Genomic DNA, 115,343 nt, shown 5'->3' with positions numbered 1-115,343 from the left:
GGTTTTTATATCCATGGGAATCCAGGTATTTTCCAAGCCCTACCATGTGTGCCTCATCCATTCCGATATTGATTTTACCGGAAGAAAAACAGTCCGCTATTGTTTTTATGTAATGATCCAGAAACTCGTAAGTACGCTCGCTGTCTGCCAATAGAATATCGTCTGTATCTATCATCTTTTGGTATTCTTCATATCTTTTAATCTGATTAAAGTGGGCGAGCGATTGTACATACGGCCTGATTTCCATTCCATATTCTGCCGCATAGGCCGAAATTTCTTTTATTTCCTCCGGCTTGAAAGCCCCTCTCATATATCCCAGATAAGGTTCTTCCGATACCTTTATGGTATCTTCTATATAAAGCCCCAGAAAGTTATATCCGAGCAATGCCAGAAAAGGCACAAGTTTTTTTAATGTGTTCATTGCGGGAACGGCATTTCTGGAGCAATCCAGCATATAACCGAAATCACCAAACTGTTTTCTTTCTTCCAGTTCCAGACTGCCGTCTGCCTGCGCCGCAGCCATGATCGCTCTTCCAAGATCCGGCAGCTTTGCATATTCCACTGTTAAAGTCTCTTTTTCTTTGCGTAAAAAGTAACCTTTATTTTCACTCTCGCAAGCTGACAACGTATATTCGCATGCATCAGGACTGTTTTGCAAAAAGAAATTGGCTTTTTCAACGATCGGTTTAAGCTTCTCCGACAAATCAAAAGTTCTTATCTTCATTTGGGCTTTCTCCTTCCGACATTTTCTTTGCAATTGACTGCATTATATCAATACCTCCGGTGAGTTTCAAGAAATCCGGCTCTTTTGGAAAGTACAATCACAAAAATCCCGATTTGGTACTTTTTTATGAAACTTCTTCCCAAATCAGCCCGTTCATTGTTTATCAAAAATAAAGTTATTATAATAAAAGCAGTGAAAAATACAGAAAGGAAAATTAACATGAAAAACATCAGAATTTATAAAGAAAAGGACTACGAATCAGTCAGCAGAAAGGCTGCAAATCTCATATCGGCACAGGTCATTTCAAAGCCGGACAGCATTTTAGGACTTGCCACCGGAACTTCCCCGCTGGGAGCCTATCATCAGCTGGCCGAATGGTGCACAAAGAAAGATGTGGATTTCTCAAGGGTTATTTCCGTTAATCTGGATGAATATGTAGGTCTCTCACCTGACAACAGTGAAAGCTATCATTATTTTATGGAAAAAAACTTCTTCTCAAAGGTAAATATCGCCATGGAAAATACTCATGTTCCTAACGGTCATGTCTCCGATCTGGAAGAAGCATGCAAGGCTTATGATTCTCTGATTCAGGACCTGGGAGGCATCGATCTTCAGCTTCTCGGCATAGGAAGCAATGGACACATTGGCTTCAATGAACCCGGAAAAAGCTTTCTGCTGGATACACATATCGTGCAGCTGACAGAAAGTACAATAAAAGCTAATTCCCGATTGTTCTCCAGAATAGACGACGTTCCGCGCAGGGCTATCACCATGGGCATCCGGAATATTTTTCAGGCGGCTAAGATTGTCTTGATCGCCACCGGTCAGAACAAAGCTGATGCTTTGTACCGGTCCTTCATGGAGCCAATCACTCCGGAGGTGCCGGCTTCCATCCTTCAACTGCATACGAATGTGTCAATCGTCGCCGATGAAGAAGCTCTTAAACGGATTCCCGATGAATACTGCTTCTGATATCCGTATTCTCAATACAAAAAAGCGGTGCATCTCCTTCGATGCCTCCGCTTTTTTATTTATTCTTCTATAAGTGTACAAATACAATTATATATAGCTCCAGCCAGACCTGCGTTATTTTTCAGCGCGGCTTGCCTGATTTCGAGATTCTCCCTGTATGCCGGCATGATCCTGTCCTTTATCTTAACAGACAGAGGATCGATAAAAAGTTCCTTCTGCATACTAACACCACCGCTTATTATAATCATAGACGGATTAAAAATATGTACAAGACTTACCAAGCCATCTGCCACGTAATCAATCCATTCCTCCACAGCCGCCTGCAGCTTTGCATTGCCTTTTCCCAGTTCTTCAAATATGGTCTTTCCGCTTACGTTATCCGCAAATGCCTTAAGTTCTCCCTTTTTCATTCTTTCGTTTATCATTCTGACCAAGGCCGTTGTGGAAGCATACCGCTCGTAGCACCCTCTGTTCCCGCATGTGCATTCCTCTCCATCGGACTTGATAGAAAAGTGTCCCATTTCACCTGCTATTCCACGTGCTCCGGAAAGCAATTTCCCTCCCGTGATGATACCTCCGCCAATCCCCGTACCAACCGTAATCACAATAACGTCTTCGACTCCTCTTGCTGCCCCGATCCAGTATTCACCCAGAGCAGCACAATTCGCATCATTTGCCACAGCGACCGGCAAGCGGAACAGCTCCTCCATTTCTTCTTTGATTCTACTGTCCTGCCAATTTTTAATATGTCCTGCGGTTCCGCTCACGACCCCGGTTCTTGAATCGATCTGGCCGGTAGCTGATATTCCGATCGCTTTCAGCTTGTCTTTATATTCCGGATGTTCCTCAATAAAAACTGCCGAAACCTTTTTTACTGTCTGTAATATTGGTGTTTCATACTGATCGAAGTTAACGGATGCCGTATCCGATGCGAACAGTTCTCCTCTGCTGTTCATGATTCCCATTTTTACGGCTGTACCGCCTATATCAATTCCGAAATAAATTTCGTCACACATTTCACTTCTCCATTTCTTACGTATCATACCCTCTCAGCGCCGAAAGAGTATCGTGATATTTCATTATTTTATTCTTTGCATCATTCTCAAAATAGTAGGTATAAAAAACATCTACAAGGACCAAAATAGGAAATTGAGGCGATATCATCGTACCCCCATCCAGATTTTTCGCCGTCGCAACATATATTATTTCATCACAATCATTTTGAAGCTCTATTTCCTGATCAGAGGTAATCATTACTACATATGAACCTTTGGCCTTTGCCATTCTGACCGCATCCAGTATGGCCTTTGTCTTTCCGCTTAAAGAAATGGCTATTACCATACAATTTTCATCCGTCACCGCCATTGACATCTGTATCATCTGCGAGTCGGTGACCGCCTGTATATTCATGCCGAGTCTCATAAATCTCAGTTGAAATTCCTGTGCGGTATATCCGGAACTTCCCATCCCGCAAACAATTACACGGGGATGTACATTCATCATATCCGAAACACGTTTCACCTTTTCTTCATCCAGAATATGAAAGCCTTCTTCCAAAAGTCTAGTATAGGTATTTTTCACCTTTTTTGTCAATACACTTATATTTCTTTCGTACAGATCTTCCTGGAGTTCTTTTTCGTAAGCAAAAATAAACTCCCTATAACCCTTATAATTACATTTCTTTGCGAATCTCGATAAAGTAGCCTCCGAAATATAAAGCAGCTTTGATATATTTTTAGAAGAAAAGTTTATTACTTCATTATTATTTATAAAAAAATCTGCTATACTTCTTTCTACTGCTGTCATATTTTCATAAACCAGCAGAATGTTCTGCTTAACACTATCCATTGGTCTGCTCCCATTCATCGGTTAATCCACTGTAATCAATATTATTTTATTATACTTCATGGCAGAAATTATTACTACAGTATTATTCCTGCTTCCAGTCCTTTATTCTAATTATCGAGACTTGTCTTTTTCTCGATTTCAATCGTATCCCCTTCCTGGATATCTTCCGCAAACCATCTGCGTGCGATAGCAAGGAAAGAACCATCCTTATCCTTCTCACATGTTACAATTCGATTCTCAATTTTTACTATTTTTAATTTCATTATTTTTTACCAATCCTTATATTTATTATTAGACAATAAAATAAATAATATCAAATAAATGCAATCTCTTCAAGGTTGATTTATAAAAGAAAAAATGTTATTCTATTTTAAGGATTTTATTGCTTCAGGAATTCACCCAGTTTCGGATTTCTGAGCTTTTTGTTTTTTATGAACATAAATGATATGCGATTTTGTAATGTACATAAGATATGAAATTCTTTTATAGAAAGGATATGAAAATAGAAATGAAAAATATATCTAAAAAAACCATACCTGCCCTCATATTGATTTTGAGCATCGCCCTGCTTATAGGCCTTGACCAGTTCACTAAGTTTCTCGCTGTTAAAAATTTGAAAGAACAAGCGGATTTCGCACTCATTCCCGGTATACTGGAATTTTCTTATTTAGAAAATACCGGGGCGGCGTTCAGCTCCTTTCTTGGCAAGCAGGGGTTCCTCATCACCCTGACGTCCTGCGTTATGCTCTTCATCATTTGGAAATATTTCCAGGTTCCGGAAGGAAGGCGATTTCATATCATGCGTCTCACGTTTCTTCTCGTTATAAACGGCGGAATCGGAAATCTGATAGACAGGATAAAAAATGGCTATGTAGTGGACTTCATCTATTTTGTTCCCATCAATTTTCCCAAGTTCAACGTTGCAGACTGTTATGTAAGCGTAGGAATGGTACTGCTTTGCATTATTTGCTTCTTCTATTACAAGGATGATGAGCTTAGCTTTTTATTTGGAAAGGCTTCGGACAAATAATTGTACTTATTTTATCAGCAAAAGGAGGATGCCCGCTGTTATAATCGCCAAACCGGCAGCCGATTTCTTTGTGAGCTTCTCCTTCAGAATCATACACGAAAGACCTACGGTAACTACGATACTAAGGCGGTCCACCAACACTACGATACCCGCCTCTCCCTTTTGCAGCGCCTTATAATAACAAAGCCAGGAAAGGCCCGTAGTAATACCGGACAGACAGATGAACACCCAACTCTTTTTATCAATGCGCTTAAGTCCGTTCTGTTTTTTTCCTGCAAATACTACAAGCCACGCCATAATGAGAACTACTACGGTGCGAATAGCCGTTCCCAGATTCAATTCTACTCCGTCTATGCCGATTTTACCGAGAATCGCCGTAAAGCTGGCAAATATTGCAGACAATATGGCATAGGTCAGCCACTTCATCCCGCCCCTTTTCTTTTCCGGCGTTACTTCTCTCTCTTTTATATTTCCTTTCTTCGCATTCTTCCTCTCCATCATCATATAGGTGCCCCCAACGATTACCGCCATGGACACTATTTTTAACGATGTAAGAGCTTCTCCCAAAATGAGAAAAGCGAGCAGTAAGGTGAGTATAATGCTGGCCTTGTCGATTGCCATGACCTTGTGGACCTCTCCATAACGCAGCGCCGCAAAATAACAGAGCCACGAACAGCCCGTAGCGATGCCCGACAGCACGAGAAAGGTGAATGTCTTAGCGCTGATCTGTGAAATTGTATCCTGCGATCCTACGAGAAATACCATCAGCCATGAAAACAGCAAAATTACAACCGTACGGATGGCCGTTGCCAGATTCGAGTCCGTATCCCTAATGCCTATTTTAGCGAGTATCGAAGTTATTCCTGCGAAGCCCGCGGAACACACGCATAAATAAGCCACATATTAATAACCATGCCTTTCCCTACAAAGCAAATTGACTGTTATAGAGCTTTGCATAAAATCCTTCGGCCGCCAACAGCGTTTCATGATTTCCTTGTTCTATGATATCGCCGTCTTTCATCACCAGAATGATGTCGGCCTCCTTTATCGTCGAAAGCCTATGCGCCACGATAAAACTGGTCCTTCCCTCCATCAGCTTTGCAAATGCGTTCTGGATCTTAAGCTCCGTCCTCGTATCGATAGAGGAAGTGGCTTCATCCAAAATGAGCATATCCGGCTGACAGAGCATGACTCTTGCAATACATAGAAGCTGCTTCTGTCCCCCGGAGAGATTTCCTCCTGCCTCCGTAATCACAGTATCATAGCCCTCCGGCAGCCTCTTAATAAAGCTGTGGGCATGGGCTGCCTTCGCCGCCGCGATAATTTCCTCGTCTGTGGCCTCAGGCTTTCCCATTACTATATTTTCCCGAACCGTTCCCGCCTTCAGCCAAGTATCCTGAAGCACCATACCATAGGAGGTGCGAAGGCTCATCCTCGTCACATGGCGGATATCCTTTCCCTCTACCTGTATCTTTCCGCTGTCCACATCATAAAAACGCATCAGCAGATTGATAACCGTGGTTTTTCCGCAACCGGTAGGACCCACGATTGCCACCCGCTGTCCCGGCCTCACATGAAGATTAAAATTTTGAATCAATTTCTGTTCAGGAGTATAGGAGAAATACACCTCGGAGAGAGAAACATTTCCCTCAACATCCAAAAGCACTGCCGCATCGTCTGCCTCTGGTATCTGCGGTTCCTCCTCGATAAGCTCCAATATCCTTCCCGCACATGCGAGAGCATTTTGCAGCTCCGTAACCACTCCCGAGATTTCATTGAAGGGCTTCGTATACTGATTCGCATAGGTAAGGAGGCATACAAGCTGCCCTATACTTATCCCTCCTGCAATGGCCAAAATCGCTCCTGTAATTCCCACCCCCGTATATACTATGCTGTTCACAAAACGTGTTGCCGGATTAGTGATAGATGAGAAGAAGATCGCCTTTAATGAAGCCTCCCTTAATCTTTCGTTGACTTCATCGAACTGCTTAAGTGCCTTCTCTTCGTGTCCGAAGGCCTGTACCACCCTCTGACTGCCCACCATTTCATCAATTAATGCCGTCTGCTCTCCTCTCGTCTCCGATTGAAGCTTAAACATACGGTAAGTCTTCTTCGCGATAAAATTAGCTACCAGAAAGGAAACCGGGGTGAGCAATACGACTATCGCCGTAATTCCCACATCTATAGTTAACATAATAATCAATGTGCCGAGAATCGTAATCACTCCGGTAAACAACTGGGTGAATCCCATGAGCAGGCCGTCCGCCAACTGATCTACGTCGGCGATCACTCTGCTGACCACCTCCCCGTAGGAACGGGAATCTATATATTTAAGGGGTAAAACTTCAATTTTTTTAAATGCTTCATCCCTCATGTCCTTCACAATTCCGAATGTCATTTTATTATTGCATACATTCATGATCCACTGCGCTATCGCCGTGAATATAATCGCTGCAGCCATGCGATAAAGAAGCACCAGAATGCCGGCGAAGTCCACCAACCCTTTATCGATGATAAGGTCGATCGCATCGCCGGTAAGAATCGGCACGTATAACGTGAGCGCCACGCTGACAGACGCCATGAATACGGACATACCCAAATAAAACCAATACTTTTTTATATATCGAAGTACCTTGAAGAGAGTCTCCTTTTGACTTACGCCGCCGTTGTTCATGCCCTCTCCTCCTTCTTAAACTGCGAATCATAAATTTCCTTGTAGACATTGCAGCTATTTACTAATTCCTCATGCGTTCCGATTCCCGCCACTTCACCGTCTTCCATAACCACGATAAAATCCGCATAACGGATAGATGCGGCTCGCTGAGATACGATAAAGACCGTCATATCCTCTTCCATATTGCGTATTTCTTGACGCAGTCTGGCATCAGTGGCGAAGTCCAGCGCAGAGGCGCTGTCGTCCAATATAAGTATTTTCGGTTTTCTCACTAACGCTCTGGCAATGGTAAGGCGCTGTTTCTGCCCCCCTGAGAAATTCTTGCCCTCCTGCGATACTTTGGCGTCCAGTCCTCCTGCCTTTTCCGTGGCGAATTCCTTCGCCTGTGCGATTTCTAACGCCTGAAGGACTTCCTCCTCCGAAGCATTCTCCTTGCCCCACTGTACATTTTCCCTTATGGTTCCTTTGAACAGCACCGCTTTTTGCATGACGATGCCTATTTTGGAACGCAGCACGTCTAACGGATAGTCTTTTACATCCACTCCGTCTATCCTTACGCATCCACCGGTCGCATCATAAAATCGGGGGATCATATTAACCAAAGAAGATTTTCCTGAGCCTGTACCGCCTATGATTCCTACCGTCTGCCCTCTTTTTACCTTAAAATCAATATCCGTCAGAGCTTCCGCTCCGGCATTTTTATAGGACAGACAGACATGCTCGAAAGAAACCGCAATGTCATCGTTTCCATCTCCATGAACCAATTCGGTTTCATTTTCTCTCTCAGGCGATACTAAGCTGGATTTCATCTCGAATACGGCTGCAATCCGGTTAGCACTGGCGAAAGCCCTCGTTATGGTTATGATCAGATTGGCGAGTTTAATGAGCTCAACCAATATCTGAGACATGTAATTTACCAGCGCAACTACCTCTCCCTGCGTAATATAACCGCCGTCCACACGAAGAGCCCCCGTCCATATGAGCACGATCAGCGCACCGTTTATAATGACATAGGTCACCGGATTCATCAAGGCGGAGATCTTTCCTACAAACTGCTGCATCCTTGTCAGCACTTCGTTTTCTCCTTCAAAGCGCGCTATCTCCGCTGCCTCCTTGTTGAAAGCACGTATTACTCTCACACCTGTAAGGTTCTCCCTCGTAATACCGAGAATTCTATCCAGTCCCGCCTGCACCTTCTTATACAATGGCATGCTTACGAGCATGATACCAAAAACGACGGCACTGAGCAGAAGGATAGTTATTACAAAAATCAGTGCCGCCTTGCCGTCAATGGTAAATGCCATCACCATAGCTCCGAACACGATAAAAGGGGAGCGCAAAAAGAGGCGCAGTACCAGATTCACTCCTGACTGCAGCAGATTCACATCGTTTGTCATTCTGGTAATCAGCGTAGAGGTCCCTATTTCGTCCATCTCTGTAAAGGACAGCTTTTGAATGTGCTTAAACAGCTCATGCTTCAATCCGGCAGAAAAACCCACCGCCGCCTTGGCGGAATAATACTGTGCGGTGACAGAGCATACCAGTCCGATGACTCCCAGAGCCACCATGATCAGGCACATCCTGACAATATATCCTTTGTCTCCCTGCGCGATCCCCGTATCGATGATCGCCGCCATAACTAACGGCACCAGAAGCTCAAAGGATGCCTCCAGCATCTTAAAAAGCGGAGCCAATACTGTTTCTTTTTTATAATCCTTAAGATAAATCAATAACTTCTTCATTGTCTAAGTTCTCCGGTATATCTACAATAATTTCATACATTTTATATGAGGTCGATAGCGTCTCGTACACTCCTTACACCGATCACCTTCATATCCTTTTCTTCGCTTAAACCCTCCATACAGACCGCAGGCAGAATACAAGTGGTAAATCCCAGCTTCTTAGCCTCCTGAACCCGCTGCCTCGCCATGCTCACAGCCCTTACCTCTCCGCTTAGTCCAACTTCACCAAAAGCAATTACCTTGCTATCGATGGCCCGGTTCCTAAAGCTGGAAACGATGGCCAGCACGATTCCCAAATCAATAGCCGGTTCTACGATCTTGATTCCTCCTGCCAGATTCACATAAGCGTCGCAGCCTGACATTTGCAGACCAACCCGCTTTTCCAGCACCGCCATCAACAGATTCACCCGGTTGAAATCCGTGCCAATCGCCTGACGCCTCGGAATACCGAAATTGCTCCCGCATACCAAAGCCTGTATCTCTATCAGTATCGGTCTGGTCCCTTCCATAGAGCATGCCACCACCGAGCCGCTGGCGTCCTCAGGCCTGCCGTTTAACATGAATTCTGATGGGTTCATGACCTCTATCAGTCCTTCTTCCCTCATTTCAAACACTCCGATTTCATTGGTGGAGCCGAACCGGTTCTTCACCCCGCGAAGTATCCGGTAGGAAGCATGCCTGTCCCCTTCGAAATAGAGCACCGTATCTACCATATGCTCTAACACTCTGGGGCCTGCCACCGTTCCCTCCTTGGTCACATGTCCTACAAGAAATATAGATATATTCATCCCTTTCGCCAATTGAAGAAAAATATTTGTTGCCTCCCTTACCTGAGACACGCTTCCCGGCGCCGACGATACATCCTCGCTGTACATGGTCTGAATGGAATCAATGACCGCCACATCGGGCTTCATTGCCTTTAAGGTCTCCTCGATAACGTATAGATTCGTCTCGCACAGGAGCAGAAGGTTGTCGTTGAATTCTCCGATTCTGTTGGCCCGTATCTTAATCTGGCGCAATGATTCCTCTCCGGACAGATACAATACCTTTCTGCCGGCTCCGGCCAACTTCTGGCATACCTGAAGCAAGAGAGTGGACTTACCGATTCCCGGATCTCCTCCTACCAGAGTGAGGGAGCCCGGCACAATGCCGCCTCCAAGTACCCTATCCAGTTCTTCTATCCGTGTGCCGATTCTCTCCTCACCGCCTAAGGACACCTCCGACAGCCTGGCTGGCTCCGCCCGTTTCACACTGCTTCCCGCTTTCGAGAAACTCCCGCTTCCCTTCGTACTTATAGTTACCCGTTCTTCCACAAAAGTATTCCAAGCCTTGCATCCAGGACACTGTCCCATCCATTTCGACGATTCATAACCACATTCCTGACAAAAAAATACTGTCCCGTTCTTACTCTTTGCCATACTTACCCCTTAATTTCCTATTACCTTTCCTAATTACATAAAAACGGGACTTTCACAAAATGACCGTCCCGTTTTTCGTTTCTTCTATTTTGCTACTCTGACATTTACTTCTCCAACACCTGCAAGTTCCACGCTTAAATTCAGCTTACCGCCTAAATTCGTACTCATCTTACCAATACTTTCGTTATTTATAAAAACCTCGTATTCTGTTTCGTCCTGAAGACCTACAGTAATCTGTGCGTCTTCATCTCCTTCTACGTTAAAGTTAATGCCATCCTGCGTTTCCTTAAAATCGGTTACACTCGTTCCCGGTACCGATTCATATACAAACATTCCGTTCTTCTCAAGCTTCGTCATGGTTCTGTACGTCTTGACCTTCAGCAGGTCACCGCCGCACTCGAAATCCTCCAGCTTCGCTTTTTTCTCCAGTTTGTGGTTGCCAAAACTGATTGCTCCTTCGCCTTCCGAGCGAAGTAATTCTTCCACCACTGCCATTTCTTACGTCCTCCTAAGTTCCTTCCTTCGCATAATATGACACTTTTTCAGCATCTTATTCTTACTATCAGTATAATATATTTTTCATATTTAATCCACTAAAAGTTCCGATTTAAGATTCTTTTTTTACTCTAAAGGAAGCCTTTCCGTCTTTTACTCCTGCAGTCACGTTATCTCCCGACTTTATTCTTCCCGCAAGGATTTCCTCCGCAAGCCGGTCCTCTATCACCGTCTGAATCGCACGCTTTAACGGTCTCGCTCCCATCTTATAATCGGAATGTTTCTCCACAATATATTCCTTTAAAGCAGGAGCGATGGTAAGATTGATATCCATCTGCGCCTTGCACCTGTTTCTTAGATTTGCTGACAGCAAGGTAATAATCTGTTTCATATTGTCTTTATTCAAAGGATGGAACACCATGATCTCATCGATACGGTTAATGAACTCCGGTTTGAAAAGCCTTTTCACTTCCTCCATTACGCCGGATTTCATCTTTTCATAATTCTGTTTCTCATCCGTCTGGGAAGAAAAGCCCAAATTCTTTGGATCGATTATCCTCTGAGCACCTGCGTTGGAAGTCATGATGAGTATCGTATTCTTAAAGCTCACCTTACGCCCCTTGGCATCTGTAATATGTCCGTCGTCGAGCACTTGAAGAAGAATGTTGAATACGTCGGGATGTGCCTTTTCAATCTCATCGAACAACACTACTGAATACGGATTGCGTCTCACCTTCTCGCTGAGCTGTCCTCCTTCGTCAAAGCCTACGTATCCCGGAGGAGAACCTATCATCTTCGATACGGAGTGTCCCTCCATATATTCCGACATATCTACGCGGATAAGGGAATTCTCCGAGCCAAACATCGCCTCGGCCAGCGCTTTGCTAAGCTCCGTCTTTCCTACACCCGTGGGACCAAGGAATAAGAAGGAACCGATAGGTCTGTTAGGATCCTGTAAGCCCACTCGTCCTCTGCGCATCGCCTTCGCTACCGCAGATACCGCTTCCTCCTGTCCGATTACCCGTTTGTGAAGAATGGATTCTAGCTTGAGCAGACGCTCGCTTTCCTTTTCCGCCAGCTTCTTTACCGGAATCTTCGTCCACATAGAAACAACCTCGGCAATTTCATTTTCTCCTACCACATATCTTTTATCCGCTTGCTCCGAATCGAACCTGCTCTTCATCTTCTCATATTTCTTAATCAAAGCATCCTGACTGCGCTTAAGCTCTCCTGCCTGGCTGAATGCCTCCGCTCGCACAGAACGCTCGATCTGCACGTCTATTTTCGCAATCTGCTCCGACAATTCTTTCATCTTATCCGGTATATGCATCGTCTTAAGCCGCACCGCAGCCGCCGCTTCATCGATTAAATCGATGGCTTTATCAGGCAGATTCCTATCGTTGATATACCTGCCGGAAAGCTGCACCGCCGCTTCTATCGCTTCATCGAGAATCATTACTCTGTGATGCTCCTTATATTTTCCTACCACGCCCTTCAAGATGCGTACCGCCTCCTCTTCCGTCGGCTCCTCTACGTTTATCGGCTGGAACCTTCTCTCCAGGGCTGCATCTTTTTCCACATATTTTCTATATTCGGCGATTGTGGTCGCGCCTATTAACTGAATCTCGCCTCTGGCCAGGGAAGGCTTTAGTATATTGGAAGCGTCGATCGCACCCTCCGCACCTCCTGCACCGATGATCGTGTGCATTTCGTCCAGAAAGAGAATGACATTGCCATCATCGATAACTTCTTTAATTACTTTCTTAATCCTCTCTTCGAATTCCCCGCGGTACTTGCTGCCTGCCACCATGCCCGACAAATCCAGCGTAAGTACCCTCTTATTTTGTACGGTGAAGGGCACCTCTCCCGACACGATGCGAAGGGCCAGCCCTTCTACCACCGCCGTCTTACCTACTCCCGGCTCGCCGATCAGACAAGGATTATTCTTCATTCTTCTGCTGAGTATCTGAATAACTCTTCCAATTTCTTCCTCCCGCCCGATTACGGGATCCAATTCTCCCTTCCCGGCAAGTGCCGTCAAATCCCTGCTATACTGTTCCAGCACCGAGGCTCCGCCTTTTTTCTTGCCGCTTTGTTTTTTCGCAAGATCCTCCTTATAAAGCGCTCCATCCGCCCCCATGGCGATCAAAGCGTCCACATATACCTTCTGGGCGGATATTCCAAGCGTATTCAAAAGCCTTACCGCCACATTATCCCCCTCTTTAATCAGCGCCAGCAGAATATGCTCGGTTCCAGTTCTCTCCAGACCGAAACGGTCTGCCTGTCTATGCGATTCCTCCAACACCTTCGTTGCACGAGGTGAATAGCCGTCTCTGTCCTTTATCTGTATACCGCCCTCCGGAGCGATCAGATCTCTGATCATCTCCATAAGCTGGTTCTCCTCCAATCCGTTCTCCGAAAGAATCCTCGCCGCAACGCCCGTCTTTTCCTTTAACAGACCTGCTAAAATATGTTCCGTTCCCACATACCCTTGCTTTAAACTTGCCGCGGTCTTCTCCGCCAGCACAAGAGCGGCTTTCGCCTTATCCGTAAACTGTGACTGCATCAATCTAGTCCTCCATAATTTTCATATACTTCGTCAATAAGAGCATGCACTTCTTCTCTGGAAATATTCTTACAACTGCTCCTGGCGAGCAGAACATTCAAATCTCTGCGCAGCTCCTCTATAGCCTCCAACTTATCTACATCTATTGCAATGACAGCGCCTCTGCGCCTGTCCACCTTTACAAAACCCTCCTGCTTAAGAACAGTATATGCTTTATTTACCGTATGCATGTTAATTCCGATATCATCCGCAAGCTGCCTGACTGAAGGAAGCTCTTCGCCTATTCTTATTTTGGATGTGGCAATCCCGATAATAATCTGATTGCGAAGCTGTAAATATAATGCTTCGTCGCTATTGAAGTCTATCTCTATTATCATCATAATAAATACCTACCTCCTGACTGTTATACAAATATTATAACACTCAGAACATTATGTCAAGAAGCTGCTTCATTTACCGCGAATAGGACCTAATCCCCTGTGAATTAAAAAAAGGCATATGAGCACCCAGCCCATATACCCCCTTCTTTTGTTTAATCTTTATCTTCCATATTTAAAAATTCGAATTCAAACTCATCATCATCGATCAAGAAATTTTTTGCTTTCTTCTTCGGCGCAGGTGCAGGGGCGGGCGCTTCTTCCTCCGGATCATCATCCATCCTTCTGACTTTGGATACCGGCACCTTAGCCGTTCTTTCCTTTACCACTTTTAAAGACTGCTTCGTCTGCTTAGCACCGCTCCGTCTTCTCACGGGAGGTTCTTCCTCATCCTCGTCATCGTCCTCATCTTCATCATCGTCTTCGTCGTCGTCATCATCTTCTTCGTCATCGTCCTCATCGCCGTCATAATCGTCATCATCATACAAATCCTTAATCTTGAACAGCAGCAAAGTAACTGTAACTGCCAGAAGCGCAGCCACTACTGCCAGAACGATAATAACGATTTTCTGTGTGGCGAGCTGATCAGAATCACTTTCACTCTGCGCAGCTCCCGCTTCTGCCGCAGTCATGAGCCCCGACAGTGTCTGCCGTGTTCCATTTATATTATCGTACAGATACCATTCATTTTCGCCAGCATCATTCTGTGTATACACCATCTCATAGTCAGGCTTAAGCTCTTCTTCTTCAGGAACAGGCTCCTGCGTTTCTTCTGCCGCAGCATCCCCGCCTTCCTCTCCGAGTGTCGTATCAGCGTCTTCTTCGCCATTTGTTTCTGTACCTTCCTCTGTCGTCGCCGGCTGCTCGGTCTCAGTGGTGGTCGCTGCCGGAGGATCTCCTACCGTTACCAAATCTGCGCGAATAAAGCCTACGACTTCATTGCCCGAAGAGGTCGTATATTTTATCTGGTACCATTTCTTCCCGTCGCTTGCTTTCGCTTCTCCGGTAATGGTAACCACCGTGTTTTTCGTTGCTGAACCCAATGTTTCATGCTCTGTAGACGCACCTTCCCTGATTCTTGCGCTCTCGTAGCTTACATATGCCTTGGTCTCCGCAATAGGGGTAGCCGTAGTAGCTGCCGGCTTACTCTCCGTCTGAGTGCTGTTTGCAGTGGTGCTATTCGTGGTCGTACTATCCGTGGAAGTTGTTGTTGTTCCGGTAGAGGTGGTTGCTTTAATCAATAAGTCGGATCGGATATATCCGGTACTATTATCTGCCGTCACCTTGTACCAAAGCGTTCCTGCACTATCAGTCACCTCGTCCGTAACGCTTACCGTACTGCCCTTTAATAAGCCCACTACTACGTCACTGGAGGTGGTCGGCTCCTTCCGCACCTTCGCCGCATCCGCAGATACAATACCGGTAGTCTGCGTATAGGCCAAGCTTACCGAAGGTGTACCTATAAAAATAGCGATAGAAAGCAGCGCATACGCCGCCACAGCCAGTAGTTTCCCTGTTATCGTTTTCTTCATCCGTGTTTCCTCCCCTTATGGGTTATTTATTTTGATCCGGCTTGATAAAACGCATCGCACCTTCGTTCCTCTCTTTAATATCCATTCCATAACCTGCCAGCATTCGTTTCGTCCTCTCCTGCTCTTCGGCAAGCCTGTGATAAGAAGCTGCACATTTCTCGCAAAGCGTTCCGTGACGGATATTGACCCCGCAAATTCCACATTTCATAAATGTCTTGGAATCCGATGCGATTTCCAGTCTGGACTCCCTTAGCATCTGCCGCATGGCCTTCTGGCTCACTCCCGTTCTCTCAGATATCTCCCCGGATGTTGCGCCCGGATTTTTTTCTATGTAATTGCGGGCTTTCCCGTAGTCATCATAAGCACGATAGTGGCAATCCTCACACTCATATTCGCCGACGCCCCTAAAAATCATAATACCACCGCATTCGCTGCACACATATGGCCTGTTATAATCGTATTCTCCCAACTTTCCAACAAGAGTAACGTCCTTACGCTCCATATATACTACCCCATTTCTTTCGGCACCTCGTCAATTGCTTTCCCAATATCATGGCGCATATATTTATTGTCAAAAAGAACCCATTCCACAGCTTTGTATGCATTAGCCCGCGCTTCCTTCAAGTCCCTCCCCTTAGCCGTCACTCCAAGGACTCTTCCTCCGTCCGTCACGATGCCCTCGTCCGTCTGCTTCGTACCCGCATGGAAGCAATAATAGCCTTCCTTCCCATCAAAGTGCTCCAGACCGCGGATCACAAAGCCTTTCTCATATTTTACCGGATAACCGTCCGACGCAAGAACGACGCATACCGCCGCATTGTCCTCAAATTGTAAATCTATCTCGTCAAGCCTCCCATCGATACACGCCTCCATCACCTCTATGATGTCATTCTTCATTCTCGGAAGCACTACCTGCGCTTCCGGATCTCCGAATCTGGCATTGTACTCTAAAACTCTGGGGCCTTTTTCGGTTAACATAAGTCCAAAAAAGATAATGCCCTTAAATTCTCTTCCTTCCGCTGCCATAGCGTCTACCGTCGCCTGATAAACATATTCTCTGCAAAATTCATCCACTTCTTTCGTATAGAAGGGACTGGGGGAAAAGGTTCCCATTCCTCCCGTATTGAGGCCCGTATCTCCGTCCATGGCACGCTTATGATCCTGCGCCGAGGTCATGGTCTTCACCGTCTTTCCGTCCACAAAGGAAAGTACCGAAACTTCTCTTCCGGTCATAAACTCCTCGACTACCAGCTTATTTCCCGCCGAGCCGAACTGCTTGTCCAGCATGATGGTACGCACGCCATCTCTGGCTTCCTCAAGGGTCTCACAGATCAGCACACCTTTTCCAAGAGCCAGGCCGTCGGCCTTAAGCACGATAGGGAAATCTCCCGTATCCAAGCCTTCCAGATAGGAAAGAGCCGCTTTGGCTTCGTCGAAGTTCTCATAACCAGCTGTAGGAATATTATATTTTTTCATCAAATCCTTGGAAAAAGCCTTGCTTCCTTCCAGAATCGCCGCATTTTTCTTCGGGCCGAAGGCTCTAAGCCCAGCCCTGTCCAGTTCGTCCACAAGCCCTCCCACAAGAGGGTCATCCATACCTACGATTGTCAAGTCGATATCATTCTCTTTGGCGAACGCAACGATTTTATCAAATTCCATAGCTCCAACAGGGACACATTCTGCTAATTGTCCGATACCGGCATTTCCCGGCGCACAATATATTTTATCTACTTTCGGGCTCTTCGACACGCTTGCCGCTATTGCATGTTCTCTGCCGCCTCCACCGACAATCAGTACTTTCATTCATGTATCCTCCTGCATTTTCCGTCTTTTACTTCTAACCTGTCTCTTGCTATCAAATCGATAGCTTCCGGCAATATCAGCCATTCGGCCTGCTCCATAACACGCTTTTGCAATACCTCTGCCGTGTCCGTATCCTGCACTTCCACTGCTTTTTGCAGGATAATAGGTCCGGTATCCGTTCCTTCGTCTACGAAGTGAACGGTGGCTCCCGTCAATTTCACGCCCCTTTCGAGCACACCCTCATGCACCTTAAGCCCATAATACCCTTTGCCGCAAAAGGCCGGGATAAGAGAGGGATGTATATTGATAATCCTGCCCGAGTATTTTTCAATCATCGCCTCCGGCAATACTACGAGGAATCCCGCCAGCACGACCAAATCCGCACAGGCATCCGCAACCGCCTGCAAAAGCGCTTCATTAAAAGCATCTCTGTCCGCATAATCCTTAGGTGTTACACAGACTGCTTCGATCCCCTCTTTCCTCGCCCGTTCCAGAGCGTAGGCATTTCTATTATTGCTAATGACCTTTACGATTCTCGTATTCGAAATAGTTCCTGCCTTTATTGCGTCGATAACAGCCTGCAGATTCGTTCCGCCGCCGGATACACATACGACAACTCTCAGCATACGGTAACTCCTTTTTCACCAGCTTCCACATGGCCTATCACATAAGGAGTCTCACCTGCTGCCTTAATCGCCTCCATGGCCGTCAAAACCTGAGCCTCATCCAGGGCGAGCACCATACCAAGTCCCATATTGTAAGTATTGTACATCATCTTCTCTTCCAGACCGCCTTTTTCCTGCAGCAGCTTGAAAATTGCAGGCACCTCGTAGCTGTCCTTTTTCACTACGGCTACTGCTCCGTCAGGAAGCATTCTGGGGATGTTCTCATAGAAGCCGCCTCCTGTAATATGGCTGCAGCCTTTAATCATAGCACCGGCTTCCTTTACGGCCTTAAGAGCCTTCACATATATCTTGGTAGGGGCGATCAATGCTTCTCCTAACGTCTTACCCAGTTCATCATAATAAGTATTCAGACTTTCCTTAGTCATATCGAACACTTTTCTTACGAGAGAAAAACCGTTGCTATGTATGCCCGAAGAAGCGATGCCAACAAGTACATCGCCCGGCTTTATATCCACTCCGGTAATCAAATCCTTTTCATCCACAACGCCCACTGCAAAACCTGCAAGATCGTATTCTTCCTCGGGGTAAAATCCCGGCATCTCCGCAGTCTCTCCTCCGATAAGGGCTGCTCCCGACTGAAGGCAGCCGTCTGCCACTCCCTTTACGATAGTCGCTATCTTTTCGGGATAGTTCTTACCGCATGCGATATAGTCCAGGAAAAACAAGGGTTCGCCGCCCGCACAGGCGATGTCGTTCACACACATGGCAACACAATCGATGCCTACCGTATCATGTTTATCCAGCAGGAATGCCAGCTTTAACTTCGTCCCCACTCCGTCAGTTCCCGAAACCAAAGTAGGCTTTTCCATATTTTTAATTGCTGCAAGAGAAAAAGCTCCTGAAAATCCACCCAGACCTCCGAGTACCTCCGGTCTCATCGTTTCCTTCACATACTTTTTCATTAATTCTACCGACTGATAGCCCGCCTCAATATCCACGCCAGCCTTCTTGTAATCCATGATATTTCCTCCCTAATCGCTTTCTAAGATATGTAATTTCGCGCTATTTGTAGTTCTTATATCCAACTTCCTGGAGCTTCTCATCCTTTTTCTGAACGCTGGTCTCCAAGGTCTTGCTGTATTCCTTCAATTTGGCAAGCAGCGTCTCGTCCGATGTCGCAAGAATCTTCGCCGCAAGAATTCCGGCGTTAGCTCCGCCGTTAATTGCCACGGTAGCTACCGGGATGCCGGAAGGCATCTGTACGATGGAATAAAGGGAATCCCTTCCTCCGAGAGACGTGGTGTGCATAGGAATACCGATGACCGGCATAGGGAAAATCGCCGCACACATACCCGGTAAATGAGCAGCCATTCCAGCTCCCGCGATAATTACCTTGAAGCCCTTCGCCTCCGCACTCTTCGCGTATTCAAAGAACACATCCGGCTCTCTGTGTGCTGAAATAATCTTCATTTCATAAGAAATTCCAAGCTCCTCCAAAATGTCGGCAGCCTTTGCCATAACAGGCATATCCGAGTCGCTTCCCATAACAATTCCAACTTTTGCCATCACAATTTCTCCTCTTTATTCTAAATTTCTGTTACTGTTCACTTCGTTCACAGTAACAAATTTCTCTCTTAAGTTTACTAAAATTCCCTTAAGCGCGCAACCAATATTTTCTTAGTTTTTTAGGGGGGTTACTGTTCACTCTGTTCACAGTAACTATAGGGGCCCGCTCAGCGTGTTGCTGCTCACTACGTTCTCACCAACTCTTAAATGGCTCGTTCAGTTCCTCACAACCTGACAAAACAAACCTTCCTTTCAAGATAATAGGGATTATCTCGCCATCTGCTGTTACCGCAGACAGTTCTCCCAGCTCGTCATAGGGAATGGTAATATCCGTATGGCAGTTGAAATATGCCTTTTTGGTATCTGTCTTCCGAAGGGCAGACACCTCGTTATCCCGGGCGATAATGGCCTTGCCGTCAGGATTGTACGTAATCATATCTTCTTCATGAGAATAGCAGGTATCTCCCACCGCAAAGTGCGGTCCCATTTTTTCCGCAATCAAAATCGGCAGTTTGTCTCCGATCCCATATTTTAAAGCGGCCACATACGCAACCGTGTTGGTTCCTATGGCGAACTCACCGATAGGGAGCGTATCGTGATGGAACATAACGTTTTCCTTTATATACTTTCTGTTTTCCTCCTCCGTATCGAAGTTGGTACAGCTGTAATCGGCTATCATTCCGTCCTTAAATACGATTTCAAGATTCTTATATTCCAGCTCTCCTAAAAATACCCGGCTTACATGAAGCACACCCTCTGTTCCCGTAAGCTTCGGTGAAGTAAATACTTCTCCTACCGGAATATTAACATCGGCCACACAGTTTTCGAAGTTCGTCTCCTTCTCAGGCTCTTTAAGCTCATGAAGGTTTACCTTCAAATCAGTTTTATTCTCTCCCATGCCTTTTATAGTCACATACCGGGCACGGTCCAGGGTATCGATAATGACCTGCTGAATATCACGATAAAGTTTATAATCCAATGTGTTTATTTTAACGATTTCATCGAAGATTTCCTCGTATTTCTCTCCGATAGGCGGTACCGGGAAGGAAATGATGGTAAAACTTCTCTCTTCTCCCTTAATATATTCATTCTGCAGCTCGCCTGCCGCCGCCATCAGTTCCACGGATAGCTTCTGCTGTTTCTCCGACAGACGAAGCGCCTCTTTTTTCGTCACCGGTGCAAAAGGATCTTCCCCGAATATTTCCACTACCGCGGGACCTCCGAGTAACCCTGCTTCCACCTTCAGCGCTTCATATGCCTCCTTCAGCACCTCCAGCCTGCGATTCACATACTGCTTATCCAGATAAAGCGCCTGATCGTCCTTGTGGTCATAGTCGTATTGCTTGTTAGCGCTTGTACCGTAATAACCGATTTTATTTACACCCTTACCTTGGAAGATGCTGACTCCTGCCCGGTATATGACAGGTTTCATACCGATTTTCTCGAAATTACGCACTGCTTCTCTTATCATCCGCTCAAAACCCAAAGAGTATCTTATATTCACGCTCTTCTTCTTCGTAATGTCCTTACCGCACACCTCAAAACCTATACGGTATCCCTCCGTATAAGTGTCCGCCATAAGTTTAATCTCGCTCTCCTGCATATGATTCAGATGCCTTGCCGTCTCCAGCTCGCTATCCGTTACATATTCTCCGAAATAATAAAGGTAGCGCAAATCCTCTAAGTCGCTATCCATAATGATTCTTAAAGCGAAGTCCTCTTCCGGACATAACTGCTCTCTAAGTCTTTTTTCTGCCTCCGGTTCCGAATAATCGCTGATAAACCAATACACGATCTGTCGCAGCTGTTCGTAAACAGGCTCCTTCTTTTCTTCATAAGCGCTGTAAAATGCATAGTATACTTCCAAAAATAACTCCATACGGATAACCATCTCGAACATATCCTGCTCATAAGCAAATACGATCAGACTCCGCAGCTCCGTATACAAAAAAGATAGGAGCCGTCCATATTCCTCTCCAAACGCCTTTACCGCATATGCCGGATTCGCATAGCTCGTCTTGTATGCTCCCGGCAGCACGTCCGCATACAGCTTTTTGTTGTGCTCCTGCAATTCCTCCAAGGACGCCGACTTAAGCCGACCGCTTTTTACATATTCATAGGTATCCGACATTTCGTATAGAAAGGACGCTGTCTTGTTAAAAAATTTCCCGTACTTTTCCTCTAAAGATCTATCTTCGCACAACTCCTTAATTCTTTCTAACGAAAGCTCATATCTTTCCAATAAATTATCAATCATACTCCGTACGCTCCTGCATATAAAATAATACTTATCATAGCTAATACCACGGTATTAAATCCAATTCCCAAATAAGAGAACAAATAATATCTGTCCTTCTCCATTCTGGAAAGTATTCCTAAAATCAATCCCGTCAAAGAAAAAAGGGTTACCAAAAAAACTGCCGCTCCATACTGTGTTACCGCCGCCCCTGCGCTTCGATAAGACAAATACACCGCCGCAGCAATGGAAATGACGGAAATAATTCCCAAAGTGGTTGACATGATTCCCTTTTCCGGATGTTTCTTTGCCGTAAAAATATATCCACCCTTACGGCTCGTTCGATGATTTCTACGGTTCATAATTACCCCTAAAAGGGCATCCTTCTCCCGAATGCCCCTGTCGCTTAAAATAAGATTTTCGATTTACCTGCTAAAAGCTTCGCCCCGCTTATAATAAGAAGAACGCCGCTCGTAATCCCTGCAACAAGCGCCACGACACCAATTGCAATATTCAGGGCCCCCGAACCGCCCATAATCTTATAAATTCTTTCCTCCATATCTACACTCCTCTCTATTTGGCACCATACGTTTCATAATATGTATCAATTGCTACCTTACATTCATCGTTAATATAGATTGTACCACGATATGGCTTATTATACAAATATTCTACCACTTCTTCCATCGTTACGATAGCGTTAGCTTCGAAACCATATTTCTCTTTGATCTCACACAGCGCGCTCTTATCTCCCTGCCCTTTTTCCATGCGGTTCAAGGAAACAATCAGCCCTTTGATTTCCACATCAGCCTGTTCCTTTAATATGGGAAAAGTCTCTTCTATAGATTTGCCGGAGGTGGTCACATCCTCGATGATCACTACCTTGTCGCCATCCTTTAGCTTGCTTCCAAGAAGTATTCCCGTATCGCCGTGATCCTTCACTTCCTTTCTGTTGGAGCAATATCTGACGTCTTTTCCGTAAAGCTCGCTGATCGCCATAGTCGTTGCCACGCTTAAAGGAATTCCCTTGTAGGCCGGTCCGAACAGTACATCAAAATCTAATCCATAGTTATCATGAATCGCCTTGGCGTAATACTCCCCCAGCTTTCTAAGCTGCGTACCGGTCACGTAACCTCCCGCATTCATAAAAAACGGAGATTTACGTCCGCTTTTCAATGTAAAATCTCCGAATTTGAGTACCCGGCTGTCCACCATAAATTCTATAAATTCTTTTTTATAGCCTTCCATAATCCTAAAACCTCCCGTAATTACAGGCTTTCAAGCCCTTGTTCTTATTTAAATTTGCGCTACTACACCATTTTTACACCATTCATCATGCGTTATAGCTTTTTTCAAGACATTAACCTGTTTTTCGTCCTCGTATTATTCAGCACGCAGCTTTTGATTTATTTCATTATACGTCCTTGCATAAATAGTCTGCTTTTAACAAATCTGTTAACGAACCTAGCTTGAACATTCAATGCAAATTTTATCACATTTATCCGCCATTATCAATTAGCAAAGCTATATAATCTATTCCCAATTCTGACAGTAAATCCTTTTATAGGATTCCCCAATAGCTCTCCCGCCTTAGTCTGACCTATTCCTAAATATTTATAAAAATGGTTTTACTTCTAACTATGCTTTATTCTGCAGTAACGAAGCATCTGGATCAGAAAACCATTATGATAGCACAGAGGTACCGACGCCGAAATGTCCTTATGGTATTCGGAACAGCTGCAGGAACCCTCGCAGCGCGTCCCCTTTAATTTCTATGATAGTTCTGATACTTTCGGGTAGGTTCCCGTACAAAAAGGGACTTCGGCCAGAGCTTGTCCGAAGGGAATTATGATTGTGAAGTTGGGGTGAATACTGTACAATGATACAAATAAATTTATTAAGATTATTTATATTATGCAAATTGTTGAAAAAGCAAGGCAGAAGTATTTGCAGAAGTGATTATGGCCATATTAAATAAAAGCGGTTATACGGATCATGCTGCAAATGCACAGTATTTTTCGGATATTTATAGTTGTAATGTATATATTTCAGAAAAGGGACTTGCAAACCTGCAGCAAGGGTACTGTACCATGCCTAAAGGAACAAATTTATTCAGTCGTCTGCTTTACAACGCAGAACTCCCCCATTCCTTTCTACCAATTTGCACGTTTTCAAGTATGTGCGCATGCAAAACCTCTATTCGATGAAGTGGTAAAATTCTATCTTGATGAACTGGCAGAATTACTTGAGACGCCGAGGCATACAGATGACAGTGTATCCGTCTCGCTTGGCGGCCAGATAGCATTGGTTGGCGATGCAATGGTCAATACCTTTGGTAATATATATCAATCCTTATTTTGGGGATATTGTTTCGGATTTACACTGTCAATTTCTACGGTAGCTTTTATGTATCCAATACTCTTAAAAATTGGTGCTGAAAAGAATGAGCTAATTTTACTTCTGGTTTGTGGCTTTTCTATAAGGATTATGTTATTGACATCGTTTCTTCTATCGTTATTTAACAATGGAATTAAATTCAGTAGCTTGATTGATGGTATCACTTCGGTAATTATATCTGTACTTTTGTTTGTTCTTTCGTATCTCTTATCAGTACGGATTCATAGGAACAAAGAATTTTAAAAGTTTTCATAATAATAGTCCGCCCCAACGGAAATAAAAAACCTCTGTTCGGCGGGGAGTGGCTTTTCTTCAAATAATAAAAAAAGGTGAAAAGACTTCGTTTTTATGGCGGTATTCTCTTTACATTTTATACGTAAATAAAAGGCGTTTGTTCGAATTTTCAGCAAACGCCTTTTATTTAATATTTGTTCTCTCTGAATACTGTAATGGTGTATATTCAGTCTTCCAAAAAAGGAATTATCTTTTGCTACATATCATTTTTAATTAGATTAGCGATTTGTTCTTTATCTTCAAAGGATAAAGATTCTACAACATCCCCTTTTACTATTTTCAGAAATGTAGGTACTGAAACAACATTAATTGTTTCTAAAAATTCATACATTTCATCAGGATTTTTATCACGATCTATTGATGTAGAATAATAATAAATAATATTATCTGTATCACCTATTATTCCATCAATATACCCATCCAGTTCAATACATTGAGGACAATCATCTCGTTTTACATATATTAATCCTGTTTTTTCAGTTTCACAAAATTCCATAAATGCATTCAAAGTTAATTCTTGCATTTGATTCATTTGCAAAACACTTTTATTCAAATTATTATTTATTTTTAATAAAGATAAAACTGAAACAGCTGACACTAATATACTGATAATTATTATACAATATTTTATTCCGTTTTTAACTTCTTCCTTTTGAAAGAACATAGCTAAATTTAATATAATTATAATAAGGGGAAAGATTATTATCAGTATCATTTCAGTGAACGTAAATGAAATTCCATTTCCTGTTATTCCATATTCATCTCGTATAATACCAATCTTTCCCCAAATTGATAATGAACAGTAAATAACAAAGACCATAAACAACGAAATAAAAATGTTGATTTTTTTCATAATTATGGATTACACTCTTTTTTAATGGTTTCTATGTAACCAACGGCTGGTCTCCAAGGTTCTAGGTTCCAAGGATTCTTTGCTGCTGCAAAGTTTACATGGCATTGATATTGTTCCTGCATACCTTGTGCGTTAGACCAGTTTGAACTACTTGAGAATTTATTTACTACAGTATTCCATGACCATGTAATTGGACCAGTTGCTATACCTGCATAAGCCCATCCGGTATGTGTTAAACTCAAAGAAATTTTCCCATCCCTAGTAATCCACTCTCCTTTAGAAAACCATTGTGAAAAATCATTATTCCCATAAACTTCGATGTCTCCATATAGCGGATAAACAGCATTCTTATCATCAATGTCATATCTTACTACGTTATTAGTAATCCTTGCATTAACATCGATAAGATTATTGTTAGCATCTTTTACTATTAGCGTATTTGCAGCACCAATCATTTCACTATTTCCGTCAAAGAATATAAGCGAATTATCATTTTCGATCTGTGCCCAGTTACCCGGACTGTTTGTAAAGATAATATCTAAGTGTTGATTTTCAATCTTATCATTAATAACAATACTCCCTCTTACTCCTAAATCGGTTTCAACTAATTTTGCAGTAGTGGTATTATATACTGCTGTTCTTGCAAGATCATTAGATGCTTTTTCTTGCAAAATAGCTATCTGAAAATTTGCTTTGCTACCTGAATAATCATATTCTGCCAATATATTTTGGGACTCTACTTCCGCCGCTGAAACAAACATATTTGTACTAAAAATCATTGTAATTCCTAATATTGTTGCTAACATTTTTTTCATTTTAATTTCCCCTTTCCATTTTGTAATATTTTAAATAGAATTTAAACTGCATAAATTCAACACCTCCAATCCTTCCTTTAAATTGTCTCTTATTTAATTTATTTAAGAATTGCAGCATTCTATTTACTATACTTTTCTTTTTGATTATTATGCCCTACTCCATCCCTATCGTTCGTTCCTTTACCTTCATGGCATTTTGTACTACATTGCGTAGTACAACTTTATAATATATTACTATTACATATTTGTCAATGATTTTACAAATTATTTCTATCTATCTTATTTATAATCAATGTGTACACTTTGTCGATGTTTCCGTATGAGAATAACTTTTTACAACTACATCTCCACACTTCACACATCTATCCGCATTGTAATAATCCGTTTTACAACTATTATCTGAATACTTTACATGTTGCTTGTAATATCCACTTACAAACGAATGCGAACAAAGAATTTGCGCTTTACTAGTATTTCTTAATTCCTCCAACTTATAAGAAATACCATCTTCCCCTATAAACTCTCTTACAATTTTCGTTTCGCTATTATCAAATTGTATATCTGCACTATTAATAAAACCTTGTTCCACTTGCCCTCTTTCTAATTCTTCTAAATAAGATTCAGTCTGCCATGTTACCACTTTAGGTTGCTCGTAAGCATAAACTGTTAGTGAGCCAGCAAATAATATTACCCCACTAACTAAAAGTGAGCATATTTTTACGGCGGTATTTGTTTTTTCAATTTTGAGTATATTTTTTAATCTCCTCTCAATATTTTTTTTGCTACTACTGAAGTAAGTTTGATATTGTTGCTTACCTTTCTTTTCGTATAAAGCCATATTTATAATTAATTCACAGTATTTTTTTCTCTCAGGTTTTTCCATATTATGAACTAACATAGTATCACAACTTTGTTCACAATAAATAGATAACATATAAAAGTAGAAATAAATCAAAGGATTGAACCAATGTATTAATATTGCAAATATTGCAATATATCGATATATAACATCTGATCTTTTTATATGTATCAATTCATGTTTAAAAATATAATATAAATCTTCACTTTCTATGCCATCTTTAGGGATTATTATATATTTTTTAGCAATACCTGTTGTACAGATTTTTATTGAATCATCCACACAAATTAAGGTAACTTTTTTTTTAATTTTTAATTCCCGTTTTATCTCTTCAAAAATTTCCAAATAATTTCTATCTTTTATTACAGTCTTTTTTTCGATTTTAGAATCATTATATTGCTTTGAATGTTTCATAAATGAAGCAAACAACCCGATTATCCAAATGATCCAGACAATAAAAACATATAATTTCCAATCAAAGGATATATTGCCCATCTTCTCTATTTGAATTATATTTTTCATGGGGTAAATGGAATCATTCCCAATTAATGGAATATCCAATAATTTAGATAGAACGTAATTATATCTAGTTTTAAATAAAGGTAATGGTATGCAATAAAAAAATAAATTAATCTTAAGCATCGCATATATCCACGTGGAAGATAAAGCTTTTTTACCACAGAACATACAAATTAGAATAAAAAGAAAAACCATACTACCGCTAAAGGACATTGCTAAAATCAGCATATCTTAATCCTCCAAAAATTTTCTCAATTCATCCGCATCATCATCACTCAATGTTTCTCCACCTGTCAAAGCTACCATAAATTGATTCAATGAACCGCTAAAATAAGAGTTTAAAACATGTTCTGCTCTCTTCTTGTCATATTGTTGTTTGTTTAATACGATTTTGTAATAACATTTAGTTCCTTCCTTCCTTATGGATATAACCCCCTTTTTTTCCATTCGCGTTAAAAATGTAGATAAAGTCTGCTTCTTCCATCCCTTATTCCCATTTTCTCCAAATTTCTGAAAAATTTCTTTATATGAATATTCTTTATTTTCTTTCCACATCCAATCCACTATTTCTTTTTCGGACTCTGAAAGTATTATCTCATTCATACATAATCACCTCGCTTTCCATTATTATACTACAGACTTGTAGGTCTATCAATGTTTTGTTATATTTACTATTTAGATTCACAAACTCTCTTATGATAATTTCTAATAATTCTTATTTTTAATTTTAAAAAAAGGGGGGCAAATTATGCCTCCCTATTGAGTGTTAGTGCAAAATAACATTCCCTGTAACTGGATAATCTCGTACGTTTAAATTACCCCCGGAAGTGACAACTTTGTATTGGAATCGCCGCTGGACACTATTATCTTCATAAACGGGAACGTTAGTGAGTTTCTCCAAATACCCATTTTCCACAGCAATTTTATCGGGAATTTCAGGGGGTACAGTTACAGGCTCTGCAGCCATTGCCTGCAAAGGAAACATCATACTACAAATAACCGCTATTACTGCTTTGATACGTAAATTCTTCATATAAATTCCTCTTTTTTGCTCTTTCCATTTTTATTCTATTACTTAAATATTATTCAATTTTTGTCGTTCCATCTTGTCTTCTCGAGGATTAAAATAATAGAGCCAATCATGAATAACACTCATCCTAACATTAATTCCATACAATAAATCCGTTACATCCTCGAGCAAAAATAATTTATCTAAAGAACCATCCCAATTCACACATGATATGTAAAAAGTATTATCATCCTCCTTCAATAATCCATAAAGCCCTCTGTTATCATAAGTATTATATCCAAAGTATAAATCTCCATTTTCCTTTGCTGAATAAAGCTGACGTTTTTCCTTGGTATAAATATCCCACAGATATACGTCATTGTACTGATTGACGTCTCTTCCTATTATCCCTTTCGACGTAATCATAACATCCGTGATCCCTTCCAGCTTATGTATTTCAGAACTGTCTTCATAATAGTAAAGGCGGCTGTAATATTCTTCTCCTTCCTTTTTAGCAGAATAAAAAATTCCTGAATACCCTTCGCCTCGGCTTATTATGGGGGATATGGCATAGATATCCGTTTCTGTATTCATTAAGTCATCCGGTATTGTTACAGAAAGCGTTTCTTTTTCCTGAAGCAAGCCATCCGATTGAATTGTAAAAGTAACAATACGGCTGCTTAGTGCTTCTTTGATATATAAGTAATTGTTTTCGTAACACATCTCTGCGAAATCATAGATTCTATCTCCTAATAGTTGACCGACAGTTACCTTATCCGTCGATAATTCCAGAGACATGATTGCAGCTTCACTGATATCTTCGGGATAAGCATAGAAAAATAAGTATCCCTCTGCTATGGCTCCAAGTGTAACTGACCCACTATATATCAGCTTCCACTCATCACTGTTATCTGCAATGCTATATAAACCATTTTCCGAATTCAAATACGTCTGCCCGTTATAATAGGTTGCTGATACATTATAATACTTATCCGGATTATCATCTGTGTCCGGCACTTCGCTGGACTTTAACGTATTCTCTGACGCTGTCTCTGCTACAACTACTACTTCCTGATCTTGTCCGTAATTATCGTTCATATCCGGACTAGCCGCCGCGGGTGTCTCCAAAGTGCTTCTCTGGGTGAAAGTGCACCCTGTAAGAAGTACCATACTGATTGCTACGAACCACGTCACAAAAGCATAATGTTTTTTTATAGGATGTATCATGCCGATTCTCTCCTGTATTCTCTTCATATTGCCGCTCATAGTGGTTGCAAGAGATGGATATTGTTTTTTGCTCTTGGAATATTTTATCATCTTTATGAGCGTATACCCATATTCCGTCTTTTCTTCTTCATCAAGAAGGGAAAGTGCCGCCTCATCACAAGCTAATTCACAGTCTCTTTTCACATAATCATTTGCTAACCAAACAAACGGATTATACCAATTAATTACAAGGCAGAGATTGCGGATAAACGCCCAAAAATTATCTTTATGTCTGAAATGACAATATTCATGAATTATGATATGATTCAATACCTTTTCATTTTCAATTGTATCTGTATCTACATAAATATTTTTTCCAAGCAGAAATGGGCTTGAAATTCCTTTCAGTAAATACACATCGAGATTCCAGTCAACTAACTTTTTGTAAAAAACTCTATCTCTCTTGCAGTTAATACCAAAACGGATATTAAATATAATAATTGCGAAAAACATTATTATAGATACGCCTCCCCAAACATAATACAACCCATTTTGCAGGATATTCTGCCGCCTTTCCCCGGGTATCTCCGGCGGATTATAGAGCCCACTCTTATTCATGACATTTTGCTCCGATGCCGTGGTTCCTTTCTGCATTTGGTAATCGTTGTTTGCAGTTTGATATGCATTATCTGTTTCCGGCAAAATCAGCAAATCTTCAGAATCAGTCCGGTGTTCATAATTTTGATTCTCCAATTCCTTTTGGATTGCATTCTGCTCAATTTCCTGAATCAAGGAGAACACGGCATTTTCTATGCTAAATTTACTAGAAATATTCAAAAAAGGACTAAACAGAAGAAAAAATGCGGCAAAAAGCCAGATAAAATATTGCTTTCGTCTTGAGATATATTTCCATGCTATTGTTCTAATTAAAAGAATTCCGGCAAGCAGAACGCCAAAACTAATAATCTTCATCCTATTTTTCCCCTCCATACATTACTTTATTTTTTCTTTTGAAGTATTTCCATCAACTCTTGGATCTCTTCCTCTGAAAGTTCATTATCTTCTAACATTGTACTAATCAATAAACCCACATTTCCCTTGAAGACCTTATTCAGAAAATGGTTCTTCTCCTGTAGTATTGCCTCCTCTTTCTCCAAATCTGCATAATATAGTTTTGCTTTTTGTCCTTGCGTATGACGGATAAGCTTCTTTTCTTCCATTCTCTTTAGATATGTCATGACTGTATGTTTACTCCAACCGGTACTTACCAATAATTCCTTTGTTAACTGCGTCATTGTCTTGGGTTGATCCTCCCACAGTATATTCATTATTTTCCATTCCGCATCTGATATTTTCTTCATATTCGCCCCAGTCTGTATATTTTCGTACGTATGTATTTTTTTCAGTCGTCAAATCAAAAAGGTATTCAACTGTCAACCTTAGGATAACAAAACGGTGTACATTTGTCAACCATTTAATTGCTTAACTTTTTAATCCATCATCACATTTCAAAACAATTATATTTCTGTTTCTACCTCTTGCCTAAACGATATCCTGCATTAATAAAGCAGTTTACTCTGTAACTCCCTTCCCTAAGTTTATGTAATATCTCCTGCCTTATATTGACTCGAAATTATTAAGTGCTGCTAAAAATTTCAATAAAAAAGGATATATAAAAAGCCAAAATAGTAGTTTACATATTTAATAAATCGTTCTCTTTAACTATTAGATTTGCAAATCAAAAAAATATAAAAGGAGTATCAATATGGATACTAGAGTTTTACAAACACAAGAATGGTTAAATGATAACTATGGGCAACATGTCAATTTTCCCAGCGTAACACCGGATGGAATGACAGGGCAATCTACGTTTCGGGCTTTAATATGGGCATTGCAATATGAATCACATATAGCAAGTCCAGATGGAATATTCGGTAACGCAACAATTAATGCGTTAAAAAAGTATTACCCCACCCTGCAAGCAAGCCCGGATCCGAATTCAGCGCTGCCCCAGAATATTGTTTATATCCTGCAAGGCTCTCTATGGTGTAAGGGTATTTCGCCTGGAGGCTTTACAGGAGTCTTTGGACAAAACACGGCAAATGCCATTGGACGGTTTCAGACAGACGCAGGGATTAGCGCTGATTATATCGTGCGTCCATATGTATGGCAGGGCATCATGAATACAGATAGCTATTCTTTCTCTCCTACAAATGACATATATGATACCTATCGTCATGAAGTACAGAAAGGACTTAATAAGTACTATGGTGAGCAGATTGGCTTAATTGCACCGAATGGTATATGGGAGAGAAAATCCCAAACTAATTTAATTAAGGCTGCCCAACTTGAATGGAATACTGCCGCAGACGGAAAATGGGGTGATGATACGATAAGTAAGGCACCGACTATTTCCAAAAACACATCTGGATATACGAATTCCAAAAGAATTCTGCAATGGGCACTGACAATTAATGGATTCTATCCAGGAATTGCAGATGGAATTTGGGGAACCGCAACGTACAATGCACTTTATAATTTCCAGGACTTTCTATGCCTGGGAGCTGATGGTATTTGTGGCAAACAGACGTGGGCATCTCTAATGACAAGCATCGGCTGGTCTTAATCTCTTCCCGATATATCAGACCACTGGAGGCAGCGCAGATTATTTCAATGCTTATCAGGGAATTGTGGATGCTTACAGGGCGATAAAGGCTGCAAAATCTTTTGGTTTTCCGCCTACTGCAACCATCTATTTTGCTATAGACTATGATGTTTTGATAAAAGATATTGAAGCCAACATCATGCCATATTTCAGGAGCGTCAATAAAATTGTAAGTTCCTATTTCAAAGTGGGAGTATATGGACCAAGGCTTATATGTACTAAGCTATATGAAGACGGATTGACTTCAACTAGTTTTGTGTCAAATATGTCATCTGGTTTTACATGCAACATTGGACAAAAGATGCCGGAGAATTGGGCTTATGATCAATTCCATGAAGTATCTGATGCAACTTCGGAATATTCAGGTATTGGTTATGATAAAATTATTGCGTCACCCAGAAAAACGGCAACGAAGCCTTCTGAATTTATAACATATGATTCAGATGAGTATCCAGATAGTGATATGGATTTTTTAAAGATTAGAATGTTGTATGAATATGCAGCAGAATATCTCTCTGAAGAATCTCCTACCATTTATACAATTAACAAATTCGTTTTAAGATATCTAAGTCATAAGGGGTATAATGGTGATGCCTGGGATATACTTGCGGGTGCATATGATAAAGGCTTTTCAAGTTATCTTGATATAAACCATACTGATAGTACAATTGACTTGGACCCTGAAACAATATTTATTTTTGAAGACTTTACTAAGGGGCCAATTGAAATACAACATTTTGCTGCAACTTTGGGAGTACATCTGTATTTCAAATTACCACTATTTTATCAGGATGTTGGTGCTTTTGTAGGATGGGCTGGAGACCTTGCTCAGTTAGGAGGAGTTCTTGGACAAACTATAGATTATGGTCTTCCTAATTATTTTAATCTTGATTCACTGAAAAAATGTATTGGATTTATAGATTCAGAGCTTACAAATTATACGTTCAAGTATCTAGATCCAGAGGGTAATTTACATGAAGATAGCAATTCTGGTTTTGAGTTTCAAGATATGATACAAGATGTTGATGTATTTAACTTATATAAGGGATATTCGTTTGAGACTATGCCGATATATCAGATCTTAGAGAATTACTATATTAATAATAAAGTATACAAGAGAAGATTCCAGATATTTGAAAATAGGTTGAAAGCAGAATTTGGTAAAGATACAGTCGAACAAGTCGCTTTAATGTTTACAATGCCTAACAACGCTCGTATAGGCATTATGTCCATATATTTTAAGGACAAATTCGGCGAATATTCGTATATGTTATATGGAGCCGTACTAGCCAAGGCCTTCGCTGAAAAGATCCAATATTATAAAGAAATGGAAATAAATGTAATAACCTAACAAAAGGTGTCCCTCAATTATTTGGGGGACATTTTTTTATTATTATAAATAAAGTATTAAATATTCTGTCTGGTAATATAATTAGACTATTTACAAATAGGAGGAGTATAAATTGAAGTACGATAATCCATGTATTTTTTGAATATCTAATATAGTCGTTACTTAAAATATATTCAATGAGTGCATCCTCACTCAAACTGTTATATTCAATTTGCAACTGTAGCTTATATTGGGTCTTTCGTAGCGTCAAACTATCTTCTTTAATATAAATATGAGGTGCGTTTTGATAATCTGGTTGATTTGTTTGATTGCTTATGAATTCTGAAAAATTTTCAAATTCATCAATAGAAATAGTTGTATAAAAAGTATAATGTCGACCATCATTACCGGTTACTAATTTATGATTATAACCTTTTATAGTAAAAGAAGAGAAGTTAGAAAGCCCTATTAAGTCCTTTAGGTCGTCACTTTGTGATTCCGTCAGATTAGTAGATTTAATAAATTCTTCCTGATTAAGTTTAATAACTGCATAAATAGTAAAAAAAACCAATGAGGAAGCAAGTGTGATAAAAAATAAAATGAATCTGAGTATTATTATTTTATTTTTTTTCATTCTAGAGATATCCCCATATTCATATATTCATTTCAAAATTTTATTCTATATTACCATAAATTGCTGTAAATAAGCAATGAATTTAAAGAATTAAGAGGAAAATTACACCTAAAGAAGCGAATGGTTACGATTCAAAAAAATGCCATCATTATTTGCGGAACACTTTCTTGTTATTATGAAGAAAAATAATAATCCTTCTATATGGCAATATAATGAGACTGTTTGCAAACAGTAAAAGGAAAAAGTAAGCTAAAATAAGCCCTGTATTCTTTGAAAATCTAATACTGTCACTACTGAAAAGATATAGGAATACGTAACCATCTCCCTTTGGTGAAATATATTTTATCTGTAACCTATATAATTGGTTTTCTAGAACCAAACTATCTTTTTCGATAATAAGATAAGATTGCTCCTCATATTCTTCTACTGAAGTTTGCACATCAATGAATCCTGTAAAATCTTCATACTCATCAACCGGGATTGTGATATCAAAAGTAGCTTCTCTCCCGGTCTCTCCTTCTACTACTTTATGAATATATTTTTCTATATAGAGATTCGAAAATTCAGACAGTCCGATTAATTCTTTTAAATGTTCACTTCTATCTGGTGTCAAATGAGTGGATTTGACATATAACTGATCGTCATATTTAAAGATTGCATAAAGGGCAAAAATGGACATAGTAATAATAAGTGTACAAAAGAATATAAGGAATCTAAATATTTTTATTATTTTTTTTATCATAAAAAACCCTTTGATACCATTATACTCTGGAATTACCCAATCGCCGAAGCGATGTCCCTTTGCATATCCTCTACCGCCGCACGGGAAGCGTCCCCGAAATTCTCCGCTCCGAAACTTGCGTATTTTTCCTCTTTATATGCCGCTATGATGCCTCTGGAGGAATTTACGATAGCTCCAAGCCCGTCCTCATTGAAAAAATGTGCTAAATCAGCACCCTTTCCACCCTGCGCGCCATAACCCGGCACAAGAATATAAGCCTTCGGCATAATCTTCCTAAGGGCCTTTCCCATTTCAGGATAGGTTGCTCCTACCACTGCGCCTACATAGCTGTAAGACTCTCCCATATGCTCCGAGCCCCACTGGGCAACCTTTTCACCTACGATTTCATAAAGCGGTCTGCCGTCAATCAGACGGTCCTGGAATTCTCCGCTGCTGGGATTAGATGTTTTAACGAGTATGAAGATACCTTTATTTTCCTTTTTACATACATCGATGAAGGGCTTCACTCCATCCGAGCCAAGGTAAGGATTTACCGTAGCAAAATCTTCATGAAAGCCATAATAGGATTTGCTTCCTACCTGAACCTTGCCCAGATGTCCTACCGCATAGGCCTCCGAAGTAGAACCGATATCGCCTCTCTTAATATCCCCGATTACCACCAGTCCTTTTTCCCTACAGTAATCAACCGTCTTCTTAAAGGCTATCAGACCTTCCACGCCAAATTGCTCGTACATCGCAATCTGCGGCTTTACCGCCGGAATCAAATCGTAGATATTATCTACGATCTCCTTATTGAACTGCCAAATCGCCTCTGCTGCACCCGCAAGCGTCTCGCCGAATTCCTTATAGGCTTTCCCGGTAACATGTTCCGGAATATATTTTAACATCGGATCCAAACCCACCACGATAGGTGCATTTGTCTTCTGAATCTTGGCTACTAATTCGTTAATCATAAATTTCTTCTTCCTCTCCTTCTTTCCCTCATTCTCCCACAGCGGTAACGCACAAAAGGCGTTGTCTTAAAGTGCAACGCCTTCTAAATCCTTTAGTACGTATATGTTCTCCACATAATTTGATACCTTATCTTTTTCCACCCAGTCCAATTCTCCGTACTCTTCGGATAATACAATATTATCCTCGTCGTTTCCATCGATACTGCACAGGTAAGCGATTCCCACACACTGGGAATCTCCTACCATCTGTGACCACGTATATACAATACGATCAATTTTGCCTTCCACGGACAAAAGCTCTCTGATTGCCCGCAAAACCGCATCGTCAGGCGCCTCTCCGTAATTTACTTCAGCATCGATGAACTCCCATATAAAGGGGTCCGGAATGCGGTCGTCCACCCATCTTTTTATCAGTAAATATTTATCGTCCTTTTTAATAATCCCCTTTACTCTTAAATAAATATTCTCCATACCAGTAACCATGCCTTTCTGTTATCCTATGCGATGACTGCCTCCTGGCTGTCTACATATTTTTTAATGTTGGATGCGTTTACGTATTTCTTATATTCATCTCCGTTTGTTACTACCAGAGCAGGTGCCTGCATAATGCCGTACCTTCCGGCAAGTTCCATATTTTCCTCCGCATCGATAAGAACATATTTATCTTCCTTCAGATATTCCTTCGCCAATTTGCAATTAGGGCAGGTCTTGGTGATAAAAAGGTACTTTACCGATTCCGGCTTCTCCACCTTTACGCTGATTTCCTTCTCATAATTCGACAACGTGACCATACGGGTCATAGGCTTTTTTAAGGAGGACTTAGCCACACTGTATTCCGTTCTGTTGGCGTATTCCTGAAGTTTGCCGTCGTTCCAGTTCTGGACAGGCCTGTAATAACCCGTAATACGGCTGTAAACCTCCGTAATCTTTCCGCAGTGAGGACATGCCTTCTGCTCCCCTGCCAGATAGCCATGATCGCGGCAGATTGAATAAGTAGGCGACAACGTATAATAGGGAAGCCTGTAATTATCCGCAACTGTCTTTACCAGATTTGCCGCTGCCTTCCAATCGGGAAGCTTCTCACCGAGAAACGCGTGGAATACGGTCCCCGAGGTATACAAAGTCTGTAAATCATCCTGGATATCCAAAGCATCGAAGATATCTAAGGTATAATCTACCGGCAAATGAGAGGAGTTCGTATAATAAGGCGTATCCCCCTGTTTTCCTGCCGTCTTGATCGCGGGCCATTTCTTCTTGTCATGCTTCGCAAGACGGTATGTGGTACTTTCCGCCGGAGTCGCTTCCAGATTGTACAAATCCCCATATTTCTCCTGATAATCGGAAAGCCTGTTTCTCATGTGATTCAATACTTCTTTTGTAAATTCCTGTGTTCTCTTATCGCTCATATCCGCGCGCAGCCAGTTCGCGTTCAGTCCCACCTCGTTCATACCGATAAGGCCGATAGTGGAAAAATGGTTCTCGAAACTGCCCAGATAACGCTTGGTATAAGGATAAAGTCCTTCATCTAACAGTCTGGAAATCACACCTCTTTTTATCTTAAGAGATCTGGCCGCAATATCCATCATCTTGTTCAGGCGTTTGTAGAAATCGTCCTTATTGGCAGACAGATAAGCGATTCTCGGCATGTTGATCGTCACTACTCCCACGCTTCCCGTACTTTCGCCCGATCCGAAAAAGCCGCCGGTCTTCTTGCGGAGCTCTCTTAAATCCAAACGGAGACGGCAGCACATACTGCGCACATCGCTGGGCTCCATATCGGAATTGATATAATTAGAAAAATACGGTGTTCCGTATTTGGAAGTCATTTCGAACAAGAGTCTGTTATTCTCCGTATCCGACCAGTCGAAATCCCGGGTAATGGAATAGGTGGGTATCGGATACTGGAAGCCTCTTCCGTTGGCATCGCCCTCGATCATCGTCTCGATAAATGCCTTATTGATCATATCCATCTCTTTTTTGCAGTCTTTGTATTTAAAATTCGTCTCTTGGCCGCCTACAATCGCCGGAAGCTCTGCCAAATCGTCCGGTACCGTCCAGTCCAGAGTGATATTGGAAAAGGGAGCCTGCGTTCCCCAGCGGCTGGGCGTATTAACACCATAAATAAATGCCTCGATACATTTCTTCACTTCCGAATAGGACAGGTTATCCGTCTTTACAAAGGGAGCCAAATAAGTATCGAAAGAGGAAAATGCCTGCGCGCCTGCCCACTCGTTCTGCATAATACCCAGGAAATTCACCATCTGGTTGCATAATACGGAAAGATGTGACGCCGGAGCAGAGGTAATCTTGCCGGTGATGCCGCCCAGTCCCTCCTGAATGAGCTGCTTGAGCGACCAGCCTGCACAATATCCGGTCAGCATGGACAAATCGTGAATATGCAGATCCGCATTTCTATGAGCCTCTCCGATTTCCTCGTCATAGATCTCGGATAGCCAGTAATTAGCCGTTACCGCACCGGAATTACTAAGGATAAGGCCGCCTACCGAATAAGTTACGGTGGAATTCTCCTTTACTCTCCAGTCCTCTATCTTCACATAGCTGTTGACTACATCCTTATAATCGAGAATGGTAGATTTCATATTGCGCATCTTCTCCCGCTGCTTGCGGTAGAGAATGAACGCCTTGGCAGCCTCCGCATATCCGGTCTGCTCCAAGACCCTTTCCACGCTGTCCTGGATGTCTTCCACGTTCACCTTATCTTCCTTCACTCTATTCTGAAACTCGGACGTAACTCGAAGCGCCAGCAAATCGATAATATCGTTGTTGTACTGCATGTCCGTAGCGTTGAAAGCCTTCATGATAGCATCACTAATCTTTGTCAATGTAAAATCTGCGGTTTCTCCATCCCTTTTAACTACTTGAAACATCTTGGTTCCTCCCTACATACATTATTGAACGCCACACCCCTGATGCGGGCGCTCCCCCATATTTTTCATAGGTTCACATAACTCTATGTAAACACTGATTAATAAAATTGTAACATCTTGCCAGTAAAAAGTCAATAAAAAGCACAAGATATTATGTCAACATTTTTATGTTAACACAACATCTTGTGTCTTTGTGTTTTTATCCGACCGTCCGGCAATCTCCATGACAGCGACAAAATACATGCTGCAGCCATAGTGCGGGGCAGTATAATTATCTCGTCTGTAAAAAAGTATACTCTCTCTTAGCGGCTCCATCATCGGGATATGTAGATAAATAGCTGTCCAAAAGCACCGCTGCTTTTTTATAATCTCCCAGGTATTCATAGGTAACTATTTCGTTGAACTTCAACGTCTGCATCATATCGTTATTCTCGATATTCATTCCCGCCTGAAAGGCAGTCAGCGCTTCCTCATATGCACCCATATCCATCTTGCAAAGCCCCAGTTGGTTATAAACCTTGGCGTTGGTCTGGTCGTCCGCAATGAAGCTGTTATATACGCTTACCGCATAATTGTTATCTCCCAGTTCCTCATAGGTCTTCCCCAGAAGCAGCACTGCTTCATAGCCCGCCGTCTTCCGCGCCTTTTCCAAATAATTTCTGGCGTTATCATAATCTTTTAAATAGAAATACATCCTGCCCTGCTCGTAATCAGTCATGGACTTCGAGCCGCTCTCCAAAGCCGCCTGCAAATATTCCTGCCCTGCTTCCTTATAACCGTTTTCCTCCAGCACGAGGTAGATGTCAATTAATTGGGTATAATCTTCTTTGTCCAGCGAGATCGCCTTATCGAAATCGGCCCTCGCCTTATCGAAATCCGTACCAATTCTCAGGCAGCCGCGCAGGTAATATGCCGCCTTATCCTTCGGCAAAAGCGCGATAATGGAATTATAGGCCTCTATACTATTATCGGTTTCACCCAGCTTGTAATAGGCAGTAGCCAGATAATAGTTGATATCATAATCGATTTCATCCACCTGACCGTTGCTGTGACTAAGAGCCTTCTCAAAAGAATCCACAGCCTCCTCATACATGGTAAGTCCCATATACGCCAGCCCTTGCCCTCTATATAAAAGACGCAGATCCTCACCATCCACCATGGCTTTCTCAAAGCATTGAAGGGCCGTATTATAATCCAGAGCCTCCACTGCCGCCATGCCTTCCTTGACACTGGCATTTTTATCCTTTTGACCGCAACCGGAAAGCAGACAGCATAAAACCGCCCCTACCAAGATTATTTGAAAAATCCTCTTTCGTTCCTTCATGCCACTAACCATGCCTTTCTTCTTAACCTGCAAACTTTACTTTATTATACTACTATATTTTTCATCCTCCTACAACCCTTCTAAAGTCACAAACTTTATAAAGATTCATAAGGAGACAGCTCAAAACGAATGAAATATCCCCTATCGTGATCGCATACCGGACAATTCTTCGGCGCCGCCTCTCCTTCGTATACAAAACCGCAGTTTAAGCAAAACCACGCAGTCTTCACATCGGATATGAACAGCTTCTTCTCCTCCAAAAGCTGTGCAAATCTTCCGAAACGGTCTCCGTGGAGCTTCTCTATCTGGGCAATCATGTGAAACGAAGCGGCCACCTTATCAAAACCTTCCTCCTTCGCTTTGTCTCCGAATGACTTGTACACAGAATCATGTTCCTCATATTCGTTATGCTGGGCCATGCGCAGAAGCTCCGCTACATCATCCGTGATATCCACAGGATAACTGCCGTCCACATGAATATTTTCTCCTGCCAGCTCCTTCAAATGGTTGTAGAAAATCTCGGCGTGCTCCTTCTCTTGATTCGCCGTATATTCAAAGACGGCACTGACCACATAAAGATTTTCCTTTTTGGCTTTGGATGCCGCAAATGTATAGCGGTTTCTCGCCTGACTTTCTCCCGCAAATGCCCTCATCAGATTGTCTTTTGTCTCACTGTTCTTAAAATCTGCTCCCATCACTGTCACCATACCTTTCTTCTCGTTCTGCCGCTTCGTTGCGCCGCTTCAATACTCATTATTTTCCATTTTATTAGGCTTTATTCACATGTCCGTGAATTCCTTTGTTCTCAGCCAATGCTTTAGCCACCAGCCCAGCATGATGTCCGCTCCTATCCACGCCAGCACCTCCCCGTAGAACACTCCGCTTTCACCGATAAAAAGCGGCAGAATCAGCGCGCAGCCGCATCGCATAACGAGCTGTACCGTGCTGGAAAGCATGGGCAGTACCGAATTGCCCGTGCCCTGCACGCAGGCACGCGCTATATACAGCAAATATAAGAGCGGAAAAAAGCATGCCAGCACGATAAGAAAATGATAGCCCGTTCCTATGGCCGCATTCACATCCGCCACATCCCCTGCAAGGAAAAGACGCAGAATCACCTTGCCGAATACCAGCATAATGGTTGACATAAATAATGCCGTCACTATCCCTATCGCACTTGCTGTCCGCAGCCCCTTCCTTATTCTGTCCAAGAACCCTGCACCAAGATTCTGTCCGGTATAGGTAGACATCGCATAGCCATAGGAAGCGGCGGCGATCTCCAACAGCCCGTACAGCTTATTGGCCGCCGTATATCCGGCGATAAAGAGCACTCCAAAGCTATTGATCACCGACTGTACCACCATTCCTCCGACTGCCGTTATCATATTTTGTAATCCCACAGGCAGTCCCATCCTGCACTGCTCCAAAAGCATCCGAATATCCGCCCTGTACTCTCCTTTTGTAAATCTCAGTATCTCTATCTTATGCAATTGTACAAAGCAAAGAGCTGCCGCCAGAAGCTGGGCCAGTACGGTCCCCAATGCCGCCCCCTCCATCCCCCAGCCGAGTCCGAACACAAACAGCATATCGAGTATGATATTGCAGAGAGAGGCCGCTGTCATGGCCCGAAGGGATGTACGGCTGTTCCCGAGCGCCCGAAGAATTGCCGAAAATAAATTGTATGCCATGGTAATGGGTATCCCGGCATATAAAATCCGTAAATAGCTGTGGGAAAGCCCGATAATTTCATCCGGCGTATGTAACAGCAGAAGAACCGGATAAATAAGCGCCAATCCTGCCAAGGTGAATACTATCGCTCCCGCCGCTGACAGATATACCGCACATATGACGGCTCTTTTCACCCCTTTATAGTCAGCAGCTCCGAAGTGCCGGGCAATCGTCACTGAAAAGCCCTGGGTCAGGCCCTGGATAAATCCGAACAACAGGAAGATCATCCACTCCACTGCCCCTACTGCCGCAAGCGCCCTTACTCCCAGCACCTGTCCCACTATAATCGTATCTGCAAAGGTATAAAGCTGCTGAAACACATTTCCAATAAGCAGCGGCAAAGCAAAACCAAACATCAGTCTGCCCGGGCTTCCTGCTGTCATATCTCTCGTTGTCTGCATAATCTTTTTCTGATTCCCCTATTCTGTCCTATGAACGTTTTCACTGTTTTATGTGCTATGGCATATTCTATATTTCAGATTTTATCATATTTTCTTTTGTAAACATATATTTACCTTGTTAATGAGAACGGGGTGAACAGTAATGCAGGCAGATATTATTTTCCTATCTGCCCGCGTTACTGTTTGATCTTTTACTTACTTTTTTTTATGGGAATCCATATTTCACTTAAATACGAATCGCTGTCCATATTCTCCTCCGAATACCATTCCAGATCCGGCGCTTCTGCGTGTTCATAGCCGGAGTTGGGGAACCATTCCGTATAGAGCCGTTTCCATATATTCTGCTGTGCCTCGGGCAGCCTGCCGCGGCATTCGAATTTCACATACTCCTATTCCCCGATAATCAGCTCCTTCATGCCTTCCAATAATGGCGCATCGGACTCCACGGCTATCATGTAGTCGAACTCCTCTCCTCTTGGATTGTAGCACACTCCATAAAATTCCGGCCTTCCTTCCTTGCAGGTGGCCTTCATCTTTACCATGGTTCCGTCCTCACAGGCATCCTGCCACATCTGAGGAATAACCCTGAAGTTTTCTCCGTTTACCGTAGTAACCGTTTTCACAGCCCCTGCCAATCGAAATCCTTGCACTTTTTCAATACGATATTTCATTTCGTCCACTCCTTTAATTGTGATCTTAAAAGAAATCCTGGGATACAAAGTAAGAAGAACGCCTTTTTCTCTCGCCTCCTTCGGAGTTACTCCATGCAGGTTCTGAAATGCTCTCGCAAAAGATACCGGTGAGTCATAACCGTATTTTAACGAGATATCGAGCACGCTTTCTCCGCCCTTTTGAAAATCAAGCGCCGCAAGGGTAAGCCTTCTTCTGCGGATATATTCCGCTAAGGGAACATCCGCGATAAAGGAAAACATCCGCTGAAAATTATAAGAAGAGGAGCATGCTCTTTTTGCCGCTTCCGCATAATTAATCTCTCCGGCCAGATTATCTTCTATATAGTTCAGCGCAGCATTCATTTTATCCAGCCATTCCATTCCTTCGTCCCTCATTTCCTTATTGTTTGTTACAACACAATCTTAGGATAGTTTTGCTTTTTATGCGCAACTTTTTCTGCCCGGAAAAATATAAACTTATCTAAATAGCTTTATCAGGCCGCTTAACAAACACATAGACAGCAGAATCCGACAGTTCTTCCTCATAACAGTAGCCAAGGCGGTCAAAGGTCTTCAGTCCCTCCGCTTCCTCTATGCTTCTTTCTGCCATAAAACGGACCATCTCCCCTCTGGCCATCTTTGCTTCGGTTCCCTTTGTGACCAGCTTCCTTCCGCCCATCTTATCCTGCTTACAGACAACAAACTGACAGGTGATAAACGCTGTCTCCGGCGGCAGATGCGATTCCACCGCTTTGCTGTATTCCTTTGACGCAAGATTCACAATTATATCTTCTTCCCGGGCAAGCTTCCCGGCAATAAGCCCTGCCCAAAAATCATATAAATTGTTATAAGTAACACCGTTTCTCCGCATATCGATTTTTGCCTGCATCTCCAACCGGTAGGGTACGATTCCGTCGGCCGCCCGAAGAAGTCCGTAAAAGCCGGATAATATGCACAAATGCTCCTTCACATATTGCCATTGCCCATCGTCAAAGACAGATGGCGACATATGAAGATATTGGAGCCCTTCGTAACTTAGAACCGCAGGAGTCAGACATTTCGTCAAGTCCATCGTTCTGAGCCGTCCCTCATTCAAATCCGCGATGGCATCGTTACATTTCCATATTTGCTGAAGAGTTTTCCTATCCAATGTTTTCAGATAAGTCTTCAAAGTTTCAGCCTGCTCCAAAAAGTGTGGAAGGGTTTCATAGGGAAGCAGATCTTCTCTTACGTTCATCTTTTTGGCAGGAGAAATAATAATTTTCATGCAGAACAAGCCTCCTGTTAAAAACTCTATTGTTTCAGATTTATCCCTTTATATGATATCCTTCTGTCTTCAGGGAGTCTAAAGCCTTTTCAAAGTCTTTTTCCTTTACCAATATATAGTCAGTATTATAGGTGGAAATCACAAAAATTCCGATTTTTGCCCCGGCCAGAATTCCCGAAATTTCCGAAAGGATTCCTATTAACGAGAAATCCAGAACTCCCTCGATACGAAATGCTCTCCATCCGTCCTCCCGTTCTGTCGTATTCTGAGGTACGAACTGCGTGGCGCAAACTAACGACAGTTCTTCGTCCGTCTTCCCCAGAAAACAAAAATCATCCTCAAAATTTATCCCATTGATATTCTGCAGCTTACACACACTGAACGCCTTGTCAATTATTCTTATATCCATATCCTATCCTTTCGCAGTTCTCCATTTGCTTTGTAACTTTTTATGTAATAGGAGCACTTTCCAATTACAATTAGGGTGTCAAAAGGTCCTCTATAAATACATTCTGGTCAATATGACCAAAACAAAAAGAACGACTGCGCCTATGTAAATATTTAGAAGTTCTTTCTCTGGATATTTGTGCCATACCAGAAAACAAAACTGTTTGAGCGCAGCGAGTTTTTTGTTTTCTGGTATGTTTGGCGCGAATAGACTGAGAATTAGAACTTCATATATATTGGAATTCGGAGCAGGAGTCTTTTTGTTTTGAACATATTGCCTAGAGACGTTCGCAAAAGGACCTTTCGACACCCTAATCCTATTACATGACAAAGCCTCCGGCTATACTCGGAGGCTCAATCCAAAAAGCTTTTTTAATTATAACAGAAATACTGACGGAAATGCTATACGGTTTGAAAAACATATGATTTTACGCCAGCTTCCACCCTTCCGCTTTCTCTCGAAGCTCCACAAAACGCTTATACAGCCCATCCTGTGCTATCAGTTGGGCATGAGTTCCCTTCTGCACAATTTTCCCTTCGTCTAACACAAGTATCTGCTGCGCATTTTCGATGGTCGCAAGCCGGTGTGCGATAACGATCATCGTCTTGCCTTTGGACAAAGCGGAAATCGCCCGTTGGATCAAATGCTCGTTTTCAGGGTCCACGCTGGCCGTAGCCTCGTCCAGAATAATAACAGGTGCATCTTTTAAAATCGCCCTGGCAAGGGAAATGCGCTGCTTTTCTCCGCCCGATAGGGAAGAACCTCCTTCTCCCACCACCGTATGATACCCGTCAGGCAGTCTTTCAATAAAATCATGACAGCATGCCTTCTTCGCCGCCTCAACAATCTCCTCCATGGATGCCTCCGGTTTGCCGAAGCGAATATTATTCAATACCGTATCGTGAAACAGATAGACATTCTGGAATACCATACTGATATTACCAAGCAGGCTGTCACAAGTCAGTTCCCTGATATCCGTGTCTCCAAGGAAAATACGGCCTTCATTCACATCGTAAAACCGGGCGAGAAGATTACAAACGGTAGTCTTGCCGGAGCCGGAAGGACCTACGATAGCCGTAGTGGTGCCCTGCGGGATCTCGAATGAAATATTATCTAATACTTTTCTCTTGTCATATCCGAAGGAAACCCCCGCAAACCCGACAGAAAAATTAAGAAGCGGCTTGTTTACAGAGTCCGCGTCAATAAAACGGGCATTTTCAATCTCTTCGATTTTATTCATAGCTGTCTCCATAAGCTCCATGGTATGAGCCGCATTATTGACCTGCTCTACCTGGGAGAACAATTCGAAGGAAAAAATAGCCATCATAAGAAAAACAGGCAGCGACAAGGAGCCGTTTATAGTCATCAGGGCCGTTATTAATACGACGGCGGCAGAGGCCAGCTTTAAGCATAGCTGGTGCATTCCGTTGCAGCCCACATAATCCAGTTCTATTTTAATATTTATTTTTCTATGGGAACGGAAAGCATCCCTGATGCCCTTTACCGCCACTCCTTCCTGCCCATATGCTTTGACTACAGCGATTCCCCGAATATATTCAATTACCGCTGTAATCAACTCATTTTGCGCCTTCTGATGTACTATGGCATTTTTATGGCTCCCTTTACTTAACAAGTACAGAAAGAAACCCGAGCCCGCAATACCCAAAATAGAAATCAGCGCCGCCTGCCAGCAGAAAAATACAAGGCACAGGATCATGGCAGCCGCATGTATGTATGCTCCCACCAGGGTATCCGTCATTTTCATTGCATACATCTCAAAAACGGATAAATCTGTGGTGACCGCCCCGCTGATCTCTCCCGTATTATTTTTATCGAAGAAGCCAAGGGATACACGTTTTAAAATGTCGCCGATACGAATGCGCTCCTCCGCTGTTTTTTCAAAAGCGATACTTTCCTGAAAGGTTGCCCTCAAATAAGAAAACAGGAACCGTCCAAGAATACATACAATCATAAACGCAAGTGCCCAAAGAGCCAAAACAGGTGACAATGTTACCTCACCCCGACTATCCTTGATCATAAGATCCAGAAAATAAGCTGCCCCCATAATCGGCATCGCTGTAAACATCGTTTGGAGGAAGGAAAAAAGGAATCCCCAGTATAAGCGCTTCTTACGCTCTCCGGTCCATAGGATAATACGTCTCATCGTTTTAAACATGATATAATTCCTCCCTTCCCGCACTCGATGCGGACCAATTCTTAGCGCCTATGTGCGACTCCCACATTTCTTTATATAAGGAACAGTTTTTAAGAAGCTCCTGCTGCTTTCCCTGCGCTTCTATTTTTCCGTCATTCAGGACAACAATATTGTCCGCATCCTTGATCGTCGAAAGCCGGTGGGCAATTACCAGCAGGGTTTTTCCTTCGGTGAGAGCCGCTACGGAAGCCTGAAGCTGCGCTTCATTCTCCGGGTCGGTAAATGCTGTTGCCTCATCAAGTATGACGATCGGCGCATTTTTTAATATGGCGCGGGCAATGGCAATTCTCTGCCGCTCTCCGCCGGAAAGTCTTCCTCCCGCTTCTCCCGCGGTCGTATCCCAGCCATTTTCTAGGCGGCCGATGAATTCATCGCAGCAGGCCGCTTTCCCGGCGGCAAACACTTCCTCGTCCGCGGCTGCCGGATTACCCAGCCTGACATTCTCCAGCAGAGAACAGTTGAACAGAAAATTCTCCTGCGATACAAAGCTGACCACCTCAGAAAGCTGTGAAAAGGGAATCCTTCGAATATCTTCTCCTCCTATCGATATGGACCCCTTAGACACATCCCAAAATCTCGCTATCAGCCTTGCTACCGTAGATTTTCCGCTGCCGGAAGGGCCTACAAGGGCGGTAAAGCTGCCCTGCGGAATCGCTAGGCTTATTTCCTCCAGAACATCTCCATGCTTATCATTATAGGCAAAGGATATATCCTGAAGCTGTATGTCATATCCGCTCAGCCTGACAGATTCTTCTGCTTCCGAAAGCTCCGGCATGCCTAGTATTTCATTCACATCATTGATCGCATACTGGATAGACTTAAAATCATTGACTGCAATGGTGAACCAGCTTGCAGGGCCGATAATGCTCATAGAAAGAATAATCGCAAGAGTTATTTGTGCGGGCGTAAGAGCACCGTTTAAATACAACACAATTCCTACCGGCAGCACACCCAGCAGAGTTGCGGGTAAAATCGCACTGCCCAGATTCATCAGGCCCCAGGTGGAGCGAAACCAGTCGAGGGTAAATTCCTTAAAGCTTTTTACCGCCTCCTCATACTTCCGGTAAGACCCGGCGGACTGGTTGAAGGCTTTGATCACCTGAATACCTTCCGTATATTCAATAATTACGCTATTCACATGATTAGATGCCTTCATATACTTATCGTACTGAGACCCGTAACTTCGCATCATAACCGCATATACAGCTCCGCCAAGGGGGACACAGACGAGAGCCGCCAATGCGATTCTCCAGTCCATAATCAGCATATATCCGAACACGCATACAGGCAGAAGCAGCCTGGAAATTCCTTCCGGAATCATATGTGCCAGCGGAAGCTCTATGGTTTCCACCCTGTCCATAATAACATTCTTCAGATTTCCTGCTGTTTGGGACAGCACCGTCCCAAGCGGTGCGCTCATCAGCTTACGGGACAATTCAAGCCGTATGCTCTCCAGTATCCGGTAAGCAGACACATGAGAGAAGCTCGTAGATATGCCATGGAACAACAGCTTTATTACATAGCCTCCGGCAGAAACAGCCACCCATAAAACAATCGCCTGGGGAACAGCTTTTCCCTCAAAAAACAAAAGGATAATCTCATATACCCCAAGATAAGGAACTAATCCGCCCGCCACACTGATAACAGCGAAGAGAACGGATAATATCATTTTTCCCCGACACTCTCCTGCAAAAGAAAGCACCGATGCAAATGTACCTTTTTTCTTCATATAGAAGCACCTCCAAATGATAAACCGGGAAAATTCGCAATGCGTATTTCCTGGTTTTATTAATAAAAGACGCCCCTCAACTCCGCCTGACCTTTAAGGTCAGAACACATTGAGGAACGTCTTTTATTATATTCTGTCGGATTTTCTCCGTCTGCTCCGGGCATGCATTCCACGCTCCATTCAGACGGAACTTTTTCGATACTCCGAAGGACTCATTCCGATAACCGACTGGAAGGCCGATGCAAATTTACTCGCATTCTCATAACCGACCTTCCCGGCGATCGTCACAACGGAATCCTCAGTATTTTTCAGCATCAACGCGGCTGCGTTCATGCGGTAGGATTTCATATACGCGTAAATAGACGTTCCGTACACACCTTTAAAACATAGCTTCATCGATGTGAGCGGAAAGTCGAAACGCTCCGATAAATCGTCAAGAGTATAGCGCCGCTCCAAATCGTCAGTGAGCAGTGATACGATATCTTTTACCTTTTCTACCTGAGATTTGTAAAAATACGGACGTTCACCGCTTTCCTCGGATACCTCCGTCGCATCCAAAAACAAAAGAAGCTCCAGCACCTTTATCCTGAAATACTGCATTCTTACATGGTCCGCCAGGTGATACAGTTCTGAGAAAACATGCTCGATCTGCTTGCCTGCACGCATAATAAAAACCTTGTTATCAGGACAGAATTTCACCTTCAGCCTTCTGATATCCACAGAAAATCCATCCATCACATGAAGCAGGGACTCCTCTGCTTCATCAATGCAAAAGCCGACGGTAAGACCATGATAATGATTCAGCGGAAAACGAAAATCCTGACAATGATAGGCTCTTGAATTAATCTGAACATCCCCGGCCTCGATATAAATGTATTTATTCTGCTCTACCTTCCACTCAATCCTACCCTCACGGCAATGGTCGATGCAGAACATTTCCACCTTCGGTCGAAAGCCGGAAAAGCAGTGCTCCATATGGAAATCGTTATACAAAAGATACACCCCGGGAAACACGTCATAAACAGTCATAATACCTTCTCCGCCCTCATCTCTAAGACGAAAAACGGCACAGTCATCATTTTCACAGACCTTGCATACATTATCCCCCATATCCTTTGCATCAAAAACCATAACACACCTCTTTTCCCGGCAAGTCTTCGGTAAAAAATCCCATCATCTTTGCCCGCCCCGCCTCATCGAGAGGGTAATTATCCCTTAACTGCCCTTTTTCGATATGCAGTATATGTGTGGCGCAGGAAAGGATCAGTTCAGGATCATGAGTGACGATAAAAACAGTTTTACCTTGCGTTTGCAGATTTCTGATACTTTCTGCCACCTCCTCCATATGCCTCAGATCCAGACCGCTGGTAGGCTCGTCAAATACGATAATACTGCGTTTGGATGCCAACGCCGAAGCGATGGCAATTCGCTGCTTTTGACCTCCGGACAACGCCATGGGATGTGTCTGCTTATAGGGCAGCAAATCCAGGTCTTCTAAAATTCCCTCTGCTGCCTTCTCATCTTCCTTTTCCATAGACATCAGAACTTCATCCAGCACACTTTCGGTAAAAAGCTGGTGGTTCACATCCTGCATGACCATATAGCATGAATCGAGGCGTTTTCTCGCCTTGAATATACCGCCCTGGTATTCAAGTATACTTTTATCTTTTTTCAAAAGTCCGCATAGGCTTCTCACAAATGTGGTTTTCCCCGCCCCGTTATGACCGATTACGGCAATAACTCCGTTTTCCGGCAGCTTGGCGGAAGAAATATCCAGAAGCCGTTCCTCCCTGGAATAAGAAAACCTAAGGTTTTTAACAGTCAGCCATTTCTTTTCGGACACAGCGTATGCACCGCCGGCCTTTAGCTTTGTAAGCGCAGATATCCTAAGCCCTCTCTCACGAAAGAAGGAGGGCTGCATATTATAGAATTCTTCTCCTGTGTATTCTTCGCAGATTTCACCATCTTTCATATAGAGCACCCTATCCGCGATTCCCTGCATAAAATAAAGGCGATGCTCGGCAATCAGTATTGTCTTTCCCTCTGCCTTCCATCCGGCGATAATGCCCTGAAGATCCTTCACGCTTCGCATGTCCAGATTAGAGGTGGGCTCGTCCAGCACGATGATATCCGGCCCCAGTGCACTGACGCAGCCGCAGGCAATTTTCTGTTTCTCTCCGCCGGAAAGCTTAAAAATACTTCGATCTAACAGCGGCTTAAGAGAAAGCTCGTCCGCAGCTTGTGCAATACGCTTTAGCACCTCACTCTCACTCATACCGAGATTCTCACAGCCGAAGGCCAGCTCGCTGGTGGTGTCTACATTGAAAAACTGGGAACGCGGATTCTGAAAGACAGAGCCTACCGTTTTCGCCAAATCATACAGCGGAGTATCAGGTATGCTCTCTCCGCAGACTCTTATCTCTCCGGCAAGAGTTCCCTCATAATAGTGGGGAATCAGACCATTTACCAATCTGGTCAAAGTCGTTTTTCCACAGCCGGATTCACCGCACAAGAGAACAGCTTCGCCCTTCCTGATATGTAAATCGATTCGTTTTAACCCTGAAGTACCATTTTCACCGGCATAAAAAAAACGGATGTCATTAAATTCTATCATTTTTATACCCATACTCCTTTCAGTCTTATGCCTCATATCCGCTTTGGCGGACCCAGATACTACGTTACTTTTTCAAAAAGCAAAGCAATCACGCCGACAGCACAAATCAGCATTGCTGCAGCGTCATATCCCTTGAAGCCGATTTTGCATATATTAGTACGTCCTATCGGCGCTCCCAAACCTCTGGTCAAAGCTGCAGCCGATAATTCTTCTCCGATCTTCACACAGGAGATCATCAACGGAACCATGCGGTATTCCAGCATTTTGGCAGGCTTACCGCCTCCGAAGCGGATTCCCCGCATACGCATGGCATCGCCAATTGCCCCATACTCTTCTACAACCGTAGGAAAAAAGCGGAACATGACGGACAGCGGAATAGACAGCTTCTGGGGAAGCTTCATCCGCTCCATTGCCGCCATGAATTCACTTACCGTGGTTGTGTTTACAAGATAGCTGCCCATGGCGATTCCCGGCATAAACCGGGAGAACATGCCGCAGCAAGCTACTACGATAAAGTTCACAAATCCGGTGGTCACCGGGACTAAAAGTTTTTCTCCTGCAAAAGCGAATATGTATACCGTCGTATAGATAACTGCGGCTTTCCACTTCCCTGAACACAGAAATAAGAGAAGCGGAACTGCGGTAAGCACCGGCTTTATTACGTTCATCGCGCCGTCGCTTCCTCCTCCTATGAGCACGGAGGCGCTTGTCACTACCAAGAGCATTTTTGTGCGCGGATCCAGCACTGATCCGCCTCTTTTTTGTGAGCTTTGCATCATCTCCTTCGCCATTACGCAATTCCTGCTCTGATAAAATGCTTTTTCAAAAGCGATCTGCCTAAAAGTGCTCCTAACAATCCCGAGACAAAGCAGGCAACGAGCAGCGGCAAGAGACTCCAGTCCGGCATGTAGCCCATAAGAGTATCCGCATACTCCTGACCGTATCCTGAAATCAACATCTCATAGTAGTTACTGCGGGTTATGACAATGGGAATAAAGTTGCCGATTACCCACATGGAAAATATACCATACCCTAAAATGCTCTTCTTAACACTTACATATCCGCCGGATTTAAATACCAGATCCGCAAGAACGCCGAACAGAGGTGCCGTGAAAATCACCCATACTCCCATCCCCATCAGTCCTATGATAATTCCGATCAATGCCGCCATAATGGTGACCAGTCCGAACTTCTTTACTTTCGTAAGAAAAAGCATGAACGGGATTCCTCCGATCAACGGAACTAATACCGATAAAAGCGGGATAAAAATCGGAATATAGCCAAGCATCGCTACCGCCATGGAAACGACAAACATAATGGCCGTAAAGATTCCAACGTTAATTAAATCCTTTGCTTGTATCTTTTGCTTCATAATGAATTCCTCCTCATTTGGTTAGATATGACTAACCACAGATTTATTTGAAAGGCCGTGCCGAAGCCAGACCTTTCATGAAGCGAGTATATCACCCTGCCCGCTCTTTCTCTGCCCCAAAAGGCCGCGAGCAATCCAAAAAGACAGAAAATGTCTGAATGGAGCATAATCGTTACTTGCGTAACGCAGAAAAAATCCCTTTTTTTTCATAAGGCGCCTTATCCACAGCCACCGCCTGATAGCCGGTATTCTCTATCACGCTTTTCAGCTTTTCTTCGTTGATATCCTGCTCCGTGAGAATGACCATGCGTCCTTTTCCATGGGAGGAAGTAACCTTTTTTACAGGAAAAGCTCCTCTTACCGCATCGTTTAAGTGAGCTTCACACATGCCACACTGCATGCCCTCTATTTTAATTGTAATTCCAATCATTTCTGCACTTCCTTTCTTACCATCGTTTGACAAGGTTACACACGGTCGTGTAATACTTTGTCAAACGATGGTACCTTATTTTAATACAACCAAATTATTTTTAGGTACATATTTTTATATAAGCCTGAAAATCACATACTAGGATATGTCGTTCTTAATTATAGATTTGCAATAGTTAGATTACTCTAATCTATTGAAGAAGAATAGCACCGTTTCCACCACTTTGTCAATATGAAAACTCAATTTCATAAGGATATATCGTTACTTTTCACTCCGTTCACGGTAACGATATATCTTCTTTTACCTGCCAATGAAAAGCATGATCAATCTTTATCTTCGTGCCTTTAAAAGTATAAAAATTATCATTTAGTTATAAATTCTTGACAATCTCTATCCCTTTGTCTAGAATATAACGGTGTTATATAACATTGTTACATACCATCTTACTACCAAAGAGGTGAATAAATGGACGAAACAAATACGCTGCAAAATATTCTCAATGCCGGCAAGACGGAATTCATGGAAAAGGGGTTTAAATCAGCTTCTCTGCGAAACATCGTAAGAAATGCAGGCGTTACTACAGGAGCCTTCTACGGCTATTATGCCAGCAAGGAGGAATTGTTCGACGCATTGGTGGGGGAGTCTGCAGACTATTTCATGAAGGAATATAAAAAGGTGCAGTATGACTTCAAAAAACTCTCTCCTGCTGAGCAGGAGGAAAACATGGGGAAGGAATCCGGCGACTGGATGCTTTGGATTACCGATTATATTTATGACCACCTCGATGCCTTTCAGCTAATTATCAGCCATTCAGAGGGTACAAAATATGAACATTTCATACACGAAATGGTAGAAATCGAGGTGGAAGCCACCCACGACTTCATTACCGTTATGCGAGGCAGCGGGAAAAACCTTCGCCATATCGACCCGCAGCTAGAGCATATTCTTGTCAGCGGAATGTTTACCGCCTTCTTCGAGGTAGTCGTTCATAATATGCCAAAAGAACAAGCTAAGGAATATATTAACGAGCTTAAGGAATTCCAGACAGCGGGATGGATCAAAATCATGGGGCTTTGATGCCCCTTTATTTTGCCTTGTGATTAGTTGTAACTAATTATATCACCAATAATATACAAGGAGGTATCGATTTGAAAAAACAATCGAATTTATCACGATTAATGGGATATGCCGGAAATTACCGGTATCTCACTTATGCTTCATGGGCACTTTCCGCATTGAGCGCACTCATTGCACTCGTACCGTTTTGGTATCTTTGGAAGATCATCAAAGAGGTTCTGGAGGTCATGCCAGATTTTGCCCTGGCCAAAGACCTTACCCATAACGGCTGGATGGCCGTATTATATGCGGTTTTGTCCATGTTCATTTATATTTCCGGACTTATGTGCTCCCATCTGGCTGCCTTTCGTGTAGCGTCGAATCTTCGCATGGAGACTATGCATCATATTGTCAAACTGCCTTTGGGCTTTGCCGAAAGCTTCGGAAGCGGGAAACTAAGAAAGATCGTAAACGAGTCCAGTGGGGCGACGGAGACCTATCTCGCCCATCAACTTCCCGACAAGGCCGGAGCAATTGCAACTCCTTTAGGCCTTTTGGTTCTTTTATTCGCATTCGACTGGCGCCTTGGACTTTTAAGTCTGCTGCCCGTTCTGCTCGGTTTCCTCATTATGATGAGCATGACCGGCTCAAGAATGCGTAAGAAAATGATGGAATATCAGAACGCTCTGGGAGATATGTCTAACGAAGCCGTGGAATATGTCCGCGGTATTCCCGTCGTCAAGACCTTCGGTCAGACAGTGTTTTCTTTCAAACGCTTTAAAGACTCCATCGACCGTTACAGTGTATGGGTCATCGATTATACTATAAGCTGCAGGCTGCCGATGCTCTTATATACCACCGCAATTAACGGCGTGTTTGCATTTTTGATTGCTGCAGGGCTTATTTTTACCAGAACCGGCGTAACGGAGGAATTCCTTCTGAATCTCCTTTTTTACATCATTATTACACCGGTGATCTCCATAACTCTGACCAAAATTATGTTCCAGAGCGAAAATGCCCTGATTGTGGACGATGCACTTCATCGTATCGACAGCGTACTCGATATGCAGCCACTCTCCCATACAAAGGTTTCCGCGCACCCCGCTTTCAACTCTGTGGAACTTCAGGACGTTACTTACAGCTACGATGGAACAAAAAATGCACTGGAACATATAACGTTAAAAATCGATGCGGGGCAGACAGTGGCTTTCGTAGGTCCCTCCGGCGGCGGCAAGACCACGCTGGCAAATATCGTCAGCCGTTTCTTTGACCCTCAAAGCGGCAGGGTATTGATTGGAGGCGTGGATATTAAGGACATCGATAAAAATGAATTAATGAACACCGTATCCTTCGTCTTTCAGAACAGCCGCCTCATCAAGGCATCCATTCTGGATAATGTGAAAATGAGCAGGCCAAGCGCTACCCGGGAAGAGGTCATGAAGGCCCTTCAAACCGCACAGTGCATGGATATCATCGAAAAATTTCCTAACGGCGTGGATACGGTTATCGGTACGAAGGGCATTTACCTCTCCGGAGGAGAACAGCAGCGTATCGCTATTGCAAGAACTCTCCTCAAGGATTCTCCTATCATCCTGCTGGACGAAGCCACCGCCTTTGCCGATCCCGACAACGAAAGCCGTGTTCAGGCTGCATTTTCTGCGTTGGCAAAAGGACGGACTGTTATCATGATTGCTCATCGTCTATCCACAATTATAGATGCCGACCGTATCTATGTCGTGAAGGATGGTCATATTGTTCAAAATGGTTCCGGCAAAGAGCTTACCGGGACAGACGGCCTGTTCAGGCAGATGTGGAATGACTATCAGACCTCCGTACAATGGAAGGTCTCAAAGGAGGTATAACGGATATGATTAAAAAAATACAAAGAAAATTTGCGTTGTCCGAGCAGGGAGCGAAGGATTTAATCAGGAGTATCCTTGCCAGTACGCTGCAAAATATTTCATTTATGTTTCCGGTCGGATTGCTGTATTATCTGGTAGGGGATTTGCTTAACGGAGGTGTTTCAGGTACCCGGTCCGTGTTTTATATCATCGGAAGCCTCCTGTGTCTGCTGCTCATTTTTGGAATTACAAGAATCCAATATGACGTTACCTACCTCGCCACCTATGTGGAAAGCGGCGTTCGCAGAATATCTCTGGCAGAAAAGCTTCGACAGATTCCACTTTCCTTCTTCGGCAAAAAAGATCTCGCCGATCTGACCAGCACTATCATGGCAGACTGTACCTTTTTGGAAACTGCGTTTTCTCACTTTATTCCCGAACTGTTCGGCTCCATCATATCCACGGTTCTCATCTGTGTCAGCCTCTTTTTCTTCGACTGGCGAATGGCACTTGCCGCACTTTGGGTCGCTCCATTATCCTTCGCAATCGTAGCTTTTTCCGCAAAGGTTCAGGAAAAGCTTAACCAAAAGTCCATGGATGCGAAAATGGCCTGTGCCGACGGAATTCAGGAGTGTCTCGAAACGGTTCAGGATTTGAAGGCTAATAACGCAGAAGACTATTATTTAAGCGGACTGGATGAGAAAATCAAAGCCGTGGAGAAAAGGGCCGTAATCAGCGAGTTCGCCACCGCCTCCTTCGTAACCTCCGCCATGCTGATTCTGAAGCTTGGCATAGCTACCGTGGCTCTCACAGGTTCAGCTTTGTTAATAAACGGCACCTTGGATGTAATGACCTTTTTCTTGTTCCTGCTTGTTGCTTCGAGATTATATGATCCTCTTCAGGGAGCATTGCAGAATCTGGCAGCCGTCATTTCCACCCGTACGAACATTGCCCGTATGAATGAGATCCTCGACCATCCTGTTCAGGAAGGTGTCGACCGTCTGACCAACGAAGGATATGACATTTCATTTGAAAACGTATCCTTTGCTTACAACGCGGGAGAAACAATTTTGAACGGAGTTTCCTTTATTGCCAGGCAGGGCGAGGTTACAGCCTTAGTAGGTCCCTCCGGCGGCGGTAAAACTACCGTTTCCAGACTGGCCTCCCGCTTCTGGGATATAGACAAAGGGAGAATAACAGTAGGCGGCATGGACATATCGAAGATAGAGCCGGAAACACTGTTGTCTCTATTTTCCATCGTGTTCCAAGACGTAACCCTATTCAATAATACGATCATGGAGAATATCCGTATCGGAAAAAAAGATGCCTCCGATGAAGAGGTACTTGCCGCTGCAAAGCTCGCTAACTGCGACGAATTCGCCCTAAAGCTTCCCAAGGGGTATCACTCCGATATCGGAGAAAACGGCTGCGAATTATCAGGAGGAGAACGTCAGCGCATCTCTATCGCAAGGGCATTTTTAAAGAACGCACCTATTATTCTATTGGACGAGGCAACAGCCTCTTTAGATGTGGAAAACGAAACTTCCATTCAAACGGCATTGTCCAGATTGATAAAAAGCAAAACTGTCCTCATTATCGCCCATAGAATGCGAACTGTCGCAGGGGCGGATAAAATCGTCGTACTTTCCGAAGGACGGGTAGCTGAACAAGGCCGTCCCGATGCGCTGTTAAACCAAGAAGGAATTTTCAGTCATATGGTTAAGCTGCAAACAGAAAGCCAGCACTGGACATTGACTTAATTACTTTTTAACCTTATCAAGCAAGTCCCCCTCTTCAATGCCGAAAGGCATACTCGGTGAGTGGGGACTTTCCTGTGCCGGAAGAGGTACAAGCTTGAATTATTCGAACTCAAAGCTCTTGATTCTCTCATACTCTTCCATGGTGATTTCAAGCACAGTCCCGTGCTTGAAACCATAAGGAAAAGAGAACTGAGAGTCTGAGCGCTTAAAAATCCCCCTGGAAATATCCTCACACAGGAATGGAACATATCCCTGTCCTTTTCCCGGCACTCCGTAATAATCTAACATCAGGCACCATCTGCCGTCTTCCAGCCGGAACGCAGTAGGAGCTTCGTACATCCCCGCCTGCAGCTTGCGCATCTCCTCGTCAAAAGCCTCCATCCGCTCAAAAGGACCAATGGGACTTGTCCCCTTTAACAAGATGATCGCGGCCGGATTCTTCTCACTTTTCACAAACAGATAATAGACGCCGTTTTCTTCTATCATACAGGAATCGATAACTCCGCAGTCCCCCTTGCGGTACAAAAGCTCCGGATTGGAAAATTCCTCAAAGTCCCTTGTCCGCGTATAATAGATCGCTTTTTCTCCGTAATCGTTACATATATGAGGAGAGGACCAATGTAAAATATAATCCCCCTTTTCTCTATCCCGAATAATATCAGGTGCCCAGCGGCAGCCGAATTCTTCGCCTCCAAGCGTAATCATCTTCTGCCATGACCAACGGACCAAATCCTCGGATTCCCACATAACAAGCTCACGGCTCCCGTTTCTTCCGATTTCCTCCCAGGAGTTATGGTATTGTCCGGGCATCCCGTAAGCCAGACTCAAATCCGTAGCAAAAATACGGAATTTACCATCCTGTGCCCTTACGATCGTGAAATCCCGTACCCCCTTATCACCTTCATAGCTCCAAAGCACCGGATTCCCTCCGTTCACTTCTTCCCAAGAAAACCCATCCTTACTCAATCCAAAATATACCTGCTCGCCATCCGGCGTCTTCTTTTCCTTAAAATGCACAAACAAATATGCTTTCATTCTTTTTCCCTCCTCTTCTTTATTCCGATATTTTAATTATATATTGGTTTTTATCTTCGGTGCAATCCAAATATGTTTCTTTGAACCTATCCGAATTATTCTTCACTCTAAGCAGTCATTGCTTTCTACGTAACATACCGCCCGCTATACGTCACCGTTTTTATACAGCCGGAAAATTTCCTCAGACTTTTCCTTCAGTCGTGCTCTTAGCTCCTCCGGCTCCAAAACTTCCACCTCATTTCCAAAGCCAAGCAGCAGGGAAAACCACATTCTTTCGTTTTCAGGCACAATAAAGGAATAAAGGAAATCTCCATCCGGATACTCTTCTATGACATTTCCCTTCAGATATTCCCCTACGGCTGTCCGAACGTTTCCTTTGCATCTTAATTTTATCTGATACCGTCTCCTCCCGTCTTCACCCCACTTTTTTTCCAGCAGAACAGCGATATCTGAATGAATTTTTTCAAAGTTTTTTTCCAGAACCTTCAGCTTCTGGATACGGCTCAGCTTGAATATTCGGTAATCCTGTTTATATTTACAATATGCGAACAGATACCACGCATACCATTTGTAAGATAACGCCAGAGGCTCAGTCTCGCGAGCACTGCATACGTTGTCCGCACCGGTATAATCGAATGCGATTACCCGTTTGTCAGCAATAGCCTGTTCGATAGTTTTTAAATACACATCTGTGTTTTCTCCCTCGCGGCATACGCTCAAATCCATGAATATACTTTGATTCTTCGGTGCATTTCCAACGGCCATAACCTTCTCCAGAGTGGCTTCTATCTTCTTATTTTCATAAGCGGAGCACATACCCTTTAAAGAGGAAATAACATTGAGGTAATCGTCCGCCGTCACAATACTTCTGTTTAGCCTGTAAGTGTCGAGAATGGCATAACCGCCGTTTACTCCCACATCCGAAACTACAGGAATTCCGGCCAGTCCAAGGGCATCTATGTCTCTTACAATCGTGCGGGTAGATACCTCGAACCTTTCTGCAAGCTCCTTCGCTGTCACTTTATCCCGGTTCAGAAGATACATGATTATTCCTATCAGACGGTCTATTTTCATATTGTCCGTAACCTTCCTTAAGGCTTATATATCGCCTTAAAATTTATCTCTCATACAACAAGTGTGCTGCGCATTCTGCACGAAGTGCTTTTATCTTATTGGACGTACTTTTCCATAAGATAAAAGCGGCATAATCTAAAATGATTATACCGCCGATGTGTAAAAACATCCAGAAACATTTTCCAATCACATTGTCATAGCATCAGGAACGGTGCTACGAGTTTTCAGATACGCCCTAAGCAAGGATCGCCTTATCGCTGGCGAATTCCTCACCGGAAACAAGCTCGAACTGGTGCAGCAGATCCGCTACCGTAAGCTTCTTCTTCTCTTCCCCTGAAATATTTAGAATCACCCTTCCGTCGTGCATCATAATCAGACGATTGCCGTGAGCTATGGCATCCTTCATATTATGAGTGACCATCAGCGCGGTGAGATGATTCTCTTCAATAATCTGGTCTGTTACGCGAAGTACCTTTTCTGCTGTTTTGGGGTCCAAGGCCGCAGTATGTTCGTCCAAAAGCAATAAATTCGGCTGCTGCAAGGTAGCCATGAGCAGGGTAAGCGCCTGACGCTGGCCCCCGGACAACAGACCCACTTTGGAAGTCATACGATCCTCGAGTCCCAAATCGAGGACCCTCAAAAGCTCTCTATATCTTTCCTTTTCCTGTCTGGTAATTCCCCAGCTCAGCTTCCGGCTTTTACCTCGGCGGGCTGCCAGTGCCAGATTTTCCTCAATCTCCATGCTGGAGGCAGTTCCGGTCATTGGATCCTGAAATACGCGTCCGAGAAAACCTGCCCTCTTATGCTCCGGCAATCCGGTAATGTTCTTCCCATTTAGAAGTATCGCGCCCTTATCCACCGGCCATACGCCTGCAACTGCATTCAGCATGGTGGATTTCCCGGCTCCGTTTCCTCCGATAATCGTACAGAAATCACCTTTATCCAGATGAAGGTCCACTCCGTTGAGAGCCGTCTTTTCGTTGATGGTACCGAGATTGAAAGTTTTATGGATATCTATGATATTTAACATATGCTTAATCCTCCTTATCCTTTCTCGCCTGAAGTGCGGCAAGAGAAGCTTTTGCGGTACGGGCAAAAGAGTTCTTACTCCTGCCCTGAAGATAAGGAACCGCAAGAAATACTGCTACTATAATAGCGGTAAACAGCTTTAAGTCGTTGGAGTTCAGCTTTAACCAGAGCACGATTCCGACTACGACATAATAAATAATGCCGCCCATAACGACGAATACGAGGCGAAGAGCAAAATTCAAACGCTTTCTTAAGATACTCTCGCCAAGCACTTCCCCGATGATAACTGCAGCCAGACCGATGACGATAGCTCCGCGTCCCATATTGATGTCGGAAAACCCCTGATATTGTGCCATCAGACCGCCGGCAAGCCCTACGAGACCATTAGACAGCGCAAGGGCAAGTACCTTCGTAAAATTGATGTTGATTCCGTTAGCCTTGCTCATGGACTGATTGCATCCGGTAGCCCGTATGGAACAGCCCTGCTCAGTACCGAAATACCAATACAGTAGAGCGATCAAAGCCGCTGCAAAAAAACCGCCCACTAAAATCGATTTCGGTATATTCATCAAAGAAACGAGCAGGTTATATTTCTGAGAGCTCAAAGCCATGTTCGCTGCCATACCCATAATATGCAGATTGACGGAATACAGCGCAATCTGCGTCAGAATTCCCGAAAGAATCGGCGGAATGCCGAGAGCAGTATGCAGCAGTCCGGTAACCAGACCCGCCAGAAGACCGGCAAATATTGCCACCAGCAAGGCCGCTGGTATGGGAACGCCAGCTAACGTCAGCATTACGGTAACTGCACCGCCGGTAGCAAAGGATCCGTCAACCGTCAGGTCCGCAAAGTCCAGCAGCCGGAAGGTAACATAAACACCAAGGGCCATAATTCCCCATATAACACCTTGAGCGATACATCCCGGAAGGGCATTCACCAAATTCATCGGATTAAGGGCAGCGAAATAACTCATTTTTATCCTCCTTACAATTTAAGGGGTGTCTTTCCAGCAGGCACCCCTTAGTACACATCTATTTGTTGATTATTCAGCCTCTATAGCGATATAGTTGTCAGGAATAGTGACTCCCAGCTTCTCCGAACGGTCAGCCATATATTTATAAGTGATATTCGGAGAATATTGAATCTCCATTGCGGATATATCAGCACCATTTACCAGTACTTCATAAGCCATTTCTCCGGTAGCATAGCCTAAGTCATAATAACTGATAGACAATGTGGCAACACCGCATCCCTTGCAAATGCCTTCTTCACCGGTGACAATGGGTACTCCCGCAGGCTCCGCCACATTATTGATCGCTTCCGTGCAGGAAGCCGCAGTGTTATCGGTAGGAATAAAAAGCACATCGCTTCCGGAACATGCTGTCTGGGTAACAGAAGCCACGTCATTGGAATCGGCAAAGGTATATTCCGTACAAGTATAACCCATCTCCGTCAAATATCCCTGAATGGTAGATGATTGATATTTAGAATTAGGTTCTGCCGAGCAGTAAAGGATACCGATGTTCTTTGCATCGGGAAACAGTTCCTTGATTATCTCGGCCTGCTTATCCAAAGGCGCAAGGTCAGCGGTTCCGGATACGTTCCTGCCGGTTACGCCCGTCCAGTTATCGATATCCAGAGCGGTAGCATAGTCCGTAACAGAAGTTCCAAGAATCGGAATCGTAGCTGTTGCAGAAGCAGCAGCCTGAACAGCAGACGTTGCATTTCCCATAATCAAATCATAATTACTGGAAACAAACTGGTTTACGATAGTAGCACAGGTCGCGGAATCTCCCGCCGCATTCTGCTCATCGAATACCACCTGATCTCCCAGCTTCTCCGTAAGGGCATCTCTGAATCCCTGAGTAGCCGCATCCAGCGCTTCATGCTGAACCAGCTGAACAATACCTACATTGTATACGGCTCCGGCATCGGTCTGGCTCTCTTCCTTCGCGGGCGTCTGCTCGTCGGTCCCAGCATCTGCTGTTTCCGCAGTATCTGCTGCACCGGTAGAGTCTGCAGTATTCGTGCTGCCGCAGGCAGCAAAGCTGAACGCTATAAGCATCGTTAGCATAAGTACAGAAATCTTTTTCATAATTTTTCCTCCTCAGACATAAGTGTAAAGTTTTAACGCATCAAAGTGCTAAAATATAATACTGTATTATATCATTTATAGGAAGAAAGTCAACTATTTTCATACGTAACGCCTTTATTATTTCTGCTTCTTCCTCATGAGAAAAAAAGCCAAAAGATAACAAACTGCCGTCGTTGCTATTATGAAACCCATACTTCCTGCGAATGTCATTACCTCGTCGCCGAACTTATATACTACTCCGAACTGTTCTTTAATATCCATTACTATATCCGCAGGAATCCCCTCAAAACTTGTCTCCATCACATCTCCCATCATAATCCTTCGAAAGAGGGAAGCGGCATGAGAAACAGGGAATAAACGGATAATCCATTGTACGCCTTCCGGATACATGCCGATAGGAAGATAAATCCCAGTCAAAAAACCGATCAGGGTTCCAAGTATCGTATTTGCTGCCGAAAAAGCGCTGTTTGTTTTGAAGCACATTACAAAGAGAAGCATAAGAGCAGTACTCATCAGATTTGTAATAAATAAAAGAAGGATAAGCGCAAGACATGCCTCCGGCTTTATCAGGCTCCCGCCATCCAAGACGATATACACCTGCGCGATAACAAGCGTAATCAGACTCATAACCATTCCTATAATATAAGAGGCAAGCCAGTATCCCATGAGAAGCTTTGAATTTTTTACCGGGGCCGCTATAAAATCCTTTATTTTTCTGTATTCCTTGTCTATTACAATATTTCCCAGTATGACCAGGCTGGTCGTAACTCCTGTCGTGGCAAGGACTCCGGCCATTACCCAATTATCCATCATCTCTCTGGCTCCGTCGAACATGGAGACTTCCTCCGTCCATACGTCTCCTAAAAACAGTACGTATAATCCTATTTCGATGAGTATCGCCAACATAGAGAAGAATACTGCTGCCTTATCCCTAAAATATAATTTTAAATTCCTCGCAGCAAAAGCTATCATTCTCTTAGCTCCTTTCCTGTAATTCCGATAAACACATCATCCATAGAACCTTTGATTACTGAAAAATCTCTTATCAGTTCCCTGCATTCATCTAAAACAGGCAGTGCGTCCATGGTGCTTTTCAGACATATCTCCAAAAACCCGTTTTTTTTCTCGAAAGAAAGTCCTCTATCCTGTAATTTTTCCTTTACCAGTTCTTCCTCCCTGCACCTTAAGCGCAGCTTATCCTTCGCATATTTCTCTTTCAGTGAAAACGGGGTCCCCCTGGCCACAATCTGCCCATCGTCCACTATCATGCAGTAATCTGCATCCTCAGCCTCTTCCAGATAGTGTGTCGTTAAAAACACCGTCATCTCCTGCTCCTCTTTAAGCTTTTTGATCGTGTCCCACACGCTCTTTCTTGTCTGGGAATCCAGACCAGTGGTTGGTTCATCAAGAAAAAGGACCTTCGGCGTATGAAGAAGCGCCCTCGCAATATCCGCCCTGCGCCTCTGTCCACCGGAAAGTCTTCCGTAATAGCGGTTCATTATTCCAGTAATTTCCGTAATCTCCGCCGCCTGCTTCACCGCCGCAGCGCGCTCACTCTTGTTCATCGGATAAAAACTGGCACGAAGCATCAGATTTTCCTCTACCGTCAGCAATTCATCCATCAGGCTTTCCTGAAAAACAATACCGATGCTCTCTCTTATTCTATCGTCCTCCTTGCCCAGCACATGGCCATCCACCTCTACGACTCCCATATCGGGCATAAGAAAAGTACATATGCTGTTAATTGTTGTGGACTTTCCTGCTCCATTGGGTCCGAGGAAAGCGAACATCTTCCCCTTCTCCACATAAAAGCTTATATCTTTTACCGCCGGGATGTTTCCATAGGACTTCCTTAAGCCTTTTACCTCAATTATGTGTTCCACCTTTATGCCCTCCATACATCATCACACTCTTTGACTTTTTACTCTTTCCGATTATATTCTCTATATCCTCCTACAAAAAGTATTGGAAAAGTGACCTGCTTTTCATAGGCTATAAGATGTAAAAAAAGAAAGGTAAGTGGAATTCATTCATCGCCCTTACGATCTTTTTTTCTTTCCTGAATCCGCATATTCAGTTTCTTTGCCAATTGTAAATCCTTTCGAAAGCCGATGAAACGTACCAGCAAGTATACGGCTAATATTACCAGCACGAGAACGGTTCCCTCCAGTACTCCCTCAAACATCCCCGCCTGATGGGCCGCCGTTAACAGCACGATTTCCAGCAAAAGTATATGAACAATCTGTCGCACGATCCATTGCTTCTCCGTCAGCTCTTTGGGGGAATAAAACACCAGCATCGTAAGGTCGCCCATCAGAGAATAGACAAGCATCCATACGAAATAGCTCAGTCCGAATTCCTCATAGGGATAAAACATACTGTCTCGATACCAGCACCGACTCCTTATTGCCGAGCACGGCCTCAAATCTTCCGCTCAAAGACGGTCTGATAAAGTCTATCTTATCCTCACAATAAAAAAAGGATTTGTTATCCACTACCTCAAAATAGTAAATTTCTTGTAAACGCAGCCTGTGTATTTCCTCTCCCGAGATTCCGGTCAGACTGTTTTGCTGTGCCTTGAGCTTTTGGATAAGGCTTAGCATATCCTCATCGATCTCATGGCATCGAATAACTACCTCTTCCTCTTCTTCCACAGGAATCTCTTTTATAGATATCTTCAAGCAGTCACCCTCTTTCCTTAAACTTTATGGGATGCCCGATATTCCTATCGGATGTATTTATATCATAATTAGGCTGCAATTATCAGTCAAGCACTTTAGAAATTTACTCATTTGCCTTCTCCCTTATTTTTTACTATAATACAAACAAATCTCATGGTTCAGGGAGTGTAAAACCTTGTCAAGCGATGGTAGCTTATAAAAATATAAAATAGGAGCTGAGTGAAATAATGGACGAGAAATATTATGAAGGCAGGCTGTTCGAAAACATAAAGATGTCAGAGGAGACACTGGACGGCTATGAGTTTTATGACTGCGAATTTATAAACTGTACCCTTGAAGAGTGCACTCTTGAAAAATGTCACTTTATGGGCTGTAAATTCCATGGCTGTAATATAATAAGCCTCCAGGCAGAATATACCCAGATGAAGAACGGGGAATTCGCAAAATGCAATTTGGTGGGTGTTCACTGGACCGAATTATTACCCGCGGGAAAAATAGCCGAGCCAATTCATAAGCTGACGGATTGCCTTTTGAAATATAATACATTTATCGATATGAACTTTATGAAGTTTAACTTTTCAGGAAACATAATACAAGATTCTGCGTTCGACGGATGTAATTTAAAAGAAAGTATTTTTAAGGGATGCAAGCTGGAAGCAACTCAGTTTTCCAAATGCGATATGCGCAAAGCTGATTTCCGCGACGCAGCGGGATATCTGATAGATATTTCTTCCAATAAAATGAGGGAGGCGAGGTTCTCATTCCCTGAAGTTTTGAGTTTGCTGAATGAATTGGGAATAGAGGTGAGTTAAACTTTTTCTTGACTTTTTGAACACCGTTCAGTATCATATATTTGAACAATGTTTTATACAATGTTCAATACATATATTTTTTGCATATAATACAGAAAGGGGTGAAAGCTAATATGAAAAATTCCTCCGATATAAAAGAAGCTATCATAGACGCCGCCACCGAACTAATCCAGCAAAGCAGCGGAAATATTACAGAAATTACCACACGCGCTATCGCAGGGAAAGCGAATGTAGGTATTGGGCTGATCAATTATCACTTCCAAAGCAAGGACAATTTGATCACCATCTGCGTCCAGCGAATCATTCAGCAAGTGATCCAAAGCTTTTCATTGGAAGGAAAGACTTATTCAGACGATAAAGAGCGTTTGACTGATTGTGCCGTCCAGGTATTTGATTTTCTTCTCAAAAATCCTGCCATATCCCGGATTTCCATATTAGGAGATTTGTGGGATTACAGATCAGACTGCAATTCAGTAAAGACCCAGAAAGGCTTTATGTTTGCTTTGGATAATAAAATGCCGGAAGCTGACAAAAAAATGCTGTCATTTATTCTTACTGCCGCTATGCAGACTGCATTCTTATGCAGGCAGATAACTAAAGAGTTGTTAGGATATGATTTGGATCATGCTTCGGACAGGACGGCCTTTATTACGGAATTGGTAAAGACTCTGTTTGACGGATTCAAAAAAGAAGGAGGAGAAATTTTATGAATAAGAATATTGGTATTTGTGCCGCTGTCGTCAACTTGTTCTCAGTAATTGGTTTTCTTATTTCCATGTTGGCTTCTTCCTCTTACGGAAGCTATTTTGCAAGTATAGGCATCGCCTTTAGCTTTGTCACAATGATTTGTGTCTTTGCCTGTTATGGAGAAGAAACCTCAAAGGCAGCGGGACTTGCTGCAATTGCCTTCGGCGGAATGTATGCTCTTTGCAACTCCATCGTCTATTTCGTACAGCTTACCAGCGTGCGAAGCGGCAAGCTGACAGGGCAGGCTGCGGTTTTACTCGATTACACCCAATTCGATATGATGTTCAATCTGGATATGCTCGGTTATTGCCTTATGTCAGTATCCACCTTTTTTGCCGGACTGACAATTCAAGCGAAAAACCTGGCTGAGAATTGGCTGAAATGGCTGCTGATCATTCACGGCGTATTTGCCGTCGCCTGCTTTATCGTACCTCTTCTCGGTTTATTCGATACGGCGGCAAACGGAAGCGATACTACAGGCATTCTCATATTGTCATTTTGGTGTATTTATTTTACGCCTATAAGCGCCTTGTCCATTCGCTTCTTTTCCAAAAGAGCCGCCGCATAAAAACATTCGTAAGCATGAAGGCGGGCGCATTTACCTAATGCTCCCGCCGTGAAAATAACATTCATATATTTTTATACCTTCATGCAATATTTCCTCATATCCCTGATACCAATCGAAATCCCCCTCTACTCTGCAATGATAAGTATAGGCACCGGATTGGAAAAAGGCAGGGCCCCTATAAGGCATATTATAAGGAACCGCATCTAAGGCTTCCTTAAGAAAATCACCGCTGAAATGCTCGCCGGTCACGCGGCCGCAGTAATTCATGCACCAGATCGGCATCCCGTTTTTCCATACGGCCTCTTCTCCGCCAAAGCGTTCTCCCCCTAAATAGGTATCATAATAATACAACTCATCCTCCTCATATTCCAGATCATGTGAGCCTCTTCTCGATGCATCTATCTCCTCTCCATGTCCGGCATAGCAAGCCGTTTTCGCTCTGATCAAAAAATCGGTAATATCTTCTTTTTCCTCATTCTGCTCTCCTATTTGCAGGTTGCAGTCGCCGGTATCCTTGATCAGTCTGTCGAGAGATATGGAATACAGCTCGCTAAGCTGCATCAGCTTGTCGATATCGGGGTAAAATCTCCCTGCCTCCCACTTTCCCACTGCCTGCCTCGAAACGTTCAGCAAATCGGCCAGTTCCTCCTGCGACAGCCCTTTACTCTTTCTCAAAGACTGCAATTTCTCAGCCATATTCATCGTTCTCATCCTCCTTTAAAAGCTCATGCTGCCTTGCTTGTCAGCGGACAGATTACTCTTTTTCCGCCCATCTTTATGATAGCATATGAAACTTCCTTCCTCTACCAACCAGTTATATGCAAAAAGGCAACCTCAGGTTGCCTACTTTTCAGAACAGGTTTATCCATATTTTGCTTCCATTTTACCGAAGCCGTTCATAATCTTCTTTTTCCATAATGTAAACATTATCTCCCTGCTTTCCGTCATAACGGGTGAAGCCATCCGCAATGTATTTCAAAAAACGGAAGCCAAGCTTTTCTATTACACGCCTGGACTGTATATTATCCGGAAAATGAGAGACCGCAAGCCGGGTGATATTCATTTTTTCAAACGCATAAGCAATAGCCGCCTGTGCCGCTTCTACTGCGATCTGCCGTCCCCAATATTTCTCCGACAATACATAACCAAGCTCCACATCATAGGAAATCCCCGGCTTCCTGGTGCGGTGAAGTCCGACAGAACCTATGACGGCGTGGTTGTCCTTCCATTCTATCGCCCATGTGTCATCGCTTTCCTGAAACATATTTATAATCTGTACGGATTCTTCCACATTCTCATGCGGTTTCCATCCCGCCATTGGACCAACCTTATCCCCAGATGCGTATGTATACATATCCACGGCATCCTCCTTACACCATTCCCTCAAAATTAATCGTTCCGTTTCCAAACGTTCCACAATAATCCTTTCCTCCCTCTAATAAAAGTTTTTTATTCAAAAACGGACAAACACATTTACATTCTATGTGATTGTCCGCTTTCCTGCTATCTGCCCTTATGTTTCTCTTTTTTCTTCTGCTGCTTTAACTCAAATACCTTTTACTTTTCCTCCTCCCTGCGCTTGACCTGAGTGCTCTTTTTCTCAGCCTTTTGCTGCTCCTGCCAGAGCTTCAGCGCCTGCTGGGATTTCGTGCTGGTTCCCACGTTTTCAAGCTGCTTCCTCACTTCTCTTTGCATTCGTTTTGGATTTACATGGTCTTTGAACTTTGACTGCGAGTCGATGCCCGGACTGAAAATGAGCTTATAATAATTTTCCAGTACATACTCCCATACCTCATAATCCTTAGGTTCTGCTCCGAATACAACAAAGAACGGACAACCAAGGAGGCAGGTTACTGAGGCGTTATATCTGTCGATATATCGATCCTGGCCGGACTACCAACCGACCCGTGTTTTTATCTTTGTATTTTTTATATTATCTTTTCATCCTGTGGCTGTCAAGTAACGACTATCCCCTTCACATTGCCTGTACCGCAAACTTTCCGCTGGTCACTGCAATGGGGAGACCGCCGTTCAACTGCAACCACTGGCTGGCTATAAACACATTATCAAGGCCCTGCGCTTTGCTTTTCGCATAGAGGCTTTTATAGCCTTTCTGCCCGAAAAAGCTCATATATGCACCCTTATATGCCCCGCACCAACGTTCGAAAGTAACGGGAGAATACGTATCAAGAGGCACCAATCTACCTTCAAGCGCAGGAAATTTCGAGATTATTTGTTTCATAACAGTATCGGCAATTCTCTGCATCTCGGCCTCATACCGGTCATACTTCCGGTAAAGTTCCTTCCAGTATTGGAAATCTTCCTCATCCTGAAGGATATTGCATTGAATGACCCTCTTTTCTCTGGGAAAAAGGCTCTCGTCATAATCATAGAGCCTAATCGCCTGAAAATCAAGTTTCTGTCTGCCCACCTGGAAGCTGTCACAGGGAAACATCACCGACCCGCCGGGAACGCCACAGTCTTCAGCGCCAAGAATTCCGAAAGCCGCCTGAAAAGACGAGGTTACCGAATAGCCTTCCTTACAGCTATACATTTCTTTGAGGTTTTTATCCATATATTCTTTATCCAGCAAGCCGCCGAAGGTAACTGCCGTATCCGCAGCGCTGATTATGTAATCCGCTATAGCCTCGCTGCCGTCATTAAATGTAACGGATACCGCCCGTTTTCCTTGAATATTGATTTTAGTAACCGGCATATTTAGCTGAATCTTCCCTCCCAGTGTCTGATAACGTTTTGCCATCCGCTCCGACATCCCTTTTGAACCTTCCATGGGAATTGCGGCTGTTTTCCCCGTAAGAAAAGCATAGGAGCTTATGAGGGTGACTGCCATGAACTTTTCGTTATAGTAGCGACTCATCATCTCCTTCAAAAGGGGATTCTTAAACCTTAGTGCCAGCTCGGCAACCGTTTCTTTCCCGTATTCCTTTATGACTCTGCCCATCTGCGGCATACTCATTCCGAATTTCATAAATTCAAAGAAGTTCATATATGCAGGCGACTTCTCACAAGGAATCCTCAAGCTTTCCGCAAGCTTCACACTATCGAAAAATTTATTGATTTCTATGCCGTCTTCCGGCGCAATCTCAAGGAATTCCCTCCGCGCTTTCTCCACATCGCTCCAAAAATGGAGCCGTCTGCCTTCCATATCCAACATATAAAAATAAGGTTCTCTGTAAAGCTCCGTATTCTCATCTATTGCACCTACATTTCGCCAAATCTCCCAAAGTTCATCGCCTTCACGGCATCCTGTAAGCCAGTGAATACAATTATCAATGTGATAGCCCTGCCTGTTCCATCCAGTACATTCGCCTCCGATCACCGGATTTTTTTCGTATATTTCTGTAAGAAAGCCGTTTTGCTGCGCGTGGATTCCGGCTGACAGTCCGGAAATCCCACCGCCTATAATGATTACTTTTTTCATCCTTTACTCCTTATAATATCAATGAGCCATTCCGTCTCAGGCAAAGGCATATCAGGCGTAACCGCAAGCTGTTCCATGATTCCCTGCACGCTGCACCAAAAAGCTGCGGAAAGAGCATAAGGATCGCCATTTCGGAAAATCCCTTCCGACTGCCCTACTCGGATTATTTCTGCTGACCGCTCCACCTGGTCCACCTCCATAGCAATCTGTTTAATATGTGCCGGAGTCCTGTCACTTCTGCGCGCCTGCGCCACGAGTACGAACATTAGAAATACCCATGACTGGTGTGAAGAAAAGAGAAATAAGGAATCGAGAAACCCTGTAAAAAATTCCAAAGGACCGGAAAATTCCATCTTCTGCGGTTCCTTTGTCCCCTCTACGCCTATTCTGATCAGCTCCTCATAAAGCTGCTCCTTAGACTCGAAATAATGGAACAGCAATCCAACGCTCATATCCGCCGCTTTTGCAATATCGTTTATTTTTGTTTCGGCATATCCATTTCTTACGAACAGCTCCAGTGCCTTCCATAGAATAAGCTGTCTGCGCTTCTCTTTTTGCTCGCTTCTTGTCGTCAAGTTGATCACCCGTTTCATTGATTTTATATTCATTGAATTAATATTCAATTAAATATTATTCTATTATTTGAGATTTGTCAAGATTTTTACTCGTAATCACAGGTTTTTATGTCACAGTTCAGCCTAACGGCAGAACTATAGTAAATGATGCTGCGATATGCTCTTATATTGCCAGCCCGCATTCAAATGCCAGTACCATATATTTCTCCGTCCTGCTTAAATCCGGACAGAACAGTCCTCTTGGCTCCCATTCCGCGGAGTCCAGATTGTCTTCGCCATATAGAAACTGAACAAAAGGAATACTTCTGAATTCGGTCACAGCGGCAGCGGCGGCAAATTCCATTTCTACAGCAATACAGCCCTGTGCCTTTCTGTCATCAATTGCCTTTCTTGTCTCGCGGTAAATGCCGTCCGTCGTCCACACCTTTCCCTTCACATAGGGATAACCGCATTTTTTCAGGCAGCCGCATATTTTATCAATCATTGCTTCTCCTACCTTTACCTCCTCGGAAGAAGGCAGATAATGATAGCTCGTTCCTTCGTCCCGAACTGCCGCAACGGGAACTATTATCCTGCCATCCGCCGCCTCCTTATCCAAGATGCCGCAGCTTCCAAACAGTATTATTTTTTGTGCTCCCATAGCAATGATTTCTTCCAGTCCGCAAACGCAGGCAGGGGCTCCGACTCTGGATAGAAAAAAAGCGATTTCCTTTCCGCAGTATTTTATTTTATATACAGGAATGATTCCGTTGGCAGAGTATAGACTGGCAATAACCTCTACACCCTCCATCTCGGCGAACTTCTCAATCACACTCTCCGAAAACGTGGACACACAGATTTCCGGAAATCCATCCACTCTCTTTTGACAGTCTCGCGGATTGAAAAAGGCCTCTTTTGCATTGTCAAAATCCTTGAATACAGTATTCATAGCAGCATCTCCTTTATTTGTTTTATTATTCTTTCCGGTATCTTTTCATCTATGGGCATCATCTTGCTGTACATTCGAACTCCCTGATAAGAAAATACGATGATGTCATAGACAGCCTCTGCATCCACTCTACGGAACTCTCCTCTCTCCATACCATAGATGATCAGCCTTTGCCACATCCTTTTAGAGGCTCCATAGCGTATGAGCAAAGCATTGTTTTCCCTCTCCGCGGCGGTGTAATACTCATAGATAGCGACGCTGAGCGATGCCTGACTGTCGTTCATCTCCTCTTTATAGCGGGAAAGCACCTCTTCTAATATTTGAGTTGCCGGAATACCTTTTCCTATTCTGTCCGCGAATTCATCTTCCTGCTTTTGCACAAAACCGTTAACAATCTCCTCAAAAATCTCCTCCGTTCCCGGATAATGCCGGTATAACCCGCCTCTGCTCAATCCTGACTTCTCGCATATGTCCTTCATCGTAACTGCTTTAAATCCTTTTTCAGCAAAAAGGCTATAGGCTGCTTTGCGTATATGTTGCTTTGTCTCTTCTCCTTTTTTCCCCATGTTTCCTCCAGCGTTGTTTATAATAAATCATATTTTGCGACACCAATGTCTCTTTTTATATTATGCGACATATGCGTCGCTTTGTCAAGCGTAGTTTTTTGCCTTATCCAATCAAGCAGGATATATTATTGTAAATAAGGTGTCTCATTTTGTAACCGGGTAGGAATCTGTTGAAAATTGATGCTTCAACAGATATGATACATAGGGAGGGATGAAATGAAACTGATTGTAAAAGAAAATCGTGAAAAAGAGCTGACTGTAACAGTAGAATACCCGGAACAAAATAATCAGGTATTACGGATCATCAATAAAATGAAATCCGAAGGAAAATTCTTGATAGGAAACGAAAGCGGACGCAGCTATAAAGTCCTAATACCAGAAATTTATTATATAGAAATTATAGATAAGCGTACTTTCGTTTATACCAAAGATGCAGTATTCAGAACTGATAAGCGTCTCTATCAACTTGAAAAAGAACTGAAAGAATATAGCTTTGTCAAAGTAAGCAGAAATTGTCTGCTTAATGCAGGTGAGCTCACACATTTGGAAGCTCTGGCGAACAGCCGGTTGGAAGCAAATCTTACCAATGGTGAAAAAGTAATTATATCGAGGACATATATTCCAGAAATAAAAAAAGTTGTTTTTCGGGAGGATTTGATATGAAAAGATATATACAAAGCTCATTGCAATTGTCATCGATAATCATTATTGTTGTGACCTTTATATCCTTTTTGTGCTTTGACTATACGCAGGACATGAAATTTATTTTTCAAATTGTGCTCATAGCATTTCTCGGTATGGCTGTCCATTATGCTGTGGCTTATATTTTTTATGATAGCTTTCTTAAGGAACTTATATGTGAGTACATTGTTATTGAAATAACCGTTCTTATTGTCGGATGCATTAACGGCTGGTTCATACGGTCGAATTGGTGGATGTCATTTATATATATTACACCGATTTTTCTATTGGCCTATCTATTAGGAATTACTCATATAAAAAAAGAAATTCTGTCCATAAACAAAAAACTTAAGGAAAAAGCAGGGGTGCCCGATGAAGAAAATAAATGATAGTGAAAGAAATATATATCCCTTTTTTGTCATAACTTTGTTATGGACATGGGGGTTTGGCTTTTCTTCGTATTTCTTACCTATTCCAAAAATAAGAGAAGAAATTATTTTCATAGATGCTTCAATTTTAAACAAATGGGAATTAAATGCTTATTTGCTTTACTGCTGTTTTTTTCTATCATTGCAATAATAGGAATATTTATTGGTATTTCTTTTTTTCATTCTCCGATGCCGGAAGTGACATTCATAAAAATGCTTATTAAAAGGCCATATATGCTGCCGCTCATCATATTTGTAAGCATTATTTCCGGCCCTCTGAACGAAGAATTCGGCTGGCGAGGCTTTGCTCTCGATATACTATTAAAAAAGCGGGGGTTTTGGAGTGCGTCCGCAATCTTAGGTTTCATCTGGGCCATTTGGCATTTGCCATGGTACTTTATGCCGGGGCAGGCACAATATGATTTATTGCAAAGATCATTATTCGATGCCTTCTTATTTATACCGTCCACCATACTTTTCAGCTTCGTTGTAAGCTTCGTATATATCAAAACCAATCGAAGTGTGTTAGCCGGTGCAATTACTCATATGCTGAGCAACCTGATTACCAGTCAGCTTCTTGCACCCTGCACGGTTGAAATGAGTACAGCCATCCGATATACAAATATGTTTTTTTGTACAGCGATTATTATTTATAGTATTGTTTCCAAAAACTTTAAAAAGGAGTTTGCCCGAATACAATTTTAAGAAGCTCTTTTAACCCTCTATTACATAAAAACTGCGAGAAGACCGGTGAACGCGTCTGTCTTCCCGCAGTTTACTTATTTATTGATACACTCCATCATCCGCAAATCTTCCATCAGATCCATATCTGCATATGAAGTAAACGCTGCTGCTTTTCTCATTTTCACAAGCGCTTCCTTTTTGTTGCCAAGTCGGAACACAGCAACTGCATAGCCCCGAAGTGCATAAGCGTCTTCCTCATTCAGCTCGATCGCCTTCTCATTATCCTCTTTGCAGATCTCATAGTTGCCGCACATATATTCTGCGTATGCTTTTGCCTTTAATATCTGTGCGTTCTTACTATCTATCTTTGCTGCTCTTCTAAGCGCAAACACAGCCTCAGGAAATACTTCCTGCTTTATCACCCTTCTCCCAACAAGAGCAGCTCCTTCGCATCGTCGTAAGACGCATATTGGGTTTCTTTCTTCTCCAATTCCAGATGATAAGCACAGTATTGATTTTCAGAATAAATGTCACCATTCATCGTTAGCCTCGTATTGGGGCAGCCTCCCAGACATTTGCTGCTATATGTACAGATTCTGCATGAGCCCGTAAGCTTATCTTTTGTAAAATTTCTCCGTCATGAAAAACCATTTTCGTCTTCCCATATATCCCTGAGCAAACGCTCCCTCAGGCTTCCTTCAATATATTCTCTGTTTCGGATGGAGGTACAGCACAGTTTCACTTCGATGATACAAGTTTCCACGCATCGGTTATAGTAAACACGCATATACACTATTAATGAGACAGCGCTCTACATGACTAAAGGAGGTTCAAGATGAAATATAATTTAAAAAAAGGAGATATTGTTGTTTTCAAAGCGGAGGATGACCCGCTCAGTAAAGCGATTGCATGGTTTACGAAAACCGATGTCTGTCATGCCGCAATGGTTTATTCCGGGGATTCCATCATAGAGGTAGGTGCCAGCGGCATCGGCGTACACGAAATAGGAATATCGGAGGGCGATGAGGTATATGTAATGCGCTTAAATCCTGAGCTTGATGCCGCTCCCCTCATCCGCTCAGCCAACGCTTATTTGGACGCGAAGGTGCGCTATGATTTTCCGGCTCTTTTCATTCTCGCCGGACTGCTCATTTTCAAAAAAATATACCCTTCTTCTCCCCTCATAAAAATAACAGACCTTATTTTGTCCTCCGCCTGTTATGCACTGGACAAAATAATAAACAGCATCATCTATCAGGACGACACTCCCGCCATGATCTGTTCTCAGCTCGTTTATCAGATTTATTATGACTGCGGCGGCGACTACCGCATCCGCATAGAAAACGGCTGTGTCTTCAACAGTCAAGCAGTGGATGGCGCTCCAGGCTCCATAAGACTCATAGACTTAGCAAAAGACAACACCTTTACGCCGCCTATCCTTCCCATATCCTCTTTTCCGGCAGGTATCGCCATATCCGATGGGCTGATGCAGGAACTTTATGAGCTGCTCGTCAGCTCCGAACAAGGCTCCGATACCAGCATGGCACACGTCGGCCTGCTGCCGCAGGAACTGAATAAAACTTTGGCGCTCACAGCAAAATTCGTAGAATTGCTGGAACGCCTTTTAGAAATAACGGGTTATGATATGCCCCTGGAAGCCCTGTTCGTGACTCCAGGAGACTTGGTCTATCATGCACAAAACTTAAAAAATACGGGAACAGTAAAGCTTACGAGGCTTCACACCTCACGAGATTTCATCTTCAAATAGGCGTATCACAGCATGTTCTTTTGCTCGGCCTTTTCAAGACTTGCGCGAATGATTTTCTCATTCTCCTCATCCAATTGGGGAATCTTGGAAATCATTCTGCGTATGTCCCTGCCACACGCCTCCCACTCCTGCTTCTTTAGCTGGCAGGCTCCATAATTCAGGCGCAAGAATTCCTCTTTTTCCATTTCATCCTTCAGAAACTCATCATAATAACCTTCTATATTACAAAATATAGGCCGATTCTCATATATTCTGCAAAGCATCGTCTCCATATCGAGATATCTGCAGATTCCGTCTCCGTCATGAAGCTGCGCCGTTATCTCGTTTTTATCCAATCCGATACAGCATAATCCGCATTTGTCACAGTCGAACATGAGCGCATTCCCCTCTTTCGTTTTTTCTTAAATTTCTCCAGATTCAGCGTATCATGCCATTTATATTAAGTCAACGTTTTTGCGTTCTCCACGGCTCATTTCTCCTGCCTTCCGTTAATTTCCTGAATAAGTTTATCCTGCCTTTTGGCACTGCGGAAAACAGAGCTGTAATAAATAAAAGCTCCGATAATATATGGAATCGTAAAGCTGACTATGATATCCTCATAACCGCCTTCATTTATCTCACTGAAAAAGCTCGAAATAAACACGAACAAAAGCACCAGTCCCATTGCGATGATATATTGAACGATAATCATAACAATCGGCGGCCATTCATCGAACAGATGATGAATGGAAAGCACCAGAACAGCAATAGTACACAAAAGCAGCATGGCCAGCGAATTGTAATGACTGCCGGAATCTTTTCCCTTCAGTAAATCCAAAATCACATTTACCATGGATAATATCGTATAGCTGATACATATAGAAATTGGTATTTCAATCCCTTTTAATATTTTCATCTTCACGCTCCTTCCTAAACCGATTTCCTGATTTCCTGCAAGTATTCTTCAAATGTTCTTTTATACCCTCTATTTATCTGAAGTCTTTCGCCGTTTTTCAAAATAGCGCTGATTCTCATATTAGGTTCCGGCTTTATTCTTTTTATCTTATAAATATTCACCAGATTAGATTTATTAATGCGGATAAATCCAAAGGGTTTCAATTCTTCTTCCAGTAAGGAAAGCGTCTTTGCCACTTGATAAGTGTTGTTTTCCGTATAGGCGAAGGTCCTCCGGTCTACTGTATCAAAGTAATAAATATCTTCCGTCTCCAGAAGAACTTTCTCCTCCTCCGCCATTCCGTACAAAACCGGCCTTTCATTTTGGACAATGGATACGATCTGCTTCACAGCAGGCGTCATTTTGGAGTAATAAATATCGATTCTCTCCTCGCCTTCCTTTGTCTTCTTTAGGTTTAAAACAAACATATGCCTCCCTCACGGTCCCTTTCCTTAAGAGTCTTACTCTTCCAGTTTCCCCTTAAGCGGTCCTGCTCTCTTTATTTCTTCGTTCTATTCTTCCAAAAATGAAAAGACAGCTTCTTCATATTCCTTAGGATAATCGATAATGCCTTTTATATGTTCACTATTAAAATAGCATATCTTCTTCTCCTCCGCCACTATATTTGTGTACATCTGCTCCGCTTTTTCATCAGATACTATCACATCCTGTGACATTTGCAGAATCAGGGTATCGACATAATTCGCTTTCATTTTCTCACAGATATCTGCATCGTCAAATCCGAATCCGTAAAAATGTTTCAAATACCAATCTCCGCATGCAACGACATAATCTTCAGGTATTCCGTCTGTTTCCATCTCTCTCCACACACCAAGAAACATACTCTTCATACTATCGAAACTGGAATCCAGAATTACAGCATCCACATTCTCTCTCGCATTCTCCGTTGCCGCATAGAGGGCCACCGTAGCTGCTCCCATCGACTGCCCGTGTACCACGACTTTTGAGGATAGCAGCTCGTTTTTCGCATATAGGACTGCCGCTTCCACATCCAGCTTTTCAAAGTATCCAAAGCTTACCTTATCATCCTGAGAGTCTCCCGAGGCCCTCTGATCAATAGCGACCACATTCCATCCATTCTTCAAATAAATATCCGCAACCGGATACATGCTCACATGATCGCCCCCTGCCCCATGCACAAGAATCGCCGTATTCTCCCTCTTATCATCCACGAAAACCGCCATAGGCACCTCATTTCCGTCCTCCGCCGTCACCACGGCCATTTCGGGTGAATACTGCTCATTGAATCTGCTCAAATCATATCCCCAGATTTCCAACTGCATTACACTATTCTCCTTCGTATCATTCCCTTCATTCATATAAAGAAGACCCTCTGCTACCTGCTTCCCCACATATATGTTAAATACGACACAAACGGCAGTCAGAACCACCAATATCCCTCCTATGATAATTCCTACTCTTTTACCTATTCCCTTTTTCAATTTCATTCCCATATGTTCTCCTTCATTCTTGCTGGTTAATCCGTATGATACCTGCGGATTGTTCCGCTTCCTTCCGGTAATCTGACATGATACCTGCGGATTGTTCCGCACTTTGTGCTCTCACAATCCTTGAAACATTCGAAATCCGCCCTGACCGGGCTGCTTTCTCATGTTTTGCGGGTCCCAAAGTCATGTATTTTCATGCAAGCATGAAATACATGATTTTTGTCCCCTGGTATCATTATATCTATAAAAATGAAAAAAAAATGGATTCGTGCATATCTTGCACTCCTCCATGTATAAACTGCATTTATTGCCGATGCCGCCCTTCAATTTCTCCTGTCGTATCCTCGGGGAGAGAATCGAAAAGATAATTCTTCTCCTTCGGCTGCTTATTTGAATAATCCTCTTTTATTTTCTTATTAGCCGCCTCTATTTCCTCACGCAGTTCCCGGGCAGAGAGCAGGTAACAGCCCTGTCCTCTGATAATTATCTGCTCCAGCCCGTCTGAGGTAGCTACCGTCACCTTATATTTTTTCCCGTTCTCATGAGCAAATTTTTCGATATACATGTCCGCTGTCTCGGCCTCCTTCGTATAGACCACATGAATATTATGATAAGTCAATATTTCCGTATCATGCCCCTTTACCCGATAGGCATCGAATACTACTATGAGCTTGCATCTTTTAATCGCCTGATAATTACAAAGAATATCCATAAGCTTCCCTCTGGCGCCGTCGATGCTCACCATAGCCAACTCCTTCAAGTCCTCCCACGCAAATATCACATTATAGCCGTCTACCAGCAAATATTCCTCCTTCGGCTCCTGCTTGTTCCATTCGTAAACGGTAGGAGAAGAAGGCACTTCATGTCTCATTTCTCCACTCTTAACGCTTCTTCGAAAGCCTCGCCGGACATCATCCTTGCCCTTTTTGTTGGCGTAAAGAACTCTCTCCAGGATAGCGTCCACTTCTTCCGTTCCTATCCATCTTTCCTCTTTTTCTGCCGCAGTCGTTTTTCTTACGCCTTCACTCTCCGCTTCCTTCTCCTGACCTTGCAGGACACTTTGCACGTGCATGTATTCCTTAACCCTATCCCAGCTCACCGTAAATCCTGCTCCATGAGCGCAGAATACAGAACCCGTAGGATTCTCAATATCCTTCTCCGAATCATATCCCGCTTTTTCTATGACTTCTTCTGCATTATGGCAGGGAGCATATCCCTTCACCGTACAGGACAGCCTTCCGCAGCCCTTGGTATAGGCGGTTACCTCTTTGGAATAGTCCTGCATTGTAATGACGGGGGCAATTCCGGTCAAAACTGCGCTCTCCCCTTCGGACTGAGGCGGCCCGAAGGTACCGCACATTTTCTCAATATCCGTCATAGCTCGTCCTACCATCTTTTCCGGCACTTCCAGGCGAAATTCATAATACGGCTCCAGCAGCACGGACTGTGCTTCCTTCATCCCCTGACGCAAGGCCCGATAGGTAGCTTGCCTGAAATCACCGCCTTCCGTATGTTTTTGATGTGCCCTTCCCGCAACCAATGTGATTTTCATATCCGTTATTCTCGCACCGGTCAATACTCCCTTATGCTCTTTCTCCTCCAGATGTGTCAACACCAGACGCTGCCAGTTCCTATCCAATAAATCCTCGCTGCAATCTGTATCAAAGCTAAGCCCGCTTCCGGTCTCCCCGGGCTCTAACAGCAAATGAACCTCCGCATAGTGCCTTAAGGGCTCGAAATGCCCTACCCCCTCCACTCTGTTTGCAATGGTTTCTTTATATACGATATTTCCTGTGCCGAATTCAACTGCCACTCCAAACCGTTCCCTTATAAGACTTTTTAGTATTTCGGTCTGTACCTCTCCCATAAGCTTGGCTTGTATTTCCTTTAATGTCTCGTCGAATACAATATGAAGCTGAGGATCCTCTTCCTCTAATTGACGAAGTTTAGGCAGCATCACCGTCGTATCGCAATCCTGCGGCAAATCAATCCGGTAGGTAAGCACCGGCTCCAACACCGGCTGGGCAGAAGCCTCCGAGATTCCCAATCCTTCACCAGGACGCGTCTTGCTAAGGCCGGTTACCGCACAAATGCAACCCGCTTGCACCTCCTCCGAAGTTCTATACTTTTCGCCGGAATAAATGCGGATCTGATTGATCTTTTCCTCCCAAGGCTCCCCGGTTTGATGTCCTGAAAGCACCTCTCTTGTCCGCAGGCGTCCTCCCGTAATCTTCATAAAGGTAAGCCGGTTTCCCTGCTCATCCCGGGCAATCTTAAAAACCTTCGCGCCGAAAACATCAGAGTACTTTGGAGAACATGTATAGACCTCTATTCCCTGCAGGAACTCCTTTACCCTGTAAAGCTTCAGTGCCGAGCCGAAGTAACAGGGGAATAACTTCCGTTCCAGAATGAGTCTCTTTATCTCCTCCGTCTCCACCCTCCCCAGCTCCAGAAACTGATTCAGCGCCTTCTCGTCGGTCATCGCTATATTTTCATAAAATACTTCCGTCTTTTCCTCAAAGCAGACACAGTTCTCCTCCAGACGGTTCTTAAGCTCTGTCAGAATCACCGCCTTATCCGTTCCGTCTTGGTCCATCTTATTGACAAACAAGAATGTGGGAATCCGATACTTCTTAAGCAGACGCCACAAGGTCTGCGTATGGCCCTGCACACCATCTGCTCCGCTTATGACGAGTATCGCATAATCTAGCACTTGCAGTGTCCTCTCCATCTCCGCAGAAAAATCTACATGCCCCGGCGTATCCAGAAGAGTAAGCCGCATATCTTTGAGCTCAAGCACCGCCTGCTTGGAAAATATCGTAATTCCCCGCTCTCTTTCCAAAGCAAAGGTGTCTAAAAAAGCATCTTTGTTATCCACTCTTCCCAACTTTCTGATACCGCCGCTTTCATATAGCAGCGCCTCCGATAAAGTTGTCTTTCCGGCATCCACATGTGCCAATATTCCAATTACCAGTTCTTTCATTGTGTTTTCCATTCTTTATCCTAAATGATACCATCGCAAATTAATTATTATATGAAAAAGCAGACAAATCCGCATCAACTCCCTGATCCTTCATGATGTGCTTTTATCTTACAGGACGCACTTTCCTATAAGGATTAGGGTGTCAAAAGGTCCTTTTGCAAACGTCTCAAGTCAATATGCTCAAAACGAAAAGACTCCTGCTCCGAATTCCAATATATAAGAAGTTCTAATTCTCAGTCTATTCACGCCAAACATACCAGAAAACAAAAAACTCGCTGCGCTCAAACAGTTTTGTTTTCTGTTATGGCTCAAATATCCAGAGAAAGAACTTCTAAATATTTACATAGGCGCAGTCGTTCTTTTTGTTTTGCTCATATTGACCAAAATGTATTTATAAAGGACCTTTTGACACCCTAATCCTATAAGATAAAAAGAACTTATACATTACATAAATAGTAACATATAAGTTCCTTATTGTAAAAATCAAATCTGTTTTACAAATAATATTAATATATATTTAGCTCACATAGTTATCAAAATATCCCTGAACCAAGATAATCGGTGTTCCCTTATCTCCCGAACCGCTGGTCAAGTCACAGAGCGAACCAATCAAATCCGTAAGCTTTCTGGGCGTTGTCCCCTGAGAAGCCATATCTCCTACCAAATCATCCTTCTTCTCCTTGATGCGATTCGTAATTGCATCCTTTAATGCCTCTCCGGACAAATCCTTGAAATCGTTGTCCGCAAGATACTTCAGCTTCACTTCGTTGGGCGTTCCTTCCAGTCCCGGTGTACTTGCAGGCGATACGCAAGGGTCAGCCAGCTCCCAAATCTTTCCTACGGGATCCTTAAATGCTCCGTCACCGTATACCATGACCTCTACATATTTTCCGGTTTTTGAAAGGATGTCCTTTTGAACGTCCATAACCAGATCCGTACAGTCCTTAGGGAACAGCTTGATCGTATCCTCCGTAGACTTATTCGAACCAAGAAGCCCGTATTTTTCGTTATAACCGCTTCCGTCAATAGAATTTGTAAGAATGTCATCCATTCCATAAACTGCCTCTGCTCCGCACGCTTTCAAAATTTTTTTTGTACGAAAACGAGTGTGAATATCGCAGTTAAGAACCTTTTTCGTATATCCTAAAATCTTTCTCGAGTCGTTAGCAAAGATCACTTCAACCTCTGCTCCGGCCTCTTTGATTAAATCGCTGTAATATTGTACATAATCCACTCCGGTAAAGGGATGCTTGTTCTCTCCAAACAATTCTCTATATTTTTCAAGGGTAAGCACGTCGCTGTATGGATTAATGCCGGCTTCGTCCAGCTTATCGATAGAAACCAGTTCATTTCCCACTTCATCGCTGGGATAACTCAGCATAAGCACTATCTTGTCGGCCCCCTTAGCAATTCCTTTTAAGCAGACAGCAAAACGGTTTCTCGACAAAATAGGAAAAATAACGCCAACCGTTCCTCCTCCCAGCTTCTTTTTCACATCCTGTGCTATATGATCAATGGAAGCATAGTTTCCTTGTGCGCGCGCAACCACGGATTCCGTTATCGCGATAACGTCTCTGTCCCGAAGCTCAAATCCCTCACTCTGCGCGGCTTCCAGCACACTGTCAGTTACAATCTTTACCAAATCGTCCCCTTCTCTGATGATAGGGCAACGAATTCCCCTCGATATTGTTCCTACTTTTCTCTCCATAGTTTCCCTTCTTTCCTGTGCTTTCGTCGTGCACACAGTTTACCGCACGCTTTATTATTATAATAGAAAATGGACATAAAAGAAAGAGTATTCTATTTTTCCGTTTCCATATTTATACAAGACGTTATCAGCATGGATATAATTTCTCAAAAATAACCGGCCTCATTAATTTGCCGAGACAGACAACATCCTTGGTATAGCTGCAGTTCTCCCAATAGCTGGCCGTTCCGATCTGGATATTATCATAAGCCTTGAAATAATATTCGCATGTAGCGGTATTTACAAAAGCCGTATACTTGGTGTAATCATAAGTATCACGGCTTGTCATTACCACCCCTCTCGGAATGGAAACGCTTTCCATAACATGAAAGCAGCTCATGACCATACCAGTTGCATCTCTGGGCAGTTCAATATGTGTCTTGATAAATGCCGTTCTTACGAACCTCTCCGGAGATGTATATCCGCCGGGCAACGGCATAGTGCCCGCTGCTTGCCCAAAAGGGCTCAATCTTGTATTCCCCCACCATACTTCGGGAACCTGTCTCGTCGATACGTTCATATAATTTCTTAAATTAACCATCTGCCATTGATAATCCGGGCTGTTAGCCATGACACCAATCGTATTATCGAACATTTCAAGACCTCTTTTGGTTTGCTCTATAATAATACTTTTTCCGCTTCTGTCCACGGCCATCCAGTGGAGGGGGGCTACTGTCTCCGTTATGGGATCAGGCATACCGATGAGATAAGTGTTTTGTACAACCTCCTTCAGTCCTTCTATATCACTGCATCTTCCTAAGATGTAATGAAGAAAATCCCATGAATTGATTGGATTTTTGCCCATATGTATCATTTTCATATTATTCTCATTATATTCCTCATACTGGGCATAATCGGCAAAATAAAGTGCTGCCGCAGCAAATCCTCTTTCGTTTACCCCATCAAAAAATCCCAGACTTCCATCTCTTTCCTGCCCGATTCCGATGAAACCGAAATGGTTTCTTAGGACACGCATGTTTAAAACATTATTCCATTCATAATTAGGCGGAACAATATACAATTGCGGTTCTATATCATAAGAAAAATCCATGTTTCGCCCAAAAAAAGTTTCTCCGCTTTGTGACTGTAAAGTAATCGCTGTACACATAATTTAACTCCTTTCTACTACAATATATTTATGGTTAATATCCCTTACAGCCAGTAAGGAATTATCCATCTTGTTGCTTAAGCTGTTATAATGATGGAGCAATAGGTACATCGGCTTCCTTTCTTGGACTTCGCGTCCGTTGTTTAGACTGATGGCCAGCTCCTCATTTGCAGCATTCGTTTTATGCAGGTTGAACTGCCTCAGGCACGTTCGTGTCACACCACAGTAGATTGAATAGGTAATGAGTAAAACTGGTATCTATCCATTGCAATTATCTTAAGGAGTGACATATTTATGAACATGAACGCAGTAGGTATTGATGTTTCCAAGGGCAAGAGCATGATTGCCATTCTACGCCCTTATGGTGAGATAATCTACTCACCCTTTGAAATCCGCCACACCTCTGATGAAATCCGTTCCTTGATTGAACAGATTAAATCCATTGATGGTGATTCCCGTATTGTTATGGAGCACACTGGCCGTTATTACGAACCATTGGCTCGTGAGCTTTCCCATGCTAATCTGTTTGTAAGCGCTGTGAATCCCAAGCTCATTAAAGATTTTGGTGATAATTCTTTGCGCAAAGTCAAGTCTGATAAGGCGGATGCGGTTAAAATTGCCCGTTATGCTCTTGACAGTTGGACTGATTTGAAACAGTATAGTTTTATGGATGAAATAAGAAATCAACTTAAAACGATGAACCGCCAGTTCGGCTTCTACATGAAGCACAAAACTGCTATGAAGAACAACCTGATCGGCATCCTTGACCAGACCTATCCTGGTGTTAATACTTACTTTGACAGCCCTGCCCGTGATGATGGAAGCCAGAAGTGGGTTGATTTCGCCACTACATACTGGCATGCGGACTGTGTTCGTAAGCTGTCATTAAACGCTTTTATCGACCATTATCAAAAATGGTGTAAACGTAAAAAGTATAACTTCAGTAAGACAAAAGCGGAAGAAATCTATGGGGCAGCCAAGGAACTTGTTCCTGTACATCCAAAAGATGATTTAACCAAACTTATTGTTAAGCAAGCTATAGAGCAATTAAATACCGCTTCTAAAACGGTAGAGGAACTTCGCGCTCTGATGAACGAAACCGCTTCTAAACTGCCGGAATATCCCATTGTTATGGCTATGTGCGGCATTGGTCCGTCACTTGGCCCACAACTGATGGCCGAAATCGGCGATATCACACGTTTTACTCACAAGGGCTCCATTACTGCTTTTGCGGGCGTTGATCCCGGTGTGAATGAATCTGGTACTTATGAGCAAAAAAGTGTACCAACTTCAAAACGTGGTTCCTCGACCTTGCGCAAAACCCTATTTCAAGTCATGGACGTTCTGATAAAAACCAGACCACAGGATGATGCTGTCTATCGATTTCTGGACAAGAAACGTGCTCAGGGCAAGCCTTACTATGTGTACATGACAGCAGGTGCCAATAAGTTCCTGCGCATCTACTATGGAAGAGTAAAAGAATATTTAGCATCTCTCCCACAATAATTATCACACTCTTTCCTTTTTAGACCAGCGTATAGCGGTGGTCTATTTGTGATGCTTAAAATCCTGCATATAAATTATTTCACAAATTCTTCAATTTCCTATTGACTTTTTATTTGCAGGCTATTCATTATATTGTACAGCAAATCATTCTATGCCATCATGCCTCATTTCCTGCACTGCCGCATATTGTTCTTATCAATTAAGATAAAATTGAATTAATAAAAAAGGAAGGGAATATACATCCCTTCCTCATAATTTATTTCGTTTGAATAAACCACTTGGCAGATTCGGATAGATCTCCATAATCATAATCTGTAGTCTTAGTACAGGAGGATTTAAAGAACGCGGACGTTTCCTCCTTGTTTGACAGATTCCACGCTATATAACTGATATTACGGCTTTCCAAAAGTTCTATCCACTTATCGGCTTCCTCTACATTAACGGCTCCGCTGCCGGAAGCATCACAGATGCCGAATTCACTTACAAAAATAGGAAGCCCGCCGTCATGTGCCTGTTTTAGCTTGCTGCGCAGTTCTTCTCTGTGAGTATCCGCATAAAAATGTAATACATACATCAAGTTGTTATAGCCTGTAATAGGATCCTCCTGCGCTTTATCTACTTCCTGCGACCATGTAGGGGTACCTACCAGAATAATCGCAGTTTCGTGATTTTGTCTGATTACCGGAATCACCTCATCCGCATAGCCCTTTATCTCCGGCCAGCCTACATTGCCATTGGGTTCATTACAGATTTCATAAATCACATTATCATACTCTCGGTACCGTTTTGAACTTTCCTTGAAAAAAGCAAGGCTTTGCTCTTTGTTTTGACCGGGATTGCCATCGCTTAAAATGTGCCAGTCGATGATAACATAAAGTCCAAGGTCTGCAGCTGCCAGAACGCCTTTATGGATGACATCCTTGACCATCCGGCGATTATCATCATCGCCCACGCAATAACCATTGTGCTCCGCCGTATACATGGCCAGCCGAACCACTTCAATCCCCCACTCATCTCTCATAAATCGAAAACTTTCCTGATTTACATATTGAGGATACCATGACAATCCGTGAGTACTTACCCCCCTTAAAGCAACCGCGTTTCCATTTCTGTCCACTAATTGATTTCCTTTTACGGATAAAGCTCCATATCGCTCTACCGGTGTTGTTCCTGTCATCTTTACATTTTTATTTACTGCATCTCCCATAACTCGTTTATTCCCCCCTATACAATATACATGATATTACAACAAAAGTAATTTGTGAAATTATACCACAATATTACTCTGCAAACAATTAATTATGATGCACAGATGAGAATTTTTGTTATTATTTTGGAAGGCTTTCCCTGCATTACCTCTTAAATTTCTCCTCAGGTGTCTTGCTAAGTTCCTTTCTATTCTGCGGAGCAGACCAAAAACCTTCATAGTCGATCTGATCCACAAACCGGGAATTGAAATCCTGAAATAACCCCGTATTATCACCCTGAGGTGCTGCTATATCCCTAAGGTCTCAGATTTCTGTAATAATGAGTGGCGATCTCGCCAATGTCACGAAAAGCCTTACATCGCTGTCCGTCACATAATCTCCTAACAAAAAACGGTTTCTGGAAAGCCTCTCCTCTATAGTATCCGGCGCATTGTAAAAATCCTCAAAAGCTTCCTGGTATGCTGTTATCGACTGGGCGAACATCATCCGATAGGTTCCATTATTCACATTAGGAAAAAGCCAGTCGTTGAAATCATCGATTTCCTTTCTGAGCTCTTCCGGATATAAATCGGGAGCGCCCTCTTTCTGATAAGGAACAAAAGCTGTTTCAAAATAATTGGTCAGCCTGCGATAATCGTTATTAACCACTTTTTTCGTCGTAACGTCTACCAAAGCCGGAACGGTGCAGCGCCCCGCATAATCAGGGTCTGCGTTATAATAAAATTCACTTAAATACTGCATGCCAAGTACTGGATCTTTTCTATCTTCGTTATATACGAATTCCCATCCGTATGATCTGTTCTCTTTACTGTGTCCCACCAGATTGATGCCAATAGCGTCTTCAAGTCCTAACAGCTCGCGCACAATGGAAGCGCGGTTCAACCAATGGCATCCCTTTGCAACGATGCCGCAAGGATTGGTGGCAACGGCACATAGATGATAGTGTTTTTTGATCACCTCGAAATCTGTCAGCTTATTGCGGTTTGTCCAGAATCCGTTATAATAGGCCACATCGAATCTGGCTAAAGTTACATACAACCTGACATCAGATTCCGTGATCCGGTCTCCGAATAGATAGCGGCTGTATGAAAGCTTCTCTTCCAGCCAGTCCAACCTGTCAAATACAAGGTGATATGCCTCCTCGTAAGCCTCCTCGCTTCTGGCAAATCCCGTCTTGTATCCTAAAACCTTGAAACCTCTTGCGTAAAACGATAATTTTCAGGGAGAAGAAATCCCTCCTGCTCCATCCATTCCTGTTTTTCTTTTCCTACATCGAAAATGCACATAGCCGTCTTGTTCCTTCGAAATCCCATTTTTTCATAAAGGGCGACGGTTCTTGGATGGGTCTATAAGATGATGTTCTGCCCCTTCAGCTGATCTAACAATAAGGTGATCAGTCTTCTGCCGATTCCATATCCCTGATACTCCTCGTCCAGAGCGACATTATAAACGGCTGCCTGACAGATTCCGTCCGACAGTGCTCTTCCTACACCCACTATTTTATCTTCGTCATAGACAAACACTACCGCATAACTGTTTTTAAATATGATTTCCTGCTCTCCCGCAGAGTAGTCGGACAGGCCGGAGCGCCGCAGTACGTCGGATACCTCCTGCCAGTTGACATCTCCTTTCGTGAGCTTATATGTAATATTATCCATTGTGTACACCGCTTAGAAACCGCTTTGCTCCTTCTTAAACTTTTCCTCCGGATCTGCGCTCAAATTCCTCCTGTCAGCAGGCTCCTCCCATACGCTCACATCCGGTCCCTTTGCTTTGATAGAATATATGTTTCCCCAAAGGGACTTTAAATGGGGGGACAACTGATAGTGTCTCTTGTAGGTTTCGAAATAAGTGCTCTCCTTTATTTCTGATACCTGATACAGCTCTCTCGCATATGCCCATAGGTTCTTGTAATCGATAAGTCTCTTTTTATTCGCATGAAACACCTGAAAATATACTGCGTCGAATCTGGCCAAAGTCGGATACAGCCTGATATCTGAATCCGTGATATATCTCCCAAAATGTAAAATATATTTGATATCAATAAAATGAAGGTATATACTTAAGCTGTTAAAAGACAAAGAAAGGATTACAAAAATGTTTGAAAACGACTACATTATGCGCCTGATATACGATATTATCAGGACACTAAAAAAATTAATATTCAAAACCAGCGAGGAAAATGGTGAGATTACGGAAATGGACGCTAATGTAGCGAAGGATTTCAGGCGATTATCAGCTCTCATCGATGAAGGAAGAATAAACGAGGCGGAGAATCTTCTGACGGAAGAAATGGAGACCGAAAGTACAAAGGCTTTCCAGACAGCGCTTTTATTTTACGAATATTTGAATAGCAAGGATAATGATTTTCTGGAGGACAACGATTTTTCAAGAAGGGAAATATCGGACGGGATCAAATACGCCGCCGGCCTCTATGGCTACGGCAGCATGATAGACGCTCTTTTAGCAAATGCCGGAGAAGATTAGAACCTTTGCCCCAGATTGCGCTCTATATAATATACGAGGACTAACAAATCAGAAAGCGGCATGTTTTAAACAGCCGCTTCCAGTCTTTCCAATGCCTGACGCAGTACCTCTCTCGGACAGGCGACGTTGATTCTTTCAAATCCCGCCCCCGGCTCGCCGAACATGGTTCCCACATCCAGCCAGAGTCCCGCTTTATTGACAATCAACTCTTTCTTTTTCTTTTCGCTAAGTCCAAGCTCTCTGAAATCAAGCCAGACAAGATAGGTCCCCTCAGGCTCTATCAGCTTTATCTGCGGAATTTTCTCGCTTAAAAAACTTCTCACGAATTCTATATTTCCCTGCAGATACTCCATAAGCTGGGTATGCCACTCTTCCCCGTACCGGTAGGCCGCTTCGCAGGCGGTAAGTCCGAGAGTGTTCAGCTGGCTGTAGCCTGAAGCTACTATTTGGGCTTTAAATCTGTGCCTTATCTGAGGATTCGCAATCAATATGTTTGAAATCTGAAGCCCCGCAAGATTGAAGGTCTTGCTGGGCGAAGTGCAGATAATCGTCCTATTGTTCAACTCTTCGCTTAAGCTTGAAAAAACAGTATGCCTTCCATGGAAAACAAAATCCTGATGGATCTCATCGCTGACCACAAGGATATTCCTTCGGATGCAGATTTCTCCCAACTTCTCAAGTTCTTCCCTGCTCCATACCCTCCCCACAGGGTTGTGAGGGCTGCATAAGATGAAAAGCTTCACATTGTGCTCCTTGGCTTTTCTCTCGAAGTCCTCCAAATCCATATGGTATTTTCCATCCTTACCAAGATAAAGGGTATTATCGATCATTTTCCTGCGGTTGCTCTCGATGGTCTCCCGAAACGGATAATATACCGGCTGCTGGATCATAACTGCGTCGCCCTCCTCTGTAAAGGCTTGTATCGCCATAGCTATCGCGTATACGACCCCCGGAGTCTTTATCAGCCATTTTCTTTCGATGCTCCAATTGTGCTTTTTTTCCATCCAGCCTTTCAATGCCTCGAAATACTCCTCACCGACTTCGGTATATCCGAAAATTCCATGAGCCGTCCTTTCCTGGATGGCTGAAAGCACTTTTTCAGGAACCCTGAAATCCATATCCGCCACCCATAAGGGCAGAACGTCCTCGGGCATTCCTCTTTGCTTTCCGAAATCATACTTTATGCTGCAGGTATTCCTGCGCTCGATGATTTCATCGAAATTAATATTCGTTTCACTCATAAAATACTCTCTCCAGTTCCTTTATTAAATCTTCCTCATCTTCAATGCCTACCGACAGTCTGAGCACTTTATCAGTAATTCCGTTTGCCGCCAAGGTCTCTTCCGGCACGTCCGCGTGGGTCTGGGTAATAGGATAAGTAATCAGCGTCTCCACGCCCCCGAGACTTTCCGCAAACTGTATCAGACGGACCTTCTGCAGTATCTCCAGGGCAAGTTCCTTTGTCTCCACCTCGAAGGTAACCATGCACCCGAAGCCTCCTGCCTGCTCTTTGCATATTTCAAAACCGGGACTTTCCGGTATTCCCGGATAAAAAACCTTCGTTATCTTCTCCTGACAGCGAAGCCACTCTACAATTCTTCCGGTATTTTTCGATGCTCTTTCCATTCTTATGGCCAGTGTCTTGATTCCTCGCAGAATCAACCAGCTGTCGAAGGGCGCCAGACCGGAACCTACGGTCTTAATGATAAACCTGAGCCTCCCGGCAATTTCCTCCGATGAGGTTACAAGAAAGCCTGCGAGAGTATCGTTATGTCCGCCCAGATATTTGGTTCCGCTGTGTACTACCACATGAGCTCCCAGCTTAAGAGGGTTTTGAAAATAAGGTGTTAAAAACGTATTATCCACTATAAGCAGAAGCTTATTTTTCTCCGCGATCCTGGACAGCTTGCAAATATCGATAACATTCATCATCGGATTCGTGGGCGTCTCAATAAAAATCGCCTTTGTCTTTTCATTCACCAGAGTTTCAAAGGCTTTACCCTCTTCATCGCCGCACAATATCTTAGAGCAGTTGACATGGTCGAATACCATTCCATTTTTCTTGCTGATATTATCAAAAAGACGGATGCTTCCTCCGTAAAGATCACAGTCCGTTATGATGTGGTCTCCCGGTTCAAATAATTCGAACAGTGCAGTAATCGCTGCCATACCGCTGGAAAAAGCCAGCGCATCTATTCCGTTTTCCAAAGAAGCAACTACTTTTTCGAGCTGCTCTCTCGTAGGATTCTGCAAACGGCTGTAATCATAGCCTGTGCTTTCACCTACCGCTTTATGGGCGAAAGTAGCCGTTTGATAAATCGGAAAGCTAATCGCTCCCGAAGCATCGGGAGATGATGCCTGCCCATTTCCATATAAACACTTTGTCGATATACCATATTCCATATTTCTTCTCCGCTTTCCCAGTATAATCAGCATTAAATGTCTTAATGTTTGGTGCTGATTATACTCGTTACTAATCTCTGAAAGTTCTCAGAGCGTCTATCGTCTCTTCTATCAGCTTATCCAAATCCCAGCCTAACATATCTGCTCCCGCTTGAATCACTTCTCTGGAGCAGGCTGCAGCAAAGCCCTTGCTTTTGAATTTCTTTTTTACCGATTTCACTTCCAGGTCCTGAACACTTTTGGAGGGCCGCATGAGCACCACCGCTCCGATGAGCCCGGTCAATTCATCTACCGCGTACAGCACCTTCTCCATTTCGTGCTCCGGCTTTATATCCACCGTTATACCGTAACCGTGGCTTGCCGTTGCTCGGATCAGCCGCTCTTCCAAACCGGCTTCACGCATGATTTCCTGCGACTTGATACAGTGCTCATCCGGATAGCGCTCGAAGTCCAGATCGTGCAAAAGTCCTACATTTCCCCAGAAATCCTCTTCTTCTGCATATCCTAACTTACGTGCGAAATATTTCATTACGCCCTCAACAATCTCAGCATGCTCTAAGTGAAACTCATCCTTATTATATTCCGTCAATAAATTCCAAGCTTCTTCTCTAGTCATTTTTATACTCCATCTCCGCATCAAAGCACATTTTTTTCATACTTTTTCAATTCTTCTATATACTTAAGGGCAAGGATGCTTAAAGGCATCTTTTTCTTTTTGATATACCCTATTCTCATCTTCTCGTTCGTTTTAAGAGGAATCGCCCTATATTCGTTATCATAGAGTTCCTCGCATATGATTCCCGAACACAAAGTATACCCGTTGAGGCCTACCATGAGATTGAGCATGGTAGCCCTGTCATTGGCCTTTATAATCTGTTTATATTCATAAGTGCTGAATACTTCCTCCGCCAGATAAAAAGAATTATTATTCCCCTGCTCGAAAGATAGGCAGGGGTATTTTTTCAGATCTTCAAAGCTGATTTTCTTTTTTTCAGCCAGAGGGTTGCCTTTCCATAAAAAAACGTAGATCCCGCACTGAAACAAATCTGTGAATTCCAACTCCTGATCGCTGAATATTTTTTCCAGTGCCTTTGAATTAAAATCATTTAAGTACAAAATACCTAACTCGCTTTTTTGATTTTTCACGTTCTCGATCACTTCATAGGTCTTCGTCTCTCGTACTGCGAACTCATAATCGTCCATTCCGAATTCTTTTGCCATCTCGATAAACGCCTGTACTGCGAAGGTATAATGCTGCATGGATACACTGAATTTCTTCTTGAATTTATCCCTCTGGATAAACCGCTCTTCCATCTGTCTGTATTGCTCTATCATCTGCCTTGCATATCCGAGGAATTCCTCCCCTTCGGGAGTGATGACGATTCCCCGGTTCGAGCGCAGAAATATTTGTAAGCCGATTTCATTTTCCAAATCCCGTATGGTACTGGATAGGCTGGGCTGTGTGATGAACAGCTCGGCAGCCGCCTTGTTCATGGACTTTTCGTTCGCAATGCAGACCGCATAGCGAAGCTGCTGTAATGTCATATTTTCTTTCCTCCATTAGCCCAGCCAAATAAAAGTTTTCTTTTTATAAAACCGCTTTAAAGGCTTCCTCTAGATCCTCGATAATATCCTCAGCATTTTCCGTTCCTATGGAAAGTCTGATCGTATTTGGCGCAATACCTGACGCTTCCAGTTCTTCCTCTGTCATCTGGGAATGGGTAGTGGAAGCCGGATGGATCACCAGGGATTTTACATCGGCCACATTCGCCAACAAGGAGAACAGCTCCAGCTGGTCTATGAAATCCTTCGCCTTCTGTGCATCCCCTTTGATTTCAAAGGTAAAGATAGATCCCCCTCCATCAGGGAAATATTTCGTATACAATGCTTTCTGTTCCGGGTCGTCCGTTACTGCAGGATGATGTACCTTTTCTACCTGCGGATGATTGTTCAAATACTCTACCACCTTTAAGGAGTTCTCCACATGGCGCTCCACACGAAGCGACAAAGTCTCAAGTCCCTGTAAAAAGAAAAATGCATGGAAGGGAGATAAAGTAGCTCCCGTATCACGAAGCAATATCGCCCGGATTTTGGTCACATATGCAGCTGCGCCTACCGCTTTCGTAAAGCTTATGCCGTGGTAGCTGGGGTTGGGCTCTGTGAGGGAAGCAAATTTACCTGAAGCTTCCCAATCGAATTTGCCGCTGTCGATGATGACACCTCCGATCGCAGTACCATGGCCTCCGATGAACTTCGTAGCGGAATGTATCACGATGTCTGCTCCGTATTCGATAGGCCTTACCAGATATGGAGTTGCAAAGGTATTGTCCACAAGAAGCGGAATCTTATGCGCATGTGCAATTCCCGCAATCTTCTCTATATCCACCACATCGGAATTGGGATTGCCCAAGGTCTCGATTAAAATTAACTTCGTATTCTCTTTTATAGCGCCTTCTAACTCTTCATAATTGAAGGGATCCACAAAGGTCGTTGTGATACCGTACTGCGGCAGGGTATGAGCCAGCAGATTATAAGTACCTCCATAAATATTCTTCACGGATACCACGTGGTCTCCATTCTGCGCGATATTTTCAATCGCATAAGTAACTGCGGCAGCTCCCGATGCAACCGCTAAAGCCGCAATTCCCCCCTCCAAAGCTGCTATTCTGCGCTCGAACACGTCCTGCGTGGGATTGGTCAGCCTTCCATAAATATTTCCCGCATCCGTCAGTCCGAATCTCGCGGCAGCATGCTCGCTGTTATGAAATACATAGGAAGAGGTCTGGTAAATCGGAACCGCTCTCGCATCCGTAACCGCATCCGGTGTCTCTTGTCCCACATGAAGCTGTAAAGTTTCAAATTTAAAATTTCTTTCTTTTCTCGTTTTTTTAGCCATTTCTACATCCTCCTGATTCACCAAATAGTAATCTAATGCTTTCATTCTTTGCTTCTGTAGTTTTTATTATACTTATCCGGCTATCCGAGTGTTAATACTAAAAAATAACATCCAGCTATAGATTCTGCCTATAGCTGGATTATATATCCATCTTTCGATTTATGCAATTAATATATCTTTGTCATTTGTAAACTAATCAAAAATTACATTCCACTTATCATTTTCATATGCATCAAAACACATTTTTATTTGAGAATAAACATTTTTATCCTCATCTAATACAGGCAGATTATTAAGAGAGAAATACCCGCTTTCTGTTGTTTCATTATTCTGCCGGAAACTCCCCCCTCTTACAACACAGATAACGAAAACTTTACATATTTCGTAGGCATATTTCGGGAAATTATGTTTATTTCTATTCTGTATCGCTATCACTTTTACAGGCTCCACATCTAACCCGGCTTCTTCTTTTACTTCTTTAACCGTATTTGATGCAATTGACTCGTTGTAATCAATCCACCCGCCAGGAAGTGACCATTTTTCTTTCTCTTTTACAAGAAGTATTTTATTTTCATTGAATATTACTGCCCGCGTCTCCAATTTAGGTGTTTGATAACCCACCTCATTGCAAAATAAATCTTTTATCTTTCCAATCGGATATTCTGTCTTTATAGCCATTATTTCTGCTGAAATATCCCTTATTCTCTCAAATCGTTCCTTATCAAACAAATCCTTTGTATATGTCAGACCATTTTGAGCTATTGACTGCAATTCCATTGACAGCTTCGTTAATGTATCCAACTCATTCCTATTTTCTTTCCGGTCCAACGGTATTGTTTCTGCAAATGAAAGATGGCTATCATCACGTTCTGACGTTATAACATCCCTATAACCGGTTATCGGCCAGACAATTCCGACGTCGGGATCATTCCATGGTATTCCGCCCTCATCCTCCGGATGATAAAAGTCTGAAAGTTTGTAGGAAAACTCCGCAGTGTCAGACAAAACAAAAAAGCCATGTGCAAACCCTTCTGGTACATATAACATATTATTCTTTTCACCTGATAAAGTCAGACCATGCCATTCCCCATAAGTTTTTGAACCTTTCCGAAGATCCACTACCGCATCAAAAACTTCACCCTTTATCACTCTTACCAATTTCCCTTGCTGATATTTTCTTTGAAAATGCATCCCTCTTAACACATTTTTTGATGAGACCGAATAATTATCCTGAACAAATTTCATATTCAATCCATTTTCAAAAAATTCTTTTTCACTATATGACTCCAGATTATATCCTCTCGAATCCTGATACACTTTAATTCTCACTTCATATAGATCTTCAAATTTACCACATTTAATGAATTTAAAATTCTTCATTTATATTTTCTCCGTTCTTCCCGCTATTTGTTAAAATATTTCCACCCAAGAAATGCCCTGATAAAACATAAAATACATCTGATAAATACTCAACTACCCTATCTATATTAGCATCTAGAAATACTAATATAACAACTAAATTAATTTATTATTTTTACCCAATTTTATTTTAATACCATAATTTACAATTATCTAATCATATATTGTGAACTGATTATCAGATACTATCAATAGCTGATAGTTATCGATGACCAAAAAGGTGTCCCGCTCGCAGCGCACCTTTCGCAGCAGAAGAACAATGTCCGCCAAGGAATCCAGCGTGGGGAGCTCCAGACTTCTTAACTTTGCCGCAGTTTCTTCGTCGATTTCTCCAAACAGGCTGCAAATTCCGTCCCATACCTTTGCAGGCGCTTCTACAAGAGTCAATGGATATTGTTCCATTCCGCTCATTCGATCCTTAAGCTGTTTCGAAAAATAATACAACTCACTGGCGTTTCTTTTCACTTTTTGCATGTCAGCCGCTCCATTTTATAAAATCTTCCAACAAAATTTTACATTTATATGGTAATATTATTATTAATTATGTATCATTTCAACAGCTCAGAAGCTTTTTCTATCTCAATTTCCAGTTCTTTCCTTTACGATCACCATCGTCAGATATCCGCTGTCCACCAGAAGCTCCTCAAGTCCCGACGTAATCCTTTCATTCTCCATACCGCAATTTGAAACGGCATATATAAGAAAATGCTCTGTCCCCGCCTCCAGCAAAGCATTTTTCAGCTCCGCCAGTTTTTTCCCGGACTTCATATAAATTCGCGTTCCCTTTAAATGTAGCGTCTCTCTTATATCATAAGAGCCGGGTATTATATGAATCTCTTCTTTGTTATCTCCAAGGGAAATACCAATTGCAGCGGCCGCAGCGCAAAAGGAAGGTACCCCGCTCACCATAAGGGCAGTCCCGCCTTCTTCCAGCTCCCTCCTATGAATATAACTGTATGTGGAATAGACCGACGGATCGCCGATAGTCAGAAATGCCACATTCTTTCCCCGTTCCAACAGCGACAAAATATCCCGGTAAATTTTATTATGCGAGGCCTCTAATGCTCTTTTTTCCTTTATCATTAAAAATGGCATACACATAATCTCTTTTTCATCGATTTCTGTATATGCTGTTTTTGCTATCCGATATGCGTAACAATCCTCTTTCGCCGCTGACGGGAGAACGATCACATCGCTTTCCCTTATACATCTTAAGGCTTTCATGGTAATCAGCTCCGGGTCTCCCGGTCCGACTCCTATTCCATATAAAATACCTCTCATCCTTTTTTAATCCCTTCGAAATAAAAATGCTTTTTCCCCTCTGTATCTGTAAGTATTTTAGTCTCTACCTGAAATACCCTGCTTATCACACCGCTTTCATATACGTTAACCGGGGTATCCGCGAGCAATAGCTTCCCCTGTTCCATAACCGCCAGTCTGTCCGCTATTCCCATAGCGTAATTGATGTCGTGAAGGACCACAATTACTGTTTTCCCCTGCTCCCTAAGCTGTACCATAATGTCCAGCAGCTCCAATTGATATCCTACATCCAGATAAGTGGTAGGTTCGTCAAAGAGAAAGACCTGCGCCTCTCCGGCCAATGCCATGGCAATATATACCTTTTGCTTCTGACCGCCCGAAAGCTCCTCTAGCTTTTTTCCTTTAAGCTCCGATATACCTGCTTTTTCCATCGCATGACAGCAGTATTCATAATCCTTCTTTCCGTATCTTCTCGGATAAGACAGGTAAGGAAATCTTCCGTGCAGTACCATCCGTTCCACCGCGATGGCTCCTGTGCTGTGACTTTGGGGAAGATAGGAGACGTGCTTTGCGAACTCCTTATTCCCGAGGCGGCTCCTATCCTTTCCATTCAAATATACCGTTCCCTCGTATATTTCACACAAATCCACAGCCGCCTTTAACAGTGTACTCTTACCGCTTCCATTCGGCCCGATAAGAGCCGTTATTTTTCCTCTCTCGAACTCAATGTCAATATCCTTTATTACCGGATTTTTATTATATCCGGCAGTAATGTGTTCCAGTCTAAGCATTCCGCGCCCCTCTTTTCCTTCTTATAAGCAGCCACAGAAAAAAAGGCGCCCCGATAAATGATAAAATAATGCCCGTAGGCAATTCATACGGTGCAAACCAAGTTCTCGCTATATAGTCACAGGTCAGCAGAAACAGCGCTCCCAGTATGGCGGATGCTAAAATATAATATTTGCATTCCTCTCCTACCAAAAGCCTCGCAATATGCGGGACGATAAGCCCCACGAAGCCCAAAAGCCCCACAAAGCTCACGGAAGCACCTGCCAGAACAGCCGCCAGGGCAAGAAATACAAAACGATAAAAGCCTATAGGAAGCCCAAGAGTCTTTGCTTTATCCTCTCCTAAAGATAAGACCTCCAATTCATTATGGAGCAGGAATACGAGAACAACCGCAATGACGACTGCAATGGCCGCATACTTCAGAACATTTGTATTTATTCCGCTAAGTCCTCCGATTTTAAAAGCATTACTGGCAATCAGAGAACTTTCGCTAAAGGCATTAACGGCATCGGATGCACTGTTTAACAAGCTGTTTATTGCAACGCCCGCAAGCACAAGAGTAATCTTAGAGGACCCGGTTTTCTTTCCAAGATAATAGACGAACAATACCGTTCCAAAGGCTCCGATAAAAGCAGCAAGGGGAAGTATTCCATACGCTCCTGGAAGCAGTATACCGCAAAGCACTACCGCGAACCCGGCCCCGGCATTTACACCAATAATATTGGGGCCTGCCAGGGGGTTATCTAAAATAGTCTGTATGACGGCACCCGCAACAGAAAGTCCCACTCCCGCAACAATTGCACCTGCTACCCTTGGCAGACGGACATACAGAAGAATCCTTCCGCTTTTTGTCAGCTCTTCTTCCATAAACAGCCCGGTAAAGTCCTGCGGCGAAAGCTTCACCGCTCCGCTTCCTAAGCCAACCAGAGCCATCAATATGAGTAAACCCGTAAATATCAATATTCTTCTATTTCTTTTCATATAAATAATCCGCTAAGATACGATAGCTTTCTCCCCAACGTTCATTCGGTTTAATATGGAACAATTCCTTCGGCAGCACACAATAGTGATTGTTTTTTACCGCTTTCAGCCCGCTCCATGCGGGATTTGAAACAAGCAGTTCCTCCACCATATCCATTGCCGCTTCCTTCGATTCTCCCATAGTCGTTACGAAAATATAATCCGGCTCCGCATCGATAATCGCCTCCATACTCAAATCCTCTAACAGCCCTTCCTCACTGTCCGCTATATTGACACAGCCCAGATCTTTCAGCATCTGCCCTGTCATGCTGTCGCTACCTTTGGCTTTTACTCCCGTGGAATAGGCCCGCAGGAACAGTACCGTCGGATTACTTCCGTCCCCCCTCTCCACCTGCTCTTTTATTTCCAGACGCACATCCTCCACATTAGTCTTATACAAGTCCTTTCTGCCTGTGATATCCGTCATAATCCCCATCATATCCGCATAATCCTCAAAGGTCTCCACTTCGAAATAGGCAGCTGTGATTCCTGTTTTTTCCAAAGTGTCCCGCAGGTTCACATGCTCCTCGATGGTAGAGGAAAGTATGATAAAATCCACCCCCTCCGCAATCAGTGTCTCGATATTCGGATTCTTTAAATCTCCCAGCATCACCGTATCATCATCCACCTCTATAATGCCCTTCACATCATCCGTCACAGCAAAAAGACTGCCTCCGGCCAACTGCCAGGCATCCGCATAGCTGCCGGATAATACTGCGGTTCTCTGAGGGTTCTCCACTATCACATCCACGCCCAGCGCATCGGTGAATTCCACGACAGCTTTATCCGTCTCTCCGATTTCATCTTCCTCATCATTTACATCTCCCTCATCATTTACATCCCCCTCGTCAGCCGCAGACTGCTCTGCTTCCGGCAATACGTCCGCCGAACCGCAGCCTGTAAACAGACATGCGCATAAAAATAACATTGCTAATTTAACTTTCATTATTTATCATTATCCTCGTTTTCCAAATGCTGTAAATATATCCTGCGGATGCCCTCATATTCCCCCAGTCCTCTTAAGATACATTCCGTTCCATATCCCTGCTCTTTTATCTTCGTTACGAAGGAATCCGCCTCACCCGCCATATCGTTGACGGCATGGTCTCCCGCTACAAGCATGAAGGGAGCGATGATCACGCGGACCTTTTGACGTTCCTGCCGTTCATAGATCACATTCATCCGTTCTATCACATCCTCTATGGTGATACTGCCCTCTACCGTAGCAATATAGATTTCTTTCCCCGAATGTTCCCTCAGGACTTTTTCCATTTTCTCATAGCCGTTATCCGCCTCGTGATAGGAACCATGTCCCATGAGGATCAGGACGCCATCTTTTACTTCATCCTTAAGAGAGTCCCATAAAGCAGCCGCCACGAGACCGTAATCCTCTTCCTTCCCCAAGAGCGGGTCTGCAATTTCGATCGTTTGAAAGTACGAAAGGTATCCCTCAATTAATTGCTTCATTTTATTATTTTCAAATCCGTCGATAATGTGTGTGGGAAGTATCCACAGATGGGTAACCCCCCTTTCCGCCATCTCCTTCAGGGCATCAGTTATACCATGAATGTCAATACCGTCCCTCTTTTTTATAATATCTCTCACTCTGTCACTGGAATAGGCCTGCAAAACCACGCAGTCCGGCTTTTTCTCCCGGACTGCCCGTTCTATTCGATCGATGTTTTTCTCTCTCGTATTTTTGTAGGTCGTTCCGAAACTGACTATCAGAACTCCCTTTTTCATATGTTCTCTCCGTTATCCGCCCATTTCTTACGTTCTACAAGACGTCCCATGCAGAATGCGATGATTCCCACTCCGATTCCGGTCTGAAGGCAGAAGAAAAGGCTTTCTACCTCTCCTGGAAGTTCTCCGTCTATCATCGTCTCTAATACAGGGGTAAACCACGGTTCATAACTTCCTGTAATTTCTTCAATCATTACACTTCCCGCATCATCCGAGCCGCCAAATTCTGCTCCCTTCAATGCGAAAAGCGGTACCAGCGCGATGAGAACAGCCGCGACAATAAGTGCAATAACTAAATTTTTCGTCTTCATCATTCTATTTTGCCTCCTTCATATATCCGAGCATTTTCAATTCCGGTTTTGCATAAGTCTCCAGCGCGATCATGATAAGAAGAGTAAGTATTCCTTCCAAAATTGCAAGGGGAAGCTGTGTCGGTGCAAAGACGCTCAGGAACTTAGCGACAGAAGCACCTACTCCGCCTTCTATGGAAGGATACGCCATAGCGAGCTGGAAGCTGGTCACACAATAAGTAAATATATCTCCGAAAAATGCTGCCAGGAAAACGGATACCCATTTATTCACCTTTAATTTCATACAAAGCTTATAAATGCCAAAGGTTAAAAAAGGTCCGGCAATCGCCATCGAAAAAGTGTTAGCCCCAAGGGTGGTAAGTCCGCCATGCGCTAACAGAATCGCCTGGAACAACAGCACGATAATTCCCAGAATGCTGACAGCAGCAGGTCCGAATAAAATGGCTCCAAGTCCGGTGCCTGTCATATGGGAGCAGCTTCCTGTTACAGAAGGAATTTTCAGGGAAGAAATTACGAAGATAAATGCTCCTGCCATAGCCAGCAGTGTAATATTTCTCCTGCTGTCTTTCAGCTTCATTCTTATAGACAGAAATCCTGCCACTAAAAACGGAATACATAAAATTCCCCACGCAATACTGTATTTCGGAGGCAGATATCCTTCCATAATGTGCATTGCATTTGAATTCACAGTAATGCTCATGATTACTGATACGACTGCCAGTGCCGCAATCGTTTTTCTTTGATTCTTTGTCATCTTTAAATTCTCCTTTTCTCTATTTGCATACGCGCAGGCATCTCATACAAGAATGCCTGTCCGCGTTCAATAGCTGTGTTCAGCAGCCTGCTTTTCGCTGCCAAATCTTATCATAAAAGCGCCTCTATTTCCGCAAGGGTTCTCGGATAACTCTCTCTCTTTTCCGGCAGCATATCTTTCGTCAGCGGATTTCTCTGAAGCAGATTCTTCCGCTTTAGCATTTCATAAACCTGAATCAGCACAGGCTTTTTCAAATTCGCCCTTTTAAGGATTTCCTCATCCCGGAAGATGTCCTCCGGTTTCCCGTCGGCAATGAGCTTTCCTTCACAGAATACAAGCGCACGGTCTGCAAAACGATAAGCGAAGTCTACATCGTGAGTAGACAGCAATATCGTCTTACCCTCCTGTTCCAGCTCCTCCAATATCCTTTCCAGCATATCGGCATTTACCGGGTCCAGAGACGCAGTAGGCTCATCGAATATGATGATAGGCGAATCCATCGCCAGAATATCCGCTATGCTGACCCGCTTTTTCTCTCCTCCGCTCAAATAATGGGGAGGGCGCTCCGCATAGGCCTGCAGATCCAGCCTTTCCATCGCATCTATCGTTCTTTCCTCCACCTCCTGTCTCGGAAGCTTCATATTCAGCGGCCCGAACGCCACCTCAGCCTTTACGGTAGAGGCTATGATCTGGCTGTCCGCATCCTGGAAGACGATGCCCACGTTCTTTATGAGCTCTCGTCTGTTTTTCTTGTCTATCCGGGTTCCATAGAGAAAGATCTCCCCCTCTTCCGGAGCTCTGACACCGTTTAAATTCAGAAAAAAAGTGGATTTCCCGGCCCCGTTGGCACCCAAAACAGCAATTTTTTCTTTTTCATGTATTTCCACCGACAGATGATTTAACGCCATCCGTCCTTCTTCATAAGAAAATGTTAAATCTTTTGTCTCTAATATTTTTCTGTTCATTTGCTCCACTCCAAGCTTGTTACTGTTCACTCCGTTCTCAGTAACTTATGATTTCTGCATTTAAAATAAAATAATCAGAATAACTACCGCTCCCGCATAGGCTGCTGCCCAAATCACCTGCTTCTTCGTCAGCTTTCTCTTCTCCTCCCAGAAAAGACAGTTTCCTTCATAACCCCTGGATTCCAGAGCGTCATAATATTCTCCCGACTTTTTCATAGAAAGGATCAGCAGATTAGCCAATTCACTGCCGAAGGTTCGAAAAGAGGTCTTCATATCACAGTAACCCAGTCTGGACTGCGCCGCATCCTTCTGCCCTGCGTTCGTTTCCAAAAGAATGAAAATGTAGCGATAGATTAAGTGCATCAATTCCAATATAATGGAGGGAACTTTAACCTTGCCTAAGGTCGAAATAATTTCTCCCATAGGCGTAGAAAGCGCCAGCATATAAAGAGCGCTTACCGCACCGAAGGCTTTGCCAAAAAGTCCCAAGGATTGTCTGAGGCTTTCCTCCGTAATATAAAGATTAGTACTGAAAAAAGGAATCCGAAGCAGACTCTCCGCTCCTGCGCCGACTTGTATTAGAACAGCGATTCCCCCTGTGATGATAAAAGCAGAAGGTACGAGCATCAGTCTGAAATAATCCCCCGGTTTAATCCTCCCCGCTTCTATAGAAAGAACTCCCATAAAGGCTATTGTCATAACGGAAACCACAGGGGAATCCGCCGTAATAACCGCAAGAATCGAAAGCAGCGCGAAGCTGACTTTAAACGGCGTATTCCAATCTTTCAGCCCAGAAATGTATGCATAGCTGTCGACGGATACATGACGATGGCTGTTACGATGATCATGGTGATGTACTTTTCTTCTATCTCTTTCCATCCGCATATTGTGCCGCCCTTTCCATAAAATGATAAACATATTGAGGATTTGAATAATAATACAGATGAGGAAATCCCCACCAACAATTTTCCGTCGTATGGACGCATTTCCAGTTTCTTCCGGTTACAGGCTTTTTTGCAATGCACGATGCTCCGTTATCCGTGCTGTCAAAATAGTGGAACTCATGCCCCTTTATCCTCTCATTCTCTCCCAGAAAAAGATTCTTCTCCTCCGCTACCTCGATATAACCGAACCGTACCAGCTTTCCGGTATAATGACATTCCCCTTCCAACGCGCCCACCATCGGATACCTTCTCTTCTCCATATCCTCCATCCCCGCGTGCAAATACATAAAACCGCCGCACTCCGCAAGGGAGGGCATACCTTCTCTTACCGCACGCAGCACGGACTTTTTCATCTCTTCATTTCCGGCAAGCGTCGCTGCATGCAGCTCGGGATATCCTCCACCCAAGAGGAAGCCTCCGATTCCCTCAGGAAGGCTCTTATCCTTCAACGGAGAAAACGGTACAAGCCGCGCTCCCGCCCTTTGCAGCAGCCTCAAATTATCTTCATAATAAAAACAGAAGGCTTCGTCCATCGCTATTCCGATGGATATCTGACGATTTACGGAAATCCGCTCCTTATCAGAAAGATGCTCTTCCTCTTCCAGTTCCACCGCTTCTTCCGAAAGAGAGAAAAGTGCTTCCATATCTACGGAATCCTTTAACACCTCAGCAGCTCTTTTTATCCTGTATTGCAAACTCTTCGTCTCCTCAGGAAGCTTCAGTCCTAAGTGCCTGCTCTCTATATTCAGATCCTTCTGCAAAGGAAAATAGCCGATTACCTTAACGGACAACTCTCTTTCAATTTCCGGCCCGATCAATTCATAGAACATTTTTGTGATTTTATTCAAAATAATTCCGCCGATCAAATGTTCGCTGTCGTATTGCAGAAACCCCGCGATAAGGGGAATCAGAGATCTGCCCATGCCATGAGCGTCTATGACCAGAACAATGGGGGTTTTCGTCACCTTTGCCAAATGATAGGAGGAGGCTTCTTCCCTTATTCCTGAAAGACCGTCAAAAAGGCCCATAACCCCTTCTATGACAGAAATATCCTTTCCGGCTGCATCCTCCATAAAAAGTGTCCTCGTAAGTCCATCCTCCGTAAAGTAAGCATCCAGATTTTTTGACGGAATCCCCAATATTTTTTTGTGAAACATCGGATCTATATAATCCGGCCCGCACTTAAACGCTGCTGCCGTTTTTCCCATATCGACAATTGCCTGCAAAAGTGCACAGGTTACGGTCGTTTTACCGCTCCCGCTTCCCGTGGCGGCAATCATAATTCTAGGTGTTTTCATTTTCTGTCAGCCCCTCTAGAAAATTAAATGAAATAATATAAATTGGATTCTCCGCCTGCATCAAATGATATGGCCCTGCTTTTTTCGCCCGGCTTATCTGTACCTGAACGATGTCCTCTTCTTTTACCGGGAATTCCTTCAGCAAATCGGTTATCTCTCCCAAAGTCTCCAGAGTAATCACATTTATAACCACTCTTAGAAACGGATTTTTCTCATACAGAACCTTCAGAATCTCTATCATTTTGCCTCCGCTTCCTCCGATGAACGCGTGGGTCGGTGCCGGAAGAGGCCCCATTCCCTCCGGTGCCTGCGCTTCAATGACCTCGATATTTGTAAGTCCGAAAAGGTCACTGTTTTTCCCAAGCAACTCCACGGCCTCTCTATCACTTTCTATAGCGTACACTTGTATCTCATCGGATAAGCGGGCACATTCTACGGAGACTGAGCCGGTTCCGCTGCCCACATCATAGAGAACGGAGTTCTTTTCAAGAGCAAGCTTACAAATGGAAATTTCCCTTACCTCCTCCTTCGTCATGGGTGTACTTCCCCTAAGAAAAGATGCATCCTTCAACCCATGGGAAACTTTCTGAGCCGCCGTCCTTTCGTTCACTATAAAGCAACAGTAAAGCCCTTCCTTTTCCAGGCTCCCGCACATGGACGGTGTAAGCACCATGATTTCCTCTTCCGGATAGGAAAGACGGTATCCCGCAGTAATCCTTAGTCCGTTCCATTCTTCACCGGAAAACAGCTCTCCCAAATATTTCATATCTTCAAGCCCGGAAACGAGCACAAAAGTCTTTTTCTCCCGCCTTACCGTCTCCATAATATTCGCTTTTCTTCCATGGAGGCTTATGACAGCTGCGTCCTGCCAGTTCATCCGTGCTTTAGCGGCCAGATAGGACATGGAGGAGATTCCGGACAGCATTTCAACATCCGCTCTCAATCGTTTTTCCTTCGTTTCCTTTTTCAGTTCCTCATAAAGCTTTGACGCACCGCTGTAGAATCCGGTATCGCCGGAGAAAAGAACCGCGGCTTTGATACAGGGCTTGTACCTGTCCTCCTTTTCTACCATATCCGCCAGCCTGGGAATAATATCTGCCGCCAGATAATACGGATACTTCTCTTTCTCTTCGCCTACTTCCTCAAGCAGTCGCTGCGCGCCGAAAATCACATCCGCACGTTGTATTTTCTCCTTTGCTTCAAGAGTCAGAAGACCTTCTGCTCCCATTCCTATTCCTATCAGAGATACCATTAGTTTCGGACTTTCGGGTTTTTCTCCTGCCAGCCGGTATATTTCCTCCGCTGCCTCTTCATAAGAAAAGCCTTGCTCTTCCTTCTCGGGATTGCCGATTACCATTACCGGTATTCCAGCATTGCCGGCAGCTTTTACCTTTTCATAAAATCCGCCGGTATTCCCGCTTTCCTTCGTCACCAGATATGATATATGAAACTGTCTTATGATCGCTTCGTTCATTTCCGTGGAAAAAGGCCCTTGCATGGCTATAATCTGCTTCCCGCATATTCCTTGCTTTTCACAAAGGGCTATGCTTTCTTCGTTTGGAAGCACCCTTACATAAAGGCGTTTTCTCAATTCCTCTTTGCTAAAAGCACTCAAATCCTTACTTCCTGTTGTCAAAAGCACATTGCCTGTTGTTTCCTGCAGTGCCTCCCCGCAGGATTCCATATCTCGAAACCAACGAAGGTTCTTCCCTTCCGTTTCCTCGATACCTGTGTCTCTTTTTAGGCGAATATACGGCAAAGACATTCCGGAAAGGCTCTTTCGTATATTTTCAGACACCTCCACGGCAAAAGGGTGAGTGGCATCTACAACCGCAAAGAATCTGCCTTTCTTTATGAATTCCTCCATCTGCCCGGCATCCATTCTTCCTCTATGGAGGGTAAGCGCAGGCATTTCCTCCATAACCTGTTCTCCGTACTGCGTCGCCACAGATACCGTACAAAAGAAACCCGCTGCGCACATGCTTTCTGCCAGCCTTCTTCCTTCTGTTGTCCCGCCGAATATGAGAATTTGCTTTTTCTCTGGTTTCATAACCGGTACCCTCTTTTCGTAATCAGCTTATCCTCTCTCATTTCGGTCTGGGAATTTCCGATAAAGACGGTCGTGAACATATTTACCTGCGCGCCTGAAAGCTCCTTAAGAGAACATACGGTGACTTTTGTTCCCTCTCGTCCGATATTTTCCACGAAGCCGCAGGCCCTTTTCTCTTCGATCACTTCCAGCAGGATCTCACAGGCCTTTTTTAAATAGTCCGCTCTTTTATGACTGGACGGATTATACAACGCTATACAGAAATCACCCGCAGCCGCGGCACGAAGCCTTTTTTCTATTTTTTCCCAGGGAGTGAGCAGGTCGCTTAGACTTATAACACAATAATCATGGTTCAGCGGAGCACCTAACAGTGCGGCGCCGCTGTTAGCAGCCGTGATTCCCGGAATGATCTCAAGCTCACAATCGGGATATGCCCTTCCGATTTCATACATCAGCGAGGCCATACCATAAACGCCTGCATCACCGCTGCATACCAGCGCCGTCTTTTTCCCTTTTCTCGCTTCCTCAAAGCATAGCAGACACCGCTCTGCCTCCCGCCGCATAGGCGTGGAAAGAAATTCTTTATGGCCGAACCTATCCTTAAGCAGGTCCAGATAAACGGGATAGCCGACGATGACGTCGCATTCCTCCAATATCCGGATAGCCTGAACACTCATCATTTCCTCACTGCCCGGTCCTATTCCTACCACATAAATTTTATGCTTCATCAAATGATACACTCCATTTTCTCATCGCTATCGCTACTGTAACTCCATTTTGAGTCTGCTTGCCGAGCACCAACTCAGCCTCTTCTTTGCAAGCTGCCATAGCAGCCCGTTCGCAGACATTATCCACACCCACCATAGACTTCACGAAGGGAGAAGCCTTATAATCCCCGGGAACGCTTTCTAGTTCTTCCTTAGAAAAGGTCTGAAAGTTCCAGTCATATTTCTCCGAAAGCTCACAAAGTCCCTTCTCCGCCTTCTTCACATCGATGGATGCAATGCCTGCAACCGCTTCTGCCCTTATCTTTGTTTGCTTCAAATATTCATCTACCGCGGCCTCTATTTCAGTGGCTGCCTTTCCCCGTCTGCATCCGATTCCTATTACAAAGACCCGTGGCACAAGATACAGCACTGCCGTTATTTCCTCTTTTTCATAAGGAGACAGAAGGACGGAAACGTTTCTTTCTCCCGGTTTTGCAAGGGTAAGCTCTTTCGGCAATCTTCCCTCATAGGAGCCGTCGATTGCAAAAGACACCTTTTCTTTCGCAAGTACGGCCGCAGATATTTCCTTTATGCCTTCTCTGTTGCAAATTACCAGATGATTCTGTCTGGCAAACACATCTACGGCGAACATCTGGTTCACGTCCGTTGCAGTAGTGATGACAGCAGTCATTCCCATGATCCCGGCAATTTCTTCCGCCAGCTCACATGCTCCCCCAAAATGCCCTGACAAAAGCGGAATGACAAACTGCCCTGCCTCATCCACGACAAGTACGGGAATATCCTGCAGCTTGTCTCTTACAAAAGGGGCGATCGCCCGTACCGCAATGCCGCAGGCTCCGATAAAAATAACCGGCCGCTTATAAAAAAAACAATTTTGGGTCCAGGAAAAAAGGCTTTCTTCGCAGAAGATCACTTCTGCCTTTTCACCTGTGTATTTGTGCCACTTTGTATACAAGGAAGCATGCATACTCTCTTTGATCCTATCCTTCATTTCCTCCGACAGTTTCATCCCTCGTTCGGTAAAGCTGATTACACTAACGCATTTACGTTCCACTTTTTCTCCCTCGAAATTCTGTTTCAAAATCCGGTGCATACAATCTGGATCGTTTATATCGCTCATGGGCGATAACGTCTCCTACGAGAATCAAAGCTGTTTTTGTAATCTCATAGGCTTTCGCCGTCTCCTCCAAAGTTCCTACCGTACAGATATACTTTTTTTCTTCCGGCCATGTGGCTTTGTATACAATGGCTGCAGGAGTCCTTTCGCTGTAGCCGCCCTCTATAAGGCGTCTGCTCAATTCCCCCGTCATCCCGCTGCTTAAATAAACCGCCATAGAGGCCTGATGCGCTGCGAAGCTTTCAATGCTTTCCTTTGCCGGAACGGCAGTTTTTCCCTCCATCCTCGTGATGATCAGGCTTTGAGATATCCCAGGCAGCGTATATTCCAAATTCAGAGAAGCAGCCGCTCCGAAACAGGCACTGACACCGGGGCAGCTTTCATAAGGAATGTTCCATTCCTCCAAAATATCCATCTGCTCTCGAACCGCACCATAGATGCTGGGGTCGCCCGTATGGAGCCGCACCGTTTTCTTTCCTTCCCTTTCGGCAGCTTCCATGACAGCCATCACTTCCTCCAAGGTCATTTCTGAGCTGTTGTAAACACTGCAGCTTTCTTTCCCATAGCTTAACAGCTCCGGATTTACCAGGGAACCCGCATAAATTATCACATCTGCCTCTTCAAGCAGGCGCTTCCCTCTTACTGTGATCAGATCCGGCGCCCCGGTTCCCGCTCCCACAAAATAAATCATAAGGCTTACCTCTCCTTTTCAATTGCCATTACTGTAACTCCTGGTTTTTTATCTTAAGGAGCAATTCCTGTGCACCTTCACTCTTTACCAGCTCGCCGTAATCGTTGGCATACATAATACATTCTATACGAAGCCTGCCATCTGCTCTCTTCGCCAAATATCCCTGTGCTTTTCCCATCACGATATCCATTGCCATCTCAAGCCTTCCGGCAGCCTTCAGTATCGAGACGGCCGACTCTGTGGCCACGCAGCTAAGGATTTCCTTTGCCGCCCCGGCATCTATACCCGCTTCTATTCCTGCTGCCGCAAGCAGCTCCATCCGGCAGTCTCCATTCTTGGAATGGGTGTTCAGCATTCCGCCGGACAGCTTGACCAGTTTTCCGATATGCCCGGTCAACAACATTTCCCGAAAGCCCGCTTCGGCAGCCATATCGATGGTATCACCGATAAAGTTGCTGCACTTCACACTTTTATCCAGATCGTATCCGTAGGCCCGCTTCATATAATCCAGACCATAGTTTCCCGGCGACACCGCTACCGCCTCCGCACCTGATGCCTTCTTCACACTTAACTCCGTACGGATAGTATCCAGTAAGGCCTTACTGCTCATAGGCTCTACGATTCCCGTGGTGCCGAGAATGGAGATGCCCCCCGTAATTCCCAGGCGGGGATTAAAAGTCCTTCCCGCCAGAGCCTCTCCCTCAGGCACCGTAATAATGACGGACAGACAACCTTTGAAGTCCACAAGCTCACATACCTGAAGCACTTCCCGCTCAATCATTTCCCGGGGCACATGATTGATTGCCGCATTTCCCACCGGCTGATCCAGTCCGGGCTTCGTCACCCTTCCGACTCCAGTTCCTCCATCGATGAAAATGCGTGCGCTCTTCCCCTCCGTATCAGGCGCTTTTATGGAAACTTCCGCAAACACAAGGGCTCCCGTGGTAATGTCCGGATCGTCTCCTCCATCCTTTCTCACGGCGCAGGAAACCCGCGCTTCCTCTCTGGTAATTTCTTTTATCGAGGCTTTATAGATAATTCCCTTAGGAGTATCGATACTGATTTTTGTTTTTTCCATACCGGTCAGCAGCATATAGGCTGCTGCCTTAGCCGCCGCCGCGGCGCAGCTTCCCGTCGTAAAGCCGTATCTCATCGCTCACCTTCCCAATTCATATAAAATAGCGTTGCAGATAGCCGCTGCCACATTGCTTCCACCCTTCCTGCCCCGGTTGACGATATAGGGAACCTTCGTCCTCATGATCAGCTCCTTGGCCGCCACCACATTAACAAAACCCACCGGAACACCGATTATGAATTCCGGTATTAATACTTTTGCTTCTATCATTTCATACAATCGCACAAGTGCGGTAGGAGCATTCCCCACTGCGAAGATCAAAGGCTTGCCAATTTCTCCCGCAAGCTCCATGCTCACCGCCGCTCTGGTCGTATTGCTCTCCTTCGCCAGCTTTGCGGTTCTCTCCCACGCCATAAAGCAATGTGCCTCTCCGCCGAAGCCTCCCAATATCTTTTTATTGATTCCGGCAAGCGCCATATTAGTATCCGTTACGATATGCGCTCCGTTTCGGATCAGCTCCTTCGCTTTATTCACAGCGTCTTCAGAAAAAGCCATAGTATCCGCATACTCGAAATCGGCGCTGGTATGGATCACACGTTTTATTACCATTTCCTGATCCTTTTTCAAAAGGATATTTCTTTCCTTAAGCTCTTCCGAAATAATTTCGAAGCTTTGCTTCTCGATTTCTTCCGGAAGAACAAATTGAAGCTCATTCATCCTTACTCCTCACTCTTGCTGCCTCCTCGATTTTTCCTACCGCATGAAGCAGCATTTCATTTTCCTCATGGCTCTTTACCGCCAGGCGGTAAAATCCCTTTCTCATTCCTCTGAAATTGCTGCAGTCGCGAATCAGTATCTTATGTTCCAATAGTTTCTCATACAGGGGCAGAGAAGAATATATGAGCAGATAATCCGTCTCGGAGGGAAATACCTCTATTCCCGCTTTCTCAAGTTCATCCCTCATGTATTCCCGTTCTCTTTTCACAAGTCCGGCCGTCCTCTTCACATACTCCGTTTCCTTGCACGCTTGTATTCCCGCCGCCTGGGCCAATACGGACAGATTCCATTCCGGCAGCTGATTTCCAATCTGCTCCAGCATTTCCTGGTTGCCGCAAAATAAGTATCCGAGCCTTACCCCCGGCATTGCAAAAATCTTAGTGAATGAGCGGACTATGATCAAGTTAGGATATTCTTTCAACTGTGATTTTAATGACCTTTCATCATCATCTCCCGTAAATTCCAAAAAACATTCATCCATAACCACCGCTATATCTTTTTCCAGACACGTCCTTAGAATCTCCTCCAGCAAGCCGGTATTTATTACATTGCCCACAGGATTATTGGGATTTGCCAAAAAGAGCAGATCCATTTCCTCCTCCAAAGCCTCCGGAAAATCCGGCTGTAAACAAAAGCCTGTTTCCTCTTTCATTTCATAAAAAAGGATTTCGCCTCCCGCCGCCCTCGCCGCATGTTCATAGCCATAAAAGGAAGGCACCGGTATCATGGTCTTTTTCGGCTTTATTCCGTGTACAATTGCAAGAAACAGTTCCGACGCTCCGTTTCCGCAAAGAACGTGCTGCTTATTTATTCCGTTCATTTTTTCAATGGCATACCGCAGCTTTTCAGCCCGGATATCAGGATACCTTCCGCAATCTGCCAGTGCTTTTTGCAGCGCTTCCTTCACTCTCTCCGGCATACCGAGAGGATTGATATTTACGGAAAAATCAATATCTATTATCTTCCGATAAATATCTCCTCCATGAACCATCATTTCTCTCTCATCCATTTCCTTCTAACTTCATCCTCTCTGGAACAAAAGTGTGCTTCGCACACTCTCGCGTTCAAAAAACTCTGCAAGCACAGCTTTTGTCCCGCGCGCGTAGCTGCGCATCTATTTTTATGTAATAGGAGTACTTTCCTATTACATTACAAAAGTGTGCATTATAATAAAAAAAAGTAAATACCCGACATAATGAGCAGGCAAATACACTCACATAGAGCCGCGGATAAATACAAAAGCTTATTTGCCCTCACAATATCCTCGTATTCCACTGCGCGCACCTCGTCTCCTATGTAAGGCTTTTTTACTATTTCTCCAAAATAACTGGCATCCCCGGCGATCCTGATTCCCAGTGCTCCGGCGAGAGCCGCCTCCGTCTGTGCGGAATTAGGGCTGGCATGTTCATACCTGTCCCGTCTGTAAATCATAAGCGCCCGCTTTTCGTCAAAATCCTTGCCTGCCAGAAAAGCAGAAGCAATCATCAGTACAGCGCTGATCCTTGCCGGAATATAATTGACCCCATCGTCCAGCTTCGCGGCCGCTTGGCCAAAATGAAGATATTTTTCATTTTTATATCCAACCATGGAATCCATCGTATTGACCGCCTTGTATAAAAGTCCCAGTACCGGGCCGAAGGCAGCCAGATAAAGCATGGGTGCTATGACTCCGTCGGAAAGGTTCTCAGCTACCGTTTCTATAGCTGCTTTCGCGACTCCCGTTTCATCCAGGGCGTTCGTATCTCTCCCTACGATCATGGAGACTGCTTTTCTCGCCCCCGGCAAATCCTGTTCTTTAAGCCTTGCATAAACCTTCATGCTCTCCTGTTTCAAGCACTTAGTAGCGAGGATTTGATAGCTCATGATACTTTCTATAACGATTCCTAATACCGGATGCAACGTATAGGCCATCCATAACATCAAGAAGGAAATACCCCCTGTCAACGTCAAAACAGTAATTACGAGAATTCTTCCTGCCTTACGTTCCTCATCTTGCGTTCTATCCGCTCCATCCTTTTTTTTAAGCAGTACCGCTTCCAGCTTCGCGATCAAATTGCCGATGGCTCTTACCGGATGGGGCAGCCAATAGGGGTCTCCAAGCACAAGGTCCAGAACAAATCCTGCAAAAAAGCCTAACATATGATACAGTATAATCTCCCGCATTTTTATACCATGCTCCTTTCAACCTTTCCTCCTCATAGCTTCCGAATATCCTCTATTCGTATTGCTCCATCCATGGAAACCTCGACGCAATAGCCTTCTCCATTTTTACATTGAAAGTCGTAGTATTCTCCCCTTCCAAACGAGCTGAGCACAGCCATGATCGTTCCTCCATGAACGATGGCTGCGGCAGTTTCCATACGCTCCGCTTCCATATGTCCACAAAATTTCACGAAACCTTCGCAGCATCTTTCTGAGAATTCTTCTCTGCTCTCTCCCTGCAGAAAGGGCAGAGTTCCATTGCTGTCCAGCCATTTCCGGTAGTAGGTATCACTCATCAATTCTTTATAATTCTTCCCTTCAAAGCTTCCGAAATCTATTTCCCGCCATTCCTCTATGACGATAGCAGGCTCCCTTTCATAAATCAGTCTTGCGGTCTCTATACATCGTTCCATCGGACTGGAGGCCAGGCATTGTACCAGAGGATATTTTCCCGCCGCTTTTACTGCAAGCAGCTTCTTCCTTCCTTCTTCGGTAAGAACCTCCTGCGTTCTTCCTCCGATATATCTGCCTTCTTCGTTCGCTTTCGTAGCACCATGACGTATCAATATCAGTCTCATTTAATCCTTTGCCCCAATCCGCATATGATACGCTCAACACGATCCGCCTTTTTCGCAATGTCGCAGAGGCATCTTCCAAGTCTCTCCCTGTACTGCCTCTGTTCTTCCTCCATAGGCACGATACCGCAGCCCACTTCG

Annotated in this window: 119 protein-coding genes and 3 pseudogenes (2 of these 122 only partly in view); 18 read left to right on the top strand and 104 right to left on the bottom strand. The window is 43.6% G+C overall.

The window, feature by feature from the left end; all coding sequences use genetic code 11:
* On the bottom strand, positions 1–724 hold the start of the coding sequence (locus V6984_RS08170; protein ID WP_342759286.1) for a beta-N-acetylhexosaminidase. 1,127 nt of this gene lie to the left of the window's left edge; the window shows 724 of its 1,851 coding nt (coding positions 1–724); its start codon is at positions 722–724; its stop codon lies off the left edge, out of view.
* Positions 725–952: 228 nt separating this feature from the next.
* On the opposite strand from V6984_RS08170, the gene nagB reads away from it, so the two are divergent.
* Positions 953–1,696 (top strand): glucosamine-6-phosphate deaminase, encoded by a 744-nt coding sequence (nagB, locus tag V6984_RS08165; RefSeq protein WP_342759969.1) that lies wholly within the window; start codon positions 953–955, stop codon positions 1,694–1,696.
* 59 nt (positions 1,697–1,755) lie between these two features.
* On the opposite strand, the gene V6984_RS08160 is transcribed toward nagB, so the two are convergent.
* From V6984_RS08160 to V6984_RS08150, 3 genes are all read right to left on the bottom strand, one after another.
* Complete coding sequence (locus tag V6984_RS08160) at positions 1,756–2,712, bottom strand: ROK family protein (protein WP_342759284.1); 957 nt, start codon at positions 2,710–2,712, stop codon at positions 1,756–1,758.
* 16 nt (positions 2,713–2,728) lie between these two features.
* Positions 2,729–3,544, bottom strand: coding sequence for a MurR/RpiR family transcriptional regulator (locus V6984_RS08155; protein WP_342759283.1), 816 nt, complete (start codon positions 3,542–3,544; stop codon positions 2,729–2,731).
* Positions 3,545–3,651: 107 nt separating this feature from the next.
* Positions 3,652–3,807 carry a hypothetical protein gene (locus V6984_RS08150; RefSeq protein ID WP_342759282.1) on the bottom strand — a complete coding sequence of 52 codons (156 nt, stop codon included), beginning with the start codon at positions 3,805–3,807 and terminating at the stop codon, positions 3,652–3,654.
* 233 nt (positions 3,808–4,040) lie between these two features.
* On the opposite strand from V6984_RS08150, the gene lspA reads away from it, so the two are divergent.
* Positions 4,041–4,574, top strand: coding sequence for a signal peptidase II (gene lspA, locus V6984_RS08145; RefSeq protein WP_342759281.1), 534 nt, complete (start codon positions 4,041–4,043; stop codon positions 4,572–4,574).
* Between the two features lie 6 nt (positions 4,575–4,580).
* Here the strand turns inward: lspA and V6984_RS08140 are convergent.
* From V6984_RS08140 to pyrE, 17 genes and pseudogenes are all read right to left on the bottom strand, one after another.
* Positions 4,581–5,476, bottom strand: a pseudogene (locus V6984_RS08140) (EamA family transporter).
* A gap of 20 nt (positions 5,477–5,496) precedes the next feature.
* Positions 5,497–7,248: an ABC transporter ATP-binding protein gene (locus V6984_RS08135; protein WP_342759280.1), complete on the bottom strand. Its 1,752-nt coding sequence runs from the start codon at positions 7,246–7,248 to the stop codon at positions 5,497–5,499.
* Positions 7,245–8,990, bottom strand: a complete 1,746-nt coding sequence (locus tag V6984_RS08130; RefSeq protein ID WP_342759279.1) for an ABC transporter ATP-binding protein — start codon at positions 8,988–8,990, stop codon at positions 7,245–7,247. Before V6984_RS08130 ends, V6984_RS08135 begins: the two co-directional genes overlap by 4 nt.
* 41 nt (positions 8,991–9,031) lie before the next feature.
* Positions 9,032–10,408 (bottom strand): DNA repair protein RadA, encoded by a 1,377-nt coding sequence (gene radA, locus V6984_RS08125; protein ID WP_342759278.1) that lies wholly within the window; start codon positions 10,406–10,408, stop codon positions 9,032–9,034.
* 84 nt (positions 10,409–10,492) lie between these two features.
* On the bottom strand, positions 10,493–10,903 hold the full coding sequence (locus V6984_RS08120; protein WP_342759277.1) for an endosialidase: 411 nt from the start codon (positions 10,901–10,903) through the stop codon (positions 10,493–10,495).
* Positions 10,904–11,015: 112 nt separating this feature from the next.
* Positions 11,016–13,469: an ATP-dependent Clp protease ATP-binding subunit gene (locus V6984_RS08115; protein WP_342759276.1), complete on the bottom strand. Its 2,454-nt coding sequence runs from the start codon at positions 13,467–13,469 to the stop codon at positions 11,016–11,018.
* Entirely contained in the window at positions 13,469–13,846 is a 378-nt protein-coding gene (locus tag V6984_RS08110; protein ID WP_342759968.1) for a GntR family transcriptional regulator, read from the bottom strand. The genes V6984_RS08115 and V6984_RS08110 overlap by 1 nt, the downstream gene beginning before the upstream one ends.
* Positions 13,847–14,001: 155 nt before the next feature.
* Positions 14,002–15,378 carry an SH3 domain-containing protein gene (locus V6984_RS08105; protein ID WP_342759275.1) on the bottom strand — a complete coding sequence of 459 codons (1,377 nt, stop codon included), beginning with the start codon at positions 15,376–15,378 and terminating at the stop codon, positions 14,002–14,004.
* Between the two features lie 22 nt (positions 15,379–15,400).
* Positions 15,401–15,880 (bottom strand): winged helix-turn-helix domain-containing protein, encoded by a 480-nt coding sequence (locus tag V6984_RS08100; protein ID WP_342759274.1) that lies wholly within the window; start codon positions 15,878–15,880, stop codon positions 15,401–15,403.
* A 5-nt stretch (positions 15,881–15,885) separates the two neighbouring features.
* Positions 15,886–17,181, bottom strand: a complete 1,296-nt coding sequence (purD, locus tag V6984_RS08095; RefSeq protein ID WP_342759273.1) for a phosphoribosylamine--glycine ligase — start codon at positions 17,179–17,181, stop codon at positions 15,886–15,888.
* A complete protein-coding gene (gene purN / locus V6984_RS08090; RefSeq protein ID WP_342759272.1) occupies positions 17,178–17,807 on the bottom strand; it encodes a phosphoribosylglycinamide formyltransferase in 630 nt (209 codons plus the stop codon). Before purN ends, purD begins: the two co-directional genes overlap by 4 nt.
* On the bottom strand, positions 17,801–18,826 hold the full coding sequence (gene purM, locus V6984_RS08085; protein WP_342759271.1) for a phosphoribosylformylglycinamidine cyclo-ligase: 1,026 nt from the start codon (positions 18,824–18,826) through the stop codon (positions 17,801–17,803). The genes purN and purM overlap by 7 nt, the downstream gene beginning before the upstream one ends.
* 43 nt (positions 18,827–18,869) lie before the next feature.
* The gene (purE, locus tag V6984_RS08080) at positions 18,870–19,373 is read right to left on the bottom strand and encodes a 5-(carboxyamino)imidazole ribonucleotide mutase (RefSeq protein ID WP_342759270.1); all 504 of its coding nucleotides are present in this window, start codon (positions 19,371–19,373) and stop codon (positions 18,870–18,872) included.
* A 193-nt stretch (positions 19,374–19,566) separates the two neighbouring features.
* Positions 19,567–21,630 (bottom strand): aminopeptidase, encoded by a 2,064-nt coding sequence (locus tag V6984_RS08075; RefSeq protein WP_342759269.1) that lies wholly within the window; start codon positions 21,628–21,630, stop codon positions 19,567–19,569.
* The gene (locus tag V6984_RS08070) at positions 21,627–21,971 is read right to left on the bottom strand and encodes a DUF6142 family protein (protein ID WP_342759268.1); all 345 of its coding nucleotides are present in this window, start codon (positions 21,969–21,971) and stop codon (positions 21,627–21,629) included. Before V6984_RS08070 ends, V6984_RS08075 begins: the two co-directional genes overlap by 4 nt.
* Positions 21,972–22,015: 44 nt before the next feature.
* Positions 22,016–22,168: a hypothetical protein gene (locus V6984_RS08065; protein ID WP_342759267.1), complete on the bottom strand. Its 153-nt coding sequence runs from the start codon at positions 22,166–22,168 to the stop codon at positions 22,016–22,018.
* A 14-nt stretch (positions 22,169–22,182) separates the two neighbouring features.
* Complete coding sequence (pyrE, locus tag V6984_RS08060; RefSeq protein ID WP_342759266.1) at positions 22,183–22,857, bottom strand: orotate phosphoribosyltransferase; 675 nt, start codon at positions 22,855–22,857, stop codon at positions 22,183–22,185.
* Between the two features lie 960 nt (positions 22,858–23,817).
* On the opposite strand from pyrE, the gene V6984_RS08055 reads away from it, so the two are divergent.
* Positions 23,818–24,249, top strand: coding sequence for an ABC-2 transporter permease (locus V6984_RS08055; RefSeq protein WP_342759265.1), 432 nt, complete (start codon positions 23,818–23,820; stop codon positions 24,247–24,249).
* A gap of 247 nt (positions 24,250–24,496) precedes the next feature.
* Here V6984_RS08055 and V6984_RS08050 read toward each other — a convergent pair whose 3' ends face one another.
* From V6984_RS08050 to V6984_RS08020, 7 genes are all read right to left on the bottom strand, one after another.
* Positions 24,497–25,153: a thioredoxin family protein gene (locus tag V6984_RS08050; protein WP_342759264.1), complete on the bottom strand. Its 657-nt coding sequence runs from the start codon at positions 25,151–25,153 to the stop codon at positions 24,497–24,499.
* A 2-nt stretch (positions 25,154–25,155) separates the two neighbouring features.
* Positions 25,156–25,968 (bottom strand): DUF2599 domain-containing protein, encoded by an 813-nt coding sequence (locus V6984_RS08045; RefSeq protein WP_342759263.1) that lies wholly within the window; start codon positions 25,966–25,968, stop codon positions 25,156–25,158.
* A gap of 289 nt (positions 25,969–26,257) precedes the next feature.
* Positions 26,258–27,574 (bottom strand): M56 family metallopeptidase, encoded by a 1,317-nt coding sequence (locus V6984_RS08040; protein WP_342759262.1) that lies wholly within the window; start codon positions 27,572–27,574, stop codon positions 26,258–26,260.
* A 3-nt stretch (positions 27,575–27,577) separates the two neighbouring features.
* The gene (locus V6984_RS08035) at positions 27,578–27,949 is read right to left on the bottom strand and encodes a BlaI/MecI/CopY family transcriptional regulator (RefSeq protein WP_342759261.1); all 372 of its coding nucleotides are present in this window, start codon (positions 27,947–27,949) and stop codon (positions 27,578–27,580) included.
* Between the two features lie 163 nt (positions 27,950–28,112).
* On the bottom strand, positions 28,113–28,379 hold the full coding sequence (locus V6984_RS08030) for a hypothetical protein (RefSeq protein ID WP_342759259.1): 267 nt from the start codon (positions 28,377–28,379) through the stop codon (positions 28,113–28,115).
* Between the two features lie 42 nt (positions 28,380–28,421).
* Positions 28,422–30,533: a M56 family metallopeptidase gene (locus tag V6984_RS08025; RefSeq protein ID WP_342759257.1), complete on the bottom strand. Its 2,112-nt coding sequence runs from the start codon at positions 30,531–30,533 to the stop codon at positions 28,422–28,424.
* 26 nt (positions 30,534–30,559) lie between these two features.
* Complete coding sequence (locus tag V6984_RS08020) at positions 30,560–30,922, bottom strand: BlaI/MecI/CopY family transcriptional regulator (protein WP_342759256.1); 363 nt, start codon at positions 30,920–30,922, stop codon at positions 30,560–30,562.
* Between the two features lie 404 nt (positions 30,923–31,326).
* On the opposite strand from V6984_RS08020, the gene V6984_RS08015 reads away from it, so the two are divergent.
* Together V6984_RS08015 and V6984_RS08010 are read left to right on the top strand one after the other, a co-directional pair.
* The gene (locus V6984_RS08015) at positions 31,327–32,187 is read left to right on the top strand and encodes a peptidoglycan-binding protein (RefSeq protein WP_342759255.1); all 861 of its coding nucleotides are present in this window, start codon (positions 31,327–31,329) and stop codon (positions 32,185–32,187) included.
* Between the two features lie 10 nt (positions 32,188–32,197).
* A complete protein-coding gene (locus tag V6984_RS08010) occupies positions 32,198–33,577 on the top strand; it encodes a glycoside hydrolase domain-containing protein (RefSeq protein ID WP_342759967.1) in 1,380 nt (459 codons plus the stop codon).
* A gap of 13 nt (positions 33,578–33,590) precedes the next feature.
* Here V6984_RS08010 and V6984_RS08005 read toward each other — a convergent pair whose 3' ends face one another.
* The 18 genes and pseudogenes from V6984_RS08005 to V6984_RS07920 form a co-directional block, all read right to left on the bottom strand.
* Complete coding sequence (locus V6984_RS08005) at positions 33,591–34,190, bottom strand: hypothetical protein (RefSeq protein WP_342759254.1); 600 nt, start codon at positions 34,188–34,190, stop codon at positions 33,591–33,593.
* A 148-nt stretch (positions 34,191–34,338) separates the two neighbouring features.
* Entirely contained in the window at positions 34,339–34,803 is a 465-nt protein-coding gene (locus tag V6984_RS08000; protein ID WP_342759253.1) for a hypothetical protein, read from the bottom strand.
* 161 nt (positions 34,804–34,964) lie between these two features.
* On the bottom strand, positions 34,965–35,885 hold the full coding sequence (gene pyrF / locus V6984_RS07995; protein ID WP_342759252.1) for an orotidine-5'-phosphate decarboxylase: 921 nt from the start codon (positions 35,883–35,885) through the stop codon (positions 34,965–34,967).
* Between the two features lie 66 nt (positions 35,886–35,951).
* Complete coding sequence (locus V6984_RS07990; RefSeq protein ID WP_342759251.1) at positions 35,952–36,368, bottom strand: NUDIX domain-containing protein; 417 nt, start codon at positions 36,366–36,368, stop codon at positions 35,952–35,954.
* A 14-nt stretch (positions 36,369–36,382) separates the two neighbouring features.
* Complete coding sequence (locus V6984_RS07985; protein WP_342759250.1) at positions 36,383–38,773, bottom strand: ribonucleoside triphosphate reductase; 2,391 nt, start codon at positions 38,771–38,773, stop codon at positions 36,383–36,385.
* 271 nt (positions 38,774–39,044) lie between these two features.
* Positions 39,045–40,097 carry a tetratricopeptide repeat protein gene (locus V6984_RS07980; protein WP_342759249.1) on the bottom strand — a complete coding sequence of 351 codons (1,053 nt, stop codon included), beginning with the start codon at positions 40,095–40,097 and terminating at the stop codon, positions 39,045–39,047.
* A gap of 95 nt (positions 40,098–40,192) precedes the next feature.
* The gene (rbr, locus tag V6984_RS07975) at positions 40,193–40,792 is read right to left on the bottom strand and encodes a rubrerythrin (RefSeq protein WP_342759966.1); all 600 of its coding nucleotides are present in this window, start codon (positions 40,790–40,792) and stop codon (positions 40,193–40,195) included.
* Between the two features lie 84 nt (positions 40,793–40,876).
* Positions 40,877–42,226, bottom strand: a complete 1,350-nt coding sequence (locus tag V6984_RS07970; protein ID WP_342759248.1) for an MATE family efflux transporter — start codon at positions 42,224–42,226, stop codon at positions 40,877–40,879.
* 191 nt (positions 42,227–42,417) lie between these two features.
* Positions 42,418–43,158: pseudogene (locus V6984_RS07965) on the bottom strand (AraC family transcriptional regulator).
* A 220-nt stretch (positions 43,159–43,378) separates the two neighbouring features.
* The gene (gene yaaA / locus V6984_RS07960) at positions 43,379–44,164 is read right to left on the bottom strand and encodes a peroxide stress protein YaaA (protein ID WP_342759247.1); all 786 of its coding nucleotides are present in this window, start codon (positions 44,162–44,164) and stop codon (positions 43,379–43,381) included.
* Positions 44,165–44,204: 40 nt separating this feature from the next.
* Positions 44,205–44,573 (bottom strand): ACT domain-containing protein, encoded by a 369-nt coding sequence (locus V6984_RS07955; protein ID WP_342759246.1) that lies wholly within the window; start codon positions 44,571–44,573, stop codon positions 44,205–44,207.
* Between the two features lie 466 nt (positions 44,574–45,039).
* On the bottom strand, positions 45,040–46,788 hold the full coding sequence (locus V6984_RS07950; protein ID WP_342759245.1) for an ABC transporter ATP-binding protein: 1,749 nt from the start codon (positions 46,786–46,788) through the stop codon (positions 45,040–45,042).
* Positions 46,781–48,556 (bottom strand): ABC transporter ATP-binding protein, encoded by a 1,776-nt coding sequence (locus V6984_RS07945; RefSeq protein ID WP_342759244.1) that lies wholly within the window; start codon positions 48,554–48,556, stop codon positions 46,781–46,783. Before V6984_RS07945 ends, V6984_RS07950 begins: the two co-directional genes overlap by 8 nt.
* A gap of 180 nt (positions 48,557–48,736) precedes the next feature.
* Entirely contained in the window at positions 48,737–49,687 is a 951-nt protein-coding gene (locus V6984_RS07940; RefSeq protein WP_342759243.1) for an AraC family transcriptional regulator, read from the bottom strand.
* Entirely contained in the window at positions 49,677–51,170 is a 1,494-nt protein-coding gene (locus V6984_RS07935) for an energy-coupling factor ABC transporter ATP-binding protein (protein WP_342759242.1), read from the bottom strand. Before V6984_RS07935 ends, V6984_RS07940 begins: the two co-directional genes overlap by 11 nt.
* 59 nt (positions 51,171–51,229) lie before the next feature.
* Complete coding sequence (locus V6984_RS07930) at positions 51,230–51,961, bottom strand: energy-coupling factor transporter transmembrane component T (protein WP_342759241.1); 732 nt, start codon at positions 51,959–51,961, stop codon at positions 51,230–51,232.
* A complete protein-coding gene (locus V6984_RS07925; RefSeq protein ID WP_342759240.1) occupies positions 51,961–52,542 on the bottom strand; it encodes an MptD family putative ECF transporter S component in 582 nt (193 codons plus the stop codon). Before V6984_RS07925 ends, V6984_RS07930 begins: the two co-directional genes overlap by 1 nt.
* Positions 52,543–52,714: 172 nt before the next feature.
* A complete protein-coding gene (locus V6984_RS07920; RefSeq protein ID WP_342759239.1) occupies positions 52,715–52,972 on the bottom strand; it encodes a heavy-metal-associated domain-containing protein in 258 nt (85 codons plus the stop codon).
* Positions 52,973–53,437: 465 nt separating this feature from the next.
* Here V6984_RS07920 and V6984_RS07915 point away from each other — a divergent pair, with 465 nt between their 5' ends.
* The 3 genes from V6984_RS07915 to V6984_RS07905 all read left to right on the top strand — a co-directional run bounded on the left by V6984_RS07915 (position 53,438) and on the right by V6984_RS07905 (position 57,629).
* Positions 53,438–54,049, top strand: a complete 612-nt coding sequence (locus V6984_RS07915; RefSeq protein ID WP_342759238.1) for a TetR/AcrR family transcriptional regulator — start codon at positions 53,438–53,440, stop codon at positions 54,047–54,049.
* 71 nt (positions 54,050–54,120) lie between these two features.
* The gene (locus V6984_RS07910) at positions 54,121–55,890 is read left to right on the top strand and encodes an ABC transporter ATP-binding protein (RefSeq protein ID WP_342759237.1); all 1,770 of its coding nucleotides are present in this window, start codon (positions 54,121–54,123) and stop codon (positions 55,888–55,890) included.
* 5 nt (positions 55,891–55,895) lie between these two features.
* The gene (locus V6984_RS07905; RefSeq protein WP_342759236.1) at positions 55,896–57,629 is read left to right on the top strand and encodes an ABC transporter ATP-binding protein; all 1,734 of its coding nucleotides are present in this window, start codon (positions 55,896–55,898) and stop codon (positions 57,627–57,629) included.
* Between the two features lie 99 nt (positions 57,630–57,728).
* On the opposite strand, the gene V6984_RS07900 is transcribed toward V6984_RS07905, so the two are convergent.
* The 9 genes from V6984_RS07900 to V6984_RS07860 form a co-directional block, all read right to left on the bottom strand.
* The gene (locus V6984_RS07900; protein WP_342759235.1) at positions 57,729–58,664 is read right to left on the bottom strand and encodes a glycoside hydrolase family 43 protein; all 936 of its coding nucleotides are present in this window, start codon (positions 58,662–58,664) and stop codon (positions 57,729–57,731) included.
* Positions 58,665–58,808: 144 nt separating this feature from the next.
* Positions 58,809–59,738: a YafY family protein gene (locus V6984_RS07895; protein ID WP_342759234.1), complete on the bottom strand. Its 930-nt coding sequence runs from the start codon at positions 59,736–59,738 to the stop codon at positions 58,809–58,811.
* Between the two features lie 235 nt (positions 59,739–59,973).
* The gene (locus tag V6984_RS07890) at positions 59,974–60,768 is read right to left on the bottom strand and encodes an ABC transporter ATP-binding protein (protein WP_342759233.1); all 795 of its coding nucleotides are present in this window, start codon (positions 60,766–60,768) and stop codon (positions 59,974–59,976) included.
* A gap of 4 nt (positions 60,769–60,772) precedes the next feature.
* The gene (locus V6984_RS07885; RefSeq protein ID WP_342759231.1) at positions 60,773–61,741 is read right to left on the bottom strand and encodes an ABC transporter permease; all 969 of its coding nucleotides are present in this window, start codon (positions 61,739–61,741) and stop codon (positions 60,773–60,775) included.
* 69 nt (positions 61,742–61,810) lie between these two features.
* A complete protein-coding gene (locus V6984_RS07880) occupies positions 61,811–62,863 on the bottom strand; it encodes an ABC transporter substrate-binding protein (protein ID WP_342759230.1) in 1,053 nt (350 codons plus the stop codon).
* A gap of 117 nt (positions 62,864–62,980) precedes the next feature.
* Positions 62,981–63,835: an ABC transporter permease gene (locus V6984_RS07875; RefSeq protein WP_342759229.1), complete on the bottom strand. Its 855-nt coding sequence runs from the start codon at positions 63,833–63,835 to the stop codon at positions 62,981–62,983.
* Positions 63,832–64,746, bottom strand: a complete 915-nt coding sequence (locus tag V6984_RS07870; RefSeq protein WP_342759228.1) for an ABC transporter ATP-binding protein — start codon at positions 64,744–64,746, stop codon at positions 63,832–63,834. The genes V6984_RS07875 and V6984_RS07870 overlap by 4 nt, the downstream gene beginning before the upstream one ends.
* Positions 64,747–64,889: 143 nt before the next feature.
* Positions 64,890–65,240: a hypothetical protein gene (locus V6984_RS07865; protein ID WP_342759227.1), complete on the bottom strand. Its 351-nt coding sequence runs from the start codon at positions 65,238–65,240 to the stop codon at positions 64,890–64,892.
* Positions 65,224–65,544: a hypothetical protein gene (locus tag V6984_RS07860; RefSeq protein WP_342759226.1), complete on the bottom strand. Its 321-nt coding sequence runs from the start codon at positions 65,542–65,544 to the stop codon at positions 65,224–65,226. Before V6984_RS07860 ends, V6984_RS07865 begins: the two co-directional genes overlap by 17 nt.
* 227 nt (positions 65,545–65,771) lie before the next feature.
* Here V6984_RS07860 and V6984_RS07855 point away from each other — a divergent pair, with 227 nt between their 5' ends.
* The 3 genes from V6984_RS07855 (at position 65,772) to V6984_RS07845 (ending at position 67,671) form a co-directional block, all read left to right on the top strand.
* Positions 65,772–66,356: a pentapeptide repeat-containing protein gene (locus tag V6984_RS07855; protein WP_342759225.1), complete on the top strand. Its 585-nt coding sequence runs from the start codon at positions 65,772–65,774 to the stop codon at positions 66,354–66,356.
* A 113-nt stretch (positions 66,357–66,469) separates the two neighbouring features.
* Positions 66,470–67,066, top strand: a complete 597-nt coding sequence (locus tag V6984_RS07850; RefSeq protein ID WP_342759224.1) for a TetR/AcrR family transcriptional regulator — start codon at positions 66,470–66,472, stop codon at positions 67,064–67,066.
* The gene (locus V6984_RS07845) at positions 67,063–67,671 is read left to right on the top strand and encodes a hypothetical protein (protein ID WP_342759223.1); all 609 of its coding nucleotides are present in this window, start codon (positions 67,063–67,065) and stop codon (positions 67,669–67,671) included. Before V6984_RS07850 ends, V6984_RS07845 begins: the two co-directional genes overlap by 4 nt.
* A 30-nt stretch (positions 67,672–67,701) precedes the next feature.
* Here V6984_RS07845 and V6984_RS07840 read toward each other — a convergent pair whose 3' ends face one another.
* From V6984_RS07840 to V6984_RS07810, 7 genes are all read right to left on the bottom strand, one after another.
* Positions 67,702–68,382, bottom strand: a complete 681-nt coding sequence (locus tag V6984_RS07840; RefSeq protein ID WP_342759222.1) for a DUF5680 domain-containing protein — start codon at positions 68,380–68,382, stop codon at positions 67,702–67,704.
* Positions 68,383–68,554: 172 nt separating this feature from the next.
* Positions 68,555–69,088, bottom strand: coding sequence for a GNAT family protein (locus V6984_RS07835; RefSeq protein WP_342759221.1), 534 nt, complete (start codon positions 69,086–69,088; stop codon positions 68,555–68,557).
* A 140-nt stretch (positions 69,089–69,228) separates the two neighbouring features.
* Positions 69,229–69,447 (bottom strand): DUF2992 family protein, encoded by a 219-nt coding sequence (locus V6984_RS07830; protein WP_342759965.1) that lies wholly within the window; start codon positions 69,445–69,447, stop codon positions 69,229–69,231.
* 199 nt (positions 69,448–69,646) lie between these two features.
* A complete protein-coding gene (locus V6984_RS07825) occupies positions 69,647–71,113 on the bottom strand; it encodes a phytoene desaturase family protein (protein WP_342759220.1) in 1,467 nt (488 codons plus the stop codon).
* Positions 71,110–71,721 carry a TetR/AcrR family transcriptional regulator gene (locus tag V6984_RS07820; protein ID WP_342759219.1) on the bottom strand — a complete coding sequence of 204 codons (612 nt, stop codon included), beginning with the start codon at positions 71,719–71,721 and terminating at the stop codon, positions 71,110–71,112. The genes V6984_RS07825 and V6984_RS07820 overlap by 4 nt, the downstream gene beginning before the upstream one ends.
* A gap of 130 nt (positions 71,722–71,851) precedes the next feature.
* Positions 71,852–72,616 carry a nucleoside phosphorylase gene (locus V6984_RS07815; protein WP_342759218.1) on the bottom strand — a complete coding sequence of 255 codons (765 nt, stop codon included), beginning with the start codon at positions 72,614–72,616 and terminating at the stop codon, positions 71,852–71,854.
* Positions 72,613–73,182, bottom strand: a complete 570-nt coding sequence (locus V6984_RS07810; protein WP_342759217.1) for a TetR/AcrR family transcriptional regulator — start codon at positions 73,180–73,182, stop codon at positions 72,613–72,615. The genes V6984_RS07815 and V6984_RS07810 overlap by 4 nt, the downstream gene beginning before the upstream one ends.
* A 216-nt stretch (positions 73,183–73,398) precedes the next feature.
* Here V6984_RS07810 and V6984_RS07805 point away from each other — a divergent pair, with 216 nt between their 5' ends.
* The 4 genes from V6984_RS07805 to V6984_RS07790 all read left to right on the top strand — a co-directional run bounded on the left by V6984_RS07805 (position 73,399) and on the right by V6984_RS07790 (position 74,996).
* Complete coding sequence (locus V6984_RS07805) at positions 73,399–73,845, top strand: LytTR family DNA-binding domain-containing protein (protein ID WP_342759216.1); 447 nt, start codon at positions 73,399–73,401, stop codon at positions 73,843–73,845.
* Positions 73,842–74,252 (top strand): DUF3021 family protein, encoded by a 411-nt coding sequence (locus V6984_RS07800; RefSeq protein WP_342759215.1) that lies wholly within the window; start codon positions 73,842–73,844, stop codon positions 74,250–74,252. The genes V6984_RS07805 and V6984_RS07800 overlap by 4 nt, the downstream gene beginning before the upstream one ends.
* Positions 74,236–74,442, top strand: a complete 207-nt coding sequence (locus V6984_RS07795; RefSeq protein WP_342759214.1) for a hypothetical protein — start codon at positions 74,236–74,238, stop codon at positions 74,440–74,442. The genes V6984_RS07800 and V6984_RS07795 overlap by 17 nt, the downstream gene beginning before the upstream one ends.
* 62 nt (positions 74,443–74,504) lie before the next feature.
* Positions 74,505–74,996, top strand: a complete 492-nt coding sequence (locus tag V6984_RS07790; protein WP_342759213.1) for a CPBP family intramembrane glutamic endopeptidase — start codon at positions 74,505–74,507, stop codon at positions 74,994–74,996.
* Between the two features lie 74 nt (positions 74,997–75,070).
* Here the strand turns inward: V6984_RS07790 and V6984_RS07785 are convergent, their stop codons facing one another.
* A complete protein-coding gene (locus V6984_RS07785) occupies positions 75,071–75,397 on the bottom strand; it encodes a hypothetical protein (protein ID WP_342759212.1) in 327 nt (108 codons plus the stop codon).
* Positions 75,394–75,516, bottom strand: coding sequence for a hypothetical protein (locus V6984_RS07780; RefSeq protein WP_342759211.1), 123 nt, complete (start codon positions 75,514–75,516; stop codon positions 75,394–75,396). The genes V6984_RS07785 and V6984_RS07780 overlap by 4 nt, the downstream gene beginning before the upstream one ends.
* Before the next feature lie 294 nt (positions 75,517–75,810).
* Between V6984_RS07780 and V6984_RS07775 the strand changes: the two genes are divergently transcribed.
* Positions 75,811–76,743, top strand: a complete 933-nt coding sequence (locus V6984_RS07775; protein WP_342759210.1) for a hypothetical protein — start codon at positions 75,811–75,813, stop codon at positions 76,741–76,743.
* 5 nt (positions 76,744–76,748) lie between these two features.
* Here V6984_RS07775 and V6984_RS07770 read toward each other — a convergent pair whose 3' ends face one another.
* The 7 genes from V6984_RS07770 to V6984_RS07740 form a co-directional block, all read right to left on the bottom strand.
* Positions 76,749–77,117: a YkgJ family cysteine cluster protein gene (locus tag V6984_RS07770; RefSeq protein WP_342759209.1), complete on the bottom strand. Its 369-nt coding sequence runs from the start codon at positions 77,115–77,117 to the stop codon at positions 76,749–76,751.
* A gap of 95 nt (positions 77,118–77,212) precedes the next feature.
* Positions 77,213–77,638 (bottom strand): DUF6608 family protein, encoded by a 426-nt coding sequence (locus V6984_RS07765; protein ID WP_342759208.1) that lies wholly within the window; start codon positions 77,636–77,638, stop codon positions 77,213–77,215.
* 14 nt (positions 77,639–77,652) lie between these two features.
* Entirely contained in the window at positions 77,653–78,105 is a 453-nt protein-coding gene (locus tag V6984_RS07760; RefSeq protein ID WP_342759207.1) for a LytTR family DNA-binding domain-containing protein, read from the bottom strand.
* Positions 78,106–78,189: 84 nt separating this feature from the next.
* Positions 78,190–79,146 (bottom strand): alpha/beta hydrolase, encoded by a 957-nt coding sequence (locus V6984_RS07755; protein WP_342759206.1) that lies wholly within the window; start codon positions 79,144–79,146, stop codon positions 78,190–78,192.
* Between the two features lie 304 nt (positions 79,147–79,450).
* Entirely contained in the window at positions 79,451–82,129 is a 2,679-nt protein-coding gene (locus tag V6984_RS07750; protein WP_342759964.1) for a translation factor GTPase family protein, read from the bottom strand.
* 517 nt (positions 82,130–82,646) lie between these two features.
* Positions 82,647–83,837, bottom strand: a complete 1,191-nt coding sequence (locus V6984_RS07745; protein ID WP_342759205.1) for a coenzyme F420-0:L-glutamate ligase — start codon at positions 83,835–83,837, stop codon at positions 82,647–82,649.
* Between the two features lie 127 nt (positions 83,838–83,964).
* On the bottom strand, positions 83,965–84,984 hold the full coding sequence (locus tag V6984_RS07740) for a choloylglycine hydrolase family protein (RefSeq protein WP_342759204.1): 1,020 nt from the start codon (positions 84,982–84,984) through the stop codon (positions 83,965–83,967).
* Positions 84,985–85,284: 300 nt separating this feature from the next.
* On the opposite strand from V6984_RS07740, the gene V6984_RS07735 reads away from it, so the two are divergent.
* Complete coding sequence (locus V6984_RS07735) at positions 85,285–86,490, top strand: IS110 family transposase (RefSeq protein WP_342759963.1); 1,206 nt, start codon at positions 85,285–85,287, stop codon at positions 86,488–86,490.
* A 256-nt stretch (positions 86,491–86,746) separates the two neighbouring features.
* Here V6984_RS07735 and V6984_RS07730 read toward each other — a convergent pair whose 3' ends face one another.
* The 5 genes from V6984_RS07730 to V6984_RS07710 form a co-directional block, all read right to left on the bottom strand.
* Positions 86,747–87,697: a glycoside hydrolase family 5 protein gene (locus tag V6984_RS07730; protein WP_342759203.1), complete on the bottom strand. Its 951-nt coding sequence runs from the start codon at positions 87,695–87,697 to the stop codon at positions 86,747–86,749.
* Between the two features lie 304 nt (positions 87,698–88,001).
* Complete coding sequence (locus V6984_RS07725; protein ID WP_342759202.1) at positions 88,002–88,811, bottom strand: glutathione S-transferase C-terminal domain-containing protein; 810 nt, start codon at positions 88,809–88,811, stop codon at positions 88,002–88,004.
* A gap of 68 nt (positions 88,812–88,879) precedes the next feature.
* Positions 88,880–89,011, bottom strand: coding sequence for a hypothetical protein (locus tag V6984_RS07720; protein ID WP_342759201.1), 132 nt, complete (start codon positions 89,009–89,011; stop codon positions 88,880–88,882).
* 33 nt (positions 89,012–89,044) lie between these two features.
* A complete protein-coding gene (locus tag V6984_RS07715; RefSeq protein WP_342759200.1) occupies positions 89,045–89,356 on the bottom strand; it encodes a GNAT family N-acetyltransferase in 312 nt (103 codons plus the stop codon).
* Between the two features lie 12 nt (positions 89,357–89,368).
* Complete coding sequence (locus V6984_RS07710; RefSeq protein WP_342759199.1) at positions 89,369–89,674, bottom strand: hypothetical protein; 306 nt, start codon at positions 89,672–89,674, stop codon at positions 89,369–89,371.
* Between the two features lie 121 nt (positions 89,675–89,795).
* On the opposite strand from V6984_RS07710, the gene V6984_RS07705 reads away from it, so the two are divergent.
* Positions 89,796–90,185, top strand: coding sequence for a DUF6483 family protein (locus tag V6984_RS07705; RefSeq protein ID WP_342759198.1), 390 nt, complete (start codon positions 89,796–89,798; stop codon positions 90,183–90,185).
* 65 nt (positions 90,186–90,250) lie between these two features.
* On the opposite strand, the gene V6984_RS07700 is transcribed toward V6984_RS07705, so the two are convergent.
* The 28 genes and pseudogenes from V6984_RS07700 to V6984_RS07565 form a co-directional block, all read right to left on the bottom strand.
* Positions 90,251–91,426, bottom strand: coding sequence for a MalY/PatB family protein (locus V6984_RS07700; RefSeq protein ID WP_342759197.1), 1,176 nt, complete (start codon positions 91,424–91,426; stop codon positions 90,251–90,253).
* Entirely contained in the window at positions 91,419–92,588 is a 1,170-nt protein-coding gene (locus tag V6984_RS07695; RefSeq protein ID WP_342759196.1) for a PLP-dependent aspartate aminotransferase family protein, read from the bottom strand. The genes V6984_RS07700 and V6984_RS07695 overlap by 8 nt, the downstream gene beginning before the upstream one ends.
* Before the next feature lie 70 nt (positions 92,589–92,658).
* Positions 92,659–93,204: a hydrolase gene (locus V6984_RS07690; protein WP_342759195.1), complete on the bottom strand. Its 546-nt coding sequence runs from the start codon at positions 93,202–93,204 to the stop codon at positions 92,659–92,661.
* 20 nt (positions 93,205–93,224) lie between these two features.
* Positions 93,225–94,133, bottom strand: a complete 909-nt coding sequence (locus V6984_RS07685) for a LysR family transcriptional regulator (protein WP_342759194.1) — start codon at positions 94,131–94,133, stop codon at positions 93,225–93,227.
* A gap of 43 nt (positions 94,134–94,176) precedes the next feature.
* Positions 94,177–95,484, bottom strand: coding sequence for an O-acetylhomoserine aminocarboxypropyltransferase/cysteine synthase family protein (locus V6984_RS07680; protein WP_342759962.1), 1,308 nt, complete (start codon positions 95,482–95,484; stop codon positions 94,177–94,179).
* A gap of 192 nt (positions 95,485–95,676) precedes the next feature.
* On the bottom strand, positions 95,677–96,261 hold the full coding sequence (locus V6984_RS07675) for an NUDIX hydrolase (RefSeq protein WP_342759961.1): 585 nt from the start codon (positions 96,259–96,261) through the stop codon (positions 95,677–95,679).
* Positions 96,262–96,345: 84 nt separating this feature from the next.
* Positions 96,346–96,864, bottom strand: a pseudogene (gene rfbC, locus V6984_RS07670) (dTDP-4-dehydrorhamnose 3,5-epimerase); the annotation flags it as partial.
* A 192-nt stretch (positions 96,865–97,056) separates the two neighbouring features.
* Positions 97,057–97,377 (bottom strand): hypothetical protein, encoded by a 321-nt coding sequence (locus V6984_RS07665; protein WP_342759193.1) that lies wholly within the window; start codon positions 97,375–97,377, stop codon positions 97,057–97,059.
* Positions 97,378–97,482: 105 nt separating this feature from the next.
* Complete coding sequence (cobI, locus tag V6984_RS07660; RefSeq protein ID WP_342759192.1) at positions 97,483–98,184, bottom strand: precorrin-2 C(20)-methyltransferase; 702 nt, start codon at positions 98,182–98,184, stop codon at positions 97,483–97,485.
* Positions 98,181–98,954 (bottom strand): ABC transporter ATP-binding protein, encoded by a 774-nt coding sequence (locus V6984_RS07655; RefSeq protein WP_342759191.1) that lies wholly within the window; start codon positions 98,952–98,954, stop codon positions 98,181–98,183. Before V6984_RS07655 ends, cobI begins: the two co-directional genes overlap by 4 nt.
* Positions 98,947–99,933, bottom strand: coding sequence for an iron ABC transporter permease (locus V6984_RS07650; protein WP_342759190.1), 987 nt, complete (start codon positions 99,931–99,933; stop codon positions 98,947–98,949). The genes V6984_RS07655 and V6984_RS07650 overlap by 8 nt, the downstream gene beginning before the upstream one ends.
* Positions 99,920–100,918: an ABC transporter substrate-binding protein gene (locus V6984_RS07645; RefSeq protein ID WP_342759189.1), complete on the bottom strand. Its 999-nt coding sequence runs from the start codon at positions 100,916–100,918 to the stop codon at positions 99,920–99,922. Before V6984_RS07645 ends, V6984_RS07650 begins: the two co-directional genes overlap by 14 nt.
* Positions 100,918–101,715 (bottom strand): sirohydrochlorin cobaltochelatase, encoded by a 798-nt coding sequence (locus tag V6984_RS07640; RefSeq protein WP_342759188.1) that lies wholly within the window; start codon positions 101,713–101,715, stop codon positions 100,918–100,920. Before V6984_RS07640 ends, V6984_RS07645 begins: the two co-directional genes overlap by 1 nt.
* Positions 101,712–102,029 (bottom strand): cobalt transport protein CbiN, encoded by a 318-nt coding sequence (locus tag V6984_RS07635; protein WP_342759187.1) that lies wholly within the window; start codon positions 102,027–102,029, stop codon positions 101,712–101,714. Before V6984_RS07635 ends, V6984_RS07640 begins: the two co-directional genes overlap by 4 nt.
* Position 102,030: 1 nt before the next feature.
* Entirely contained in the window at positions 102,031–102,726 is a 696-nt protein-coding gene (locus V6984_RS07630) for an energy-coupling factor ABC transporter permease (RefSeq protein ID WP_425324254.1), read from the bottom strand.
* A gap of 164 nt (positions 102,727–102,890) precedes the next feature.
* A complete protein-coding gene (locus V6984_RS07625; RefSeq protein ID WP_342759185.1) occupies positions 102,891–103,745 on the bottom strand; it encodes an energy-coupling factor ABC transporter ATP-binding protein in 855 nt (284 codons plus the stop codon).
* Between the two features lie 60 nt (positions 103,746–103,805).
* Positions 103,806–104,624, bottom strand: a complete 819-nt coding sequence (gene cbiQ, locus V6984_RS07620) for a cobalt ECF transporter T component CbiQ (protein ID WP_342759184.1) — start codon at positions 104,622–104,624, stop codon at positions 103,806–103,808.
* Positions 104,611–105,987 carry a cobyrinate a,c-diamide synthase gene (locus tag V6984_RS07615; RefSeq protein WP_342759183.1) on the bottom strand — a complete coding sequence of 459 codons (1,377 nt, stop codon included), beginning with the start codon at positions 105,985–105,987 and terminating at the stop codon, positions 104,611–104,613. Before V6984_RS07615 ends, cbiQ begins: the two co-directional genes overlap by 14 nt.
* Positions 105,974–108,037 carry a precorrin-6A reductase gene (gene cobK / locus V6984_RS07610; RefSeq protein ID WP_342759182.1) on the bottom strand — a complete coding sequence of 688 codons (2,064 nt, stop codon included), beginning with the start codon at positions 108,035–108,037 and terminating at the stop codon, positions 105,974–105,976. The genes V6984_RS07615 and cobK overlap by 14 nt, the downstream gene beginning before the upstream one ends.
* Complete coding sequence (cobJ, locus tag V6984_RS07605; protein WP_342759181.1) at positions 108,034–108,765, bottom strand: precorrin-3B C(17)-methyltransferase; 732 nt, start codon at positions 108,763–108,765, stop codon at positions 108,034–108,036. Before cobJ ends, cobK begins: the two co-directional genes overlap by 4 nt.
* The gene (locus V6984_RS07600; protein ID WP_342759180.1) at positions 108,755–109,885 is read right to left on the bottom strand and encodes a cobalt-precorrin 5A hydrolase; all 1,131 of its coding nucleotides are present in this window, start codon (positions 109,883–109,885) and stop codon (positions 108,755–108,757) included. Before V6984_RS07600 ends, cobJ begins: the two co-directional genes overlap by 11 nt.
* A complete protein-coding gene (gene cobM / locus V6984_RS07595) occupies positions 109,809–110,573 on the bottom strand; it encodes a precorrin-4 C(11)-methyltransferase (protein ID WP_342759179.1) in 765 nt (254 codons plus the stop codon). The genes V6984_RS07600 and cobM overlap by 77 nt, the downstream gene beginning before the upstream one ends.
* 28 nt (positions 110,574–110,601) lie before the next feature.
* On the bottom strand, positions 110,602–111,726 hold the full coding sequence (gene cbiD / locus V6984_RS07590; RefSeq protein WP_342759178.1) for a cobalt-precorrin-5B (C(1))-methyltransferase CbiD: 1,125 nt from the start codon (positions 111,724–111,726) through the stop codon (positions 110,602–110,604).
* A 3-nt stretch (positions 111,727–111,729) separates the two neighbouring features.
* Positions 111,730–112,365, bottom strand: a complete 636-nt coding sequence (locus tag V6984_RS07585; RefSeq protein ID WP_342759177.1) for a precorrin-8X methylmutase — start codon at positions 112,363–112,365, stop codon at positions 111,730–111,732.
* Positions 112,358–113,434, bottom strand: coding sequence for a threonine-phosphate decarboxylase (locus V6984_RS07580; RefSeq protein WP_342759176.1), 1,077 nt, complete (start codon positions 113,432–113,434; stop codon positions 112,358–112,360). Before V6984_RS07580 ends, V6984_RS07585 begins: the two co-directional genes overlap by 8 nt.
* Before the next feature lie 155 nt (positions 113,435–113,589).
* Complete coding sequence (gene cbiB / locus V6984_RS07575) at positions 113,590–114,588, bottom strand: adenosylcobinamide-phosphate synthase CbiB (RefSeq protein WP_342759175.1); 999 nt, start codon at positions 114,586–114,588, stop codon at positions 113,590–113,592.
* Between the two features lie 32 nt (positions 114,589–114,620).
* Positions 114,621–115,205 carry a histidine phosphatase family protein gene (locus V6984_RS07570; RefSeq protein WP_342759174.1) on the bottom strand — a complete coding sequence of 195 codons (585 nt, stop codon included), beginning with the start codon at positions 115,203–115,205 and terminating at the stop codon, positions 114,621–114,623.
* Positions 115,202–115,343: the final stretch of a bifunctional adenosylcobinamide kinase/adenosylcobinamide-phosphate guanylyltransferase gene (locus V6984_RS07565; RefSeq protein ID WP_342759173.1), read on the bottom strand. The gene runs 242 nt beyond the window's last position; only the last 142 of its 384 coding nucleotides appear in the window; its start codon lies beyond the right edge, outside the window — the gene reads right to left on this strand; its stop codon occupies positions 115,202–115,204. The genes V6984_RS07570 and V6984_RS07565 overlap by 4 nt, the downstream gene beginning before the upstream one ends.

The sequence above is a fragment of the Kineothrix sp. IPX-CK genome, assembly GCF_039134705.1.
GTDB lineage: Bacteria > Bacillota > Clostridia > Lachnospirales > Lachnospiraceae > Kineothrix > Kineothrix sedimenti.
This window is presented reverse-complemented; position numbering and strand designations above follow the sequence as displayed.

Coding starts and splice junctions, on each gene's coding strand:
- V6984_RS08160 (WP_342759284.1), bottom strand. CDS start 2,712: ATGTGTGACGAAATTTATTTCGGAATTGATATAGGCGGTACAGCCGTA.
- V6984_RS08155 (WP_342759283.1), bottom strand. CDS start 3,544: ATGGATAGTGTTAAGCAGAACATTCTGCTGGTTTATGAAAATATGACA.
- V6984_RS08150 (WP_342759282.1), bottom strand. CDS start 3,807: ATGAAATTAAAAATAGTAAAAATTGAGAATCGAATTGTAACATGTGAG.
- lspA (WP_342759281.1), top strand. CDS start 4,041: ATGAAAATAGAAATGAAAAATATATCTAAAAAAACCATACCTGCCCTC.
- V6984_RS08135 (WP_342759280.1), bottom strand. CDS start 7,248: ATGAACAACGGCGGCGTAAGTCAAAAGGAGACTCTCTTCAAGGTACTT.
- V6984_RS08130 (WP_342759279.1), bottom strand. CDS start 8,990: ATGAAGAAGTTATTGATTTATCTTAAGGATTATAAAAAAGAAACAGTA.
- radA (WP_342759278.1), bottom strand. CDS start 10,408: ATGGCAAAGAGTAAGAACGGGACAGTATTTTTTTGTCAGGAATGTGGT.
- V6984_RS08120 (WP_342759277.1), bottom strand. CDS start 10,903: ATGGCAGTGGTGGAAGAATTACTTCGCTCGGAAGGCGAAGGAGCAATC.
- V6984_RS08115 (WP_342759276.1), bottom strand. CDS start 13,469: ATGCAGTCACAGTTTACGGATAAGGCGAAAGCCGCTCTTGTGCTGGCG.
- V6984_RS08110 (WP_342759968.1), bottom strand. CDS start 13,846: ATGATAATAGAGATAGACTTCAATAGCGACGAAGCATTATATTTACAG.
- V6984_RS08105 (WP_342759275.1), bottom strand. CDS start 15,378: ATGAAGAAAACGATAACAGGGAAACTACTGGCTGTGGCGGCGTATGCG.
- V6984_RS08100 (WP_342759274.1), bottom strand. CDS start 15,880: ATGGAGCGTAAGGACGTTACTCTTGTTGGAAAGTTGGGAGAATACGAT.
- purD (WP_342759273.1), bottom strand. CDS start 17,181: ATGAAAGTACTGATTGTCGGTGGAGGCGGCAGAGAACATGCAATAGCG.
- purN (WP_342759272.1), bottom strand. CDS start 17,807: ATGCTGAGAGTTGTCGTATGTGTATCCGGCGGCGGAACGAATCTGCAG.
- purM (WP_342759271.1), bottom strand. CDS start 18,826: ATGGATTACAAGAAGGCTGGCGTGGATATTGAGGCGGGCTATCAGTCG.
- purE (WP_342759270.1), bottom strand. CDS start 19,373: ATGGCAAAAGTTGGAATTGTTATGGGAAGCGACTCGGATATGCCTGTT.
- V6984_RS08075 (WP_342759269.1), bottom strand. CDS start 21,630: ATGATTGATAATTTATTGGAAAGATATGAGCTTTCGTTAGAAAGAATT.
- V6984_RS08070 (WP_342759268.1), bottom strand. CDS start 21,971: ATGAACCGTAGAAATCATCGAACGAGCCGTAAGGGTGGATATATTTTT.
- V6984_RS08065 (WP_342759267.1), bottom strand. CDS start 22,168: ATGGAGGAAAGAATTTATAAGATTATGGGCGGTTCGGGGGCCCTGAAT.
- pyrE (WP_342759266.1), bottom strand. CDS start 22,857: ATGGAAGGCTATAAAAAAGAATTTATAGAATTTATGGTGGACAGCCGG.
- V6984_RS08050 (WP_342759264.1), bottom strand. CDS start 25,153: ATGAAAAAAATCAACATTTTTATTTCGTTGTTTATGGTCTTTGTTATT.
- V6984_RS08045 (WP_342759263.1), bottom strand. CDS start 25,968: ATGAAAAAAATGTTAGCAACAATATTAGGAATTACAATGATTTTTAGT.
- V6984_RS08040 (WP_342759262.1), bottom strand. CDS start 27,574: ATGCTGATTTTAGCAATGTCCTTTAGCGGTAGTATGGTTTTTCTTTTT.
- V6984_RS08035 (WP_342759261.1), bottom strand. CDS start 27,949: ATGAATGAGATAATACTTTCAGAGTCCGAAAAAGAAATAGTGGATTGG.
- V6984_RS08030 (WP_342759259.1), bottom strand. CDS start 28,379: ATGAAGAATTTACGTATCAAAGCAGTAATAGCGGTTATTTGTAGTATG.
- V6984_RS08025 (WP_342759257.1), bottom strand. CDS start 30,533: ATGAAGATTATTAGTTTTGGCGTTCTGCTTGCCGGAATTCTTTTAATT.
- V6984_RS08020 (WP_342759256.1), bottom strand. CDS start 30,922: ATGAAGAAAATATCAGATGCGGAATGGAAAATAATGAATATACTGTGG.
- V6984_RS08015 (WP_342759255.1), top strand. CDS start 31,327: ATGGATACTAGAGTTTTACAAACACAAGAATGGTTAAATGATAACTAT.
- V6984_RS08005 (WP_342759254.1), bottom strand. CDS start 34,190: ATGAAAAAAAATAAAATAATAATACTCAGATTCATTTTATTTTTTATC.
- pyrF (WP_342759252.1), bottom strand. CDS start 35,885: ATGATTAACGAATTAGTAGCCAAGATTCAGAAGACAAATGCACCTATC.
- V6984_RS07990 (WP_342759251.1), bottom strand. CDS start 36,368: ATGGTTACTGGTATGGAGAATATTTATTTAAGAGTAAAGGGGATTATT.
- V6984_RS07985 (WP_342759250.1), bottom strand. CDS start 38,773: ATGTTTCAAGTAGTTAAAAGGGATGGAGAAACCGCAGATTTTACATTG.
- V6984_RS07980 (WP_342759249.1), bottom strand. CDS start 40,097: ATGAAGGAACGAAAGAGGATTTTTCAAATAATCTTGGTAGGGGCGGTT.
- rbr (WP_342759966.1), bottom strand. CDS start 40,792: ATGGGAGCAGATTTTAAGAACAGTGAGACAAAAGACAATCTGATGAGG.
- V6984_RS07970 (WP_342759248.1), bottom strand. CDS start 42,226: ATGCAGACAACGAGAGATATGACAGCAGGAAGCCCGGGCAGACTGATG.
- yaaA (WP_342759247.1), bottom strand. CDS start 44,164: ATGAAAATTATTATTTCTCCTGCCAAAAAGATGAACGTAAGAGAAGAT.
- V6984_RS07955 (WP_342759246.1), bottom strand. CDS start 44,573: ATGGATATAAGAATAATTGACAAGGCGTTCAGTGTGTGTAAGCTGCAG.
- V6984_RS07950 (WP_342759245.1), bottom strand. CDS start 46,788: ATGTTTAAAACGATGAGACGTATTATCCTATGGACCGGAGAGCGTAAG.
- V6984_RS07945 (WP_342759244.1), bottom strand. CDS start 48,556: ATGAAGAAAAAAGGTACATTTGCATCGGTGCTTTCTTTTGCAGGAGAG.
- V6984_RS07940 (WP_342759243.1), bottom strand. CDS start 49,687: ATGGTTTTTGATGCAAAGGATATGGGGGATAATGTATGCAAGGTCTGT.
- V6984_RS07935 (WP_342759242.1), bottom strand. CDS start 51,170: ATGATAGAATTTAATGACATCCGTTTTTTTTATGCCGGTGAAAATGGT.
- V6984_RS07930 (WP_342759241.1), bottom strand. CDS start 51,961: ATGGCGAAGGAGATGATGCAAAGCTCACAAAAAAGAGGCGGATCAGTG.
- V6984_RS07925 (WP_342759240.1), bottom strand. CDS start 52,542: ATGAAGCAAAAGATACAAGCAAAGGATTTAATTAACGTTGGAATCTTT.
- V6984_RS07920 (WP_342759239.1), bottom strand. CDS start 52,972: ATGATTGGAATTACAATTAAAATAGAGGGCATGCAGTGTGGCATGTGT.
- V6984_RS07915 (WP_342759238.1), top strand. CDS start 53,438: ATGGACGAAACAAATACGCTGCAAAATATTCTCAATGCCGGCAAGACG.
- V6984_RS07905 (WP_342759236.1), top strand. CDS start 55,896: ATGATTAAAAAAATACAAAGAAAATTTGCGTTGTCCGAGCAGGGAGCG.
- V6984_RS07900 (WP_342759235.1), bottom strand. CDS start 58,664: ATGAAAGCATATTTGTTTGTGCATTTTAAGGAAAAGAAGACGCCGGAT.
- V6984_RS07895 (WP_342759234.1), bottom strand. CDS start 59,738: ATGAAAATAGACCGTCTGATAGGAATAATCATGTATCTTCTGAACCGG.
- V6984_RS07890 (WP_342759233.1), bottom strand. CDS start 60,768: ATGTTAAATATCATAGATATCCATAAAACTTTCAATCTCGGTACCATC.
- V6984_RS07885 (WP_342759231.1), bottom strand. CDS start 61,741: ATGAGTTATTTCGCTGCCCTTAATCCGATGAATTTGGTGAATGCCCTT.
- V6984_RS07880 (WP_342759230.1), bottom strand. CDS start 62,863: ATGAAAAAGATTTCTGTACTTATGCTAACGATGCTTATAGCGTTCAGC.
- V6984_RS07875 (WP_342759229.1), bottom strand. CDS start 63,835: ATGATAGCTTTTGCTGCGAGGAATTTAAAATTATATTTTAGGGATAAG.
- V6984_RS07865 (WP_342759227.1), bottom strand. CDS start 65,240: ATGTTTTATCCCTATGAGGAATTCGGACTGAGCTATTTCGTATGGATG.
- V6984_RS07855 (WP_342759225.1), top strand. CDS start 65,772: ATGGACGAGAAATATTATGAAGGCAGGCTGTTCGAAAACATAAAGATG.
- V6984_RS07850 (WP_342759224.1), top strand. CDS start 66,470: ATGAAAAATTCCTCCGATATAAAAGAAGCTATCATAGACGCCGCCACC.
- V6984_RS07845 (WP_342759223.1), top strand. CDS start 67,063: ATGAATAAGAATATTGGTATTTGTGCCGCTGTCGTCAACTTGTTCTCA.
- V6984_RS07840 (WP_342759222.1), bottom strand. CDS start 68,382: ATGAGAACGATGAATATGGCTGAGAAATTGCAGTCTTTGAGAAAGAGT.
- V6984_RS07825 (WP_342759220.1), bottom strand. CDS start 71,113: ATGAAAAAAGTAATCATTATAGGCGGTGGGATTTCCGGACTGTCAGCC.
- V6984_RS07820 (WP_342759219.1), bottom strand. CDS start 71,721: ATGAATATAAAATCAATGAAACGGGTGATCAACTTGACGACAAGAAGC.
- V6984_RS07815 (WP_342759218.1), bottom strand. CDS start 72,616: ATGAATACTGTATTCAAGGATTTTGACAATGCAAAAGAGGCCTTTTTC.
- V6984_RS07810 (WP_342759217.1), bottom strand. CDS start 73,182: ATGGGGAAAAAAGGAGAAGAGACAAAGCAACATATACGCAAAGCAGCC.
- V6984_RS07805 (WP_342759216.1), top strand. CDS start 73,399: ATGAAACTGATTGTAAAAGAAAATCGTGAAAAAGAGCTGACTGTAACA.
- V6984_RS07800 (WP_342759215.1), top strand. CDS start 73,842: ATGAAAAGATATATACAAAGCTCATTGCAATTGTCATCGATAATCATT.
- V6984_RS07795 (WP_342759214.1), top strand. CDS start 74,236: ATGAAGAAAATAAATGATAGTGAAAGAAATATATATCCCTTTTTTGTC.
- V6984_RS07790 (WP_342759213.1), top strand. CDS start 74,505: ATGCTTATTAAAAGGCCATATATGCTGCCGCTCATCATATTTGTAAGC.
- V6984_RS07780 (WP_342759211.1), bottom strand. CDS start 75,516: ATGAATGGTGACATTTATTCTGAAAATCAATACTGTGCTTATCATCTG.
- V6984_RS07775 (WP_342759210.1), top strand. CDS start 75,811: ATGAAATATAATTTAAAAAAAGGAGATATTGTTGTTTTCAAAGCGGAG.
- V6984_RS07770 (WP_342759209.1), bottom strand. CDS start 77,117: ATGTTCGACTGTGACAAATGCGGATTATGCTGTATCGGATTGGATAAA.
- V6984_RS07765 (WP_342759208.1), bottom strand. CDS start 77,638: ATGAAAATATTAAAAGGGATTGAAATACCAATTTCTATATGTATCAGC.
- V6984_RS07760 (WP_342759207.1), bottom strand. CDS start 78,105: ATGTTTGTTTTAAACCTAAAGAAGACAAAGGAAGGCGAGGAGAGAATC.
- V6984_RS07755 (WP_342759206.1), bottom strand. CDS start 79,146: ATGAAATTGAAAAAGGGAATAGGTAAAAGAGTAGGAATTATCATAGGA.
- V6984_RS07750 (WP_342759964.1), bottom strand. CDS start 82,129: ATGAAAGAACTGGTAATTGGAATATTGGCACATGTGGATGCCGGAAAG.
- V6984_RS07745 (WP_342759205.1), bottom strand. CDS start 83,837: ATGGAGAGAAAAGTAGGAACAATATCGAGGGGAATTCGTTGCCCTATC.
- V6984_RS07740 (WP_342759204.1), bottom strand. CDS start 84,984: ATGTGTACAGCGATTACTTTACAGTCACAAAGCGGAGAAACTTTTTTT.
- V6984_RS07735 (WP_342759963.1), top strand. CDS start 85,285: ATGAACGCAGTAGGTATTGATGTTTCCAAGGGCAAGAGCATGATTGCC.
- V6984_RS07730 (WP_342759203.1), bottom strand. CDS start 87,697: ATGGGAGATGCAGTAAATAAAAATGTAAAGATGACAGGAACAACACCG.
- V6984_RS07720 (WP_342759201.1), bottom strand. CDS start 89,011: ATGGGATTTCGAAGGAACAAGACGGCTATGTGCATTTTCGATGTAGGA.
- V6984_RS07715 (WP_342759200.1), bottom strand. CDS start 89,356: ATGGATAATATTACATATAAGCTCACGAAAGGAGATGTCAACTGGCAG.
- V6984_RS07705 (WP_342759198.1), top strand. CDS start 89,796: ATGTTTGAAAACGACTACATTATGCGCCTGATATACGATATTATCAGG.
- V6984_RS07700 (WP_342759197.1), bottom strand. CDS start 91,426: ATGAGTGAAACGAATATTAATTTCGATGAAATCATCGAGCGCAGGAAT.
- V6984_RS07695 (WP_342759196.1), bottom strand. CDS start 92,588: ATGGAATATGGTATATCGACAAAGTGTTTATATGGAAATGGGCAGGCA.
- V6984_RS07690 (WP_342759195.1), bottom strand. CDS start 93,204: ATGACTAGAGAAGAAGCTTGGAATTTATTGACGGAATATAATAAGGAT.
- V6984_RS07685 (WP_342759194.1), bottom strand. CDS start 94,133: ATGACATTACAGCAGCTTCGCTATGCGGTCTGCATTGCGAACGAAAAG.
- V6984_RS07680 (WP_342759962.1), bottom strand. CDS start 95,484: ATGGCTAAAAAAACGAGAAAAGAAAGAAATTTTAAATTTGAAACTTTA.
- V6984_RS07675 (WP_342759961.1), bottom strand. CDS start 96,261: ATGGAATTGCAGTCAATAGCTCAAAATGGTCTGACATATACAAAGGAT.
- V6984_RS07665 (WP_342759193.1), bottom strand. CDS start 97,377: ATGCAAAAAGTGAAAAGAAACGCCAGTGAGTTGTATTATTTTTCGAAA.
- cobI (WP_342759192.1), bottom strand. CDS start 98,184: ATGAGAGGTATTTTATATGGAATAGGAGTCGGACCGGGAGACCCGGAG.
- V6984_RS07655 (WP_342759191.1), bottom strand. CDS start 98,954: ATGCTTAGACTGGAACACATTACTGCCGGATATAATAAAAATCCGGTA.
- V6984_RS07650 (WP_342759190.1), bottom strand. CDS start 99,933: ATGAAAAGAAATAGAAGAATATTGATATTTACGGGTTTACTCATATTG.
- V6984_RS07645 (WP_342759189.1), bottom strand. CDS start 100,918: ATGAAAGTTAAATTAGCAATGTTATTTTTATGCGCATGTCTGTTTACA.
- V6984_RS07640 (WP_342759188.1), bottom strand. CDS start 101,715: ATGAAAAAGGGAGTTCTGATAGTCAGTTTCGGAACGACCTACAAAAAT.
- V6984_RS07635 (WP_342759187.1), bottom strand. CDS start 102,029: ATGATGAAGACGAAAAATTTAGTTATTGCACTTATTGTCGCGGCTGTT.
- V6984_RS07630 (WP_425324254.1), bottom strand. CDS start 102,726: ATGAGCATTACTGTGAATTCAAATGCAATGCACATTATGGAAGGATAT.
- V6984_RS07625 (WP_342759185.1), bottom strand. CDS start 103,745: ATGAACAGAAAAATATTAGAGACAAAAGATTTAACATTTTCTTATGAA.
- cbiQ (WP_342759184.1), bottom strand. CDS start 104,624: ATGGAAAGAGATAGAAGAAAAGTACATCACCATGATCATCGTAACAGC.
- V6984_RS07615 (WP_342759183.1), bottom strand. CDS start 105,987: ATGAAAACACCTAGAATTATGATTGCCGCCACGGGAAGCGGGAGCGGT.
- cobK (WP_342759182.1), bottom strand. CDS start 108,037: ATGAAACCAGAGAAAAAGCAAATTCTCATATTCGGCGGGACAACAGAA.
- cobJ (WP_342759181.1), bottom strand. CDS start 108,765: ATGAAGCATAAAATTTATGTGGTAGGAATAGGACCGGGCAGTGAGGAA.
- V6984_RS07600 (WP_342759180.1), bottom strand. CDS start 109,885: ATGAGCGATATAAACGATCCAGATTGTATGCACCGGATTTTGAAACAG.
- cobM (WP_342759179.1), bottom strand. CDS start 110,573: ATGATTTATTTTGTGGGAGCGGGAACCGGGGCGCCGGATCTGATCACA.
- cbiD (WP_342759178.1), bottom strand. CDS start 111,726: ATGAGATACGGCTTTACGACGGGAAGCTGCGCCGCGGCGGCGGCTAAG.
- V6984_RS07585 (WP_342759177.1), bottom strand. CDS start 112,365: ATGAATGAGCTTCAATTTGTTCTTCCGGAAGAAATCGAGAAGCAAAGC.
- V6984_RS07580 (WP_342759176.1), bottom strand. CDS start 113,434: ATGGATGAGAGAGAAATGATGGTTCATGGAGGAGATATTTATCGGAAG.
- cbiB (WP_342759175.1), bottom strand. CDS start 114,588: ATGCGGGAGATTATACTGTATCATATGTTAGGCTTTTTTGCAGGATTT.
- V6984_RS07570 (WP_342759174.1), bottom strand. CDS start 115,205: ATGAGACTGATATTGATACGTCATGGTGCTACGAAAGCGAACGAAGAA.